This window comes from Streptomyces sp. NPDC001816 (genome assembly GCF_042892235.1).
Lineage (GTDB): Bacteria > Actinomycetota > Actinomycetes > Streptomycetales > Streptomycetaceae > Streptomyces.
In genome coordinates, this window is sequence record NZ_JBIATY010000002.1 from 227,624 (window position 1) to 338,293 (window position 110,670).

Below are 110,670 nucleotides of genomic sequence, written 5' to 3' on the forward strand. Positions count from 1 at the left end.
GGCCCCGTCTGGACCGCCCGTGCCTGACGCCCAGGCCCTCGTCGACGCCCACCACCACGTCTGGGACCTGGACGTCCGGCCGCAGCCCTGGCTGGACGAGCCCGGGCATGAGCCGATCCGCCGCACCTTCCGTTCGCACGACCTGCGATCGGCCGCGACCCGGCCGATCGCCGGACGGCGACTGACGAGCACGGTGGTGGTTCAGTGCATCACGTCCGTGCCCGAGACGCGCGACCTCCTCGCCCTGGCCGACAGCGACCCGCTGATCGGTGCCGTAGTCGGCTGGGCGGACCTGGCGTCCCCGGCGATCGGCGACGTACTCGACGACCTGCGGACCGGGCCCGCGGGCCGGTACCTGCGGGCCGTACGGCACGTCGTGCAGGGCGAGTCCGACCCGCACTGGCTCCAACGGCCGGACGTGGAAAGGGGGTTGCGAGCGGTCGGGGAGCGTGGGCTCGGATACGACGTGCTGGTCCGCAGCCACCAGCTCCCGCAGGCGATCCGTCTCGCGGAACGGCTCCCCGAACTGCCGCTCGTCCTGGACCACGCCGGCAAGCCGCCGATCGCGCGGCGGGAACTCACCGACTGGGCACAGCAGTTGCGGATGCTGGCCAGGCATCCCCAGGTCCGCTGCAAGGTGTCGGGGCTGATCACAGAGGCCGACCACGAGAAGTGGACCGGCGACGACATCCGCCCCGTGTGGGACGTCCTGCTCGCCGCCTTCGGTCCCGACCGGCTGATGTTCGGCTCCGACTGGCCGGTCTGCCTTCTCGCCGGCGGATGGAACCGCTGGGCCTCCACCGTCGAGGAACTCCTGGACGGCTGCTCCGGGACCGAGATCCACGCGGTGCTCGCCGGCACCGCGACCGCCTTCTACCGCCTGACCCCCGCCCCCAAGAAGGAGGGGACACCGTGCTCCTGACGGAACTGCTGCACCCCGGGATCCTCGAAGCCCTGGCCGGAGCCGGCCACGGCGCCCGCGTCCTGCTCGCCGACGGCCACTACCCCGCGAGCACCGCCACCGGCGAGCGCGCCAGGACCGTCCACCTCAACCTGGCCCCCGGTCTGCTCGACGTCACCACCGTGCTCGACGTCCTGCTGCGCGCCCTGCCCGTGGAGTCGGCCCACGTCATGGTGCCGCCCGAGGGCGAACCGGAACCGCCCGCCATCGCCGAGTACCGCTCGATGCTGGCGCCCCTCCCGGTCGACACGCTCGGCCGCTTCGAGTTCTACGACGCCGCCCGCTCGCCCGACCTGGCGCTGGCGATCGTCACCGCCGACACCCGTACCTACGCCAACCTGCTGCTGACCATCGGTGTCCGCGCTGAAGGGACCCTGACGACACGATGACTCTCGCCGTCCGCTACACCTCCGCCCGCACCCTGGACACGGCTCCCGCGCTCAGCGCGCCGCCCGGTCCGGGTGAGGTGGAGCTGGCCCCCGCCTACGTCGGCATCTGCGGCACCGATCTGCACATCTTCCACGGCGACATGGACGCCCGGGTCCACATGCCCGCCGTCCTGGGGCACGAGATGTCCGGCCGCGTCGTGAGCGTCGGTCCGGGCGTCGAGGGCTGGCAGACCGGTGACGCGGTCACGGTGATGCCGCTGCGCTGGGACGACACCTGCCCGGCCTGCCGCGCGGGCCATCAGCACATCTGCCAGCGCCTGGACTTCATCGGCATCGACTCCCCGGGCGCGATGCAGCAGCGCTGGACGGTGCCCGCCTCCACGCTGATCAGGCTGCCCGACTCCCTCCCCCTGGACCGGGCCGCGCTTGTCGAGCCGACGGCGGTGGCCGTGCACGACGTGGGCCGGGCCGCCGTGCGTGGGGGCGAGAAGGTCGTCGTGGTCGGCGGCGGCCCGGTCGGCATCCTCATCGCGCTGGTCGCGCGGGCCGCGGGCGCCGAGGTCCGGGTGGTGGAGCTGAGCGCGCACCGTCGGCTGCTGGCCGAGGAGTTGGGGCTGACGGCGTGGAACCCGGCCGACGACGACGTGCCGGCACTGGTGCGGGAGTGGACGGGGGAGGCGGGCGCGGACGTCGCCTTCGAGGTGTCCGGCGCGGCGGCCGGCGTGGACACGGCGGTGGACGTCCTCGGGGTGCGCGGCCGGTTGTGCCTTGTCGCCATCCACCCCCGCCCCCGCGAGGTCAATCTGCACCGCTTCTTCTGGCGCGAACTGACCCTGGTGGGCGCCCGGTTGTACGACCGCGGCGACTTCGAGCGCGCGGTGGCCCTGGTGGCCGACGGCACGATCCCGGCCGAGCGGCTCATCAGCAAGGTCGTCCCGCTCACGCAGGCGCCCGCAGCCTTCGAGGCCCTGGAGGGCGGCGGCGACGTGATGAAGATCCTCGTGGACTGCACCAGCGACACCGAGGGAGTGGCCGTATGACAGCCTTCGACCTCACCGGAAAGCTCGCCGTCGTCACCGGAGCCCGGCGCGGCATCGGCCGGGCCATGGCTCGCGCGCTCGCCGAGGCCGGCGCGGACGTCATCGGCGTCAGCGCCTCGCTGGAGGAGTCCGGCAGCGCGGTCGAGAAGGACGTCCTCGCCGCGGGCCGCTCCTTCGAGGCGATCCGCACCGACTTCGCCGACCCCGAGGCCGTACGGGCCCTGGGCGCGGACCTCGCTGCGCGCGAGCGGCCGGTGGACATCCTGGTCAACAACGCGGGGACGATCCGACGCGCTCCGGCCGTCGAACACAGCGACGCGGACTGGGAGTTGGTGCTCCAGGTCAACCTCAACGCGCAGTTCGGGCTGACCCGGGCCGTCGGCGCGGCGATGGTGGCCCGCGGCCAGGGGAAGATCATCTTCACGGCGTCGCTGCTCAGTTTCCAGGGCGGCATCACGGTCCCCGGCTACACCGCCGCCAAACACGGCATCGCCGGACTGACCAAGGCGCTGGCCAACGAGTGGGCCCCACGCGGGGTGAACGTCAACGCCCTCGCGCCCGGCTACATCGCCACCGACAACACCCAGGCACTGCAGGACGACCCGGTGCGCAGCAACGCGATCCTGGATCGCATCCCGGCCGGCCGCTGGGGCGACGCCGACGACCTGGCGGGCGCCACGGTGTTCCTCGCCTCCGACGCCGCCGCCTATATCCACGGCGTCGTCCTGCCCGTCGACGGCGGATGGCTCGGCCGATGACCGGCACCGACCTGGCCTCCGTACTGGCAGGAGCCCGTCTCCTGCCGGTGCTGACCGTGCCGTCCACCGCGACCGCCGGCCCGCTGGCCGACGCGCTCGCGGCGGGCGGCGCCCGGTGTGCCGAGGTCACCTTCCGCACCTCCGGCGCCGAGCAGGTGCTCAATTCGATGGCCGCCCATGGGGGGCTCACCGTCGGCGCCGGCACGGTCCTCACGCCCGAGCAGGCGGAGCGGGCCGTGGCGGCCGGGGCCCGCTTCGTGGTCTCGCCCGGCTTCGACGAGGAGGTCGTCGACAAGTGCCGGGAACTGGGGGTGCCCGTGGTGCCCGGCATCGCCACCGCCACCGAGCTGATGCGCGCCCTGCGGGCCGGCGTCGACACCGTCAAGCTGTTCCCCGCCGAACCGCTCGGCGGCCTGCGGACGCTGCGGGCGCTCGCGGCGCCCTTCCCCGGGACGCGCTTCGTACCGACCGGCGGGATCGACACCTCCCGCATGGCCGCCTACCTCGCCGACCCGGCGGTCCTCGCGGTCGGCGGCAGCTGGATGGCCACCGCCGCCCACCTGGAGCGGGGCGACTACGAGGAGATCCGCCGACTGACCGCCGAGGCGGTGGAGAGGAGCACGACGTGATCGACGTGGTGGCCCTCGGTGAGGTGATGCTGCGCTTCGACCCGGGTGAGGGACGGATCCGCACCGCCCGCTCCTTCCAGGTCTGGGAGGGCGGCGGCGAGTACAACGTGGTACGCGGACTGCGCCGCTGCTTCGGCCTGCGCACGGCCGTCGTGACCGCTCTCGCCGACAACGCGGTGGGCCGGCTGGTCGAGGACCTGATTCTCCAGGGCGGCGTCGACACCTCGCTGATCCGCTGGGTGCCCGACGACGGCATCGGCCGCACCGCCCGCAACGGCCTCAACTTCGTCGAGCGCGGCTACGGCATCCGCGGCGCGCTGGGCGTCAGCGACCGCGCTCACACCGCCGTCTCCCAGCTGCGGAAGGGAGACGTGGACTGGGACGCGGTGTTCTCGACCGGTGTGCGCTGGTTCCACACCGGCGGCATCTTCGCCGGCCTGTCCGACACCACGGTGGACGTCGCCGACGAGGCCATGGCCGCGGCCCGCCGCCACGACGTCACCGTCTCCTACGACCCCAACCACCGCCCCAGCCTCTGGGCCGGCCGGGGCGGCGCCGATCGGGCCCGCGAGGTCGACCTGCGGCTCGCCCGGCACGCCGACGTCGTGGTGGGCGCCCTGGGCCTGGCCGGGACGTACCCGGGTCAGGCGCGCATCGGGGCCGGCGAGGTGGCGGACGTGCTGGCCGAGGTGTCCGGCCTGCTGCCCGAGGCGAAAGTGCTGGCAACGACCCTGCGCGAGGTGCCCTCGGCCGGTGTCAACGACTGGTCCTCGGCCGCGTGGTCCGCCGAAACCGGCTTCGTCACCGGCCCGCGGATGCCCGGCCTGCAGGTTCTGGACCGCATCGGCTCCGGCGACGGCTTCGCCGCCGGCCTGATCCACGGACTGCTCAGCGGCACCGGCCTGGAGCGCGCCCTGGCCTACGGCACCGCCCACGGCGCGCTCACCATGACCACGCCCGGAGACGTCTCCATGGCCACGCTCGCCGAGGTCGAAGCGCTCATCGCGGGCGGATCGGCCCACGTCAGACGCTGATCGGCGCCTGTCACCCGTTACTCCAGGAGCACGTCTTGCACCAGCGGAAGATCCAGAACACGTCCGTCTCCCTCACCGAGCTCGGCTTCGGGGCCTCCGTGATCGGCAACCTCTACCGCGTCACCCCGGCCGACGACGCGACCGCCGCCGTCGATGCGGCCTGGGAAGCCGGCCTGCGGTATTTCGACACCGCACCGCACTACGGCCTCGGCCTCTCCGAGCGCCGTCTGGGCGCCGCCCTGCAAGGTCGCCCGCGGGACGAGTACGTCATCTCCTCCAAGGTGGGCAGGCTGCTGGTGCCCAACGAGGAACCGCGCGGCGTCGACACCGAGGGCTTCGTCGTACGGGACGACCTGCGCCGGCAGTGGGACTTCAGCCGCGACGGCGTACTCCGCTCCATCGAGGACACGCTGCAGCGCACCGGCCTGGACCGGCTGGACATCGTCTACCTGCACGATCCGGACGACCACTGGCGGCAGGCGGCCGAGGAGGCCATGCCCACGCTCGCGGAGTTGCGCGACCAGGGCGTGATCGGCGCGATCGGCGCCGGCATGAACCAGTCGGCGATGCTCGCCCGCTTCCTGCGCGAGACCGCCGCCGACGTGGTGATGCTCGCCGGGCGCTACACACTCCTGGACCAGTCGGCGCTGGACGACGTCCTGCCCGCCGCGCGGGAACTCGGCAAGAGCGTGGTGGCGGTAGGTGTGTTCAACTCGGGACTGCTCTCCCGCGACCGGCCCGTCGAGGGCATGAAGTACGACTACCAGGACGCCCCTCCGGCTCTGGTCGTCCGCGCTCGGGCGATCGCCGAGGTCTGCGCGGCACACGGGACCACCCTGCCCGCCGCCGCGATCGCCTTCCCGCACACGCACCCCAGTATCATCAACATCACCCTCGGCATGCGGAATCCGGAACAGGTCGTACGAAACGTGGAACTCCATGATCAGCGCGTCGCCGACGGTCTCTGGGACGACCTCCGAGCTCAGGGGCTGATCAGGTCGGACGTGCTCACGGAGCACGGTCGGGGGAGGGGTGTGCGGTGTCTCTGACGGACAAGGCCATCGAGCAGATCCGTGAGCTGATCCGGACCGGTGCGCTGCCTCCGGGCTCGAAGCTCCCACCGGAGCCGGACCTGGCCGCGCAGCTGGGCCTGTCCCGCAACCTCGCCCGTGAAGCGGTCAAGGCGCTGGCCGTCGCGCGGGTCCTGGAGGTCCGGCGGGGCGACGGCACGTATGTGACCAGCCTGCAGCCGAGCCTGCTGCTGGAGGGGCTCGGCGGCGCGGTGGAGCTGCTGCAGGGCGACTCGGTCGCCCTGCAGGACCTCATGGAGGTACGGCGGCTCCTCGAACCCATGGCCACGGCCCTTGCCGCCACGCGGATCTCCGATGAGCAACTGGCCGAGGTGAAGCGGCACCTGGACGCCATGCGCGAGGCCCGCGACGACGTCGAGCGGCTCAACGCCCACGACGCCGCCTTCCACCGCGCCGTGGTCTCGGCCACGGGCAACGAGACCCTCCTCACCCTCCTGGAAGGGATCTCCGGCCGCACCCTGCGCGCCCGCATCTGGCGCGGTCTGGTCGACGACAAGGCCGCGGGCCGCACCCTCGCCGAGCACGAGGCGATCTTCAACGCCCTGTCCACCCGTGACGCCACCCTCAGCCAGGCCGCCGCACTGCTGCACGTGAGCAACACCGAGCAGTGGCTGAGGGAGCACCTGCGCTCGGGCGAGGCGCTCCCCTTCGGGACGACAGAGGGGAAGTGAAGGGCGGGCGCCGCCTGCCCATGCCCTCGTTCTCCTGCGCTCACCCTGTCCGTACGGTGCCGTCCTTCGGCGTCGGATGCACGGACGAGAGAATGTGATTGACCGTCGCACGCTCGTAGTAGTCGAGCACCTCGGCGTCCGGGCGTTCGAGGAACAGCGCGCGGCTCAACTTGAGCATGCGGCTGGCGCCGCACTCGGCGATGCCCGCCACCGATGTTCTCCCGGGACCGGAACTCGGAAAGGGATCAGGTCCCTGGAGCGGGGTCATCCGGCGGTCGGAGTGGTCCACTTCTGGTTGGAGCCGCCGTTGCAGTCCCACAGCTGGAGCTGCGTGCCGTCGGCCGTGGAGTAGCCCGGAACGTCGAGGCAGCGACCGGAGGCGGGGTTGCGGTAGCCGGGAAGTCCAGCGGAGGAACGGCGACGGCCCACTTGTCGCCCCACTCACGCAACGCCAGCATCACCGGGACCCAAGTGGGGCGTGGATGGCGGTGCCGGACACGGTAGGCGATCGGAGCAAGGTGATCGGCGCCCTGGACTCAGCATTCGTCCGGCCAGAGCTGCCCTCGGATGCCCAGACCTTGGAAACGCGGATAGCCTCGGAGGGGTCCGTGCGACAGCATCCGGGGGCCCGCGCCACGAGGGGTCCTCGTGGCCGGACAGGCGGAGACACGGTCTCGAACTCCCTGGACGGGTGAATCGGGTTTTCCCGGATCAGCGCACCCTTCCGCGTGGCTTCAACGGCACCGGCGGCAGCTCGGGTGCGGGCAGCGGATCCCCGTCGTAGCCGTGCACCTCACCGAAACGGGTCCCCTTCATCCAGTCCTCGCGGGCCTGCTGGATCTCCTCCTGCGTACGCCCGACGAAGTTCCACCACATGATCAGCTCCTCGGCGAACGGCTCGCCGCCCAGCAGCATGATCCCGGCGTCCGACTCGGCGCGCAGCGGGAGTTCGGTGCGGCCGCAGCCGAGGTAGAGCAGCGAGCCGGGCAGCACCGGCACCCCGTCGACGTGCACCTCGCCGGACATGGCCAGCACGCCGTACTCGAAGTCCGGTACGAGGGGGAGGCGGAGGTCGGCGCCCCGGCTCAGGGCGAGGTCGGCGCCGACGATCGGGGTGAACGTCGTACCGGGGGAGGACGATCCGTCGAGGTCGCCGAGGATCACGGTCGCGGTCAGGCCGGGCGCGGTGACCGTGGGCAGTTCGGAGTGGTACTCGAACCTGGGGTCGGTGTGGCGGTGCTCGTCCGGGAGCGCGACCCACAGCTGGGCGCCGTGCAGGAAGCGGGCGTGCGACTTGGGGCTCTCCTCGGAGTGGCTGATGGCCCGGCCCGAGGTCATCAGGCCCAGCTGCTTGGGCCGGATCGTCTGGAGACTGCCGGTGGAGTCCCGGTGCAGCACCTCGCCCTCGTGCAGCCAGCTGACCGTCTGCAACCCGATGTGCGGATGCGGCGGGACCTGCATGCCGGGCTCGTCGGCGATGTCGTCGGGGCCGTAGTGGTCGACGAAGGCCCACGCGCCGATCATGCGCCGGCCGAGGTTCGGCAGCAGTCGGCGGACCTCGGTCGACTCCCCGAGTTTCACCAGGCGGGGGCTCAGCAGCTCGCGGACGGGTTCGGCGACGACGAATCCGCGGCCGCCGCACACGCTCGGTACGGGAGCGCGGTCAAGGTTGCTCATGCCGCCCAACTTAGCGTCAGGTCGTCTTCGTTGCCGAGCGTGTGGACGGGTGAGGCGCGGACTACGGCGTCGGGAAGGTAGGTGTCGGCTCGGCCCTGGACGGGTGGACGGGGCTGGGGTCCGGTGAGGGGGTGCCGATCGACGGCCGGGGGGAGCGGGCCGGCTCGGCCGGGTGGGGCGGGCCGCTGCGGACCGTGAAGAACACCAGAGCCGCCACCGCGGCCAGGGCCAGCAGTCCCACCGCGACCCGGCGTACGAGCACCCGGCGGGGGCGGACCGCTCCGGTCGGCGGGCGCTGCGGCCGCAGGTCGGCCGGGCCGACGGACTGTGCCCGGGCGGCGAGGGCGGCCCGCAGCCGCTCCTCGACCGGCTTCGGCGCGGTCCCGGTGCCGGACTCGTTCATCGCAGACCCTCCAGACGTCGGCCGAGGGCGTCCAGGGCCCTGCTGGCCGTGGACTTGACGGTGCCGCGCGACAGACCGAGCGTCGCCGCGATCTCGGCCTCGGACAGGTGCGACCAGTAGCGCAGGACCAGCACCTCACGCTGACGCGGGGTCAGCGTCCGCAGGGCCGCCAGCACCTCACGGTGGTCCTCGTGGAGCAGGACGTCCTCCTCCGGCGCGGGGGCGTGCTGCTCCGGTTCGGGGGTGTGCGCCCGTACGGTCCTGCGCCGCCGCAGCACCGAGCGGGCCGCGTTGACGACACTGGTCCGCAGGTACGCCTCCGGGTCGTCCAGCGAGCCGAGCCGGTGACCGTGGCGGCGGAACAGCGCCGTGAAGGCGTCCTGTACGACGTCCTCGGCCGTCGGCAGGTCGTCCACCAGCAGCACCGCCAGGCGCACCAGGGACAGCCGGCGGTGGTGGTACAACTCCTCGATGCCGGGAGGGTGTTCGGGGGCGACCACGCCCCGCGCCTCGGCGCCGTCACCGCTGTCGCGGGGTGCCGGGTCCGCCGTCGTACCGGCGCGTAGGCGCGTGAGGACGCGGGCCCGCAGCGCATGCGTGAACCTGCGCCAGGCCGGTGCGGCCTCGGACTGCGGAGTGCCGGCCCGGTCCCAGGGCAGGGCCGCCGCCGGTGGTGTCGCTGTCGTCATGGATCTCCCGACCGGGTGCGCGGGGAGCCGCACCGGGCGCCTCCCCGCGCACCGGCATGCCTCAGTGGTGCTGCGGAACCGGCGAAGGCGTCGCGTACCCGGTCGCGGGGACCGGACTCGGCGACGTCGGCCGGAGCCCGTGGCCGTGGCCGTGGGCAGGGCGCGGCACCGGGGCCGGGGCGGCCGTGGACGGGACTGGTGACGGGGTGGCCGTGGACGGGACCGGTGACGGGGAGGTCGGCACGGGTTGTGGCGTCCCCGGGTGCGTGGGGGACGGCATCGGGGTGGGCGTGCCTGTGTGGGGGGTGGTCGGCACCGGCGTCGGAGTGCCTGTGTGGGGGGTCGACGGCACCGGTGTCGGTGTCGCCGTACGGACCGGGGACGGCACGGGCGACGGCGTGGCAGGGCTCGTCGTGGTGTGGGATCCGGATCCGGCAGGGGCGCTGCTCTGGACCGCCTGGGCGGTCATGGTGCCGCCTACGGCCAGGGCCGCGCCCACGGCGGAGACCCCCAGGGCGGTACGCAGCCTGCGGATGCGGCGAGGGCGGGGGACACGGTGTGCGGACATGTGTTCCTTCGGTTGCTCGGGTCGCTCGGACATCGGTCGAAGTGGAGGCCTCCACCCCGACAGACGTCCGACCCCGGGCGAGGTTGCAGGCGACGGCCGACCAATTTTCCGCACATGTGGCCGGCCGCCGCTCAGCAGTACCTCGGCATCAGCCCAGCTGCATCAGCCGAGCTGCTTCAGCCGAGCTTCTTCAGCAGCTCCTCGGCGACCGGTGCCGAGGAGGCCGGGTTCTGACCGGTGACCAGGTTGCGGTCGACGACCAGGTGCGGTGCCCACGGCTCGGCCACCTGGACCTCGACGCCCGCCTCGGTCAGCCGGTCCTGGAGCAGCCACTTGGCCCGCTCGGCGAGTCCGCCCTGCCTCTCCTCATCATTGGTGAAGGCCGCCACCCGGTAGCCGGCGAAGGCGTTCGAGCCGTCGGCCCGCACCGCCGCGAGCAGCGCGGCCGGACCGTGGCAGACCACCGCCAGCGGCTTGCCCGAGTCCAGGGTCGCGGTCAGCAGGCGGCCCGAGTCGGCGTCCACCGCCAAGTCCTCCATGGGCCCGTGCCCGCCGGGGTAGAACACGGCGGCGAAGTCGTCGAGGTCGACCTCCGCCAGCTTCACCGGTTCCCGCAGCTCGGTCATCTCCTCCAGGGCGCGCGCCGTCTTGTCGGCCCCTTCCTGACCGCCGTTGAACTCGGGCGCGAGGCTCGCCCGGTCGACCGCGGGCACCACACCGCCCGGCGTGGCGACGACGACCTCGTGGCCTGCGGCCTTGAGGGCGCGGTACGGGACCACGGCCTCCTCGGCCCAGAAGCCGGTCGGGTGCGGGGTGCCGTCGGCGAGCGTCCAGTGGGTGGCGCCGGTCAGTACGAAAAGGATCTTCGACATGGGTCTTCTGCTCCCTGAACATTGCGCTTGTGGAACGTGCGCTTGTGCGGCAAACGTAGGCGACACCACCCATAGGCAACCAATGAAGCGGCGAATGGCAGACATAGGATCCCCTATGGGTCGCGCGGAGTGCGGTCCGGTGAATACTCGGCCTCGTGGACATCCCTGCTCTCGACCTGAACCTGCTGCGTACCTTCCTCGCGGTCTACCGATCCGGCTCCTTCACCGGCGCCGCCCGTCTGCTGGGCCTGTCGCAGCCGACGGTGACGACGCAGATGCGCACGCTGGAACGGCAGACCGGCCGGGAGCTGTTCGAACGGCTGCCGCGCGGGGTGGCGCCGACGCAGGTGGCCGAGGAACTGGCCGCCCGGATCGCCGCGCCCCTGGACGAGTTGGCCTCCGTCGCCGGTCCCGAGCCGGGAGAGGGGGCGCGCCCGGAGCCCGTCCACCTCGCTGGGCCCGCCGAGGTCCTCTGCACGACCGTCCTGCCCGCTCTGGCCCCGCTCGTCGCCGAGGGCGTACGGCTGCGGGTGGCCACCGGCCTGACCGATCCACTGCTGGACGAGCTGCGCGCGGGCCGCCACGACCTGGTCATCGCCACCACCCGCCCGCGTGGCCGCACGCTGCACGCCGTGCCGCTGACCGACGAGGAGTTCGTCCTGGTCGCCGCGCCCGTCTGGGCCGAGCGGCTGACGGACCGGCTGCCCGTCGAAGGGCCGGCCGCCCTGCACTCCGTACCCCTGATCACCTACGCCGAGGACCTGCCGATCGCCCGCCGCTACTGGCGGCACGTCTTCGGCCGACGCCTCTCCTGCACCGCCGCCGTGACCGTGCCCGACCTGCGCGGGGTGCTGGCGGTGGTGGTCGCGGGCGCGGGGTTCAGCGTGCTGCCCCGCTATCTGTGCGCGGACGAGCTGGCGTCGGGTGCGCTCGTGGAGCTGCTGGAACCGGAGGACCCACCGATCAACACGGGCTTCCTCGTCCAGCGTCCCGGCGCCTCGGACAACCCCGACGTGGTCCGCGTCCGTGAGCTGCTGCTGCGGTCGGGGCGGACCTGGTAGCTCACCCGCCGGGCCCGGACAGCCAGTCCGGTGCCAGCACCGACCAGATCTCCTCGTCGTGCCGCTTTCCCCGGTAGAGGTAACTCTCCCTGAGGACACCGTCCTTGCGCATGCCGAGCCGCCGGGCCACCGCGATGCTGGGCGCGTTCTCCGGCGACACCCACCACTCGACGCGGTGGATGCCCCGCTCCCGGACCGCCCAGTCGATGAGCACCCGGGCCGCCCGCGTCACCAGACCCCGGCCCACCGCCGCCGGCTCCAGCCAGCACCCCGCCTCGGCGATGCCCTGCGGCACGTCCATCCGGCGCAGGATCACCGCCCCGACCAGCGTGCCGCCGTACCGGATCCCCCGGATACGGCCGGCGTCGGCCGCCTCCTTCTCGGCGTACGCCTGAAGGAACGCCCGGCTGGACGCCACATCCGTGACCACCTCCGGCAGCCCGTTGTGCCGCCCGATGAACTCCCGCCCCCGGTCCACATGTTCGAGGAACTCCCCGGCCTGCCAAGGCCCGAGGGGACACAACTCGGCACCGTCGTCACCGAGGGGGATCGCGTACATGGTCACCTTCGAGCGAGGGGCTGGGACATCTGCCAAGCCAGCCTACGACCGGCCCCTTCGCCGATCCCCACGAGGACCTCGTCCAGCTCCAGAAACCACTCCCAGCACTCCCGCCCGTCGACTCCGGCCAGCCGACCCACGATCAAGTCCTCCAGTTCCGGCACGCGTTTGTCCTTCCACACCTTGTCGGCGAGACTCACGAGCAGGTCCTCCACGCCGGTCCCGGCCGCGGTCCAGGAGGCGTGCGTCCCGGCGAACCGGGCCAGCCCGGGCTCCACACCGTGGTTCAGCAGCAGTTCCCGCCCGGCCTCCTCGTGCCGTGCGCCCGGGCCGGACAGCTCGGCCACGTGCACGGCCTTGCCGATGTCGTGCGTCGCGGCACCGAAGAGCACGGCATCCGCGTCGAACTCCAGCCCCGGACAGTGCCGTTGCACCCGGTCCACGAGCTGTGCCGCCACGTCGTGCACCGCCCGGAGGTGGGCCACAAGACGTGGTGGGGCGTCAACTCGCGCCAACAGTGCGACGGCCTGCTCGGGAAGCGGCCGCAGCGGTGGGCCGACGGTGTCATCCATCGCGATCGACGCTGTGCTCATGACTGTCACCGTGCCAGAGTAAGCGTCGTCGGGCGTGACGGTCTGCGTACGGAGGGTGGTCGTGAACGCGGTGCACACGGGGTTTCTGCTCGGAACCGGGCTCTTCTGGAGTGTCACGTACGTGCTGTTGATCCGCACGGGGCTGCGGGAGCGCACGTTCGGGATGCCTGTCGTCGCGTTCGCGACGAACGTCAGCTGGGAGTTCATGTTCGCGTTCGTGCGGCCGCCGTCCGGGGTCATGCATGTGATCAACATCGTCTGGTTCTGCTTCGACCTCGCCATCGGCTACACCGTCGTACGCTTCGGGCGGTCCGAATTCCCCTACCTGCCCGACCGGTTGTTCCTGCCCGCGCTGGCCGTCCTGCTCGCCCTCGCCTACCCGGGCATGAACTACGCGTCCGAGCAGTTCGACGAGGGTGTCGGTGCGATCACCGCGTTCGGCAGCAACCTGGCCATGTCCGGGATGTTCCTGGCGATGCTGGCCGCCCGCCGCGGCACGCGCGGCCAGTCGGTGGGAACCGCCGTGACCAAGCTGCTGGGCACCGCCTGCGCCTCGGTCTCGATGCTCACCGACCCCGACGGGGATCCGCGCTACGACAACGCCCTCATGTACTACCTCTACCTCGGCTGCCTCGTCCTCGATCTCGCCTATGTCTACGCGGTGTTCACCGTAGGGCGCGCCGAGCGGACCGCCGATGCGGTCGGGGTGCCGGCGCAGAGTGCCGTCCGGCGCTGACGTGTAGCGGGAGACGATGAGGAGCGGGAGTGTCGGCCCACGGTGACAACGTTGTCTTCGGCGTGCTGCGTCGTCCGCCCGAATGGCGACTCCCAGTTGACGGGCAGACGATGGTGTCGTGGGGTGCGGCCGCCGTCGGAACGCCGGTGCCGCCGGGAGACGGCGACCCGCCCGGGCCGTGGTGAGCGGCCGGAAGGGAGGACATCGTCATGTTGGAAGTGAAGACGGTAGACAAGCCGGACGAGCGGCGTGACTTTCCCCGGGGTCATCTCGAAGCCGTCCACCTGACCGGGCTCGACTTCGCCGTGGGCACGTTCGAACCGGGCTGGCGCTGGTCCGAGTCCGTGGCGCCGATCGCGGGCACCGAAAGCTGCCAGTTCCCGCACAGCGCCTATGTCGTTCAGGGTCGGCTGCACATCCGCATGGACGACGGCGGTGAGGGTGAGGTAGGTCCCGGCGATGTCTTCATGTGCCCGCCCGGGCACGACGCGTGGGTCGTGGGAGACGAGCAGGTCGTGGTGTACGACTTCGCGGGACCCACGGCGAAGGACTACGCGAAGGCTTCGGGGACCTGACACGTCCCGCAGGTGCCCCGCGGTGCGCCCGTCACCGCGGGGCACCAGTGCGTCGGGGCCGCCCCGGCCAGGCCGTGACGACGACCTTCCCGCGCGCGTGCTCCTCCCCCAGGTACCGGACGGCCTCGGGCGCCTCGCCCAGCGGGTACGTCCGGTCGATCACCGGGGCGAGCTTCCCGGAGCCGGCCGGCTCGCGCAGCTCCGCCGGCACCGCCTTGCCCGGTGCCGGGCCGATGAGCGGACGCAGGCGGCCGGCCGCAAGGTCGAGGACGACGTCGTACCGCCGCCCGCCGCGCGGCCGGGGATCGGGGAAGCGCCGTAGCCCCGGGGGGAGTACGAGCGCGGTTGCGTGTAGGGGGCCGGCTGGTGTCTCAGCGGCCGTGGGTGAGGACCCCCTCCTCTGCGTAGGCGACTGCGTCCGCGTGCCCGAACAGGCCGGGCAGCCCGCCGGTGTGCACGAACACCGTCTTCTCGCCGGGCCGTACGTCACCGTCCCGTACGGCGGCGGCCAGCCCGGCGAGGGCCCGGCCGGTGTAGGTCGGGTCGAGGATGATCCCCTCGGTGCGGGCGGCGAGCCGGAGCGCCTGTGCCACCGGACCGGTCAGCGCCGCGTACCCGCTGCCCACCTGGTCCCGGCGCACCCGCAGCCGGTCCGCCACGACCTGCTCCGCGGTGAGCGGGGCCGCGAACTCCTCGACCGCGGCGGCCGGGTCGGCCAGCGCGCCCACGTCGACACCGAGCACCGACTCCGTGCCGAGGGCGGCGACCAGCCCCGCCATCGTGCCGCCCGAGCCGAGCGCGACCACCGCCGTCCGCAGGCCGGGCACCTGCCCGCGCAGCTCCTCGCCGCAGCGCACATAGCCCCGTGCGCCCAGCGTGCTGGACCCGCCGAACGGGATCAGCGCGGGACGGGCACCGCCGGCCCGCAGCCCTGCGCACACCTCGGCCGCCGCGGCGTCGAGTCCGGTCTGGTCCACGTCGCCCGCCCAGGCGAGCCGGGCCCCCAACAGGCCGTCCAGGGCGAGGTTCCCGGACCGGGACCGCCCCGGCGCGCCGCGCAGTACGAGGACGGCGTCCAGGCCCAGCCGGGCGGCCGCGGCGGCCGTCAGCCGGGCGTGGTTGCTCTGCGCGGCGCCCGTGGTCACGAGGGTGTCCGCGCCCTCGGCCAGCGCCGCGCCGGCGAGCCACTCCAGCTTGCGGATCTTGTTCCCGCCACCGCCCAGGCCGGTCAGGTCGTCCCGCTTGACCCACAGGTCGTCCGGACCGAGCCCGAGAGCGGCGGCGAGCCGGGGCGCCGGTTCGACGGGGGTCGGGAAGGTGCCGAGCTGCACGGGCTGGTGGCTCATGTCGTACGTCCTCGTCTGCCGGGCGGATGGCGGATGGCGGATGGCGCCTGGGGCTGGGGTGGGTGGTTGGAGGGCCGATGGCAAGCTGCTGGCTGCCTGGCTCATGGCGGGCGGCGAGGTCCAGTCGATCATGCCCGGCCGCCCCGCGTCACACCGGCAGCAGCCGTCCGATCAGCGCGCCGAGCTGCCGGGCCGTGCGGCACTCGTGCATCTCCACCAGCTCGGCGTAGGCGGGCGCCGCCGAGTCACCGGTGCCCCACTGGGCGCGCGGCTCGGGGTTCAGCCAGTAGACGCGCCGGGCGCTCCGGGCGAGTTCGCGGACGGCGGGCAGGTTCGGGTCGCTCATGTTGGTGCGGGCGTCGCCGAGGACGAAGACGGTGGTGCGCGGGCCGACCGCGGCGCCGTACCGCTCGGTGAACTCACCCAGGGCGACGCCGTAGTCGCTGCTGCCGTGCCAGCCAGTGAGCGTGGCCTCCGCGCGGATCCGGGCGCCGAGCCCTTCCGGGTCGGCGCGGCCGTGGTCGAGCAGGCCGGTCACCTCGTCGAGGCGGTTGACGAAGGCGAACACCCGCACCTTGCTGAACTGGTCGTGCAGCGCCTGCACCAGCAGCATCGTGAAGTCCGAGAACCCGGACACCGAGCCCGACACATCGCACAGCAGCACCAGTTCGGGCCGGGCCGGACGGCGCCGGCGCAGCACCGGCCGCATCGGCACCCCGCCCGTGGACAGCGAGGAGCGCAGGGTGCGGCGCAGGTCGATCGTGCCGCGCGCGGCCCGGCGGCGGCGCGCGGCCAGCCGGGTCGCGAGCTTGCGGGCCAGCGGCTGAACCGTCCTGCGCAGCTCGGCCAGTTGGTCCCGGCCGGCGTACAGGAAGTCCACGCGGTCGGCGGTCGGCGCGACGGCCAGCCGGGCGATCTCGTCCCGGTCGCGCCGCTCGGCGACCCGGCGCCGCGCCTCCACCGCGACCAGCTGCCGGAACGCCTCGATACGGCGCCGGATCTCGTCGTCCAGCAGCCGGTCCGCGAACCCCGTGCCCCCGTCCCGGCCCCTGATGTCGGCCCGCACCCGGGCCAGCAGGGTCTGCGGGCGGAGCCGGTCCAGGGTCTGGTACGACGACCAGCCGTCCGACCCCGGCGAACTCCCGTACCCGCCCATGCCGTCCACGGCCTCGGCCGCCAGCCGAGCCATCAGCGACCGGTCGTCGGTGGCCAGCGCCTCGGCGAGCCGGTCGCGCAGCTCGTCCCGGCCCGCCTGTTCCGTGCCCGGACCGCCTACGCCGCGCGGGAAGTACAGGTCGAAGACCGGATCGAACACCACCCGCTGTCCCGGCCCGTGCAGCAGGGTCGCGGCCAGCCCCTCCCGCAGCAGGTCCCGGTCGGCGAACCCGAGGGCCGCCACGGCGAGGGCCGCGTCGACGGTCTCCCCGGTGCCGATCCGGACGCCGTGCGCGCGCAGCGCCCCGACCAGCCCGGTGATCCGCTCCTCGACACCGCTCACAGCGCGTCCAGGTCCAGCTTGGCCGCGGCCTTCTGCACGTCGTCCTGGTGCTTGAGGATCACGCCCAGGGTGTCGCGTACGACGGTCTCGTCCAGGGTGTCGGCGCCCAGGGCCAGCAGGGTGCGCGCCCAGTCGATGGTCTCGGCGATCGACGGCACCTTGCGCAGGTCCATCGCGCGCAGCGCCCCGACCACCCGCACCACCGACTCGGCCAGCGCCGCATCGAGCCCGGGCACCTTCAGCCGTACGATCCGCCGCTCCAGCTCCTCCTCGGGGAACCCGATGTGCAGGAACAGACAGCGGCGGCGCAGCGCCTCGGACAGCTCGCGGCCCGCGTTGGAGGTGAGCACGACGAACGGGCGGCGGGTCGCGGCGATGGTGCCCAGCTCGGGGACCGTGACCTGGAAGTCGCTGAGCACCTCCAGCAGCAGGCCCTCCATCTCCACGTCGGCCTTGTCGGTCTCGTCGATCAGCAGCACGGTCGGCTCGTCGCCGCGGATCGCGGTCAGCAGCGGGCGGGGGAGCAGGAACTCCTCGCTGAAGATGTCGGTGCGGGTCTCGTCCCAGCTCTCGTCGCGGCCCGCGCTGATGCGCAGCAGCTGCTTGGCGTGGTTCCACTCGTACAGCGCCCGGGACTCGTCCACGCCCTCGTAGCACTGCAGCCGTACCAGCCGTGCCTCCGTGACCTGGGCGACGGCCTTGGCCAGCTCGGTCTTGCCGACGCCTGCGGGGCCCTCCACCAGCAGCGGCTTGCCCAGCCGGGCAGCGAGGAAGACGGTCGTGGCGACGGCGGGCGAGGCGAGGTACCCGGTCTCGGCGAGGCGGGCGGAGACGTCGTCGACGGATGAGAACAACGGGGCCTCCGGCTGGTTCGGGATCTGTGTCCGGTCTACGTCAGGGCACTATCTAAGCGCTTGTTCACCGTCCTTGTCACGGAATTCCTCGGGCGTCCGGCGATGCGTATACCGATCGGTTTCCGTTCGCCCCGGACACGGTAACCTCGCCGTATGGCCACCACGGACAAGGCGTCCCCCCGAGACAGGCTGCTCGATGCCGCCGACCAGCTCTTCTACCGCGACGGCGTGTCCATCGGCGTCGAGGCGCTGTGCCGCACGGCGGGCGTCTCGAAGCGGTCGATGTACCAGCTCTTCGAGAGCAAGGACGAGATGCTGGCCGCGAGCCTGGAGCGACGTCTGCCCCGGTACCAGGCCCAGCTGGCGCCCGCCGACCCGGTGGCCGGGACACCGCGCGAGCGCATCCTGTACGTCTTCGAACAAGTGGAGAATGCCTCCACCGCCCCCGACTACTGCGGCTGCCCCTACCTCGCCGTACTGGTCGAGCTGAAGGACCCGGAGCACCCGGCGAGCCAGGTCGCCCGCGCGGCCAAGGAGCGCCTCACGGAGACCTTCCGCACGCAGGCGGAGGAAGGCGGCGCCCGTGACCCCGAGCTGCTCGCCCGCCAGCTGATGCTGATCTTCGACGGCGCCAGCGCCCGCGCCGGAGCCCGCGTGGAACGCCTGGACGACGGACTCGCCACGGCGACGGTGACCGCGCTCATGGATGCGTCCGGAATGCGGTAGCCCACGCCGGATGGCCCGCACCCCATACGGGCCGCCACAATGGATGGCCCGCACCCCATGCGGGCCACCGCACCCGTACGGGCCACCACAACGCGCCGCCCCGTTCCCCCGCCCGGTGCAATGGATGCGTGACCGCGCCTCCGGACGACTGCCTCGCGCGCAACGAGTGGATCTGCGGCGCCTATCTGACCACCCGCCGCCAGATCCTCCTCGACGCGGTCGTCCAGCACCTCCAGCTGACGTCGGTGTCGGTCCTCATCGGGCTCGCCCTCGCCCTGCCGCTCGCGGTGTTCGCCCGCCGCTGGGCCTTGGCGGCCGGCCCGGTCCTCGGCGTGACGACGATCCTCTACACCATCCCGTCCCTGGCGATGTTCTCCCTGCTCCTGCCTCTCTACGGCCTCTCGGCCGCCCTGGTCGTCGCGGGACTGGTGCTCTACTCGCTCACCCTGCTGGTGCGGAACATCCTGGCCGGGCTGCGCGCGGTCCCCGAGGAGACCCGACAGGCGGCGCGCGGCCTCGGCTACGGACCCATCCGGCTGCTGCTCACCGTCGAACTTCCCCTGGCCCTGCCCGCAGCGATGGCCGGGCTGCGCATCGCGACCGTCTCGGCGGTCTCGCTGGTCACGGTCGGTGCGATCGTCGGCTTCGGCGGCCTCGGCAACCTGATCTACTCGGGCATGAACACCTACTTCAAGGCCCAGGTGCTCACCGCGTCCGTGCTGTGCGTACTGATCGCCGTCGCCGCCGACGTCCTCCTGCTCGGCGTGCAGTGGCTGATCACCCCCTGGGCGAGGGCGGCCCGCGGATGAACACCCTGGGCGCCGCCTGGGACTGGCTGGCCGACCCCGCCCACTGGTCCGGCGACAACGGCGTCCGGCACCGGCTGCTCCAGCACCTGGTGCTCACCGTCGTCTGCCTGGTCATCAGCTGCCTGATCGCGCTGCCGGTCGCGCTGGTCCTCGGCCACCTGGGCAAGGGCGGCGCGCTCGCCGTCAACATCTCCAACGTCGGCCGGGCCGTCCCCACCTTCGCGGTACTGGTCCTGCTCCTGCTGACCCCGGTCGGGAAGTGGGGCGAGGGGCCGACCGTGGTCGCCCTGGTGCTGTTCGCCGTCCCGCCCCTGCTCACCAACGCCTACGTCGGCATGCGCGAGGTCGACCGGAGCGTCGTACAGGCGGCGCGGGGCATGGGGATGACCGGACGGCAGATGCTGTTTCAGGTGGAACTGCCCCTTTCGCTCCCGATGGTCCTCAACGGGGTGCGGATCGCCGCCGTCCAGCTCGTCGCCACCGCCACCATCGCCGCGCTCGCGGGCGGCGGCGGACTCGGCCGGATCATCACGGCGGGCTTCAACCTGGCCAGCACACCCATGGTGGTCGCCGGGGCCCTCCTCGTCGCCGTGTTCGCACTGATCGTCGAGGCCGTCTTCGAGGTCGCCGAACGCCTGGCACCGGCCTGGGCCAGGGGCGGCCGATGAGAGGCCGCACCGCGGTCACGGCAGCCGGGCTCCTCGCCCTGACCGCCTGCTCCACCGGCCCCTCCCTGGAGAACCGCGGCGCGGTCACCGCATCGCCCGGCGACAGCCACCACCTGACCATCGGCTCGGCCGGCTTCACCGAGAGCGACCTGCTCGCCCAGCTGTACGCACAGCTGCTGAACCAGGCCGGCTACAAGACCTCGATCATCACGGTCGCCAACCGGGAGCTGTACGAACCTGCCCTGGAGTCCGGCCAGATCGACGTCGTGCCCGAGTACGCGGCCACCCTCGCCGACTGGCTGAACGCCAAGACCCACGGCGCCGACGCGAAGCCGGTCGGCTCACCCGACCTCGACGCCACGATGAAGGCCCTGCGGAACCTCGCCGCACCCCGCGGACTCACCGCCCTGCCGCCCGGTCGCGCGGTGGACCAGAACGCCTTCGCGGTGAGCGCCGACTACGCCCGGCTGCACCACCTCAAGACCCTCAGCGACCTCGGCGCCTCGAAGCTGAAGGTACGGCTCGCCGCCGGCGACGAGTGCGTGCAACGGCCCTACTGCGAACCGGGGTTGAAGAAGGTCTACGGCATCGACATCACCGGGATCGACCCCAAGGGCGTCGGCACCACCCAGGCCAAGCGGGCCGTGCAGGACGGCCGTGACCAGATGGTGCTGACCACCACCACCGACGCCACCCTCGACCAGTTCGGTCTGCTCCTGCTCGCCGACGACAGGCACCTGCAGAACGCCGACTACGTCGTCCCGGTCGCCAACCGCGCCCGCGCGGGCAGTGCGGGCGCGGCGAAGGCGCTGGGCAGGCTCAACGACATCCTCACGACCGCGGACCTGGCGGACATGGACCGGCAGGTCGACAGCTGGCGCCGGCTGCCGGCCGACGTGGCCCGGACCTACCTCAAGGACAAGGGCCTGCTGAAGTGACGGCCCGCCTCAGGCGTCCGCGACCGAGTCGAACGGCACCTGCCCCCGCGCGACACCCCGGGCGTCCGCGTCCACCGAGCGGCGCAGCGCCTCGTGCAGCTTCGCCGGGGTCAGCACGCCCAGGAAGCGCGCCCCGTCCAGCACGGCGACCCACCCGGCGTCGTACTGGAGCATCACCCCGAACGCCTGCTTCAACGGGGCACCCACCGGCACCCATGCCGTCATCCGGTGCGCGAGGTCCCCGACCGTGCCACCCGCGGCCAGCTCGTCGATGCCGACCCAGCCGTGCAGCTCGCCGTGCGCGTCGAGCACCACCGCCCACCGGGCGCCCTCGGCCCGCAGCCGCTCCGCGGCACGCTCGGCGGGCTCGGCCGGCCGGGCCACCGGCGGCTGTTCGAGATCGTCCGGCTCGATCTCGGTGACCGACAGCCGCTTCAGCCCCCGGTCGGCGCCCACGAAACCGGCGACGTACGGCGTGGCGGGCGAGCCGAGCACCGCACCCGGCGTGTCGAACTGCTCGATGCGCCCCTGCCCGTACACGGCGATACGGTCACCGAGCCGGACGGCCTCCTCGATGTCGTGCGTGACCAGCAGTACCGTCTTGCGCACCGCGGCCTGCATCCGCAGGAACTCGTCCTGCAACTGCTCCCGCACCACCGGGTCGACCGCGCCGAACGGCTCGTCCATCAGCAGCACCGGCGGATCGGCCGCGAGCGCCCGCGCCACGCCCACCCGCTGCCGCTGGCCGCCGGAGAGCTGCTCCGGATAGCGCGGCCCGTATGTCTTCGGGTCGAGGCCCACCAGATCGAGCAGCTCGGCCGCCCGGGCCCGCGCCTTCGCCCGCTTCCAGCCGAGCAGCGCCGGCACGGTCGCCGTGTTGTCCAGCACCGTGCGGTGCGGGAAGAGGCCCACCTGCTGGATGACGTAACCGATACGCCGGCGCAGCCGCACCGGATCCACCTGCGCGATGTCCTCTCCGTTCACGAAGATCCGGCCGGAGGTCGGCTCGATCAGCCGGTTCACCATCATCATGGTGGTCGTTTTGCCGCAGCCCGAGGGCCCCACGAGGGTGACCAGTTCACCTTCGGACACCTCGAAGGAGAGGCCGTCCACGGCCGTCGTACCGTCCGGATACCGCTTGGTGACCTGCTCGAACCGGATCATTCCCTCACGCTAGCGGGACAGCTCGCGCTGTCGCGCCAAGGGGAGGGTGGCGGAGTGTCAGCCCAGGAGGACGACCTCCAGGGTGCGGGGGCCGTGCACGCCCTCGACCCGGTCCAGCTCGATGTCGCTCGTGGCCGACGGGCCGGAGATCCAGGTCAACGGGCGGGCCGGATCGAGGCGGTCGAGGGCCTGGGGGACAGACGAGACGACCTGCTCAGGGACGCGGACGACGCAGATGTGGTGGTCGGGGATCAGGCTGATCCGGCGGCGGCCCTGGTCGGGACCGCCGTCCAGGACGATCGTGCCGGTCTCGGCGATCGCGACCGCGCAGCCCGTGACCACGCTCTCCACCTTGTCCAGTTCGCGAGGCGTGCTCGCTGCACGGTCGTGGACCCGAGTCGGATCGGCGGCCGACATCCACTCCGGCGGGAGGCCAGGGGGCACGAGCACCTCCCGGGACCCCCGCTGGGCCAGCAACCGCATGATGAGGAGGGGGAGTTCGGCGTCAGTGGCGCGGTGCACGATCGCCCGGTAGTCCGCCAGGTTCTCCGCGAGCAGGTTCACCATCTCCTCGACGGTGCGCTCGCCGTGCTCCCGCAGATACTCCCGGGAGACGGCCCGCTCGTACGGCGTGTCGTCCTGTGGTACGTCCGCCAGCGCGCGCCGCACCCGGCCCAGGATCCGCTCTCTGCTGCTCACTTCGCACCCTTCCTTCCGCCGTCCGTGCGCTGCCACCAGTCCCGGAACGGCTCCGAGGGCACCGGCGGCAGGTCCCGGGAGCCGCTCCAGGCCCTGCCGGGACCGGGGAGCGTCCGTGGGTGGAAGCGGCGGGTCCGCGAAGCGATCCGCTGGCCCGCCCGCAACGCCCCCGGATGCGCGAAAGCCCAGCGGGCCGCCCGCATGGCCGCCCGTTCGGCCGCATGCCCCTTCGCGGGTTTCAGCAGCACCCTGTTGCCCTCCCGGACCGCCGGACCGCCCTCCACGACCCGCTCCCGCAGATGCACCAGCACCTCGGGGATGTCGATGGCGACGGGGCAGACCTCGTAGCAGGCGCCGCACAGCGACGACGCGTACGGCAGCGAGGCGTCGATCTCGCTGGCCGTGCCCCGGAGTTGAGGGCTCAGGATCGCCCCGATCGGGCCCGGGTAGACCGAGCCGTACGCGTGCCCGCCCGCCCGCTCGTACACCGGGCACACGTTCAGGCAGGCCGAGCAGCGGATGCAGCGCAGCGCCTGGCGGCCGACCTGGTCGGCGAGGGTGTCGGTGCGGCCGTTGTCGAGCAGGACCAGGTGGAAGGCCTGCGGTCCGTCAGCCGTCTCGGAGTCCGTCGTGCCCGTCCACATGCTCGTGTAAGGGTTCATGCGCTCGGCCGTGGAGGAGCGGGGGAGGGTCTGCAGGAAGACTTCGAGGTCGCGCCAGGTGGGGACGATCTTCTCGATGCCGACGACCGAGATCAGGGTCTCCGGGAGGGTGAGGCACATCCGGCCGTTGCCCTCGGACTCCACGACCACCAGCGTCCCGGTCTCGGCGACCATGAAGTTGGCGCCGGAGATGCCGACCTTGGCGCGCAGGAACTTCTCCCGCAGGTGCAGCCGCGCGGCCTCGGCGAGTTCGGCGGGAGTGTCGGTGAGGCCTTCGGGGGCGGGACGGCCCCACTCGCTCATCTCCTTGCGGAAGATGTCCCGGATCTCGCCCCGGTTGCGGTGGATGGCCGGGACCAGGATGTGCGAGGGACGGTCCCTGCCCAACTGCACGATCAGCTCCGCGAGATCGGTCTCGTAGGCGCGGATGCCCTCCGCCTCCAGGGCCTCGTTGAGACCGATCTCCTGCGTGGCCATGGACTTGACCTTGACGACCTCCGACTCCCCGGTGGCCCGGACGAGTTCGGCGACGATCCGGTTGGCCTCGTCGGCGTCCGCCGCCCAGTGGACCGTCCCCCCGGCGGCCGTGACCGCCTCCTCCAACTGCACCAGATAGCGGTCCAGATGGCGCAGGGTGTGGTCCTTGACGGCCCGGCCCGCCTCCCTCAGCTCCGCCCAGTCGGACAACTCGGCGACTGCCTTGGCCCGTTTGGCACGGATGGTGTGCGTGGCGTGGCGCAGATTGCCGCGCAGGGTCCGGTTATTGACGGCATCGTGCGCCGCCTTAGGAAAAGCCGGCATGCCGACGAACATCCCGCTCATACCGCCGGTTCCTCCTCCGTGCTCGCCAGGATCTCCGCGATGTGCACCGGCCGCATGCCCACCTGGAGCCGGGTCAGGGTCCCGCCGATGTGCATCAGACAGGAGTTGTCGGCGGCGCACAGCACCTCGGCGCCGGTCGACTCCGCGTTGCGGACCTTGTCGGTGCCCATCGCCGCCGAGACCTCGGAGTTCTTCAGCGCGAAGGTCCCGCCGAACCCGCAGCACTCCTCGGCGCCCGGCAGCTCCACCAGCTCAAGACCCTTGACGGCCTGAAGAAGCCTTCGAGGCCGGTCGCCGAGACCGAGACCGTGCAGGCCGTGGCAGGTGGGGTGATAGGTCACCTTGTGCGGGTAATAGGCGCCCACGTCCGTCACGCCCAGCACGTCCACCAGGAACTCCGTCAGTTCGTAGGTCCTGGTGACCACGGGCGCCAGCGTCCGGGCGAGGCCGTCCCCGCGCCCCTCGGCCCGCGCCCGCTCACCCATCCTCGGATACAGCTCCCGCACCATCGCCCCGCACGACCCCGAGGGGGTCACGATGGCCTCGTACTCCCCGAAGACATCGGAGAAATGCCGGGCCAGAGGCTCCGCCTCATGCCGATAGCCGGTGTTGTAGTGCGCCTGCCCGCAACACGTCTGCCCCATCGGAAAGTCGACCTCGACACCCAGCCTGGTCAGCAGCTTCACCACCGCTCGGCCGGTGTCCGGATAGAGCGTGTCGTTGACACAGGTCAGGAACAGAGCGACACGCATCGCGGCTCCTCGGGGTCGGTCATCGGACGAGTGCAGGGTAATGGGCGGACACCGCCGGGGGCAGAGGGCGACTCACCGCGTGGCGAGCCGGGCCTGGGCCTCCCGCCAGCGCGCCGTATCGCCCCGCGGCGCGTACCGGGTCAGCGGCTGGGTACGGGTGAGCAGCCGGCGCATGTCGTCGAGGTCACCGACCAGCCCGTGGGTGCGGGCCTGTACGAGGATGTTGCCGAGGGCGGCCGCCTCCGTGGCGCCCGCCACCACCGGCAACCCGCACGCGTCGGCCGTCAGCTGACACAGCAGCGCGTTGCGCGTTCCGCCGCCGACGACGTACACGACGTCCACCGGATGGTCGGCCAGCCGCTGCGCGTCCTCGACGGCCCGACGGTGCGCGAGGGCCAGCGAGTCGAGGATGCACCGCGTGATCTCGGCCCGCGTACCGGGCGCCGGCTGCCCCGAGGCCCGGCACGCCTCGGCGATCCGCTCCGGCATCCGCCCCGGAGCCAGAAACGCCTCGTCCCCCGCGTCGACGACCGACCGCAGCGTCGGCACCCCGGCGGCCTCGCGCAGCAACAGCCCCAGATCGGGCTCGCCCCAGGCCCGTACGCACTCCTGGAGCAGCCACAGACCCATGATGTTGCGCAGATAGCGGACCGTGCCGTCGAGCCCCAGCTCATTGGTGAAGTTCGCGGCCCGGCTCTCCTCGGTGAGCACCGGCGCCTCCAGCTCCAGGCCGGCCAGGGACCAGGTGCCGGTGCAGATGTAGGCGAAGCGCCCACCGGCGGCCGGTACCGCGGCCACCGCCGAGGCGGTGTCGTGCGACCCGACGGCCGTCACCGGCACCGGGCCCGTGAGCCCCGTCTCCTCCAGCACCTCCGCCCGCAGCACACCCGCCGGATCACCCGGCTGCCGCAGCGGCGCGAACAGCCCGAGGTCGATCCCCAGCCGCTCGGCGACGTCGTACGACCACGCGCGCGTCCGGGGATCGATCAGCTGGGTCGTGGAGGCGTTGGTCAGCTCGGTGCCCTGCTCGCCGGTCAGCCAGTACGTCAGCAGGTCCGGGATGAGCAACAGCCGCCTGGCGTGGGCGAACTGGGCCGTCGAGCGAGCCGCCATGAGCTGGTACAGGGTGTTGAAGGGGGCGTACTGCAACCCGGTCGCCGCGTACAGCTCGGCGGCCGGCACACTCGCCCACACCTTCTCCGCGACGCCCTCGGTGCGGGCGTCGCGGTAGTGCACCGGGTTGCCCAGCAGGGCCCCGTCGGCGTCCAGCAGGCCGTGGTCCACGGCCCAGCTGTCGATGCCGACGGAGTCGAGCCGTCCACCGCAGTGGGCACCGGCCGCCCGCAGCCCGCCCAGCGCACCGGCGTACAGCGCGAGGACGTCCCAGCGCAGCCCCTCCGGCACCCGCACGGGCCGGTTCGGGAACCGGTGCGCCTCGCTCAGCTCCAGCGCGTCGGACCCGACCCGCCCGACCATCACGCGCCCGCTGGACGCGCCGAGATCGACGGCGGCGTACGACTTCATGCCCGCGCTCATCGAAGGAACGCGGCCGCCACACCCGCGTCGACCGGGATGTGCAGCCCTGTGGTGTGCGTGAGGTCCCCGCCGGTGAGCGCGAACACCGCGTTCGCCACATGCTCCGGCAGCACCTCCCGCTTCAGGAGGGTCCGCTGCGCGTAGAACTCGCCCAGCTTCTCCTCCGGCACCCCGTACACGGCGGCCCGCTGAGCACCCCAGCCGCCCGCGAAGATCCCGGAGCCCCGCACGACACCGTCCGGGTTGACCCCGTTCACCCGGATCCCGTGCTCACCCAACTCGGCCGCCAGCAGCCGCACTTGATGCGCCTGGTCGGCCTTGGTTGCGGAGTAGGCGATGTTGTTCGGGCCCGCGAAGACGGCGTTCTTCGAGGCGATGTAGACGATGTCCCCGCCCAGCCCCTGCGCGATCATCACGCGAGCCGCTTCCCGCGAGACGAGGAAGGAGCCACGGGCCATGATGTCGTGCTGGAGGTCCCAGTCCCTGGCCGAAGTCTCCAGCAACGGCTTGGAGATGGAGATGCCGGCGTTGTTCACCACGAGGTCGACGCCACCGAAGGCGAGCACGGCGGCCCGGAAGGCGCCGGCGATCTGCTCCTCGTCCGTCACGTCCACGGTGACGGCGACGGCCTTGTCGGGCCCGCCCAGCTCCTCCGCCACGGCGGACGCGTTCTCGCCGTTGAGATCGGCAACGACGACACACGCCCCCTCGGCCACGAGCCGATGCGCGATCGCCCTCCCGATCCCGCTGCCCGCCCCGGTCACGAGGGCCACCCGGGTGGCCAGCGCCCTCGGCTTCGGCATCCGCTGGAGCTTGGCTTCCTCAAGCGCCCAGTACTCGATGCGGAACTTCTCCGACTCCTCGATCGGCGCGTACGTGGACACGGCCTCGGCCCCGCGCATCACGTTGATCGCGTTGGCGTAGAACTCACCGGCCACCCGGGCGGTCTGCTTGTCCTTGCCGAAGGAGAACATCCCCACGCCGGGAATCAGCACGATCGCCGGGTCGGCGCCGCGCAGGGCGGGGGAGTCGGGCAGCGCGTGCCGCTGGTAGTAGGAGGCGTACTCCTCGCGGTAGGAGGCGTGCAGCTCCCGCAGCCGGGCGACGGCCTCCTCGACGGGCACGGACGGGGGCAGATCGAGCACGAGCGGCCGTACCTTGGTCCGCAGGAAGTGATCCGGGCAGGAGGTGCCGAGCGCGGCGAGTCGGGGATGCCCGTCCCGCGTCACGAAGTCGAGCACGACGTCGGAGTCGTTGAAATGCCCGACCTGGGGCTTGTCCTGGGAGGCGATGGCCCGCACGTACGGCGCGAGGGCGGCGGCCCGCTCCCGCCGCTCGCTCTCGGGCAACGCCTCGTACCCCTCGATCACCGCCCCGAACGGCTCCGCCTTCCCCTTCTCCGCCAGGAAGGCCTCGGCGGTGCGGATGATGTGCAGCGAGTTCCGCTCGCACTCCTCGGACGTCGATCCCCAGGCGGTGATCCCGTGCCCGCCGAGGACGCACCCGATGGCCCGCGGGTTGGCCTCCTTGATCGCGGCGATGTCCAGCCCCAGCTGGAACCCTGGCCGCCGCCACGGCACCCACACCACGCTGTCCCCGAAGCACTCGGAGGTCAGCTTCTGCCCGTCGGCGGCGCACGCGAGCGCGATGCCGGAGTCCGGGTGCAGATGGTCGACGTGCGGGGCGTCCACGAGTCCGTGCATGGCGGTGTCGATGGAGGGAGCCGCCCCGCCCTTGCCATGCAGGCAGTAGTCGAAGGCGGCGACCATCTCGTCCTCGCGCTCGACACCCGGGTAGACGTCCACGAGCGCCCGCAGCCGGTCCAGCCGCAACACGGCGAGCCCCGCCTCGGTGAGCGTACCGAGGTCACCACCGGACCCCTTCACCCACATCAGCTCGACGTCACCGCCGGTGACGGGGTCGGTGTCGGTGCCTTTGGCGGAGGCGTTTCCGCCGGCGTAGTTGGTATTGCGCGGATCGGCGCCGAGCCGATGGGAGCGGCCGAGCAGGGCGGCGGCCTCGTGGTGCGGTGCCATGAACTTCAGTCCTTATGTGAAAGAGGGCGAGTGCATTTCCCTAGGGGCGCGGGGCTGTATTGATCAGCGGCTCCGCCGCGGGGCGCGACCAGCCACAACCGGCCCGCACCCCGCACACGAACAGAACCCCGCAGACGCTTACGCCCCCCACCCGGCCTGCTGACCACCAACCCGCTCAGCGACGATCTTCTGCGCCCACCCCGACCGGGCATACGCGGCAATCGGATCCGGATTGATCCCCATCTCTTCCCGCACCTCACGAAGCAACGGCCGTACATCCGTGTTGTATGCATCCATCAACACCGCATTGGCACCGAGCACATCACCGGAGACCTGCGCCGCAGCCAACGCCGACCGATCCACCGACAAAGCCTTGGCCGTCGCTTCCTGCACGTTCATGACGGACCGGATGATCGCCGGAATCTTCGCCTCGATGTTGTGACACTGATCGAGCATGAACGCGACCTCGGAGGTGAACCCACCCCCACGCACGACCTCGTACATGATCCGGAACAGCTGGAACGGATCCGCGGCCCCCACCATCAGGTCGTCATCCGCATAGAACCGCGAGTTGAAGTCGAACCCCCCGAGCTTCCCCTCCCTGAGCAGCGTGGCGACGATGAACTCGATGTTGGTGCCCGGCGCGTGGTGCCCGGTGTCCACCACGACCTGCGCCTTGGGCCCGAGCTTCAGACAGTGGGCGTACGCCGTACCCCAGTCCGGGACGTCGGTCGTGTAGAACGCCGGCTCGAAGAACTTGTACTCCAGCAGCATCCGCTGACCGTCCCCCAGCCGCGCGTACACCTCGGAGAGGCCCTCGGCCAGCCGGTCCTGCCGCGCCCGTACATCGTCCTGCCCGGGATAGTTCGTACCGTCCGCGAACCACAGCTTCAGATCGGTGGAGCCCGTCGCGTCCATGATGTCGACGCACTCCAGCAGATGATCGACGGCCTTACGGCGCACCGCCGCATCCGGATGGCAGATGCTGCCGAGCTTGTAGTCGTCGTCCTGGAACGTGTTGGAGTTGATCGCCCCCAACTTCACGCCGCGCTCCTCCGCGAACTTGGCCAGGGCCGCGTAGTCGTCCACCTTGTCCCAAGGGATGTGCAGGGCAACCCTCGGCGCAACACCGGTGAACGCATGCACCTGCGCCGCGTCCTCCACCTTCTCCTGCGGAGTGCGTGGAACGCCCTGCTGGGCGAACACCTTGAACCGTGTCCCCGAGTTCCCGTACGCCCACGACGGTGTCTCGACGGCCTGGGTCTTGAGCGCGGCCTTCACCGCGGCGAGGTCGGTCACTTGAGGGCTCCTGTGGGGTCCGGCTGAACGACGGAATGTATGAAACGATTCAGAACGGCAAGCTATGAGCCCTCCCGAGGGGTGTCAAGCGCTCCGACCAACCCTGATCTCCGTGACCCGGCCGCGAACTTCGGCTGTCGAAATCTTTTCGACACGGACCCATTGACGGGACATGGCCGGGATGCCTAACGTCCCGGCAATCCAGTTGAAACCTTTCACGCCGTGGGATCGCCGCGGGCGTCGTCGAGGAGCCATCCATGACCCACCCGCCTGACCCGGGACCGGCCCCGGTGCTGGCCCTGAGGGACGTGTCCAAGTCCTTCGGCGCCGTACGCGCCCTGCGCGGCGTCTCCCTGGAGCTGTTCCCCGGCGAGGTGCACGCCCTCGCCGGCGAGAACGGCGCGGGCAAGTCGACCCTGATCAAGACGCTCGCCGGCGTGTACCGACCGGACGCCGGTCAGGTGCTGCTCGACGGCGAGCCCGTCGTCTTCCACGGCCCCGGCGACGCCCGCGGCGCCGGTATCGCCGTGATCTACCAGGAACCGACCCTCTTTCCCGACCTGTCGATCGCCGAGAACATCTTCATGGGCCGCCAGCCCCGTCGCGCCCTCGGCCGGATCGACCACAAGGCCACGCACGCGGCCACCGCGGCCCTGATGCGGCGGCTCGGCGTGGACCTCGACCCCGACCGCCCGGCCCGCGGCCTGTCGATCGCCGACCAGCAGATCGTGGAGATCGCCAAGGCCCTCTCCTTCGACGCCCGCGTCCTGATCATGGACGAGCCCACGGCCGCCCTGACCGGCAGCGAGGTCGCCCGCCTCTTCGGCGTCGTGAGCACCCTGCGCGAACAGGGCGCCGCCGTCCTGTTCATCTCCCACCGGCTGGAGGAGATCTTCCAGATCTGCCGGCGGGTGACCACGCTGCGGGACGGGACCTGGATCGCCAGCGATGCCCTGGACGGTATGACCGAGGACGACCTGGTCCGCCGCATGGTCGGCCGCGACCTGGACGAGCTGTACCCCAAGCAGGACGTCACGCCCGGCCAAGTCGCCCTGAGCGTGCGCCGGCTGACCCGCGAGGGCGTCTTCACCGACGTCTCCTTCGAGGTCCGCCGCGGCGAGATCGTCGGCCTCGCCGGGCTCGTCGGCGCGGGTCGCACCGAGGTCGCCCGCGCGGTCTTCGGCGTCGACCGCTGGGACGCGGGGGAGGTCGAGGTCGACGGCCGCAGGCTCACCAACGGCGCGCCCTCCACCGCGATGGCCGCCGGACTCGCCCTGGTCCCCGAGGACCGGCGCGCGCAGGGCCTGGTGATGGACATGTCCATCGAACGCAACATCGGCCTGACCGGGCTGCGTACGGCCGTGAAGGCCGGGCTGGTGGACCGTGGCGCCGAACGCAGCCGCTCCCTCGACTGGGCGGTGAAGCTCCAGGTGAAGTACGCCAGGATCGCCGACGCCGTCTCCACCCTCTCCGGCGGCAACCAGCAGAAGGTCGTCCTCGCCAAGTGGCTGGCCACCGGCCCGAAGGTACTGATCGTGGACGAGCCCACCCGCGGCATCGACGTCGGCACCAAGGCCGAGGTCCACCGGCTGCTGTCTCAGCTCGCCGCCGACGGGGTCGCCGTCCTGATGATCTCCTCCGATCTGCCCGAGGTCCTCGGCATGGCCGACCGTGTGCTGGTGATGCACGAGGGACGGATCACCGCCGAGATCCCCCGCTCCGAAGCCACCGAGGAAACCGTGATGGCCGCAGCCACCGGGAGGGCCGCCGCATGACGGTGACCGCGCCCGACCACGCACCGCCCGCCGAGGTGCCGCGGTCCAGCGGCACCCGCCTGGTCGACCGCGTCTTCAAGATGCGTGAACTCGCCATCCTGGTCGTCTTCCTGGTGATGATCGCCGTCACCCAGGCGGGCAACAGCGAGTTCCTGTCCGAGCAGGGCATCAAGGACCTGCTGCTCAACGCCACGATCCTGGTGCTGGTCGCCACCGGCCAGTCCCTGGTGGTGATCACGAGGAACGTCGACCTGTCCGTCGGCTCCACCCTCGGCATCAGCGCCTTCGCGGCCGGCACCTACCTCCACGGAGGCGGGAACCCCGTCGTCGCGATCGCCCTCGCCGTCCTGCTCGGCGTCGCCTTCGGGCTCCTGAACGGCCTGCTCGTCAGCCTCGGCCAGGTGCCCGCGCTCGTCGTCACCCTCGGCACCCTCTACATCATCCGCGGCATCGACTCGATCTGGGTGGGCTCCCGGCAGATCACCGCGGCCGATCTCCCCGGCGGATTCGTGGACTTCGGCTCCGGCGGACTCCCCGCGATCCCCTGGCCGGCCCTGATCGCCCTCGCCGTACTCGTCGCCACCGCCTACTACCTCAGACACTTCGGCAGCGGGCGTGAGCTGTACGCCCTCGGCTCCAACCCGGAGGCCGCCCGCCTCGCCGGCATCCCCGTCCGCAAGCGGATCCTGGCCGCCTACACCCTCTGCGGCGCCCTCGCCGGACTTGCCGGCGCCCTGTACCTGGCCCGGTTCGGCAACGTCGACTCCGGCACCGGCAACGGCTACGAACTCACCGTCGTCAGCGCGGTCGTGGTCGGCGGCGTCGCCTTCACCGGCGGCTCCGGCAGCGTCTACGGCGCCGCCCTCGGCGCACTGCTGCTCACCTCGATCAACAGTGTGCTGCCCGCCCTCGGCGTCAGCTCCGTCTGGGTGCTCGCCATCAACGGCGTCCTGCTGCTGCTCGCCATCGCCGTCGACCGGATCGTCGCACTGCGGGTGGCCGCCGCCCTGAAGAAGAGGAAGGCCCGCCATGCCTGAGTCCCTGACACGCGCGATCCGCTGGGACACCGTGGTCGGCGCACTCCTGGTCGTCCTGTTGCTGCTGTCGTTCGGCACGGTCGACGGCTTCGGGAACGCCCTGAACCTGTCGTTCCTGATCGGCAACACGCTGCCGATCGCCCTGATCGCCCTGCCCATGACGCTGCTCGTCGTCTCCGGTGAGATCGATCTGTCGGTGGCTTCCACCGCCGGCCTGTCGGGCGCGGTGATGGGCAGGCTGTGGAACGAGGGCATGGCCATCGAGACGATCATCCCGATCTGTCTCCTGCTCGGCGTGGTGTGCGGGCTGGTCAACGGCCTCCTCGTCACCCGGCTCGGCCTGCCCTCCCTCGCCGTCACCATCGGCACGCTCGCCGCCTACCGGGGCATCGCGCAGATCGTGCTCGGCTCCGACGCGGTGACCGACTTCCCCACGCAGTACCTGGACTTCGCGGCGGGGCGGATCGGGAACACGTTCATCCCGCAGGCCTTCCTGCCCTTCCTCGTGCTGCTCGCCGTCGCCGTGGTCGTCCTGCACGCCACCCCGTTCGGCCGGTCGCTGTTCGCGATCGGTGCCAACGAGGAGGCGGCGCGGTTCGCCGGGATCAGGGTCAGGCGGCACAAGCTGATTCTGTTCACGGTGACCGGGTCGATGGCCTCGCTCACCGGGATCTTCTGGGCTCTGCACTACGCCAGTGCGCGTTACGACAACGCCACCGGGCTCGAACTCGCCGTCGTCGCCGCCGTGTTGCTCGGTGGGATCGACTTCGACGGCGGCAAGGGCACGTTGGGCGGTGCGATCGCGGGTGTCTTCCTGCTCGGTGCGCTGCAGAACGTGATGAGCCTGCTGAACGTCTCCGCGCAGTCGCAGATTGTTGTGACCGGCGTGCTGCTGGTCGTCTCCGTGCTCGGCCCCCGGGTCGCACGCCAGATCGCTCCGCTGAGAAGGCCGTCCTGAAACTGCGGGCCGTCCGTGGCTGGTCGCTCCCCCAAGTTCTCGGCTTCGCTCGAACAGGGGGGACCCCCATCGCGGCGGAGCCGCACATGAACACAGCCCCGCGCCCCTTTGGGGCGCGTCCACTCACCCTCGCACGAAGGATCACGGTATGCACGCGTCATCCATCCGCCGCACCGGCGCCGCCCTCGCCGCGGCCACCTCCCTCGCCCTCGCCCTCACCGCCTGCGGCGGCACCACCAAGAACGACGTCAAGTCGGAGAACACCTCGGCCGCCTCCGCCGGCAAGGCCGATCCGAACGCGGCCACCAAGAAGGGGCTGACCGTCGGCTTCCTGCCCAAGCAGGTCAACAACCCGTACTTCACCACCTCCGACAAGGGCGGCGAGAAGGCCCTCACCGAACTGGGCTCCAGGTACAAGGAGGTGGGCCCGAGCAGCGCCACCGACACCGCCGGGCAGGTGAGTTATGTCAACACCCTCACCCAGCAGCAGGTGAACGCGATCGCCGTGTCCGCGCAGGACCCGGGGGCGCTGTGCACCGCGCTCAAGCAGGCCATGAGCAACGACATCAAGGTCGTCACCTACGACTCCGACACCAACCCCGGCTGCCGCAACGCCTTCGTCTCGCAGGCGTCCGCCGAGGACCTGGGCCGTACCGAGGTGCAGTTGCTGGCCGAGCAGATCGGGTACAAGGGCGAGATCGCCGTCCTGTCCGCCGCGCAGACCGCGACGAACCAGAACACCTGGATCGGCTACATGAAGGACGAGCTGAAGGACCCCAAGTACAAGAACATCAAGCTGGTCAAGATCGCTTACGGCAACGACGACGCCCAGCAGTCCTTCCAGCAGACCCAGGGCCTGCTCCAGGAGTACCCGAACCTGAAGGGGATCATCTCCCCGACCACCGTCGGCATCAAGACGGCCGCGCAGTACCTGTCCGGCTCCAAGTACAAGGGCAAGGTCAAGCTGACCGGCCTCGGCACCCCCAACGACATGCGCAAGTACGTCAAGAACGGCACCGTCGACGCCTTCGAGCTGTGGGACCCGGCCCAGCTCGGCGACCTCGCCGCCCGCACCGCCGTCGCCCTGGTGTCCGGGCAGATCACCGGCAAGGAGGGCGAGACCTTCAAGGCCGGCGACGCGACGTACACCATCGGCAAGGACGGCGTGATCAACCTCGGCAAGCCGACCGTGTTCGACGCAAAGAACATCGACCGGTTCAACTTCTAGTGGCCGAGGGGCTGTTGATGCAGCGCGTGTGCTTCCTGCTGAAGGTCCGGGCGGATCGGCTCGACGAGTACTGCGAGCGGCACGCCGCCGTGTGGCCGGAGATGCTCGACGCCCTGCGGGCGACCGGCTGGCACAACTACTCGCTCTTCCTGCGCGAGGACGGCCTGCTCGTCGGCTACCTGGAGACCGAGGACTTCGCCGCAGCCCAGGCCGGCATGGAGGCCGCCGACGTCAACGCCCGCTGGCAGGCGGAGATGGCGCCGTTCTTCGAGTCGCTGGACGGCGCCCGGCCCGACGAGGCCATGAAACCGCTCACCGAAGTGTTCCACCTGGCCTGACCCCTGGAGTCTCGCTGATGAGAAGACGCACCGTGCCGGCGACCGCCCTTCTGGCCGCCGCGGCGGCCCCCGGCACCGCGAACGCGGCCGACCCCGGCCCGTCCGTCACCAAGAAGGGCACCACCCGACTCGACGGCCAGGCCCTCTACTTCGTGTCCTACGACGGCCTGGTCAACAACAACTCCTTCCAGAAGAACGGCCTGCTGACCTACAAGGGCCACCAGTACGCCGCCTGGTACACCTCGACCCGCAACGCCGTCGTCGCCCGCCGGGTCCTCGGCGCCTCCACCTGGTCGACCGTCACCCTGTCCCACACCCTCAAGAGCGACGACTCCCACAACGTCATCTCCATGGGCGTCTCGAAGACCGACGGCCGCCTCCACCTCACCATGGACTCCCACAGCGACCGCTTCTTCTACGTCAAGTCCGTCGCCGGACTCCTGGACAACCCCGCGTCCACGTCCTGGACCTCGTCCGTCTTCGGTGCCGTACAGACGACCGTCGACGGGCTCGCGCTCACCTCGCAGTTCACCTACCCCCAGTTCGTCTCCACGCCCGAGGGCAGGCTCCAGCTCAGCTACCGGGTCGGCATCTCCGGCAACGGCCGTAACGCCCTTGCCGAGTACGACGGTTCGTCCTGGACCGCGCTGGGGGAGTGGACCAGCTCCACCGGCACCTACGCCGGCTCGCACGGCTCCAGCACCGCCCGCAACATGTACCTGCACGGCATCGACTACGACACGAGCGGCCGGCTGCACGCCTTCTTCACCTGGCGCGAGCAGAACGCCGCCGTGATGTGCAACAGCGACGGCATCACCAACCACGACACCGGCTACGTCCACTCCACCGACCGCGGCCGCACCTGGCGCAACGACGCGGGCACGGTCGTGGGCACCACCGGCACCTCGGACACGGTCGCCGTGGGCGACGCCGGGCTCGTCGTCGACTCCCTGAACCCGGACCACTCCCTGATGAACCAGGAGAGCCAGGCCACCGACTCGGCCGGCCTGCCGCACGCGATCATCAGCTACGTCCCCGGCCGCCTCGGCCAGTGCACCACGAACTACGTCGCCGACCGCACCGCGCACGGCCGCGCCTTCCACCTGCGCAAGAACTCCTCCGGCAGCTGGCAGAAGACCGAGATCCCCGTCGCGCTGAACTCCAGCCAGCGCACCAAGCTGGTCCTGGACAGGTACGACAACGCCTACGCGATCTTCCCGTACGGCCGGATCGTCGGCGCCTCCAAGTCCTCCGGGTACACGGACTGGGCGCTGCTGTACGACGGCGGCGACCTGAACGCGTTCGGGGAGGTCGTGATCGACGAAATGCGCGTGCGGGCCGACAACGTGCTGTCCTTCATGTACCAGGAGAAGTCCAGCGGCACCACCCCCTCGCCCCTGCATGTCGTGGACTTCGCACTCCCCGCGTGACCGGTCTGTTCTGGGCGGCGATGACGGTAATGTGAAGGCCTTCCCGCCGCCCCTCGTTTCCCTGGAGGTCCCCGCCCGATGGCCCAGTCGGTGGGTATCAAGGACGTCGCCCGCGCCGCCGGAGTGTCGGTGGGCACGGTGTCGAACGTCATCAACCGCCCGGACACCGTCGCCAGCGAGACCCGGGCCCGGGTGCTGTCCGCGATCGACCGGCTCGGCTACGTCCGCAGCGAGTCCGCGCGCCAGCTGCGCGCGGGCCGCAGCCGGATCATGGGCCTGCTCGTCCTCGACATGGGCAACCCCTTCTTCGTGGACGTCGCACGCGGGGCCGAGCGGGCCGCGCGCGAGGCCGGGGTCGGCGTGATGGTCTGCAACAGCGCGCAGGACGCGGCCGAGGAGGCCGAGTACCTCTCCCTCTTCGCCGAGCAGCGGGTGCGCGGGGTGCTGCTCACCCCGGCCGACGCCACCGGCCGCAACATCGCGGCCTTCCGCCGGCACGGCATTCCGTTCGTGCTGGTCGACCGGGTCGCCGAGGGCACCACCGAGTGCTCGGTCTCCGTGGACGACGTGGCGGGCGGCGCCCTCGCCGTCCGCCACCTGGTCGACGCCGGACACCGCTCCGTCGCCTACGTCAGCGGCCCGCCCGGACTCAACCAGGTCCGCGACCGCCGCACCGGCGCGCTGAACGCCCTCGCCGAGGCCGGCCTCGGCCCGGACGCGCTGCGCGAGCTGCCCACCGAACGGCTCGACGTGGCCGCCGGCCGGGACGCGGGCGCCCGCCTGCTCGGCCTCGCCGACCGCCCCACCGCCGTCTTCTGCGCCAACGACCTGCTCGCGCTCGGTGTCCTGCAGGCCATGTACGCGGCGGGCGTCACCGTTCCGGACGACCTCGCGATCGTCGGCTACGACGACATCGAGTTCGCCGCCGCGGCCGCCGTACCGCTGACCTCCGTACGGCAGCCGGCCGTCACCATGGGCGCCCTCGCCGCCGAGCTGCTGCTGGAGGAGGCCGAGACCGAGGGCGGAGCCGGCGCCCATGAGCACCGGCGCGTGGTGCTCCAGCCGGAGCTGGTGGTGCGCCGCTCCAGCCTGGCCGCCCGCTGACCGGAAGTTCAGTAACGAACCATGATCCCGGGGCTCGGCTCACCGCCGTCCATGTGCTGAACTGGGACGCGTCCGACCCATCCGTCCCGGGAGACCCGTTGAGCATCAGTTACCGCCAGCCCGGCGTCGTCCTCACCGACCGTCACTTCACCGTGCCCCTCGACCACGGCGACCCCGACGGCGAGACCATCGAGCTGTACGCCCGGGAGGCAGTCGCCAGTGACAAGGCGGGCCAGGACCTGCCCTGGCTGCTGTATCTGCAGGGCGGGCCCGGCTTCGGGGCGAACCGTTTCGCCGGACGGCAGGCCTGGCTCGACCGCGCCCTCGAGGACTTTCGCGTCCTCCTGCTCGACCAGCGCGGCACCGGCCGCTCCACACCCGCCACCCGGCAGACGCTCCCGCTGCGCGGCGGCCCCGCCGAGCAGGCCGGCTACCTCACCCGCTTCCGCGCCGACTCGATCGTCCGCGACTGCGAGGCCATCCGCGCCGAGGTGACGGGTGGCGCCCCCTGGACCGTGCTCGGCCAGAGCTTCGGCGGCTTCTGCACGGTGTCGTACCTCTCCCTGGCCCCCGAGGGGCTCAGCACCGCCGTCATCACCGGCGGACTGCCCTCCCTCGACGCCCACGCCGACGACGTCTACCGGGCCGCCTACCCGCGCATCGAACGCAAGGTCGCCGCGCACTACGCCCGTTACCCCCAGGACGTGGAGCGGGCCCGCCGCATCGCCGACCACCTCCTCACCCACGACGTCGTGCTGCCGGGCGGCTACCGCCTCACCGTGGAGGCGTTCCAGTCCCTGGGCCTGATGCTCGGCGCGAGCGACGGCAGCCACCGGCTGCACTACCTCCTGGAGGACGCCTTCGTCCGCACTCCCGGCGGCTTCGACCTGTCCGACGCCTTCCAGGAAGCGGTCCAGGGCCTGCTGTCGTATGCGGGGCACCCGCTGTACGCGCTCGTCCACGAGGCGATCTACGGCCAGGACACCCGGCCCACCGCCTGGGCCGCCGAGCGGGTCCGCACGGAGTTCCCGCAGTTCGACGCGGCCAAGGCGATCGCCGGCGACGCCCCGGTGCTGTTCACGGGCGAGACGGTCCACCCCTGGATGTTCGACACCGACCCGGCCCTGCGCCCGCTGCGCGAGACCGCCGAGCTGCTCGCTGCCCGCACCGACTGGCAGCCGCTGTACGACCCCGCCCGCCTCGCCGCCAACGAGGTCCCGGTCGCCGCGGCGATCTACCACGACGACATGTACGTGGACACCGCCCACTCCCTGCAGACCGCCCGCGCCGTCCGCGGCCTGCGCACCTGGGTGACCGACGAGTTCGAGCACGACGGCCTGCGCGCCGGAGCGCCCCGGGTCCTGGACCGACTGCTCGCGCTGACCCGCGACGAGGTGTGAGGCAGGGGTGCGGCACAGCGCGTGTCCCCCCGGGGGCTCTGCCGTGGTCCGCGAGGTCGGCCGCCCGGTCCTGGACCTGCCCGCCGGCCCCCTCCGGGGTGCGCGACTTCCATGCCGCACTGCCCGCCTACGCCACCACGCCGCTGACCGAACTCCCCGCCCCTGGCCGCCGTGTTGGAGGTCGGGCGGGTCTTCGTCACGGACGAGACGTGCCGCCTGGGCCTGCCCGCCTTCAATGCGCTGGGCGCGTCCTGGGCGGTGCACCGTCCTCGGGCCCCGGCGGGCCGCCGCCCTGGCCGGTGTCCGGGCGGCGCTCACCGGGGAGGGCGTCGAAGAACGCCGTACCGCACTGGGCCTCGGCCCGGCCTCCGTGGCCGTCATGCTGAGCGCCGGGGGCGCGTCCGCCGACCCGCACACCGCCGCCGTACCGCCCGCGAGAGACCCACGCCGAAAAAGGAGTTGCGACACGGGCCCGGCCGCATAGTCTGCGGCCATGAGCGAGCCGAAGATCACCCAGCTCCGGCCCCTGCCCGACGACTGGCAGCGCGCCCTCGCCGTCGTCGCGCACCCCGACGACCTGGAGTACGGGTGTTCGGCCGCGGTCGCCGCCTGGAACGATGCGGGTCGTGATGTCGCCTACGTCCTGGCCAGCCGCGGCGAGGCGGGCATCGACACGCTCGACCCCGCCGCCTGCGGTCCGGTGCGCGAGCGCGAGCAGCGGGCGAGCGCGGCCGTCGTCGGCGTCACCGCCGTGGAGTTCCTCGGCCACCGGGACGGCGTCATCGAGTACGGCCCCGCGCTGCGTCGTGACATCGCCGCCGCGATCCGCCGCCACCGCCCCGAACTCGTCATCACCCTCAACCACCGCGACACGTGGGGCGGTGTCGCCTGGAACACCCCGGATCACGTCGCCGTGGGCCGCGCCACGCTGGACGCGGCCGCGGACGCCGGGAACCGCTGGATCTTTCCGGAACTCGCCGAGCAGGGACTGGAGCCCTGGAACGGGGTCCGCTGGGTGGCCGTCGCCGGTTCCAGCAGCCCCACGCACGCCGTGGACGCGACAGCCGGCCTGGAGCGCGCGGTGCGCTCCCTGCTGGAACACCGCACCTACATAGAGGCGTTGACCGAACAGGACCCGGAGACGTACGTCCGCGACTTCCTGACCGAGACGACCACCGCCACCGGGGAACGCTTCGGCGGGAAGCCGGCGGTGGCCTTCGAGCTGTTCCACCGATAGCCGAGATGACGAACCACCACCGAACGGGGACCCCATGAGCGGCACCGACCTCCTCGCCGACCGCTTCGAGGAGCACCGCGGGCAACTGCGCGCGGTGGCCTACCGGATGCTCGGCTCGCTCGCCGAGGCGGAGGACGCGGTCCAGGAGGCGTGGCTGCGGCTCGGCCGCAGCGACACGGACGAGATCAGGAACCTCGGCGGCTGGCTGACCACGGTCGTCGGCCGGGTCTGCCTGGACATGCTGCGCTCGCGCACCGCCCGCCGCGAGGAGCCGATCGAGGACACGTTCGTCCCCGACCCGATGGTCCGCCCGCTGTCCCAGGTGGATCCGGAGGCGGAAGTGCTGGAGGCGGACTCGGTCGGGCTCGCCCTGCTCGTCGTCCTGGAGACCCTGGACCCGGCCGAGCGGCTGGCGTTCGTCCTGCACGACATGTTCGCCGTGCCCTTCGACGACATCGCCGCGATCGTGGAGCGCACCCCGGCCGCCACCCGGCAGCTGGCCAGCCGGGCCCGCCGCCGGGTGCGGGGGGCGACCCCCGCGGTCGACCCGGATCTCGGCCGGCAGCGGCAGGTGGTCGACGCCTGGCTGGCCGCCTCGCGCGGCGGCGACTTCGAGGCGCTGCTCGCCCTGCTCCACCCGGACGCGACGCTGCGCGCCGACGCAGGCGCCCTGGTGCGCGGGACGGCCGCGTCCAAGGCCGTGCACGGCGCGCGGACGGTCGCCGAACAGGCCTCGATGTTCTCCCAGTTGGCGGTGTACGCCCGCCCGGTGCTGGTCAACGGTGCGGTGGGCCTGGTCACCGCGCCCGAGGGACGACCCGAGTCGGTCACGGCGTTCACCATCGTCGACGGACGGATCACCGGCCTGTACATCCTCGCCGACCCCGACCGCATCGCCCGGCTGGACCTGCCCGTGCTGGAGGGGTGACCCGGCCGCCGTGGTCAGGAGAGTCCCGCAGGTCAGTAGGCTGGACGGTATGCCGGATCAGACCACCGACCCTTCCGCCCTGCACGGCGACTGCGCCCAGTGCTTCGGGCTGTGCTGCGTTGCCCTGCCCTTCGCCGCGTCCGCGGACTTCGCCCTGGACAAGCCCGCGGGCAAACCCTGCCCCAACCTCCGGGGCGACCACCGCTGCGGCGTCCACGCGGACCTGCGGAACAAGGGCTTCACCGGCTGCACGGTCTACGACTGCTTCGGCGCGGGGCAGAAGGTCTCGCAGATCACCTTCGGCGGGCAGGACTGGCGTACGGGCTCGAAGGAGCACGCCCGCCGGATGTTCGACGTGTTCCCGGTCGTGCGCCAGCTGCACGAACTGCTCTGGTACCTGACCGAGGCCCTGGGCCTCGACGCCGCCCGGCCCGTCCACGCCGATCTGCGCCGGGCGCTGGAGCAGACCGAGCGGCTCACCCGGCAGACCCCCGAGGAGCTGGCCGCGCTGGACGTGGCCGCACACCGGCAGGAGGTCAACGTGCTCCTGCTCCGCACCAGCGAACTGGTCCGAGCGAGCGTCACCGACGACAAGGGCGGCAAGGGGACCAACGGCAAGAAGGGGAAGGGAAAGGGGAAGGACCGGCGGGGCGCCGATCTCATCGGGGCCCGGCTCAGGGGCGCCGACCTGCGCGGTGCCAGCCTGCGCGGTGCCTACCTCATCGCCGCCGACCTCACCGGAGCCGACCTGCGCGGAGCCGACATGATCGGCGCCGACCTGCGCGACGCAGACCTGACCGACGCGGACCTCACCGGCGCCTTCTTCCTCACCCAGCCGCAGCTGAACGCGGCCCGGGGCAGCGCCGGCACCAGGCTGCCGGGGTCACTCACCCGCCCCGTGCACTGGGCAGCGGCCGGCTGACCCCGAGCCGTCGTCCGGGACCGTGACCGGGGTGGCCGCCGCGGGCACGGGGGCGGTGCGGCGTTCCAGGTGCATCCGCAGGCCCTCCGGCATCAGCGTCAGACGCTCGGTGACCCGGAGCCGGTAGTCCGGGTCCGGCCGCAGCTCGTAGCGGCGCAGCAGCAGCCCGAGGACGAGGGTTGCCTCGTGCAGGGCGAACTGGCGGCCGATGCAGGCCCGCGCGCCGGTCCCGAACGGCTTGAAGGTGTGCGGGGGACGGGCGCGTACGGCGGCGGCGTCGAACCGGTCCGGGTCGAACCGCTCGGGGTCCTCGCCCCACACCTCCGGGTCGCGGTGCAGCATCGGCAGCAGCACCAGCGCCCAGGCGCCGCGCCGCATCGGATGCTCCTCGGCCAGCACCGTGTCCTGCCGGGCCTCCCGGGCGTAGCCGGGCGCGGTCGGCCACAGCCGCAGCGACTCGTCCAGCACCCGGCGGACGTAGCGCAGCTTGGCGACCTGGTCGTAGCCGGGCTCCGGGGTGGCGCCCCAGACGCGGTCCACCTCGGCGCGGGCCCGGGCGGCGACCTCCGGGTGCCGGGCCAGGTAGTACAGGGCGAAGGAGAGCGCGCCCGAGGTGGTCTCGTGGCCCGCCACCAGGAACGTGATCACCTGCTTGCGGACGTTCTGCGCCGACAATCGCTCCCCGGTCTCGGGGTGGGCCGTCGCCAGCATGCGGTCCAGCAGGTCCCCGTCCCCGCCGCCCGAACGGCGCCGGGCCGCCACCAGCTCGTCGACCGTGCGGTCGAGATGGGCGATGTCGGCCGCGTTGCGCCGGGAGGCACCGCGCAGCAGCAGCGGCGCCAGCGGCACGGGCACGCTGTTCAGCCGCTGGGCATAGGTGAGCGTGCCCACCATCGCCGACACGAAGGGGTGCGGCCGGTCCCGCTCGAAGGAGCCGAAGTCGTGCCCGAACCCGGTGCGCGAGATCGTCTCCAGGGTCAGCTTGGTCATGTCGCCCGGCACGTCCACCGCCCGCCCGGCCGCCAGCTCCCGGTCCCAGTGACCGGTCAACCGCTCGGCGACCGCCAGCATCATGCCGTGGTAGCCCTCCATGGCCTCCCGGGTGAAGCCGGGCGCGAGGACGTCGTGGGCCAGCTGCCAGTTCGGCTCGTGGTTGTACGCCGTGAACAGGCCGTCGCCGGCGACCGGGCGCAGATTGGCGATCCCGAGGCCCACATGCTTGGCGAAGCGGGACTCGTCGGCGAGATCGGCGACCAGGCGTGAGCCCCACAGGAACACGAACTCGTTCCCGAAGGCCCGGCGCCGGAAGATCGGGCCCAGTTCCCGCCCGAAGCGCATCGAGTCCTGCACGGGCCGGAGCCGGTCGACGCCCAGCACATCGCCGGCCAGCGGCAGCCGGCGCGGCGGATGCGGGATGCGGTGCAGCTCCGGCCAGCCCTGCTCGGCGCCCCGGAACCCCTTGGGCAGCCCGGTCTCCCTCGTCCCCGCCATGACGCGATCTCCCTTGATCCAGCGGATGGTCGAACCTGTGACGCGCGCGTGTTGTACGTGAGTTCAATAACGTCATTCAGTGTGGTCCGCTTGTTGAACTCGCGTCAAGTAAAGTGACGCCATGCCCGCGAACCAGGGGGAGCGAGCCCGGCGCAGACTCAGCACCGAGGAACGCCGTGAGCAGCTGTTGTCGGTTGGCGCGAGGCTGTTCTCGGAGAGCCCCTACGACGACGTGTGGATCGAGCAGGTCGCCGAGATCGCCGGAGTCTCCCGCGGGCTGCTGTACCACTACTTCCCGACCAAGCGGGACTTCTTCGCCGCGGTCGTGGAGCGCGAGAGCGAGCGGATGCTGCGCATGACGGCGGCGGTCCCCGGGGTGCCGGTGCGCGAGCAGCTGGCCGCCGGCCTCGACACCTATCTCGGCTACGTCGAGGCCCACGCCCACGGCTTCCGTGCCTTCCACCGCGCCGACGCGGCCGGTGACCAGGCCGTGCGCCGCGTCTACCAGCGGGCCCTCGCCGCCCAGGAGCAGCAGATACTTGCCGCGCTGGCCGCGGACCCCGAGTTCGGTCCCGTCCTCGACAGCGCCCCGCACGTGCGCCTGGCCGTGCGCGGCTGGCTCGCCTTCACCACGGCCGTCTGTCTGGAGTGGCTGCGCGACGGCGGGCTGACCCGGGACCAGGTGCGCGACCTGTGTGCGCGTGCCCTGCTGGGTGTCCTCGCGTAACTCCCCGTCTTTGCCGGGCGTGGTTGGCGCGCGCCCGGATCTTCGATAGGTTAGGCAAGGCTTACCTAAGGAGGTCTCGGGATGGGTGACACGCAGGACTGGGCGGCCGGACCCGGTGCGGCGGAGCGGGCGCGGTCGGTGCTCGCCGCCGCGTGGTCGTGCGGGGTGACCGCGGACGGTGCCCGCGAGGAGTACGTCGGCGCGCACTCCGTGACCGAGGACGGCGGGGTGCTGCTCGACGTGCCCGAGGACAGCGCTTTGCTCGCGGCCGCGTTCTGCTCCCCGCGCGGGGAGCCGTCGGCCGTGCTGGAGTTCGCCGACGTGGCCCCCGTCCCGGTACGGCAGCGCATCCGGGCCAGGCTGTGGCTGGCCGGGTGGTTCGCCCCCGCAGGCGACGGCTCGCTGCTCTTCCGGCCCACGCGGGTGGTGCTGCGGCAGCCGTCCGGTGCCGTGCTCGTCGACCTCGACGAGTTCGCCGCCGCCCGGCCCGACCCGCTGGGACCGGCCGAGGCCGGGCTGCTGACCCACCTCGCCGACGCCCACCCGGACGCCGTCGAACGGCTCACCCGGCTCGTGCGGCCCGAGAGCCTGCACGCCGCGACCCGGGTGACGCCCCTCGCCGTCGACCGGCACGGCCTCACCCTGCGCATCGAACGCACCCGCGCCCACGGCGACGTACGCCTGACGTTCCACGCGCCTGCCGACGACGTCACTCAGCTCACCGAACGCATGCACGCACTACTGGCACAGGCGAGCGCCGCGGCCTGCCCGCGTGCGCTGCTGCGGCAGCGTGCGGAGGGCGACTGGTGAGGCGAACGGCGGGCGGATGAGGGAAAGTTCGCGCCCTTCGGTGGCCGCGTGGGGGACGCGGGCCGGTTGCGGTGCGTTCCTTCCGTAGCGCCACAACGGCAGCGCTACAACGGCAACGCGCAGACGGCGACCGGTGACGCGAACGGCTCGCCCGTCAGGCGCAGTTCGCCGCTCTTGGCGTCCACGTGGAAGACACTGACCGTGCCGGAGCGCTGGTTCGCCGCGAACAGCAGCCGGCCGTCCGGCGAGAAGGCGATCTGGCGGGGGAAGTCTCCGGCCACCGGCACCGTGCCGAGCAGTCGCAGCCGGGCGCCGTCCGCCTCGACGGCGTAGCGCGCGATGCTGTTGTGGCCGCGGTTGGCGAGGAAGGCGTACGAGCCGTTCGCGGTCACCAGGATCTGCGCCGGGTAGTTGGTGCCGGAGTCCGAGCCCGTGGGCTGTGGGTCACCAATGGTCAGGCGCCCGGTGGCCGGGTCGTAGGCGCAGACGGCGACGGTGTCATCCACCTCGTTGGCCAGGTAGGCGTACCGGCCGCCGGGATGGAAGGTCAGATGGCGCGGGCCCGCGCCCGGCCGGGTGTGCGCCTGGGACGCCTCGGTGAGCGTGCCCTTGGCCTGGTCGAGGCGGTAGGTGTAGACGGTGTCCGTGCCGAGGTCGACGGCGAGGACGTGAGCGCCGTCCGGACCGGTGATGAACTGGTGTGCGTGCGGGCCCTGTTGGTCCGGGCCCGGTGGCGGCGTTGAGTGCGTGACCAGCTCTGTGCGCTCGCCGAGGGCGCCCGAGGAGTCGATGGGGTGCACGGCGACGCTGCCCGACCCGTAGTTGGCGCTCAGCAGCCAGCGGCCGTCCGGGTGGACCGACAGATGGCAGGGGCTCGCCCCGCCGGTGCTCCGGCTGCCGAGGACCCGCCGGTCGGCGACGCGTACGGCGGTGACCGCGCCGTCCTGGCGCTCGTCGACCGCGTACAGCGTGCGGCCGTCCGGATGCAGCGCCAGATAGGACGGGTTGGGCACCGAGGTGATCGTCCCCGCGCCGGTGATCCGGCCGGACGTCGGGTCGTAGGTGGCCAGTCCGATCCCGGTGCCGCCGCCCTCGACGGAGGTGTAGGTGCCGAGGTAGAGCGGGTGGGGGCGGGGGTCCTTCCGGGGCGGCCGATCCGCCGGGCGGGTCGCCGGTCCCTTGACTGCGGCCGGTGCGCCGGCCGCCGGCGGGGCCGCCGGCGCGGGCACCGTCACCACGGCGGCCGTGCCCGCCACCACTCCGACGAACCGGCGCCTGGTCCAGGTGCCCCCCTGCTCCCGGCTTCGCCCGAGCAGGGGGGATCCCCGTCGCGTCGCCCGCGCGTCCCTGTCCATCCCGCACCTCAGGTCATCGGTTGCCCCGCTCGTGACAGTCACCTTGGCGTGGATCCACCGGCAAAGGCAAGAACAGCAACAGGTGTTGCGGAGGATGCAATGGCTGTCGGGCTACCACTCCCCGTCCTCGACCGGCTTGCCCGGCGCGTCCTTCAGCGGTGTCACCTGGCCCGGGTGCGGCTTCTGCCAGGGGTCCAGATCGTCCCCGAGCCAGTCGCCGACCGGCTTGACGTCCTCCAGGGCCTCCGTGGGAGCGAGATCCTCGGCGTCCTCGTCGTAGTAGTCGAACCAGGGCAGCCCCGCGCTCGTGTAGGCCGCCCGGTCCACCGGTGACGGCGGCGGCGCCTCGCCCGTGATGCGGCGCCACTCCGGGGGCGTGACCAGGTGGACGAACACGCGCCCGGAGGGTGTCCCGGCCCAGTCCGTGAGTGGCCGGTCGTCCGCGTAGACCTCCTGGCGCATCGAGCCGCCGACCCCGAGGCCCATGGCCGCCGCGCGCCGCGGGGGCGCGGCGGCCGGCCCGCCGGGCGCGGCCGGGGCGGAGGGAGGCGGCAGGGGCCCGCCGGGTGCGGCGGCGGCCATGGGGAGCGGCGCGCCGTAGCCGCGGACCTTCGCGGACGCCCGCGCCTTCCGCTCCCGCTCCCGCTCAAGGCGCCGCCACTCACCCAGGGCCTCGTCCGTCAGCGGGAACGACTGCAGCTGTACGCCGCCCCACACCTCCTCGCCCGTGACCTGACCCTCCACGGTCGCACCGAGACCGAGCGGTACGGCGACGAACTGGCGGACCGTCCCCTTGCCCGAGTTGATGCCGTCCAGCCAGGGCTGGCGGGGCAGCACCACGTAGTTCTGCGGGTCACGGGAGAGCCGGTCGCGCCACGGCTTGCCGGAGACGGCGCACACCTTGCCCACGCCGACCTGGAGGGCGGCCGGCTCCTTCGTACCGCCGAAACTCAGCCACATCGCCTCGCGCAGATACACCGGCAGCATCACGCCACCGCGCGCCCGCCACTCCTCGGGGACCCGGTCGGCGTAGTCGGACACCCGCCTGACCGGGAACTCGCCGAGCCCCGGCGGAAGCGGATGCGTGCCCGTCTCCGGCAGTCGCAGCGTGCGGATGAACCGCACCGCCACTCCGCCGGGCAGTCGCAGCGTGTTCCCGTCGATCCGTACCCCGGTGTCGGCCATAGGCCCGCTCCCTCGATTTCGGTGCCGGCCCCGCCCCGGCGCTCCCTCACCGAGAACGCCCGCTGACCCCCGTACGGTTCCGCCACAGCTCCTCCTGGACGCCGAGGCGCTCGCGCAGCCGGTTCATCCTCGGCAGCTTGGCCCGGTGCTCCCGGGACACCTGGTCCAGCTCCTCCAGCAGGCGCCGGGCGCGGTGCTCGGTGTCGAGTTCGTCGATGATCCGGTTCACCTCGGTCAGTACGGCGCCCATCAGGTGCCAGTTCGTCGGGTCCTCGCCGATCTCCTCCCGGAGCAGCTCGGCGAGGCGGTCGCGGGTGGCGGCCGCGGTGGTCAGCTCGGCCGTCAGGCGGGCCTCCGCCGACTCGGCGTTCTCGCTCAGATGGGTGGTCACCAGCACCGCGAAGCTGACCACGGCGTCGGCGATCTCGGACAGCAGTTGTTCCACCGTCGCCCCGACCCGGGGCGGGAACAGTTCCTCGGAGCCGCGGGTCTTCGCCAGGTCCGTGAAGGTGCGGGCCAGCACCCGCAGCACGACCGTGCAGATCTCCAGCGTGTCCAGTCCGGTGCGCAGCACCACCCGGTGCAGCAGGCCCTCCTTGACGCGCGGATTGAGCCGCAGGCTGTCCTCGGCCTGCCGCAGCGCCGCGTCCACCTGGACGATGTCGTGGTCCAGCCGGCGCGCTTCGTGCAGCCGTTCGGCCGCCTGCTCCCAGGGGGTGCGGCCCGCGGCCTCCTCGCCCATCCGCAGCATCAACTGCCGTACCCGGCGTGCCAGACCCTCGATCGACCGGCCCGCCTCGTCCACCCAGACCGGGGGCGGGAGCAGCAGGTTGCAGGCCATGCCGACGACCGCGCCGATCAGCGTCTCCACGATCCGCGCCCAGGCGGTGAAGCCGACCGTGGTGACCCCGAGCACCAGCATGGCGCTGATCGCCACCTCGGCCACGTACTCGTCGACGCGCACCAGGTGCCCCACGGCCAGCGAGGCCACGATCAGCAGCGCGAGGCTCCACCAGGTCAGCCCCACCAGCAGGCTGAAGGCGATGGCGACCAGCACCCCGGCCACCACCGAGTTCACCCGGCGGATGCCGTTGGTGAGCGTGGCGTAGAAGGTGACCTGGACGACCAGCAGGGCGGTCAGGGGTGCGGTCAGCGGGGCCGGCTCGGGGCTCAGGCGCAGCGCGATGACGTAGGCGATCGTGGCCGCTGCGGCCGACCGCAGCGTCTGGACGACCACCGGTTCTCCGCGGCGTCCCACCAGGCGCAGGAGTGGCTCGCTCCACTTGCGTTCGTCGTGCATCCCTTGGCCTGTTCCCATTCCGGAGGCGGGTCGAACGTGATCGGTCGAGGACCGGATCTGTCCGCAACGACTTCTACATTGATCTCGCCGGTCAAGGGAAGATGTGCGGGGGGCGTCGGACGTAGAGCTTTCAGACGTAGAGCTTGTCGACGAAGGCGGACAGGTTGCCGGTCGTACGGGCGATCTGCTCCTCCAGGGTCAGGCTCTCCTCGAACCGGCTCCCGGACTCCGGCGCCTTCTTCCCGCGCACGTACAGCGAGCACGCCAGGTCCGTGCACATGTACACCCCGACCGAGTTGCCCTCACGTCCCGCCGCGCCCGCCTTCCGGGCGGTCATCAGCGACACCCCGCCGCCGGGATGCGTGGTCAGGCACACCGAACACATGCTGCGGTGCAGGAACCCGCGCCGCGAGGCCGGGAAGCGCATCGCGACACCCACGAGCCTGCCCTCCCGCTCGGTGACCAGATAACTGCGGTCGGGCGCCCCGGGATCCCGCCACCCGAGGAAGTCCAGGTCTCCCCACGGCTGTTCACCGAGGTCACGCGGGACCGCCAGGCGCTTGGCGTCGCCCTTGGAGCAGTTGATGAACGAGTTGCGGATGTCCTGCTCGGTGAGGGACTTCATGGGAGGCCTTCCGGGTTCGATGCCATGAACCTAGAGGGTCTAGGTTCATGGCTAGCCTAGGCAGCCAAAGGGAGGGTGGGCGAATGGTTTTCCGGGCCGCCCGTGTGGTAGGTGACGCCGTCCTTGCTCAGGCCCAGCTCACGCGCCGCCCGGGTCGTGGTGGCGCCCCCGACAGGAGCGCCAGCACCTGGCCTTCCACCGGGGTGACCGGCGGCTCCGGCTCGCTATGGGCCTCGCGCTCGCCCTGGACCCGCAGCCGCACCTGGGCCGCCACCTACCAGTGTGTCCCCATCCGCGTCGACGCCCGCCTCGCCGAACTCGGCGCCACCCGGCTGACCGACCGCGCCGCCGCCGACGCCTCCGGCGACCTGAGCGGCACCGTCCGCGACTTCACCGCCCGGCTGCGCACCGCCCTGCTCCGGGAGTACGGCGACCCGGACGCCGTCACCGGCACCGAGGAGGAGCCCGCAACGGCGTACGAGGTCCGCACCGTCACCGGCGGCCCGCTGGACGCCGTGGCCGAGCGGCACGGGCTGGTCCCCATGACCGTCATCGAGGCGTACGACCTCACCGCGCCGGGACACCCGCGCACCAAGCGGTTCCTGCGCGTCGCCCTGCCCGACGGCGTCACCTACCGCACCGCCGACCACCTGACTGTGCTCCCCGCCAACGCCCCCGGCCTCGTGGAGCGCGCCGCCGCCGCGCTCGGCGTCGACCTCGACGCCGTCCTGGACATCCGGGCCACCCGCCAGCGCCGCGACGGCCTCGCCGTGGACCGCCCGCTCACCGCACGCCAACTGCTCACGCACCACGTCGAGTTGCAGGAGCGGCCGACCGCACGCCGGCTGGCCCTGCTCGCCGTGGCCAACCCCTGCCCGCCCGAGTGCGCCGCCCTCGCGGCCCTGACCGGCGAGGACTCGCGCACCCTGGTGGAGATCGCCGAGGACCACCCCGCCCTGCGCGGCGCCCTGGACTGGCCGCACCTCCTCGACCTGCTGACCCCGCTGCGCCCGCGCCACTACTCCATCTCCTCCTACCCGGCGGCCGACCCGCACCACGCCGACCTGATGGTCTCCGTGCTGGACGCCCCCGCACTCCCCCACTCTCGGCTGCGCTCGAGCGGGGGGACCCCCATGGGCAAGCCGGGCCGCAGGGCGGCGAGATGCCCGGCGACACCGTGTACGCCCGCGTCCAGCCCTGCCGGGAGGTGTTCCGGACCGACGGCAGCGCACCCGTCGTGATGATCGCCGCGGGCACCGGACTCGCCCCGTGCCGCGCAGCCGTCGCCGACCGCACCGCGGCCCGTGCCGCAGGCACCGAACTGCCCCCGGCGCTGCTCTACTTCGGCTGCGACGCCCCTGACGCCGACTTCCTGCACGCCGGTGAACTCCGCGCCGCCGGGGCCGCCGGAGCCGTCCGCCTCCGCCCGGCCTTCAGCGCCACCCCGGAGAACGGCGCCCTGTTCGTGCAGCACCGCATCGCCGCCGAGGCCGACGAGGTCTGGGAACTGCTCACCGCAGGAGCCCGGGTCCATGTCTGCGGCGACGGCTCCCGTATGGCACCAGGAGTTCGCGAGGCGTTCCGTACCCTGTACCGGGAACGGACTCCCGGCGCCGACGAGGCGGCCGCCGGGTGGTGGCTCGACTCGCTGATGGCGGACGGGCGTTACGTCGAGGACGTGTACGCGGCGGGCTGACGCCGTGGGAAGGGGGCGCGCGATGGGGGAGCCGGAGGAGCGGGCCCGGCGGGTCCTGACCGCGGCGGGCATCGACCCCGGCCGGCTGGCCGGAGTGCGCCCGCTGAGCGGCGGCACCTACAACACCGTCGAGGAACTGCGGCTCACCGACGGCACCCGCTGCGTCCTGAAGGCCGCGCCGACGGTACCGGGCCTGCGCTACGAGGTCCGGCTGCTGCACTCCGAGGCGGTGTTCAGCCGCGCGGCCGAAGAGGCCGGCGTCCCCGCGCCCCGCACACTCCACGCCGACGACGGCCCCGAGGTACGGCACCTGCTGCAGACCGCCTGCCCCGGCACCCCCTGGGACGACAGCCTCACCGACGCCGAACGGGCCGACCTCCGTGGGGAGTTGGGCCGGCAGGTCGCCCGCCTGCACCGGGTGACCGGGCCCGGCTTCGGCTACCCGTCCGGTGCCCTCGGCCCGCTCGCCCCCGACTGGCGGACGGCGTTCACCGCGATGTTCGAAGCCGTCCTGGACGACGCCCGCCGCTACCGGGCCCGGCTGCCCCGCCCCGTCGACGAGGTGGCCCGTACAGCCCGGGCCGCGTACGACGCCCTGGACGAGGTCACCGTCCCGCGTCCGGTCCACTTCGACCTGTGGCCGGGCAACATCCTCGTCGAGCGCACACCCGACGGCCCCCGCATCGGCGGCCTGATCGACGGCGAGCGCATGTTCTGGGGCGATCCCCTCGCCGACTTCGTCTCCCTCGCCCTGCTGGACGACATCGCGAAGGACGAGGCCTTCCTCGCGGGCTACGGGCAGGCCGGCGGCCGCGCCGCGCTCGGGTGCGCGGAAAGCCTGCGGCTCGCCCTCTACCGCGCCTACCTCTACCTGATCATGCTGGTCGAGACGGTCCCACGGGCGGTCGACGAGGGCCACGCCCGCTGGGCCCAGGAGACCGTCGCCCCGGAACTCGTCGCCGCGCTGGATGAGATCAAGACGGCCGACGCTTAGCTCAGCACATGAAATAAGGGTTGTCCGAAAGTCGCGTGCAGCCTGTTCCGAGGGGTATGTTGCAGGTCGGGACCTGGTTCGAAGGGAGCCACATGGCGGGGCGGAACGGGCGAACGGTACGCGACCTCAGACGGGGCAATCGCACGGCCGTGCTGCAACGGTTGTACTTCGACGGCCCGCTCAGCCGCTTCGAACTGGGCCCGGTCACCGGACTGAGTTCCGGCTCGGTCAGCAACGTGGTCGCGGACCTGGTCGCCGACGGACTGGTCGAGGAGGCGGGCAGCGTCGATTCCGACGGCGGCCGCCCGCGCACCCTGCTGCGCGTCTCCCCGCACAGCGGCCAGATGATCGGCGTCGACGTCGGCGAGACCCGCGTCCGCGTCGAGCTGTTCGATCTGGCCCTCACCGAACTCGCCCGCACCGAACGCCCGCTCACCCAACAGGGCTACGACGTCGACGTGATCGTCGGCCACATCCGCGACGGCATCGCCGAGGTCCTCGAGGCCGAGGGGGCCTCGCCCGAGCGGCTGCTCGGCGTCGGCGTCGGCGTCCCGGGCATCGTCGAGCACACGGCGGACCGGGGCGCTGTCGTGCACGGACAGACCATCGGCTGGGACGCGGTCCCGCTGGAGCGGCTGCTCCGCTCGACCTCCCGACTGCCGGACACCGTGCGGTACTTCATAGACAACGGCGCCAAGACCCTGGGCCAGGCCGAGATGTGGTTCGGCGGCGGGCGGGGCGCCCGTAACGCGGTGGTCGTGCTCTTCGGCTCGGGCGTCGGCGCCTGTCTGGTCACCCCCGAGGTGGAGTACGGGCGGGCCGTCGAGTGGGGTCATCTGACCGTACGGGTCCGGGGGCGCCGCTGCCGGTGCGGTGCGCCGGGCTGCCTGGAGGCCTACGCCGGTGCCGAGTCGCTGCTCGCCCGCTGGCGCGAGGAGGGCGGACGGCCACCCGAGAGCGTCGACGAGGAGACCGCGCTCACCGCGATGCTCGCCGCCGCGTACCCGACCGAAGGCAGGGACCCCGACCCGGTCGCGCTCGCCGTTCTGGAGGAGACCGCCGAGTACCTGGGTGCCGGCCTGTCCGACCTGATCAACCTCTTCCAGCCCGAGCGGATCCTCATCGGCGGCTGGGCCGGACTCCAGCTCGGCAACCGGTTCCTGCCCGCCGTACGCCGCCACGCGTCGACGTACGCCCTGCGGTACCCGGCCGACAAGGTCAGCATCGACCTCGGCCGGCTCGGACCCGACGCGGTCACCGTCGGTGCGGCGATCCTGCCCCTGGCCGACTTCTTCGCGCGCGGCGGCCGCCGCGCCGAACAGGCCACCGAGGACCGGCACCCCGCCTGGCGGGCCGCACTGGAGGAACGGACGCCGCGCTGACCGGCGTGACCCACCTCACGGACCCCTGCTGGAACACCACAAGATGGTTGCCCGTTGAACCAGCCGTGGGTGCGGACGGGACAGTGTCCCCGGGCCTCACCATCCGCCCACAGGGACGATCGTTCGGCTGAAGCCCTGTGGTGCCCTTCGCCGAGAGGCGACCGCCGTCCGTGCCCACCACCTGGCCGCCCCGGCCGTGATTCCCCCGTCACGGTCGGGGCTTTCTCATGACACCCGGGCGGGCGTACGGCCCTCCCGCGTCCAGGCCAGCAGCTCCTCGGCCGGCCAGGTCGTCACCACCCGTTCGGCGGGCACCCCGCACTCCTCGGCCCGGGCGCAGCCGAGGATCTGCCAGTCCAGCTGGCCGGGCGCGTGCGCGTCGGTGTCGACCGAGAACAGCACCCCGGCCGCCACGGCCCGGCGCAGCAGCCGCCGCGGCGGGTCCAGTCGCTCGGGACGGCTGTTGATCTCCACGGCCGTACCCGACTCGGCGCACGCGGCGAACACCTCGTCCGCGTCGAACTCCGACTCCGGCCGGCCACGGCCCGTGACCAGGCGTCCCGTGCAGTGGCCGAGGATGTCCGCGTGCGGATCGCGTACGGCCTGCACCATGCGGCGGGTCATCGAGCGGGCGTCCATCCGCAGCTTGGAGTGCACGGACACCACGACGACGTCCAGCCGCTCCAGCAGCTCCGGCTCCTGGTCCAGCGAGCCGTCCTCCAGGATGTCGCACTCGATGCCGGTGAGCAGCCGGAACGGCGCCCACCGCGCGTTCAGCTCCGCCACCACCTCCAGCTGCTCGCGCAGCCGCCCCGCACTGAGGCCCCGTGCCACGGTCAGCCGGGGGGAGTGGTCGGTCAGGGCCGTCCACTCGTGGCCGAGCCGGGCCGCCGCACGCCCCATCTCCTCGATCGGGCTGCCGCCGTCGGACCAGTCCGAGTGGGTGTGGCAGTCCCCGCGCAGCAGCGCCCGCAGCTCGGTGCCGCCCTCGGCGGTGAGCGGCCCGCCCGCCTCCTCCTCCACCGTGCGCAGATAGCCGGGCACCTCCCCGGCCAGGGCCTCCCGCACCACCTGCGCGGTCTTCGGCCCGACCCCTTTCAGCGACTCCAGCGTCCCGGCCGCCGCACGCGCGGCGATCTCGTCCTCGGGCAGCGCGGACAGCATCCGGGCGGCGGTCCGGAAGGCCCGCACCCGGTAGGTGGGCGCCAGCGACCGCTCCAGCAGGAAGGCGATCCGGTCGAGGGCCGCGACGGGTTCCATGGGCACCTCCAGCGCGCGATGCCCCTCCAGGGTTCCCCAGCCGGACCCGCCCCGCACGCCCGCCGGCCCGCGCCCCGAAGGGCCGCGGCGCCTGGACGGCTCCGCGGACGAGTCGTCGGCCCCGGTTGCGTTCTACGCTCTATTGCATGACCGAACAAGCAGTGCCCTACATCTCCCATCCGCGGGTCCTGGTGCATGGCGTGTGTCCGGGCAAGCCGGGGGAGCCGCCCTTCCGGGTGGTGGAGATCGACGGTGAGGTGGTCGGCCGGGCGAGGACCGCGACCGACGTGCTGGAGGTCGCCGCCACCCACGGCGTCACGATCCACGACCTGAACGACCCGGACGCGGTCCGCTGGGTGGGCGGCGGCCAGTACCACTGGACCCCCATCTGATCCGCAGGAGGCTCAGCCGACCGTCCACTTCTGGTTGCCGCCGCCGGTGCACGTCCAGATCTGCAGCCGGGTGCCGTTGGCCGGGTTGTTCCCGGTCACGTCGAGGCACTTGTTCGCCTGCGGATTGACGATGTCGTGCGCCGCCGAGACGGCCCACTTCTGGTTGGGGCCGCCCGTGCAGTCCCACAGCTGGACGGTCGAGCCGTCCGCCGTACCGTTGCCGGTGACGTCCAGGCACCTGCCGAGCGCCCGGATCGTGCCGTCCGAGCCGACCGTCCACTGCTGGGCGCCCGTGCCGTTGCAGTCGTAGAGCTGGACCGGGGTGCCGTTGGCGGAGTTCGCGCCGGCCACGTCCACGCACTTGCCCGCCAGTCCCCGGATCGGGACACCGGCCGCGCTGTTGCTCGTCGTCACCGACACCGAGTCGACCACCAGCTGCTGCGGGAACTGCGTGGAGCCGTCCGGGTCGCCCGGCCAGTAGCCGCCGACCGCCAGGTTCAGGATCAGGAAGAACGGTTTGTTGAACACCCAGGTCTTCCCGCCGAGGTCGGCGGGTGTGCGCCGCTGGTAGACGTTCCCGTCCACGGACCAGGTGATCGAGTCGGGCGCCCAGTCGACGGCGAAGGTGTGGAACGCGTCCGCGAAGGCCTGCCCGTTCGGCAGGGTGTAGCCGGCGCCGATGCCGCCCGAGCCGGAGTAGCCCGGGCCGTGGATGGTGCCGTGCACGGTCGAGGGCTCGAACCCGACGTTCTCCATCACGTCGATCTCACCCGAGTCCGGCCAGTTCACCGGAGTGCCGAGCATCCAGAACGCGGGCCACATGCCCTGCCCGCGAGGGATCTTCATCCGGGCCTCGACATGGCCGTACTGCGCGTTGAACTTCCCGGCGGTGTTCATCCGCGCCGAGGTGTACTGGCAGCTGCCGTACCAGCACTGGTAGCCCGCCGGGTTCTCCTTGCGGGCCGTGATCACCAGATGCCCCTGGCCGTCCAGGGCCGCGTTCTTGGTCCCGGACGTGTAGTACTGCCGCTCGTGGTTGTTGACGTTGTCGCCGGTCTCCAGCGACCACTTCGAGGAGTCGACCGCAGCGCCCGCGGGCCCGTCGAAGCTGTCGGAGAAGGTGGTCACGGCCGCGGCCGCCGGGGCCGCGGTCTGTGCCCGGGCCGGACCGACGGCGGCCGAGCCGACCAGCGCGGCGGACAGAGCGGCGAACAGGCAGCTGCGGAGCAGGCGTGGGGAGGCCATGACTCTCCGTTCACGTGGGGGGTGAGATGACTCTTGATTTAAGGAGTGAAGTAACGGGGCGTCAATACCTTGGTACGGACCTCTCGCTGACGATCTCTCAGTCGACTGCCCGTCCGCGCGCCGCCGTCCGGTACAGGGCCCGCGATGCTTGGATGCCCGGAGCGGCGAATCGGGCAGAACACCGCGTACCCATGCAGAGCGGACCGAGGAGGAGGCGGATGACCCGGCGTACGGCCTTCCTCGTCCTGGGGGAAATCCTGGCCTGGTGGGCCGGACTGGCCTTGCTGTGGCTGGTGTTCATCAGCTCGGTCGACACCCTGGAGCGGATCGTCGGCGCGAGCGCCGCTGCCGCGGGGGCGCTGCTGGCCCGGGCCGGACGGCGGGCGGTGACCTGGCGGTGAACGGCTGGCTCCTCGCGGCGACCGTCGAACTCGGCGGGGCAGGGGCGGCCGCCCTGTGGGGGACGGCCACCGGCCCGCTGCCTCGCCGGGTCATGGCCCAGAACCTGGCCACCTCCGCGGTCTGCCCGGCCCTGCTGCTGCTCGCCCAGGGGTACGGCCGCCCCTCCTACGTCGACCTCGCCCTGCTGATGGCCCTGCTGGGCCCGGTCGGCACCCTCGTCTTCACCCGTCTGCTCGCCGACGACCTCGCGGCCGAGCCGCCGCGCGCCTGGGCGCTGACCTGGTCCGCCGTCGCCCTGGCCACGGCGGTCGTGGTGGCGGTGTGCGTGGCCACCGGCCCGAGCCGGGCGATGGTGAAACTGCTGGTGATCGGCGCCCTGCTGATCGGCGGCAACGTCATCGCGTCCCGGGCCCTGGCGGGTGGCTTCCGGGCGGTGCGGGGTGCCTGAGGCGGGCGCGGTGCTGGGTGCGAGCGAGGAGGTGCGGCATGGCTGATGCCGTGATCGTCGTGGCCCTGCTGCTCGTGGCCGCCTCCGCCACCGCCGCCGTGGCCCAGCGCGAACCGGCCCGGCAGGCCCTGGTGCTGTCCGTGCTCGGCGTCGTCCTGGCTGTCCTGTTCACCGTGCTCCAGGCCCCGGACGTCGGCCTGTCGCAGCTGGCCGTGGGCTCCGCGCTCACACCACTGCTGATCATGCTGTCGGTGCGCAAGGTCCGGCGGCGCGGCCGGCCCAAGGACGGTGCCCGATGAGCCGGTGGCTGCGGCTGTGGCTGCTCGCCGTGGGCGGCGCGGGGGTGGCCGCCCTGCTGGTCGCTGCCTGCTTCGACCTGCCCGCCTTCGGTGGCCGATGGCACCCGTACGGCGAGCGGGCCGTCCGCGCCTCCCTCGCCCGGCACACCGCGAACACGATCGCCTCCGTCAACTTCGACCAGCGCGCCTACGACACCCTCGGCGAGACGAGCATCCTGTTCGCCGCCGTCCTGGGCTGCCTGGTGCTCCTGCGCGAGGCCCGCGACGAGCACCGGGCGCAGCCGCGGCCCGCCGAAGTGGCCCGGCCCGTCCGCCGCTACGCCCTGATCGTGCTGCCCGTCGCCCTCCTCGCCGGCCTCTACGTCATCGCCCACGGCCAGCTGAGCCCCGGCGGCGGCTTCCAAGGCGGGGTCGTCGCCGCGACCGCACTGCACCTGCTGTACCTCGGCGCCGACTACCGCGCCCTGGAACGCGTCCGCCCTCTCGGCGTGTTCGACGTCTGCGACGCGCTCGCCGTCTCCGCCTACGTCGTCCTGGGCCTCGCCGGCCTGCTCGCGGGCACCGCGTTCCTGGCCAACACGCTGCTGCCGTACGGCACCTTCAACACGCTGTCCTCCGGCGGCACCGTCCCCCTGCTGAACGCGGCCGTCGGCATGGAGGTGGCGAGCGCGGTCGTCCTGCTGCTCGCGGGGTTCCTGGACCAGGCCGTCGAGATCGAGGAGGAACACGGGAGTTGAGAACGCCGTGATGCACGTCCTTCCCTACCTGATCGCCGCCTACGTCTTCCTGGCCGGCTGCTACGGCCTCGCCACCAGCCGCAACCTGATCCACACCGTGGGCTGCCTGGCCGTGTGCCAGTCGTCCACATACGTCCTGCTGCTGGCCGTCGGCTACCGCGACGGGGCGACCGCGCCGGTCTTCTCCGACATCGAGCCGGGCTCCCGGCCGGTTGTCGACCCGGTCGTGCAGGCCCTCACCCTGACCGACATCGTCGTCGGCGCCACCGTCACCGCGCTGCTGCTCGCCCTCGTCCTGCAGGTCGCCAAGCGGCACGGGACCCTCGACCCGGACGAGCTGAGAGAGCTGCGCGGCTGATGCACCACCTGCTCCCGCTGCTCTTCGCGGTGCCGCTGCTCGGGGCCGCCCTACTGGTGGCCACAGGCCGCCGGCTGCCCCGGGCCGTCGCCGAGACCACAGGGTGCGTCGTCTCCGGCGCCACGGCCGCCCTCGCGCTCGTGCTGCTCCTCAACTCCTCGCCCCCGCTGGTGGAATGGGTCGGCGGCTGGCGGCCCGTCGAGGGGGAGAGCGTCGGCATTGTGCTCGTCGGGGACGGTCCGGCCCTGGGCATGGCCGCGCTGGCCGCGCTGCTCACCCTGTCGGCGCTGGTTTACTCCTGGCGCTACTTCGACGAGCCGCCGCGTGGCCACGCCGGTGCGTTCCCGGCGCTGATGCTGGTCTTCCAGGGCGCGATGTGCGGCTTCGCGCTCGCGGGCGACCTGTTCAACGCGTTCGTGTTCTTCGAGCTGATGAGCGTCGTCGCCTACGCGCTGACCGGCTACCGGATCGACGAGGCGAAGGCCGTGCAGGGCGCGCTGACCTTCGGCGTCGTCAACTCCCTCGGCGCGTACGCGATGCTGGCGGGCATCGGCCTGCTGTACGCCCGCACCGGCGAACTGGCCATGGCGAAGATCGGACGCGGCGTGGACGGCGCGGCCGCGCAGGGCGGGCCGGACGCCCTCGTCCTCGCCGCGTTCGTGCTGGTCATGACCGGGTTGCTGGTGAAGGCGGCCGCCGTGCCGTTCCACTTCTGGCTCCCCGACGCGCACGCGGTCGCCCCCACCCCGGTGTGCATGCTGTTGTCCGGCGTCATGGTGGAACTCGGCGCCTACGGCGTCTGGCGCGTGTACGGCACCGTATTCGCCGGACCCGGAGGCATCCCCGCCGCCGACCTGACCCGGGCACTGGTGACCCTGGGTGTCCTCACCGCCGCGATCGGCGCCGTCATGTGCTGGTACCAGCGGCACATCAAACGGCTGCTCGCCTACTCCACGGTCGCGCACACCGGCCTCTTCCTCGTCGGCCTCGGCGTGCTCACCCCCGAAGGGGACGATGGGATCGCCCTGTACATCCTCGGGCATGGCGGCGTGAAGGCCGCGCTGTTCGCCTGCACAGGCGCCCTCCTGGACCGGTTCGGCAGCGTCGACGAGCACGCCCTGCACGGCAGGGCGCGCGGGATGCGCACGTTCGCGGTGATGTTCGCGATCGGTGGGCTCGCCCTCGCGGGCCTGCCGCCGTTCGGTACGGCCCTCGGCAAGGCGATCACCGAGGAGGCGATCGGCGGCCCGCTCACCGTGGTGTTCGTGCTCGCCTCCGCGGTGACCGCGGGCGCGGTGCTGCGGGTGACCGCACGGGTGTTCCTGGGGCTGGGGCCGCGCCCGAGGGACGCCGAGTACGAGACCAGCGGGTCCGGCGAGCGGCCCGAGACCGGCAGGAGACTCGGCCGCATCCCGGACTCCATGACCGCGGTGCCCGCCGTGCTGCTCGCCGCCGCCTTCGCCGTCGGCGTGGCCCCCGGCCTCGCCGCTCTGGTGGCCGACTCGGTCAACGAGGCGGGGTCGGGCGGCGCCCATGCCTCCGTCCGCTGGACAGCGCACGGCATCCTGCTGGGCCTGGCCTCCTCCCTGCTCGCCGTGGGTTTCGCCGCCCTCGCCGTGACCCGCCCGCGCTGGGTGGCCGCCCCGGACTGGGCGCTGCCGCTGCGCCGCCTGCAGTCGGGCCACATCGGCGACTACGTGGCCTGGCTCCTGGTCGGCGCCACCGTGCTGGGCGCGCTGACCCTGCCCGGGGTGCTGGGCGGCTGACCGTCCGGTGCCTCGCATCTCCGGCCGCCAGTAGCATGATCGACGCAGCCCGTGATGATCATGCGAGGAGCGGATCGTGCGAGACATCGCCGTCTTCAGTGGCAGTGCCCATCCTGAACTGGCTCAGGAGGTCTGCGCCCACCTGGGCGTGCCACTCAGCCCGACCCGGGTCAGCCGGTTCGCCAACGACTGTCTGGAGGTGCAGCTTCAGGCCAACTGCCGGGAACGGGACGTCTTCCTGATCCAGCCGCTCGTCAGGCCCGTGCAGGAGCACCTGGTGGAGCTGCTGCTGATGTGCGACGCGGCCCGGGGCGCCTCGGCCGGCCGGATCACCGTCGTCATGCCCCACTACTCCTACGCCCGCTCCGACAAGAAGGACGCGCCCCGCATCTCCCTCGGCGGACGGCTGGTCGCCGACCTGCTGGTGGCCGCGGGGGCGAGCCGGGTCCTCGCCATGACCCTGCATGCACCGCAGGTGCACGGCTTCTTCTCGGTGCCGGTGGACCACCTGCACGCGCTGCGCGAACTGGCCGCGCACTTCCGGCAGTACGACCTCTCGCGCACCACGGTCGTCTCCCCGGATCTCGGCAACGCCAAGGAGGCCGCCGCCTTCGCCCGGCTGATCGGCGCGCAGGTGGCGGCCGGTGCCAAGCAGCGGTTCGCGGACGACCGGGTGAGTATCAGCTCCGTGATCGGGGACGTGGCCGACCGGGACGTCATCGTCCTGGACGACGAGATCGCCAAGGGCAGCACCGTCCTCGAACTGCTGGAGAAGCTAAGGGAGTTGGGGCCGCGCTCGATCCGCGTGGCCTGCACGCACGGGCTGTTCGCGGCCGGTGCGCTCAAGCGGCTGAGCGAGCAGCCCGACGTGCTGGAGATCGTGTGCACCAACACCGTCCCGGTACCTCTGGACGAGCACACCGACAAGCTGCGCATCCTGTCCATCGGTCCCGCCCTCGCCGAGGCCGTTCGCCGCATTCACAACGGTGAGTCCGTGAGCGCCCTCTTCGAGGAGCCGAGAGGCGCCTAGGCCCTGTCGTCACAGCGATCCGGACGTGGCCTCGGGCTGTTCCAGGGCAGCCTCCAGCGTCGCCTGCGGCGGCAGCAGCCGGGAGAGTCCGGTGACGCGGAAGACGCGCAGGGTCAGCGGGTGGGTGCACACCAGGTGCAGCCGCCCGCCCCGCTCCAGCACCCGGCTGCGGGCTCGGTAGAGCAGGCGCAGCCCCGAGCAGTCGAAGAACTCCACGGACCGCAGGTCGATCACGATCCGGACCCCGGGCCGGTCGGTGATCCGGTCCAGGGTGGATGCGATCTCCGTCGCCGCCGCGATGTCGATCTCGCCGCGGAACTCCACCACCGTGTGCCCGCGGTCCTCGCGTATGCGCAGATGCCGAGTGAGTGGCGTGGGCCCCTCCTGCACGACGGCATCACCTCCCACGCGCGCCTGGAAAGCCGTGTCTCGACCGTCAAGTTACCCTCGATAGAAGGAATTTGAGCATGTTCGATTGACATATGTCTTCGAGTTTGGCGCCGCGTGTCGCTTCGTGATGTGGACGGCAGGGTTCCAGGACGGCTACGACAGCGCCTGCCACGCCTTCGAGAGTGCCCGCCGGAATTGCTCGCGCTGGTGCGCCGTGAGGTCCTCGACCATCCGCTCCTCCAGCTCCCGCACCGGCTCGGCGAACCGCGCCAGCAGCTCGCGCCCGGCGTCGGTGAGCAGGATCAGCAGCTCGCGCCGGCTCTGCGGATTGCGCTCCCGGCGGATCAGCCCCCGCGTCTCCAGGGAGCGCACGAGGTCGGCCATGGACTGGGCGGTGACGAACGAGTCACGGGCGAGCCGGGCCGCGGAAAGACCGTCGTGCCTCTCCAGCACGGTCAAGGCCGTGTACTGCAGGGCCGTGATCCCGGCGGGCCTGACCAGCTCGTCCAGGCGGGAGCGCGCGGCGAGTTCGACCTGCTTGACCATGTAGAGCAGCGACGGGCCTGTCCTGGTACCGACCATGCGCCCACCCTAGACCATTGACAGGAATCCTGACCGAAACGAGACTGCAGACCAACAGGATTCCTGTTTATTGAAAACTTGGCGATCTACGCTGGGGAGCGGGCAATGACGACCACCACCGACACCGGTCCGGGTCAGCTGTTCATCGGCGGCGGCTGGCGCGAGGCCACCGACGGCGCCCGCAGAGAGGTGCTCGACCCCTCCACCGGGCAGCCGGTCACCGCCGTCGCCGAGGCGAGTGCCGACGACGTCGACGCCGCCGTACGCGCCGCCCGCGAGGCCTTCGACGCGGGGGAGTGGTCCGGGCTGAGCGGCCGGGAGCGCGGCCGCGTCCTGCACCGCGCCGCCGAGCTGATCCGGGAGAACGCCGACGAGCTGGCGGCACTGGAGAGCCTCGACGTGGGCAAGCCCCTCACCCTGTGCAAGGCCGTCGACATCGCCAACGCGGCGGGCGACTACGAGTACTACGCCTCCCTCGCCTTCACCCTCGACGGCGCCACCCGCGACACCCCCCTCAACGCCCTCGCCTACACCCGGCGCGAGCCGCTCGGCGTGGTCGCCGCCATCACCCCCTTCAACTTCCCGCTGATCCTGGCCGGTTCGAAGCTCGGCCCCGCCCTCGCCGCCGGCAACACCGTCGTCCACAAGCCCGCCGACGAGACCCCGCTCAGCGCCCTGTACATGGCCCGGCTGCTCACCGAGGCGGGTGTCCCGGCCGGTGTCGTCAACGTCGTGACAGGCAGCGGCCCGGTGGCCGGCGAGGCGCTGCTCGCCCACCCCGGCGTCGACAAGATCGCCTTCACCGGGTCCACCGCCGTCGGCCGGCACGTGGCCGGCACCGCCGGTCAGGCCCTCAAACCGGTCACCATGGAACTCGGCGGCAACGCGGCCCACATCGTCTTCGAGGACGCCGACCTGGAGAAAGCGGTCGGCGCGGTCATCAAGGGATTCGTCTTCAACACCGGCCAGTTCTGCATGGGCGGCCCCCGTCTGCTGGTCGCCCGCCCGGTCTACGGCACCCTGCTCGGCATCCTCGCCCAGGCCGTCCCCGGCGTCCCGGTCGGCGACCCGCGCGACCCGGACACCGTCGTCGGCCCGATGGCGGGGGAGCGGCACCTGCGCAAGGTCGAGGAGTACGTCGACCTCGCCCGCAAGGAGGGCGGCCGCATCGTCTGCGGCGGCGAGCGCCTGGACCTGGACGGCGGCTTCTACTACCGGCCCACCGTCATCGCCGACCTGCCCGACGACTCCCGGGTGATCCAGGAGGAGATCTTCGGTCCCGTCCTCACGGTGCAGCCCTTCGACTCCGAGGACGAGGCCGTCGCCCTCGCCAACTCCACGCCCTACGGCCTGGCTTCGGGTGTCCAGACCGGTAACCTGGCCCGCGCCCACCGCATCGCCGCCCGCCTGCAGGCCGGAATCGTCTGGATCAACGACTGGGCGCTGCTCGACCCCGCGGTGCCCTTCGGCGGTGTCAAGAACTCCGGTTTCGGCCGCGAGTACGGCCCCGAGGCGCTGGCCGCCTACACCAAGGTCAAGTCCGTCGTCGTCTCGCTCGACTGAGCGGCATCACCAAGGAGTTCAGGATGACCCTCACCACCCGTGCCGCCGTCGTCGAGTCCGGCGGAGCGCCCTTTACCCTCGCCGACGTCGAACTCGACGCCCCCGGACCGCACGAGGCGCTCGTCCGCATGGTGGCGGCCGGCCTGTGCCACACCGACCTCGGCGTGGCGAGCGGCGCACTGCCCTTCCCTCTCCCGGGAGTGCTGGGCCACGAGGGCGCGGGCGTCGTCGAGGCCGTCGGCTCCCAGGTCACCGGGGTGGCCCCCGGCGACCACGTCGTACTGTCCTTCACCTCCTGCGGGCGGTGCCGCAACTGCAACGCCGGCCACCCCGCCTACTGTGCGACCTGGCTGCCGCTCAACCTGACCGGCGGGCGCCGCGCGGACGGCACCCACACCGTCAGCCGGGGCGGGGAGCCGCTCGGCGGCCACTTCTTCGGCCAGTCCTCGTTCGCGGAGCGCGCCCTGGTGGACGAGCGCAGCCTCGTCAAGGTCGACCCGGACGTGCCGCTGGAGTCGATCGCCCCTCTGGGCTGCGGGGTGCAGACCGGAGTCGGCGCCGTCTGGAACGTACTGAAGCCCGAGGCCGGCAGCACACTCGTCGTCCTCGGCGCCGGAGCGGTCGGCCTGTCGGCGGTGATGGCGGCCGCGCTCACCCCCGCCACTACGATCATCGCCGTCGACCGGGTCCCCGAACGGCTGGCACTCGCCGAGGAACTGGGCGCGACCCTCACGATCGACTCGACCGAGGAGAGCGTGCCCGAACTGATCCATCACCTGACCGGCTACCGGGGCGCCGACGGCGTCGTCGAGACGACGGGCAACGTGGGCGTCCTGAGCGAGGGCGTCGACGCGCTCGCCGCCCGCGGCACCCTGGTCGTCGTCGGCGCCCCGCCCTTCGGCACCGAGGTCTCCCTGGACGTCAACGGGCTGCTCGCAGGCAAGCGGATCGTCGGCCTGACCCTGGGCGACGGCGAGACCCGGACCTTCATCCCCGCCCTGGTCCGCCTGGTGCGGGAGGGGCGGCTCCCGCTGCACCGCCTGATCAGCACCTACCCGTTCGCGGACATCGACCGGGCGGTACGGGACATGACCGCGGGCAAGGCGATCAAGCCCGTACTCACCTTCTGAGGCCTCGGTCCCGGCCGCCGGATCGTCCGGCAGACCTGTCGAGCCCCGAACGTTTCGGTCCGTCGCCGCGTCGGAGGAGCGCAAAGACAGTCCAGGGACAGGGGCGGGCATGCGCAGGGGACTTGTGGCCGTGGCGGTACTGGCAGCCGTGACGGCGGTGGGGTGCGACGACGGCACCGGAGTACGGGTGGTGGTCGACGGTACGCCACCGGCAACCCCGTACAGCGGTTCGCTCGACGTCCCCACCAAGGCCGTGGACGACGACAGCCCCCGGTCCCTGCGGCTGGCCTCCGGAGCCGCGGGCCGGGCGCTGGAGTGCGACGGGGAGATCTTCGAGGGCGGCGGCCCCGACGGGTGGGAAAGGCCGGACGGCGGCGGCACACCGGAAGAGGGGCTCAAGCTCTACTTCGACATGTTCCAGCCGGTGCAGCCCGACCACGGCTACCGCGTGGAGCGCGAGGAGCCCGGCCGGGTGCTGTACTGCTTCGACGTGAACGGCCGTACCAAGGTGGCCGTCGTGGTGGCCAAGGACCAGAAGGACCGGCCCGGTTGGGGCCCGGAGACGAACGCCTCCTGCGACCCCGCCGAACTCCCCGCGACGTTCTCGGCCGCCCAGGGCTGGGAGGTCTGGACGGACCGGAACGGCCGGCGGGTACCGGTGAGCCGGCTCAGCAGTTCCGCCGGCCCGGAACACTGCGACTGGCAGTCGGCCCACTTCCTCGACCTGGACGGCCGCCACTACGCCCGCGACCCCGAGGGCGTCCTGCGCCGCGACGGCCTGCTCACGACGCCGTACCGCGCGCACGTGCGCATGCCTGCGGGCGCTCATGACACCGGGTACCACTACCGCGACCGGCGCCTGTGGCTCACCGACGACAAGGACACGGCCTACGTCCGCACCTCCGGCGCAGTGGAGGCCTGGCCGCAGACGAAGAACGGTCCCGCCTGCAAGTGACCCGTCACCGGCTGCGGTGCAGCGCGACCAGCAACTGCCAGACCTGGTCCGCGACTTCCTCCGGCCCGGCCTCCAACAGCCCGTGCAGCCAGTCCGCGAGGACCCCCGCGAAGGTCGCCGCGACCGCCGAGGCGACCAGCGGGGCGTCCGCCGCACCCGCCAGCTCGCGCTCGGCGAGGCTGCGGGCCCGCAGATCCCGGTGCAGCACCCGGCCGAGCGGCCCGCCGCCGCCCGGCGCGAGCAGCGACCGGTACAGGGCCGCGTGCGGGGCGAGGCTCGCGAAGAACTCCCGCAGCGCGGGCGGTGAGTTGACCGGGTCGGGCCGTCCCCGCCAGGCGTGCAGCGCGTCCACCGCCTGCCGTACGACGTCCGCGCACGTGTCGACCGCCAGCGCCTCCAGCCCGTCGTAGTGGACGTAGAACGTGGCCCGGCCCACCCCGGCCCGGCGTACCAGCGCGGCCACGCCGACCTCCTCCAGCGGGCGTTCGGCGCACTCGGCGAGCAGGGCCGCGCGCAGCCGGGCGCGGGTGCGCGCGGCCCGCGGGTCCTCCTGGGGCGCCGGGGTCATCGCGCGACGAGCACGGCCGCCAGGGCCAGCGCGCCGGGCAGCGCCTGGGCGAACAGGATGCGGCGGTTGGCCGTGACGGCACCGAACACGCCCGCCACCACGACACACGACAGGAAGAAGACCTGCACCCGGATCCCGGTCGGGTCGGCCGCGATCAGCCCCCACACCAGGCCCGCGGCCAGAAAACCGTTGTAGAGGCCCTGGTTGGCAGCCAGCGGCGCGGTCGCCCGGGCCATCTCCGGATCGAACCCGTGCAGGCCCCGACCCGGCTTCTTCTGCCACAGGAACATCTCCAGCACCAGGATGTACGCGTGCAGCGCGGCCACCAGGCCGACCAGCACGTTCGCCACGATCTCCACGACCAGCGGCCCCCTCATCTACTTGGACAGGTGTCCAGGATAGCCGGACACCTGTCCAGGAAGTCATCTGGGGGTCCACACCCCGGCCGCGGCGTCCCTGCGCAGCTCCCGGGCCCGTAACGCCAGCTGGATCTCGAAGCGGGCCGCCGGGTCGTGCAGCAGCTCACCGAACAGCTCGTCCAGCTGCCGCATCCGGTAGCGGACCGTCTGCGGGTGCACGGCCAGACGTGCGGCCACCTCCGCGACTCCGCGGCCGGACTGCAGCCAGCCCAGCAGGGTCTCCGCGAGCCGCTCCCGCTGCGGCGGACGCACCTGTTCCAGCGGGCGCAGCCGGCGCTCGGCCATCGCGTCCAGCAGTGCGTCGTCCCGCAGGAGCAGCAGCGTGGACAGGTGGTCCTGGCAGCGCACCACACCACCGGCCGGGTCCGTGCCGGACAGCACACCGCGCCGTACGAGATCCAGCGCCTCGGTGGCCCAGCGCAGCGAGCGCGCACCCTCGTTCAGCGCCACCGTGGGCCCCATCGCGGCGCGCAGCCCCTGCAGCGCCCCGGCCACCGCACGCGCCCGGCCCGGTCCCTCCGGATCGGGCACCACCAGCAGCGCGGGCTGGACGTCGAACCGGGTGAGGAACTCCGGCGGCACGATCGGCCCCGCGCCGGGCCCGGGGTCCACGGCCACCACCGCCACCGCCCGCGGCATCGTCCAGCGCGCGGCATGCGCGAGATCGGCGATCGCCCCCGCCGAGGCCGGGGGATCGGCGGTCAGCAGGTCCACCAACCGGGCCCGCCGCTGCTGGAGTTCACCGGCGGCGTGCAGCCGGGCCTCGGTGTAGGCCGCGGTCGCCGCGGCCGCCATCTCGTCCAGATGCAGGAACAGTGCCTCACCGAAGGCGCCCAGCACATGGCGGGGCAGCAGCCCGCCGTCCACCAGGGCGTTGACCCGGCGCCAGGTCACCCGGGCGCCGAGCCGCAGCGCCGACTGGAACGAGTCGAGGCTGCGGCCCTCCTCGGCCTCCCCGCGGCCGATGCGCTCGTACGTCTCCCGCACCGGCTCCCAGTCGGTGTCCGGCTGGGCCATCCGCTCCAGCAGCCCGCGCAGCGCATGGTCCACGCCCCGGTTCACGGCCTGCATGTACGTGTCGTCCATGGGGCGCGCGTACTCGGGGATCCCGGTCCCGATCGCGCGGACGACCTCCTCGGTGATCTCGGGGACATACGGTCTGAGGCGGTCCGGCAGACCCGGGGGCAACGCCTTGAACGGGCCGCCCGTGTCCACGCCCACCGCTGCGGCTCTCTTCGGCACTCTGGTGACGATACCCGCGGGTAACTCCCGCGGGCTCATCACTCGAGGACAGTTGTCCGTGCGGTACTTGTGCACCGGTGACAAACGGAGCGCCTCACGCCCCGGCGGCCGCGTACACCCGCTCGCCTTCCACATAGGTGAGCGCCACGCTCGTCTCCGCGATCGCCTCCGGCGGCCCGGCGAGCGGATCCCGGTCCAGCACCACCAGGTCGGCGAGGGCCCCGACGGCCACCCGGCCGGTGTCGTCCAGGTGGTTCACGTACGCCGACCCGGCCGTGTACGCCGTGAGCGCGTCCGTCAGGCTCAGCCGCTCGTCCGGCAGGAACACCGGCCCCGTGCTGCCCGGTTCCACGCGGTTGACCGCGACATGGATGCCCTGCAGCGGATCGGGACTGCTCACCGGCCAGTCGCTGCCCGCCGCCAGCCGTGCCCCGGAGCGCAGCAGCGCCCCGAACGGGTACTGCCACGCGGCTCGTTCGGGCCCGAGGAACGGGATGGTCAGCTCGTCCATCTGCGGCTCGTGCGCGGCCCACAGCGGCTGGATGTTCGCGGTGGCGCCGAGCCGCGCGAAGCGCGGCACGTCGTCCGGGTGCACCACCTGAAGGTGCGCCAGGTGCGGCCGGTTGTCGTTCGGCCCGTTGACGGCGCGCGCCGCCTCTACGGCGTCCAGCGCGTCCCGTACGGCCCGGTCGCCCAGCGCGTGGAAGTGGCACTGGAAGCCGAGCGCGTCCAGCTCGGTCACGTACTTGGGCAGTTGGGCCGGATCGATGAAGCTCTTGCCGCGGTTGGCGGTCGCGCAGCCGCACCGGTCGAGATAGGGGTCGAGCAGCGCGGCCGTGTGGTTCTCGGCGACCCCGTCCAGCATCAGCTTCACGGTGCCCGCGCGGAACCGGCCATGGCTCGACGCGGCCCGCTTCTCGACGAGTTCGGGGATCTGCTCGGCCCCGCGCTCCCGGTCCCACCACAGGGCGCCGGTCACCCGCGCCGTCAGCGAGCCGTCCCGGGCCGCCGTCAGATACGCCCCGGCCGGGTCGTCCATGCCGAGGAAGTCCCCGATCAGCGCGTCCTGCCAGGCGGTGATGCCCAGCGCGTGCAGATGCCGCTGGGCGTGCAGCAGCGCGGCCAGCCGGTCCGCCGCCCCGGCGGGCGGGGTCAGCCGGCCGACCAGCTGCATCGCACCCTCCTGCAGCGTGCCGCTCGGCTCGCCCGAGGCGTCCCGCTCGATCCGTCCGTCGGCCGGGTCGGGCGTGTTCCCGTCGATGCCGGCCAGCTCCAGCGCGCGGCTGTTCACCCAGGCGCCGTGGTGGTCCCGGTTGGGCAGGTACACCGGCCGGTCCGGGACGACCGCGTCCAGCAGTTCCTTCGTCGGCGTACCGCCCTCGAACGCCTCCATCGACCAGCCGCCGCCGAGGATCCACTCCCGCTCGGGGTGGGCTTCGGCGTACGCGCGCACCGCGGCCACGGTGTCCTCGGCGGTCGTCCTGCCGCTCAGGTCGCACTGGGTCATTTCGAGGCCGGCCGGCACCGGATGGACGTGCGCGTCCTGGAAGCCCGGCAGCAGCAGCCGCCCGGCCAGGTCGACCACCTCCGTGCGCGGCCCGGCCAGCTCGCGCACCTCGTCGTGCCCGACGGCGGTGATGCGGCCCCCGGTGACGGCCACGGCGGTCGCGCTGCGGCCGTCCGGAGTGAGGACGGGGCCGCCGGTGAAGAGCAGATCAGCGTGCATGATGCCTTTCCTGGTAGGTCAGTTGGCGGTGGTCAGAAGCTGCTGGGAGTCGGCGTCGGTGCCGACGCCGGTGCGGAAGTACGGTGATCGGCGCACCCACTTCGCCCACGCGGCCACGACGAACCCGGACACGATCATCGCCAGCGGCATGAGCAGCAGGAACCAGCCGTTGTCCGCGCTGACCTCGAAGTGGTCTGCGGAGCTGTAGAAGGACCAGCCGAGGTAGCCGCCGAGACCCAGCAGGGCGACGGCGCTCAGCGTGGGCAGCACCACGGCTCGTACCCCCTGCCGCCAGTCCTCGCGCAGCAGGGACCGGAAGCGCACGGCGGCGGCGAGCGCGGTGAGCGCGTAGGACAGGGCGACGACGATCCCGACGGCGTTCACCGTCGCATTGATCATGTCGGAGAGGCGCGGGATCACCAGCGCGAGCACCGCCACCGTCGTGGCCAGGGCCCCGATCAGCACAGTTCCGACCGCCGGCGTCCCGTACCGGGGGCTGACCTTGGCCCACACCGGTCCGAGGGTGCGGTCCCGGCTCATCGCGAACATGCCGCGGGCCGTCGGGATGACCCCGGCCTGCAGCGAGGCCACCGCCGAGAACATCAGCGCCACCAGGGGCAGTGCGGCCAGCGGCTGAGCGGCCAGCCGGTCACCGAAGTACGCCAGCCCCTGCGCCCCGTGCCCGGCCAGCTCGCCCTCGGACAGCACCCGTTGGAAGGCGATCGAGCCGAGCAGGAAGAGCCCGAGCATGGTCACCAGGGTGATCGTCCCGGCCCTGGAGGCGTCCCGGGGATCGCGCACCTCCTCGTTGACGGTGAACGCGGCGTCGAAGCCCCAGTAGCAGAACACCGACAGCAGCAGCCCCTGCGCCAGCCCGGTCGCCGAGGGGATCTCGAACGGGTTGAACCAGGACAGCTCGAAGGGGTGCGGGCCGGCCACGATGCCGTATCCGCAGAAGCCCAGCAGCACGACGTACTCGAAGACCAGCAGCCAGGTCTGCAGCCGGGCCGCGGTGCGCACGCCGGTCACGGCGGTGAGGGTCACCGCGACGAGGACCAGGATGCCCACCGCCGTGGTCTGCGCGGTCGAGTCCGGATCCAGGGCGAGCGAGCCGATCCGGTGCAGGCCCGCGTCCCCGGCCAGTTGCAGCATCGCGGAACCGGTGACCGCCGTGGTGTACGCGAGGAACGCAATGCTCGCCACGAAGTTCACCCAGCCCACCATGAAGCCGAGCCAGGGGTTGAGCGAACGGCCCACCCACACATAGCCGTTGCCCGCATTGGGCTCCACCTTGTTCAGCCGGGAGTAGGCACCGGCGATGCCGAGGATCGGCACGAAGGCCAGCAGCATGATGGCCGGCAGATGCAGGCCGACCACACCGGCCGTCACACCGAGGCCGATGCCGATGCTGGTGGTCGCGGCCGTACTGGACGCGGCGACAGCGACGCCGTCCAGCACGCTCAGGGACTTGCGCAGCTCGGGCCGCGCGGGTGGATCCACACCGAAGGGGGTCTCGCTCATCGCCGGTTCTCCGCTCGCACCGGGGGGCCTGGTCGGCCCCGGTGACCGCAGATGAAACCGCCGGTGCACTTCACAGGTCAACGGTGTTGTCATAAGGTGCCGGGCACACACCAGGGAGGGCTCTCATGACCGACCGTGTCGTCCCGGCCGCCGACCGGCAGCGCAGGCGCCCCACCAAACAGGGCGTCGTGCTCTCCGCGGAGCTGATCGTCGAGACCGCGCTCCGGCTGATCGAGGAGCACGGCGCCGAAGCCCTCTCCGTCCGGCGCCTCGGCCGCGCCCTGGGCGCCGACCCCAGCTCCCTGTACCGGTACTTCCGGCACACCGACGACCTGATGCTCGCCATCGCCGACGAGCTGATCGGCCGTACCCTGCGGGTCTGGCGGCCCACCGGCGACTGGCGCGCCGACCTGCGTGACCTGGGCCTGCGCATGCACGCGGGCGCCCTCGCCCACCCCCGGGCGGCGATGCTCAGCGCCCACCGGGTGACCGGCCGGGTGCACGAGATCCAGGCGGTCGAGAGCATGATCGGCGTGCTCCGCCGGGCCGGGTTCCCGGATCCGGAAGCGGTACGGATCTACCACGCCTTCGTCGACCAGGCCCTCGCCTTCGGTGCCCTGGACTCCGCCGTCACCGCCCTGCCCCGGGCCGCCCAGCAGGCCGAGGCCGGGGTGTGGCGGGACACCTACGCCCGGCTGCCGGCCGACACCCACCCGAACATCGCGGCCACCGCCCGCCACCTCGTGGCCTCCATGCGGACCAGCTCCTACCCGGCCGCACTCGATCTGCTGCTGACGGCGGCCCAGACACGCCTTGATCACATCCGTGCGCAGACGGAAGGCTGACGGTCACACTGGACGCCGTCCGCACGTCATACGAGTACAAGCCCGTCCCGAGGAGGCCGTACGACATGACCCCGCCGCCCGCCCGCACTGCCGAACAGCGCAAGAAGGACACCCTCCACCGGCTGGAGCACGACGAGGACGCCTGGGTCGCCACCGCGGGCGAGGACGGCGGCGCGCCGTATCTCGTCCCCCTGTCATTCGTCTGGGACGGCGCCACCCTGCTGATCGCAACCCCGGCCGCGAGCCCCACCGGCCGCAACCTCCTGGCCACCGGCAAGGCCCGCATCGGCATCGGACCGACCCGGGACGTCGTCATGATCGAGGGCGTCGTCCGGGCCGTGACGCCCGAGGACCTGCCCGAGGAGGACGCCGAGATCTTCGCCGGCAAGACCGGTTTCGACCCGCGTCAACTCACCACCCGCTACCTGTACTTCAACGTCCTCCCGCAGCGCGTCCAGGCCTGGCGCGAGGAGAACGAGCTGCAGGGGCGGGAGCTGATGCGCGACGGGGTGTGGCTGGTCGCCGACTGACACCCGAGAGCGACCCGCGGGCCCGGCCCGCGGGTCAGTCGTGGTCCCGGCCCGCAGATCAGTCGTGGTCCCGGTCGGCCTTCTCGGCGACCGGCCACGCACCCGTCGACCGGGCGATGGCCTTGGCGCCGGTGCGGTCGACGGCGCTGCGCACCACCGCGAAGATGGCACCCTCGACCGCCGCGGCGAGCAGGACCTCGCCCCAGCCGCGGTCCGGGTCCAGCGCGTCGGGCGGGACCTCCTCGTGCCGGAGCGCCCGCCACGCCCTGCGGAAGGCCAGCCCCGCGAGCGCCCCGCCCATCCAGCTGAGCGCGAAGCCGAGCGGTGCGTAGACGAGGGGGAGTTTCTTCTTCTTGTACTTCGCCATGGGTGACTTCTTCCTCGCCCCGCGCCCCTCAAGCGGGAGGCCCGCACGGCGCCACCCGTTCGCCCGGGCGCACGGACCGGCCGCCCGGGCAGGACACAGAAGGGCCCCGCCGCGACGGGGGAACGCGGCGGGGCCCTGATGCACTGACTGCCCGCCGGGAAGCCGGTTCATGCCTCCCGGAAACAGATTTTTCTAGAACGAGCCGTTTCCCGGCCTGAATCAGCTCCCGTCGAGCTGCTCCAGGACGAACACGGGGATCTCCCGTGAGGTCTTCTTCTGGTAGTCGGCGTACGGCGGGTATGCGGCCACGGCCCGCTCCCACCACTCGGCCTTCTCCGCGCCGGTGACCTCACGGGCCCTCATGTCCCGCTTGGCCGCACCGTCCTGCAGTTCCACATGGGGTTCGGCCTTCACGTTGAAGTACCAGACGGGGTGCTTGGGCGCGCCGCCGAGGGAGGCGACCACGGCGTACCGTCCCTCGTGCTCCACCCGCATCAGCGGCGTCTTGCGGATCTTCCCGCTCCTGCCGCCCCGGGTGGTCAGGATGATGACCGGCATCCCGGTGTCCAGCAGTGTCGTGCCCTTCGTCCCGCCCGAACTCTCGTACAGCTCGACCTGCTCGCGCACCCACTGCGTCGGGCTGGGTTCGTACTCGCCCTCAAGCGGCATGGCAACCGTCTCCTCGGTCGGTCCAACGACTGACGTGCGGCCACGTACAACACCCGCGGCCGCGCGAATCATCCGTACCGCGGGCCACTTCGCCCGGGCGGGTGATTACCCCGCGGGCCATCGCGCCGCCCCGGACGCCTCGGGCACAGTGATCCCGGGTGATCACCACACACCCGCCGCGGCCGGCCCGGAGACGAGAACACGAGAAGACGAGAAGACGAGAAAGGGGGCGCGGCGCTCATGCTTCCCGACTGCACCACCCCGACCCGCTCCGTCGTGGAGGAACTGCTCCGCCGGATCGGCCAGGGCGACCCCGAACGGATCGGCGAGCTGTACGCGGAGCACGGCGACTGGAAGCTGAGCTGGCCGCAGGACGAGCACGGCCGCGCCGACACCCCGTGGATCCGGCACCGCTCCACCCGCACCGACGCCGTCGCCCACTACCGCGAGCTGGCCGCCCACCACGTCCCGGAAAAGGCGGACACCCGGATCGAACGCATCCTGGTCGACGCCGACGACGCGGTCGTGCTCGGCACCATCCGGCAGACGGCCGAACCGACCGGCCGCTCCTACACCGCCCGGTTCGCCCTGCACCTCACCGTCCGGGACGGCCTGGTCGTGCGCCACCACGTCTACGAGGACAGCCTCGCCGTCGCCCGCGCGTTCGCACCCGGCCCCGCGCGCGTGCCCTGACCCCTGACCGCCGGCGGTCACCCGGGTGCCACCGTCATCCGCGCCGCCAGCACCAGGATCACCCCACTGGAGACCAGCGCCGTCAGCAACCGTCCCCGGCGGCCCGTGAGGACGCGGCCGAGCAGGGCGCCGCCGCCCGCCAGCAGCAACTGCCAGCTCGCGGAGGCGGCGAAGGCCGCCAGGACGAACACGGCCCGCTCCAGTGGTCGTACGGCGTCCGCGGTACTGCTGCCGAGCACCAGCGCGACGAAGTAGATCACCGTGACCGGGTTGAGGAGGGTGATCCCGAGAAGGCCGAGATAGGCGCGTCCTGCGCCGGGAACCGGCCGCTCGGGGCGGGTGGCCAGGCGATGGGCGCGGTACTGGCGCAGCGCCAGTACCGCGCCCCACACCGCGAGGGCGACGAGGACCAGGGCCGAGGTCCAGCGCAGCGGGGTCAGCGCCGGCCGTAGCGCCGCGGCCATGGCCGAGCCGCCCGCCGCGGCCACCAGTGCGTACAGGCCGTCGGCCGTGGCGATGCCGAGGGCGGCGCAGGCGCCGGTGCGCAGCGAGGTGCGGGCGGTGAGGGAGACCAGGTAGGTCCCGACCGCGCCGACGGGAATCGCGATGCCGTAGCCGGCCAGCAGGCCGGCGAGGAGCGCGGCCGTCACGGGCGCGCGGGCTCGGGCCTCCGGTGACGGCCGGGCTGCTGCTGGTCCCGCACCGGCAGGACGGCGGCGGGGGTCGGCGGCAGAATGGTGTCCATAAGCAACATGGGCAGATCCTCGGGTCGCCGGCTCCGCGGCGGCAAGCGAATTTCGGCGCGTTCCCGCCCCCGGTGACCACACTCTTCGGCCAGATCGCACCGATCACCGATCTGGCCGAACTTGTCGTCGTCCCATAGGTGCCTGGGGCATCTAATGAAGATCGGCACGACGCACTTCTTTCGTCTGCGAGGTCTTTCCATGACGGAACTGACGGACATCACCGGCCCGGCGAACCCGGCCGAACCCGTCGCCTTCCCCCAGGACCGCACCTGCCCCTACCACCCGCCCACCGGCTACCAGCCGCTGCGCGACGGGCGACCCCTGTCCCGCGCCACCCTCTTCGACGGCCGCGAGGTCTGGCTGGTCACCGGGCATGCCGCCGCCCGCGCGCTGCTCGCCGACGGTCGCCTCTCCACCGACCGCAGCCGCCCCGACTTCCCGATGCCCACGGCCCGCTTCACGGCCGTCCGCGACCGCCGGGTCGCGCTGCTCGGCGTCGACGACCCCGTGCACCAGCGGCAGCGGCGGATGATGATCCCGTCGTTCACCCTCAAACGCGCGACCGAGCTGCGGCCCACCATCCAGCGGATCGTCGACGGGTGCCTGGACGCGATGATCGAGAAGGGCCCGCCGGCCGAACTGGTCTCCGCCTTCGCCCTGCCCGTGCCGTCCATGGTGATCTGCGGTCTGCTCGGGGTGCCGTACGCCGACCACGAGTTCTTCGAGGAGCAGTCCCGCCGGCTGCTGCGCGGCCCGTCGGCCGCCGACACCCAGGCGGCGCGCGAGCGGCTCGAGGCGTATCTCGGCGACCTGATCGACCGCAAGGCACAGCAGGCCGAACCCGGTGACGGGGTCCTGGACGACCTCATCCACCAGCAGCTGAGCGAGGGCGCGCTGGACCGGACCGAACTGCTCTCGCTGGCCGTCATCCTGCTGGTCGCCGGCCATGAGACGACCGCCAACATGATCTCCCTCGGCACCTACACCCTGCTCCAGCACCCCGACCGGCTGGCCGAGCTGCGCGCCGACCCGGCGCTGCTGCCCGCCGCCGTCGAGGAGCTGATGCGGATGCTGTCCATCGCGGAGGGCATGCTGCGGGTGGCCCTGGAGGACATCGAGGTCGCCGGCACCACGATCCGGGCCGGCGAGGGCGTGCTCTTCGCGACCTCGGTCATCAACCGCGACGCTTCCCTGTACGACGACCCCGACGCCCTGGACTTCCATCGCCCCGCCCGCCACCACGTGGCCTTCGGCTTCGGCATCCACCAGTGTCTGGGCCAGAACCTGGCCCGTGCGGAGCTGGAGATCGCCCTCGGCACCCTGCTGCGGCGGCTGCCCGGCCTGCAGCTGGCCGCGCCCGCCGAGAAGATCCCCTTCAAACCCGGCGACACGATCCAGGGGATGCTGGAACTCCCCGTGACCTGGTAAGAGGCTGAGTCCATGCACATTGAGATCGACAAGGACGTCTGCATCGGCGCGGGCCAGTGCGCGCTTGCCGCACCGTCCGTGTTCACCCAGGACGACGACGGCTTCAGCATGCTGATCCCCGGCAGCGAGGACGGCGTGGGCGACCCGATGGTCCGCGAGGCGGCCCGCGCCTGCCCGGTGGGCGCGATCAAGGTGACGGAACCGGCCTGATCCGCTGCCCGGCGTCTGCCCGATCCGTCCGGGCAGGTCCTAGCCGGCCGCCGCCACCAGCACCCGGGCCGCCTCGCGGGCCTCGGCCGCCGGCCGGGTGCTGCCGGTGACGCCCGCCGTGACCATGGCGCCCTCGGCCAGCAGGAACAGGGGGCCGGTCAGCGCGGCGGGCAGTCCCGCTTCGGTCACGAGCGAGGCGAGGTAGCCCCGGAACGCCTCCTTGTGCGCGCGCACCTGCTGCGCCACCCGGGCCGATGTGGCGCCCAGTTCGCCGTACGCGTTGATCCAGGCGCAGCCGCGGAAGCCGTCCTCGCCGAACCACCCTTCCAGCCAGTCGAAGACGGCCGGGATGCGCTCCCGCGGGTCCGGCTGCCGTGCCACGTGCTCGGCGAGCCGGCCGCGCCAGCGCTCGTCCCGGCGGGCCAGGTAGGCCTCGACGAGCTGGTCCTTGGTGGGGAACAGCTGGTAGAGGCGCTTGAGCGAGACGCCCGAGGCGCCGCGCAGCTCGTCCATGCCCACGGACTGGATTCCCCGGGCGTAGAACAGCCCCTCCGCGGCGTCGAGCGCCTGCTCCCGGGCGACCGCGCTGTCCATCTGCGACCTCACTCCTTGACGAGAGAACGTACGTTCTCCTACGGTAGCAGCCACTGCGGAGAACGCTCGTTCTCCGATGCCGCGCATGCCGTGCATGCCGTGCAACCCGTATGAGCCGAGGAGTCACCATGGCCGACCGCCCGCCTCTGCCTCCCTTCACCCGCGAGACCGCCGAGGAGAAGGTCCAGGCCGCCGAGGACGCCTGGAACACCCGCGACCCGCACAAGGTGGCGCTCGCCTACTCGGAGGACTCCGTCTGGCGCAACCGCGACACCTTCGTCACCGGCCGCGCCGAGATCGTCGAGTTCCTCGCCGCCAAATGGCGCCGCGAGCGGGACTACGCGCTGCGCAAGGACCTGTGGGCCTTCGACGGCAACCGCATCGCCGTCCGCTTCCAGTACGAGTGCCGGGACGCCGACGGGCAGTGGTGGCGCTCCTACGGCAACGAACTCTGGGAGTTCGACGAGCACGGTCTGATGACCCGTCGGGAGGCGAGCATCAACGACCTGCGCATCGCGGAGGACCAGCGGCGCATCCACGGACCGCGGCCCGAGGCCGAGCGGGGGCAGACCTTCCCGCTTCAGTAGGGTGCCCGGATGACCGCACAGGACCGGAAGCCCTTCCTCTACGTCGTCGTCTGCGCGGCCGGGATCGCCGACGGCGTCAGCAAGCTGATCACCGTTGCCCAGGAGCGGAGCTGGGAGGTCGGGGTCATCGCCACACCCGTCGCCATGGGCGGCTTCTTCGACATTGCCGCCGTCGAGGCCCAGACGGGCCGGCCGATACGGTCCGCCTGGCGCTCCCCGGCCGACCCGCGCCCGTTCCCGCCGCCGGACGCCGTGGTGGTGGCCCCCGCCACCTTCAACACCGTCAACAAGTGGGCGGCCGGACTGGCCGACACCCTCGCCGTCGGCACCCTGTGCGAGGCCGCCGGGCTGGGTGTGCCGATCGCCGTCCTGCCCTGTGTGGCGGACGCGTTGGCCGCCCACCCTGCCTACCAGGACAGCCTGATCCGGCTGCGCGGGATGGGCGTCCGCTTCGGTGAGCCGTACTCCGGCATGCCCGAGGAGGGCGGTGGGCGGCCCGAGTTCCCCTGGGAGAGCGCGCTGGACCTGCTGGAGCGGCCCTGAGGGACGGCAGGACCGCTCCGGCGCGTCACCGCACCTTTCGGACGTATTCCGGTTCGCCCGGTGTGGAGACGTCCACGTCCCGGCGGACGATGCTCAGCCGCTTGCCCCAGTGGGCGAGAGCCTTGCGCAGGCCGCTGTCGGTGTACTCGATGTCCACCACACGGTCGTCGAACGCCTTGGCGTACACCTCGCACTCGTCGTACTGCCCGCACTCCTCCGTGACCGCGAAGTCCAGCCCGGCCTGCCCTCGCTGCCCGGCCAGTTCGGCGGTGTTCTTCTGCCCGACGGCCAGGTGCCGGTCGTGCGCGTGCCGGGAGATCAGGCGCATGAACGCGGTCGCGTCGGCGGCCGTGAGCAGGTGGTGGGAGCGGGTGTAGCTGTCGTAGTTGTCGGGCTCGACGGCGTCGTAGCCCTTCTTCGCGCAGCCGTCGATCCACTGGTCGACCCGCTCCGCCACGCGCCTGCGCCTGGCCGGGGTGCGCAGGTCGAGCAGCGGCTCGTTCCAGTCCTCGTCGATGACGACCTTGCCGCGGGCGTCCCGCAGCAGCAGGTCGGCGGGCCAGGCGGAGCGCTCCTCCGGCTGGGCCTGGAAGGCGTTGACGTAGCAGATGTTGTACAGGCCGGGCGCCGGGGAGTCGGACCGGTCACGGCTGACGATCCGGACACCGGCGGGCGGAGGATAGGCCCCGCCGATCTGGTAGTCGAAACCGGCGTGGCGCGGCGGCAGGCGTACGGCGGCGGGCTTCTGGGACTGCCGCTCGGGCGTGCTGCTCGCGTCGCAACCCGTCAGTGCCGACACCGCGACGGCGAGGGCGAGGGCGAGCAGTGCGGTACTGACGGTCGTCCCGGGGCCGGAGACACGGGAGAGGCCTTTGGCGGGCACGTCCGCTCGTTCGATCACGTGTCAGGATCCAATCGTCCGCGCGACGTCGCGGTCAAGTCGGCGCCGGAGCACGCCGTACGCTCCTGAGTGACCATCGCCCCGGAAGGCAGGAGCAGTGACGATGCAGTACGTGAAGCTCGGTTCGACGGGCCTGGACGTGTCGCGGATCTGTCTGGGCTGCATGACCTACGGGCTGCCCGACCGCGGTGTCCACGAGTGGACCCTCGACGAGGAGGCGTCCCGGCCGCTGATCCGGCAGGCGCTGGAGGCGGGCGTCAACTTCTTCGACACCGCCAACGTCTACTCGGACGGCACCAGCGAGGAGATCGTCGGCAAGGTCCTGCGCGAGTTCGCCGACCGCGACGAGATCGTGCTGGCCACCAAGGTGCACGGCCGGATGCGGCCGGGCCCCAACGGGGGCGGGCTGTCCCGCAAGGCCATCATGTCCGAGCTGGACCACAGCCTGCGCCGCCTCGGCACCGACTACGTCGACCTCTACCAGATCCACCGCTACGACCACGCCACTCCCGTCGAGGAGACGATGGAGGCGCTGCACGACGTGGTCAAGGCGGGCAAGGTGCGCTACATCGGGGCGAGTTCGATGTACGCGTGGGAGTTCTCCAAGGCCCAGTACACGGCCGAGCGGAACGGCTGGACCAAGTTCGTGTCCATGCAGAACCACTACAACCTGCTCTACCGCGAGGAGGAGCGGGAGATGCTGCCGCTCTGCGCGGACCAGGGTGTGGGCGTGCTGCCCTGGAGCCCGCTCGCCCGTGGCCGGCTCACCCGAGACTGGGGCACCGTCACCGAGCGCAGCGCCCAGGACAACTTCGGCAGCCGCCTCTACCTGGAGAGCGACCGCTCGATCGTCGAGACCGTCACCCGTATCGCCGCCGACCGCGGTGTCCCACGCGCGCAGATCGCCCTTGCCTGGCTGCTGCACCAGGACACGGTGGCGGCACCGATCGTCGGCGCGGCCAAGCCGCAGCACATCGAGGACGCGGTGGCCGCGGTCGAACTGGTGCTGAGCGACAAGGAGATCGAGCAGTTGGAGGAGGCCTACACCCCGCACGCCATCAGCGGCCACTGATCCTCGACGGGGTCCGGGGCCGGCTCGGTGAGGTCCGTTGCTCCTCAGTGGGGTCCGTGCGGTGTGAACTCCGTGCCGCACGGACCCGAACCCTCGCTCTCCGGCAGCGGGACCGGCGCGCCGAACATGGTCAGCGTCCGGTAGTAGCCGCCGATGCGCTCGGCCGAACGGCCGACATAGTGCCCGATGAAGGAGCGCCGGAAGCGGTCGGCGCTGCGGTTGGGTCCCGAGCCGTGCACCAGGCTGCCGTTGAAGAACAGCACGTCGCCCGGTGCCAGGTCCACGGGAACCGGAGTCAGACCGGGCGGCGGCGGGACGTACTCGCGGGCGAACGACAGCTCCTCGTCCGCCACTTCGGGGCAGTACAGGTCCATCCGGTGCGTGCCCGGGACGACTTCGAGGCCGCCGTTGTCCCGGTCGATGACGTCGCAGGCGACCCACGCGGCCACACAGGTGCCCGGCTCGACCCGCAGATAGAAGTTGTCCTGGTGCAGCGCCTGGCCCCGGGCGCCCGGCGGCTTGAAGTAGAACATGCTCTGCGCGGCCAGCACCTCCTCGCCGAACAGCACCTCCAGCACCGCCCGCAGCCGGGCGTCCAGCAGGAACTCCCGCGCCTGCGCGCTGAACTCGTGCGGCTGCATCACCCGCGGATGCCTGCGCAGCGGGTCGGGGTCCGCGGGCCGCGGCTCGAAGTGCCCGGGGACCGGCCCGGCCGCCCGCAGCGCCGCGAAGCCGTCGCGCAGCCGCACGATCTCGTCGTACCCGAACAGCCCGCGTACGACGGTGAATCCCGCCTCCTCGAACTGCTGCCGGAGTGCGTCGGGCAGGATGCCGCCGATGCCCGTGGCTGTCATGTGTCTGCTCCTCGTCCGGTGCCCATTTGCCTGTCACGCTAGGCCGACGCGCGCCCGCGGAGGATGCCCATGCATGCTGACGGACTGCCCGGGACTGCTGCCGGCGACCCGTCCCCGCCGCCGGGCCTGGTGGTGACCGGGCGCTACGACCAGGGGCCGGGGTACGGCGTCAACCGGCCGCGGGGGGCGGACAGCTGGCTGTTCACCTTCACCACGGGCGGGGGCGGCACGATCCGGCAGGGCGGCGCCCGTGCCGAGGCGGTCGCCGGGCATCTGGTGGTGCTCGCCCCGGGGGTGGCCCACCGCTATGCCGTGGCGCCCGGAGCTGCGCACTGGCGGTTCTGGTGGGCGCACTGCCAGACGCGCCCGTCCTGGGCGACCTGGATCCGCCCGTACGCCGTCGCCGACGGCCTGTACGTCGTCGCACCTGTCCCCGCAACCCTGCACGGCCGCATCGAGGCCGCGTTCGGCCGGATGCTCGCCGACGCCCGTCGGCCCGCGCCGGGCGCACCGCCCGAGGCGGAGGACCCGGTGGCCGTGGCCCACGGCAGTCTGGCGCGGGAGCTGGCCCTGTGTGCGCTGGAGGAGGTCGTGCTGCTCGCCGCCTCGGGCGCCCGCGAGCCGGCACCCGAGCCGGGCGACGACACCCGCGTACGACAGGCCGAGGAGCTGATCGCCGCCGACCCGGGCGCCCCGCACACCGTCGCCTCGCTCGCCGAGAGCGTGGCGCTCTCCCCGTCCCGGTTCGCCCACCTGTTCACCCTGCGGACCGGCAGGTCGCCCATGCGCGCCCTGCGTGAGGCCCGGTTGCGGCACGCGGCCCGGCTGCTGGAGGCCACCGACCTGACGGTGGAGCGGGTGGCGGCGGCGTCCGGATTCCCGAGCCCCTTCCATTTCAGCCGCGTCTTCCGTGAGCGTTACGGAGTGCCGCCCGGCGCCTATCGCGCGGGTGAGCGGCCGTAATGCACGGCAAAGGCTTTCATTGACGAATGGTCAAAGGGCCGCTTGTCGACGCAATGTTTAAAAGTGAGGGATCTCTTGTTCAATGACGTCGGGCTGTGCAAAAGTGTGCGCTGTCGGCGTGCAGACAATTACATTTCCTGCTGCATGCGCCAGGCCGCTCCCGTACGCCCCCACGCTTCAAAAGAGCTGCCCAGGCGGACGTTCGGGATGCCGAATCCCATTCCGTACCCTTTGGTATGGACCAATTACCGTGTCGCGCCCGGAGGAACGCAGCCGTGAATGACGCAGGCCGGTCGGATTCCGCCCCAACCGCCCGCCGGTTCGACGCTTCGGACGAACAACTGAGCGCCGAACTGAAGAAGTGGACGGGAACAACACCCGCGCTCCACCCGGTGGGTGAACTCCTGGACCGGCACTGGGAAGCCGCCTTCGCCTACGCCCGGTTGTGCACCGACGGGCCGCGCGCCGCCGGAATGCTCACCACGGCCGCCTTCACCCGGCTGTTCGGCGAGTCGCTCCGCCAGGCGGGCCCGTCCGCCGCCTGGCGCCCGCACCTGCTGGTCACCGTTCGCCGCATCGCGGCCGAATGGGACGGCGACGGCCGCCAGGAACTCCTCCACCCCGCCCTGCGGCCCGGTACCGGCAGCGGAGAGCGCGCGGCCGCGCGGCTGCTCCCGCCCTCCGGCCGGCGACTGCTGTCCCGGGCGTTCCAGCGGTTGCCCCAGTCCGCACGCGCGGTGCTGTGGCACATAGAGGTCGAGGCCGAACCCCTCGCCGTCCCCGCAGCGCTGCTCGGCCTGGACGAGGAGGAGACCCGGGTCGAACTGCGCCGCGCCCGGGAACGGCTGCGCGAGGAATGCCTCCAGGCCCACCGCGAACTCGCCCCCGAGGCCGAGTGTCAGCGCTACCTGCGCATGCTCGACGTGACGTTCCGCCGGGGCGGCGTCGACGTCGACCCGGATCTGCAGCAGCACCTGGCCGGCTGCCGGCACTGCAGCCAGACCGCCGACCAGCTGGCCCAGTTCAACACGGGACTCGGCCTCGCACTCGCCGAGGCGGTCCTCGGCTGGGGCGCCCACGCCTACATGGAATCCCGGGCGGCCCGCACCGAGGAGACCACCGCCCCGGCCCCGGACCCGGTACCGGCCCCCACGGTTCCCCTGGGCGGCGAGGCCTTCACGGCCGTGGCACCCGCGCCCGCCAGCCCCGCCCCAGCCGCCACGCCCGGCCCCTCCCGCCGTTCGGCGCACCGGGCGGCCCGCCGTGCCCGGCGCCGCAATCTCGCCCTGGCCGTCGTCACGGTCAGCGGCCTGGTCGTCCTCCCGCTGGTTCTGTGGTCGGTGCTCGGCTCGGGCGACGACCCGGCCCCGGCTCCCAGCGGCACGCCCTCCGGGGCGCCCGGCAAGGACTCCGCCGCACCGGGGCCGTCCTGGGCCGGCGCGAGCGGCACCACCAAGGGCGCGCTGCGCGGCCGGCTGCACAACCTTGCCTCGGGGCTGTGCGTGGGCGTCGTCGGCAAGAAGGCGGTCAAGGACGCGGAGACCGAACTCACCACCTGCTCCTCGGAGGCGAGCCAGCAGTGGTCGTACGAGACCGACGGACTGCTGCGCAACGCCTCCGCCCCGGACCTGTGCCTGGACTCCCACCTCGGCTACTCGGTGCGGCTCGCCCCCTGCTCGGTCACCGGTAAGGCCGCCAAGGACATCCGCTACGACTTCACGCTCCAGGGCGCCCTGGTGCCCCGCTCGGACCAGGACCTGGCGCTGACCCCCGCCGCGACCGACGGCTCCGGCGCCCTCGTCCTCAAGAACCGTGCCGCGAACCCGGCCCAGCGCTGGACCGTCGACACCGCCAAGCCGGACCTGCAGATGGAAGTCGTCAACTGGGACACCGACAACACCCCCGCGCCGTCCCCGCCGGCCAAGGCCACCCCCAAGCCCTCGAAGACCCCGTCCCCGACCGCATCCAAGTCCAGCCCCGCGCCGTCGAGTTCCCCCACGCGCGACTACTGCTCGGTCTACCCGGACTACTGCGACTGGGGCGGTGGCGGCGGCTACAACGGCGGTGGCTACGGCGGTGGTATGGGGGGCTACCGCCACTGAACGTCGCCCGGCCGGCCGGGCCAGGCCCGCGGTGTGGCTCAGTGGTGGTGTGGCGGCGGGGGAGGGATCGTCGCGAGGTCCGGGGCCGGTTCGGGCCACACCAGCAGCACCGGGCAGGGGGCGTGGTCGACGGCGAACCGGGCGGCCGGGCCCAGGCTGTGCGGCCCGAGCCGGGAACGGTCGCCGTCCCGGGCCAGCACCAGCAGATCGGCTCCGTCGGCCGCGGCCACCACCTCCCGCTCGACCCGCCCGGTCCGCTCCTCGCGGGTGCACGGCCGCCCCAGCCGCTCGGCCGCCGCGGCAAGAAGTTCGGCCGCCGAGCTGTCGCCGAGCGCCTCCAGGCGGCTGCCCGGGTCGTGTTCGGGATGGCCCCGGCCGAGGAGCCCCGCGTAGGCGGCGTGCGCCACCCCGGGCACGTCCGGACCGGTCACATGCAGCAACACCACCTCGGAGGCGTGCGGGGCGTGGGCGCGCACGGCGTCCACGCAGGCGGGCCAGGTGCCCTCGACGAGCCAGGCGATCACACGCATCGGCCGGCCTCCTTCGGCTCTCGGAGTTCTCGGAGAAGGGAACTCTCAGAGAATCTGCAGCGACCCCCACAGTGCCACCACCGACACGGCCAGCGTGGAGGGCACGGCGATCAGGCCGAGCCGGGTGAACTCCCGGAGGTCCACGCCGTGCTCGTGCTGGTGCACGATCCGCCGCCACAGCAGGGTGGCGAGCGACCCGGCGTAGGTCAGGTTAGGGCCGATGTTCACCCCGAGCAGGACGGCGAGCACCGCGCCGGAACCGGCGGGAGCGGCGAGCGGCAGCAACACCAGTACGGCGGGCAGGTTGTTGATGAGGTTTGCGAGGACGGCGGCCAGCGCGGCCGTCCCGAGCAGTGCGAGCAGCCCCGTGCCGCCGGGCAGGACATGCCCGAGCGCGTCCGCGAGCCCGTTGTCCACGACCGCGCGCACCACGATGCCCAGCGCGAGCACGAACGCCAGGAAGGCGGGCGCCGCCGCCCGTGCGACGGTGACAGGAGTCGCCTTCCGCCGCACCAGCGCCCGCCCGGCCAGCACCAGCGCCCCCGCGGCGGCCACCCACGCAGGGTCCACCCCGAACACCGACGCCACCACGAACCCCGCCAGCGTGCAGCCCACGGTCACCAGCGCGAACAGCGGCAGCCGCGGCGCCTCACCGGTGTCCCGGCCCGTCGGGGCCGCCGCGGTGAGGTCACGGGCGAAGAACCGCCGGAACACCATGTACTCGGTGCCGATCGCCACCAGCCACGGCAGCGCCATCAGCGCTGCGAACCGGGTGAAGGTCAGCCCGCTCGCCGCGAAGGCGAGCAGGTTCGTCAGGTTGGAGACGGGCAGCAGCAGCGACGCCGTGTTCGAAAGATGCGTGCAGGCGTACACGTGCGGCTTCGGCCGTACGCCCGTCCGCGCGGCCGTCGCGAAGACGACCGGGGTGAGCAGCACGATCGTGGCGTCCAGGCTGAGCACCGCCGTGATCGCCGACGCCAGCGCGAACACGGCCGTCAGCAGCCGTACCGGACGGCCCGCCGCCCACCGCGCCATCCACGCCCCGCACGCCTGGAACAGCCCCTCCACAGCGCAGAAGTGGGCGAGCACCAGCACGGCCGCCAGGAATCCCACGACGGGCCCGAGCCGTTCTGCCTCGGCCCGGGCGTGGCCCAGCGAGATCGCCCCTGTGGCGATCGCGATCCCGGCGGCCGGGACGGCCAGCACCGCCTCCGGCCACCCGAAGGGCCGTACCACCGCCCAGGCGAGCACGGCGGCGAGCAGCGCGGCGGACAGGGCTTCGAGGAGCGGGGTGTTCAGGGCGGGTCCTCCGGATCGATCAGATGGTGCCCGCCCATGAAAACAAACGGCAGAGATGGACTATGAGGAGCGGGTGCCCGCCGCGCCCAGGAACTCCTCCCAGCCGCCCACCGGGGCCTGACCCGGTGACAGCGTGCGCAGCTTGCGCAGTACCGCCGGGTCCTGCGCCTCCAGCCAGGCCACGAGCTGCTTGAAGGACACGAACCGGACCTCGTCGTGCTCGGCCATCCGGCCGATCGCCTCCTCGACGGCGTCCATGTAGATGCCGCCGTTCCAGCGCTCGAAGTGGTTGCCGATGAAGAAGGGGGCGCGGTTGGTCTCGTACGCGCGCCGGAACCCGGCCAGGTAGGTGTCTCTGGTCTGAGCGCGCCAGGCGTCGAACTGGGTGCGATCGCCCAGGGGGTTCCCGCCGGACTGGTTGAACATCATGTTGTAGTCCATCGACAGCACCTGGAAGGAGTGGCCGGCGAAGGGTATGGACTGCAGCGGGAAGTCCCAGATCCGGCCGCCCTGCACCTTGCCCGGCCAGATCTGCAGCCCGCCCGGGGAGCTGGCGTCGTACTTCCAGCCGAGCGCGGCCGCGGTGGGCAGCAGGTTGGTCTGGCCCTCCAGGCAGGGGGTGCGGCCGCCGATCAGTTCCTTGCGGTAGTCGAAGGGCAGCGGTTCGAGGTCGGTGAAGCCGGTGTTCGTCTTCCACTTGGTGACGAAGCCGATCGCCTGCTCTATCTCGCTGCGCCACTCGGCGGAAGACCAGTTGCGCACCCCGGTCGCGCCGCAGAAGTGCCCGTTGAAGTGGGTGCCGATCTCGTGGCCCTCCAGCCAGGCGGCCCGCACCTGCTGGATGGTGGCGTGGATGTGCCGGTCGGCGAGGTAGCCGATGTCGGAGGCACCGACCGCGTGCTGCGGCGGACGGTACAGGTCCTTCTTGGCCTCCGGCAGCGTGTAGATCCCGCTGAGGAAGAAGGTCATCTTGGCGCCGTGGTCGGACGCGACCTTGCGGAAGCGGGAGAACAGCTGGTTGCTCAGCTCGCCGGCGCCGTCCCAGGAGAACACCACGAACTGCGGCGGCTTCTGGCCCGGCTTCAGCCGGACCGGCTTCGGCTGGTGCGGCTGCGCGCCGGTGTCGGCGGTGGACCCGTCGCCTATGGGCTTGGCCGGCCGGGCCTGCTTGGTGCCCTTGCCGTACGCCGGGTCCTTCCCGCCGACGGACAGCCCGCCGGCGGTGGAGCAGGCGGACAGGGCCCCGAGGGCGCCCGCGGCCGCCCCCGCCGTCAGCACACGCCTGCGTGAAATGCCGCTCATGTTCTTCCCCGGTTTCCTCGTCGCGGCTCCCTGCGGAGCCTTCTCGCTGTGCGGTCGACGGGTTCGATGAGGGGTCCCTGCGGAAAGATCGCGGCGGCCGGGACGTGTTGCCGTCCTGTGACACTTGTGGCGCGCTCATGACGAACCCCGCTGCCCGGGAGCGGACAACGGGGTTCGCGGGATTCTCGGAGGGGCTTCGGTCAGGCGCCGGTACCGGAGTTGAAGACGGTCAGGAAGACGGAGGAGGAGTTCCCGGACACCGGGACCGCCCCGGCCGTCCACGCCACCCGCAGCGGGTCCCGCTCGTCCGGCGGGGTGACCACCAGCGTGGCCGGCGTGGCCGTCTTCGCGCCGCTGATCTCCGGGTTGGAGAAGGTCAGGCCCGCCCAGGCGCTCTGTCCGGGCCGCAGCGTCACCGTCACCGGCGAGCCCCCGGACCGCTTGGGGTCCGGGCCGAGCTGGGTGCCGGAGGCGTTCACGAAGGCCGCGCCCGGATAGCCGCGCAGGGTGCAGATCCGGGCGGACTTGTTCGTGAGCACGATGGGGAAGTTCTCCTGGCCGGCCCCCGGGTTGTTGCGGCCGACGGCGGCGCGCAGCTCGGAGGTGTGGCACCGGTTACTGCCGCTCTGGGTCGTGGTTCCGGTGCCGGAGGCGGTGGCCTTGCCCGGGGCGGAGGACGACGTGCCGCCGTCCGGTGTCGAGGCGGCGGCGGACGTGCCGGAGGAGGGCGAGCCGCCCGTGGCCTCGGTCGCCGGACCGGCCGTACCCGGCACCGTCTGGGGTGTCGACCGGGTGCCGGGGCTGCCGCAGGCGGTCAGGAGGCCCACTACGGCCGCCGTGCCCGCGAGCAGGGCCGCGCGCTGCAATGACCGGGATGAGTACGCCATGTCGCTCAACACTCCTGGATGTTCGCGGCGCGCGGCTCACGCGTGCCTTCGGCGCCGGGTGCGCCGTCATCACACTGCGATGCCGGGGCCACCGGAAAGGTTCGGGACTCGCAGGGTTCTTTTCCCCGATTTGACCCTGCCCGACCTCGTGCGGCGTGTCAGGTGACCCGAAGGGAGCGGAGTATGGCCTCGGTCGCGTCGTCTTCACCCTGTTGGCGCACCTGCACGTACACCTCTGGCCGAGTGGAGCCGTCCGCCGGGCGGAGTGCGGACTCGGTGACGGAGCCGCCGTCCGGGCAGGCGTTCCAGCTCCGGATCACGCCGCGCCAGCGGGCGCCGGTGAAGGTGCGGCTGCCGGTTTCGTGGCAGCCGGAGTGGGCGAGCGCCTTCACCCGGGCGGTGACGTCGCCGTGCTCGCCGACGCCGAGGAAGACGCCGTCGACCGCGGTCTTCAGGTCGGACCAGTGCGCCACGTCGTCGGCGACCACCAGGCCCGGCTCGTGCCCGGCCGGCAGCCCGAGCGCGTGCGGATCCCAGCCGGAGCCGCGCACCTGCCGGGCCCAGCCGGCCGGCACCTGCACGGCGATCCGGCCGGTGGAGTCCTTCACCGTGGACTGTTCGGCGGCGTCCGGCCGGTGGAGCACCACCGTGACGGTGACGGCGGCGGCCCCGGCGGCGAGCACCGCGGCCAGCACCAGCGTCCCGGTGCCGAGCCGGCCCCGGACGCCGTCGAGCCGCCTGCCCGGCCCGACGCCGGAGGCCGCCGCCAGCCGCTCCAGTTCGTCCGCGAACGCGTGCGCTCCCGGCCAGCGCCGCTCCCGGTCCGGCTCCAGGGCGCGCAGCAGCGCCCGCTCGACGTCCTCGCCGAGGTCCGGCCGCAGCCGCCGGGGCGGTACGACCCTCCCCGGCGGCCCTGGCACGGTCCCGGTGACCAGTTCGTAGCCCACCGCGCCCAGGCTGTAGACGTCGGCGCGGGCGTCGATGCCCTCCCCGGGCTCGGCCTGTTCCGGCGGCTGATAGCCCGCCGAGCCCGCCGCGAGCGTGAGCACCGAGGCCTGCGCGAGGCTCTTGGCCAGCCCCAGGTCGGCCAGCAGCAGTCGCCTCTCGCCGTCCGGGGCGGTGTGCAGCAGCACGTTGGTCGGCTTGATGTCGCGGTGCACGATGCCCGCCTCGTGCAGCGCGGCGGCGCTGCGCGCGGCCTGCGCGGTCAGCACGAGCGCCTGGGGCACCGGCAGCGGGCCGGCCGCCAGCAGATCGGCGAGGGTGCCGCCGTCGGCGTACTGCATCACGAAGTACGGCCTGCCGTCCGGAAGTTCACCGATGTCGTAGACCTGGACGACCCGGCTGGAGCCGGCCCGGCGCAGCAGCCGGGCCTCGGACAGGAAGCGCTCCCGGATGTCGAGCCGGTGGGCCCAGTTCTCGGCGAGGACCTTCACCGCGACCAGGGCGTCCAGCTCGTCGTCGTGCGCGAGCCACACCGTGGCGAAGGCGCCGGTGCCCAGGGTTCGTTCGAGGCGGTAGCGGCCGATCCGCTCCAGGGAGTGCATACGACTATCATGCCTGCCCTGAGATCGACTTCGAGGGGGACCCTGACGTGCAGGATGGGGTGACGGCCGAAGACCTCGCCCGGCGTGCCGCGGCGGGCGACCGAGCGGCCCTGGACCGGCTGCTGGCCGAGCTGCGGCCCGAGGTGGTGCGCCGCTGCGGGCGCTTCCTGCCCTGCCGGGAGGATGCCGAGGAGGCCGCCCAGGACGTGCTGCTCCAGGTGGCCCGGCACATCTCCGCCTTCGAGGGCCGCAGCCGCTTCAGCACCTGGCTCTACACGGTCGTCGCCAACTGCTGCCGGCAGAAGTACCGCGAGCTGAAGCGGCGGGCGGCCGAGCAGCCCGTGGTCATCGAGCCCGCCGAGCACATCGACCCGCGCACCACCAGCGTCATCGCGGGCTCCCGGATCGATCTGCTGGAGGCCCTGGACCGGCTGGAGCGCGAGCATCCGCACCTGGTCGCGCCGCTGGTCTACCGGGACATCTGCCAGCTGGAGTACGCCGAGGTCGCCGAGCGCGTCGGCATCCCCCTCGGCACGCTCAAGTCCCGGCTGCACGAGGCCCGCAAACTGGTAAGGCCCTGGCTGCGGGGCTACTGAACCCCTGTCACTGGTCCTCCCGTCACTGGTCCTCCTCCAGCAGCGACAGCTCCGCCCAGATCGTCTTGCCCTCCGCGGTGTGCCTGCTGCCCCAGCGCTGGGTGAGCTGGGCGACCAGCAGCAGCCCGCGGCCACCCTCGTCGAAGGTCTTGGCGCGCCTCAGGTGCGGGGCGGTGTGGCTGGTGTCGGACACCTCGACGATCAGCGTGACGGGGTCGTGGATCAGCCGTAGCCGTATCGGGTGGGCGCCGTACCGGATGGCGTTGGTGACCAGCTCGCTCACCACCAGCTCCGTCGTGAACCCGATCTCGTTCAGCGACCAGCGCTCCAGCTGGTCCAGGACCTGCTTGCGGATCGGTGCGACCAGCGCCGGATCGGCGGGGATGTCCCAGGTCGCCACCTGGGAGGAGGGCAGTCCCCGGGTGCGGGCCAGCAGCAGCGCCACGTCGTCGGCGGTGCCGCCCGCCGGCAGCAGCGCGTGCAGGATCTGGTCGCAGGTCTCGTCCAGGGAGTCCGCGTAGGCCCGCAGCGCCTGGAACAGCTGCTGCCGGCCGGTGTCCCCGGCGCGCTCCCGGGACACCACCAGACCGTCCGTGTACAGGGCGAGGACGGTGCCCTCGGGCAGCCCCACCTCGGCCGACTCGAACGGCAGCCCGCCCAGGCCCAGCGGGGGGCCGGCGGGCAGGTCCAGCTGGTGGGGCTCGCCGCCCGGCATCAGCACCACCGGCGGCGGATGCCCGGCCCGGGCCAGCGTGCAGCGCCGCGACACCGGGTCGTACACGGCGTACAGACAGGTGGCGCCGACCTCGCCGGGGCTGCCCTCGCCGCCGGACTCCTCGGACAGCCGGACCACCAGGTCGTCGAGGTGGGTGAGCAGCTCGTCCGGGGCCAGGTCGATGTCGGCGAGGGTGCGCACGGCGGTGCGCAGCCGGCCCATGGTGGCCGAGGCCTGGATGCCGTGCCCGACGACGTCCCCGACGACCATCGCGACCCGCATCCCGGACAGCGGGATCACGTCGAACCAGTCGCCGCCCACCCCGGCCCGGGCCGCCGGCAGATAGCGGGAGGAGGCCTCCAGAGCGGCCGTGTGCGGCAGCGAGCGGGGGAGCAGACTGCGCTGCAGCGCGAGTGCGGTCTCGCGCTCACGGGAGTAGCGGCGCGCGTTGTCGATGCAGACGGCGGCCCGGGCGGTGATCTCCTCGGCCAGCAGCATGTCGTCGTCGGTGAACGGCTCCGGGCGCCGGTGCCGGGTGAGGACCGCCACCCCGAGGGTCAGTCCCCGGGCCTGGATCGGCACGGACATCGAGGAGTGGATGCCGAACTCCCGCACCCGCTCGCCGCGCACGCTGCTCCAGGTCAGCCACTGGGCCATGTCGCCCCCGGCCACCGTGGCCCGGATGGTGCGGCCGGCCGTGAGCGCGTCCGCCTGTGGGGAGAAGTCCGGGTACACCTGGATCTGCCCGGGCTTGGCGACCGCCTCCGGAATGCCCCGCAGCATCGACTGGTGCGCAACCCGGCGCATGTTCACCGGGGCCGTGACGCGGGCCGGGGGCTCGCCGCCGTACTCCTGCGGGTCCAGCAGGTCGATGGTGACGAAGTCGGCGAGCGCGGGCACGCACACGTCCGCCAGCTCCTGCGCCGTACGGGTGACGTCGAGGGTGGAGCCGATGCGCACGCTGGCTTCGTTCAGCAGTTGCAGCCGCTGCCGGGCCCGCTGGTTGTCGGTGACGTCGTGTGCCGCCAGGCACACTCCCCGCACCCGGCCCTCGGCGTCGGTGACCGGCGCCAGCCGGGCCAGCCAGGCGCGCGCCCGGTCGTCGCCGCCGGCGCGCATGAAGGTCTGGATGTCCAGCGGCCGGCCGGTGGTGAGGACCTGGAGCATGTTCTGCTCCAGCTCCTCGCTCTGCTGCTTGCCGCCGATCTCCGCGATCCTGAGGCCCCGCACGCGCTCCTCGGGCAGGCCGATCACCTCGGCCATGGCCTCGTTCATCCGGCGCAGCCGCAGCGCGTCGTCGTACACGGCGACGGCGCACGGCGACTGGATCAGCCCGGCCCGGCCGAGCGGATCGTCGTCGGCGCCGGGGTCGCGGCCGGTCAGCGGGGTGACCACGAGCCAGTCGCCGCGGTGCCCGTCGCCGGGTGGCCGGCGGTGGGCGAGCAGCCACACGGAGACCGTGCGGCCGTCCCGGTGGCGCAAACCGACCGTCCCCTCCCAGCGCCCGCCGGTGGGTACGACCGGGAGGTCCTCCCCGGCCAGCAGTACGGTCGCGGGGCGGCCCACGACCTCGTCGGCCGGGTGGCCGAGCAGACGCCGCGCGCCCTCGTTCCACTCCACCAGCGTTCCGTCGTCGTCGATGACAGCCCGGGCCGTCGCCGCATCGTCGAACGGATAGACCCGGCTCATCGTCGCCGCTCCCAAGCGCACACTCACAGTGAACAGGTGGCACCACTTGCGTTCCAGCGTAGTGCGTCGCGCACTCCCGTGAACCCCGACCCCCTCGGACCGGGCCGATCCGCCGAACACGGTCAAGGGGGAATTCAGGCCGAAGTGTCGGCCGGGGCAGGTGCAGGGTGCCGCACCCTTGACGATCGCGTGTGGCAGTCCGTCAGAATCTGTTTGTTCACGATCAGTTGTGAGTACTTCTGGGCCCTGATGAGGGAGAGCCGCCATGACGGTCACTCGCAGGTCGGTTCTGGTCGCAGCCACGGCAGCGCCCGCGGCCGGAGCACTCCTGGGCGGCCCGGACGCCGCGGCCGCACCGGCCGCCGGGGCGTCCGGTGCCGCGCCGGGACGCCACACCGTCCCGCTGCGCGACGGCTGGCGCTTCGCACTGGTCAACCCGGGCGGCATCACCGACCCGACCGGCGCCTACGCACAGGCCGCCGAGCCGGGATACGACGACTCGGCCTGGCGCGAGGTGGCCGCACCGCACGACTGGAGCATCGAGCAGACCCCCACGACGGAGCACGGCACCACCAGCGGCACCGGCTTCTTCCCGGGCGGCCTCGGCTGGTACCGGCTGGCCTTCACCCTGCCGCCCGCCCACGCCGGCAAGCGGATCTCGGTGGAGTTCGACGGCGTCTACATGGACTCGTACGTCTACTGCAACGGCACCGAGGCCGGCCGCCACCCCTACGGCTACACCGGCTTCGCCCTCGACCTCACCGACCTGGTGCACACCGACGGCAGCACCCCGAACGTCCTCGCGGTCAAGGTCCAGAATCAGCTGCCGAGCAGCCGCTGGTACTCGGGCAGCGGCATCTACCGCGAGGCCCGCCTGGTGATCACCGAGCCCGTGCACGTGGCCCGCTGGGGCACGTACGTCACCACACCCGAGGTCGGTGCCGAACGGGCCGTGGTGCGGGTCGCCACCACCGTGCTCAATGAGTCCGGCACCGGCACCGACGTCGAGGTCCGGTCCCGGATCACCGGCCCCGACGGCCGCACGGTCGCCCGTACGTCCACCACCGTCGCCGTCTCCGAGCAGGCCACCGAGACCCACGAACTGACCGTCCCCGAGCCGCTGCTATGGGACTTCGCGAGTCCGTACCACCGATACACCCTGCACACCGAACTCCGCGCCGGCGGCCGCACCACCGACACGTACCGCACCCCCTTCGGCATCCGCACCTACCGCTTCGACCCGGACGAGGGCTTCTCCCTCAACGGCACCCACGCCAAGATCAAGGGCGTCGACCTGCACCACGACCAGGGCGCCCTCGGCGCGGCGATCAGCCTCGACGCGGTGCGACGGCAGATGACGATCATGAAGTCGATGGGCGTCAACGCCTTCCGCACCTCGCACAACCCGCCCTCGCCGCAGATGATCCAGGTCTGCGAGGAACTGGGCATCGTGATGATGGTGGAGGCCTTCGACTGCTGGAAGACGGGCAAGACCAGGTACGACTACGGCCGGTTCTTCGACCAGTGGTGCGAGAAGGACGCCACGGAGATGGTGCTGGCGGCCCGCAACTCGCCCGCCGTCGTCCTGTGGTCCATCGGCAACGAGATCCCCGACTCCACCTCGACCGCCGGGCTCGCCATGGCCGACCGGATCATCGGCGCGATCAAGGCCGCCGACGACACCCGCCCGGTCGTCATCGGCTCGAACAAGTACCACGGCGTGCCCGCCACCGGTTCCGCGGCCGACCGTATGCTCGCCAAGCTCGACGGCCTGGGCCTGAACTACAACACGGCCAGGTCGGTCGACGCCCTGCACGCCAAGTACCCCCACCTGTTCCTCTTCGAGTCCGAGTCCTCCTCGGAGACCTCGACCCGGGGCGCGTACCAGGAGCCGGAGCACCTCAACACCGGCGAGAACCACACGCCGGGCAGGCGCGAGACCTCCTCCTACGACAACAACCTCGCCTCCTGGACGATGAGCGGCGAGTACGGGCACAAGAAGGACCGGGACCGGAAGTGGTTCGCGGGGCAGTTCCTGTGGTCGGGCATCGACTACATCGGCGAGCCGACCCCGTACGACGTCTTCCCGGTGAAGGCGTCCTTCTTCGGCGCCGTCGACACGGCCGGCTTCCCGAAGGACATGTACCACCTGTTCCGGAGCCAGTGGACGACCGAGCCGATGGTCCATCTGCTGCCGATGACCTGGAACCACGAGGAGGGCGACACGGTCGAGGTCTGGGCGTACGCCAACGTCCCGTCCGTCGAGCTGTTCCTCGACGGGGAGTCCCTCGGGGTGCGGGAGTTCGACGTCAAGAAGACCACCGACGGTCGCAGTTACCTGGAGACCACCGAGGCTACCGGCGACGACCGGACCTTCACCGACGGCCCCTACCCGGGCAGTTACACCAGCCCCAACGGCAGCGCGGGCAAGCTGCACCTGACCTGGAAGGTGCCGTACCGGCCCGGTGAGCTGAAGGCGGTGGCCCGGCGCGACGGCAAGGTGGTCGCCACCGACGTGCTGCGCACCGCGGGCGCCCCGCACGCCGTGCGCCTGAGCGCCGACCGCAGGTCCCTCGCCGCCGACGGCCGTTCACTGGTCTTCGTGACCGCCGACATCGTGGACGCGCACGGAGTGGTCGTGCCCGACGCCGAGCACCTCATCACGTTCGACGTGACCGGCGGCTCCCTGGCCGGCCTCGACAACGGCCGCGAGGAGAGCGCCGAGCGCTACCAGGCCAGCACGCGCACGGCGTTCCACGGCAAGGCCCTCGCCATCGTCCGTTCCGGCGGCGAGCCGGGCACCCTGAAGGTCACGGCACGGGTGGACGGCCTGCGCAAGGGCACGGTGAGCGTGCGCACCACACCGGCCCGCGGCGCCGCCACCACCGCCGCACCCGCCTTCGAGCCCGACCACCCGGCAGCTCCGGACTACCCCTACGCGGACGCCAGTTACTCCGGCCGCCCGGACACCCTGCCCGCCGCGATGCTGGACGGCGACCCGGCCACCGGCTGGTCCAACGCCTTCGCCAAGTCGGCCACGGCCCTGCTGCCCGCCTTCGACGGAGCCCGCGCCGAGGACTGGGTGTCGGTCGACTTCGGGCGGGCCCGGACCGTCGACCGGGTCGCGGTCTCCTTCACGGTCGACGGCACCCACGCCCTGCCCGCCAAGGCCGAGGTGGCGGTGTGGGACGGGCGTGCCTATGCGCCGGTGACGGGCGTGAAGGTGGACTGGGTCACCGCCTCCGACAGCCCGACGGCGATCACCTTCGACGCGGTACGCGGTTCACGCGTGCGCCTCACTTTCACCAGCGCGTATCCGGGCGAGGCCAGGGGGGCGGTGCGCATCACCCGGCTCGACGTCTAGGGGGGTGTCTTTCCAGCCCGGTCGAGGGTCCGGACGAGGACGGCGTGCACAGTCGCCCTCGTCCGGACCGTTGACGGAGTGTCACGTCTGGAACAAATATGGTGTGCGTCAGCATCTGGGAGCGCTCCCATCACGGGGGCGCCACCCCCACCTCCCCCCGAGGAGCCCAGACGTGAAACGACGCAGCACCGCCTTACTGTCCCTCACCGCCGTGCTGACGGTGGCCTTCACCACGCTGCCGGCCGGCCCGGCCGGGGCCGGGCAGAGCACCGTGCGGGAGGTGTACGAGCCCGACACCGGTCCCCGGGTCCGCGTCAACCAGGTGGCCTACCTGCCGGCCGGGCCGAAGAACGCCACCCTCGTCACCGATGCCACCGCCCCACTGCCCTGGCGGCTGGAGAACGCCGACGGGCGGACGGTCGCCCACGGCCGGACCGTACCGCGCGGCACCGACGTCTCCTCCGGGCAGAACGTCCACTCGATCGACTTCGGCGCCTTCCACGGCCGCGGCACGCACTTCACGCTGGTCGCCGACGGGCAGACGAGCCGCCCGTTCGACATCGGGGCGAGCGCCTACGAGCGACTGAGCCTCGACTCGCTGAAGTACTACTACACCCAGCGCAGCGGCATCGCGATCCGCGACGACCTGCGGCCCGGCTACGGCCGCCCGGCCGGCCATCTGAACACGGCCCCCAACCAGGGCGACGCGAACGTCCCCTGCCGGCCGGGCCTGTGCGACTACACGCTGGACGTCACCGGCGGCTGGTACGACGCCGGCGACCACGGCAAGTACGTCGTCAACGGCGGCATCTCCACCTGGGAGCTGCTGAGCACCTACGAGCGTTCCCTGTCGGCCCGTACCGGACGGCCCGGGCGGCTCGGCGACGGGAGCCTGGCCCTCCCCGAGAGCGGCAACAAGGTGCCGGACGCCCTCGACGAGGCGTGCTGGGAGCTGGAGTTCCTGCTGAAGATGCAGGTCCCGGACGGGCGGCCACTCGCCGGTATGGCCCACAGCAAGGTGCACGACGCCCAGTGGACCGGGCTGCCCCTGCTGCCCGGCGACGACCCGCAGAAGCGGGAGCTGCACGCCCCGACCACCCAGGCCACGCTCAACCTGGCGGCGACCGCCGCACAGGCCGCCCGCCTGTACCGGCCCTACGACCGGGCGTTCGCGGCGCGGGCGCTCACGGCCGCCCGCAAGGCCTGGCAGGCCGCGCTCGCGCACCCGGACACGTACCCCGACCCGAAGGACGGCACCGGCGGCGGCGCCTACCCCGACGACAACGCCTCCGACGAGTTCTACTGGGCCGCGGCGGAGCTGTATCTCACCACCGGGGAACGGGAGTTCGCGGACTTCGTGCGGAAGTCACCCGTCCACACCGCCGACATCTTCGGCCCGCTCGGCTTCGACTGGGGCCGCACGGCGGCGGCCGGCCGCCTCGACCTCGCCACCGTGCCCAACGAGCTGCCGGGCCGGGACCAGGTCCGCCGGTCGGTGATCAAGGGCGCCGACACCTACCTGGCGGCCGCCGCGTCCCAGCCGTACGGCATGCCCTACGCACCCGACGGCAACCTCTACGACTGGGGCTCCAACGCCCAGGTCCTCAACAACGCGCACGTCATCGCCACCGCCTACGACCTGACGGGCGCGGCGAAGTACCGGGACGGCGCGCTGGAGGGCATGGACTACGTCCTCGGCCGCAACGCGCTGAATATCTCCTACGTCACCGGCTACGGCGAGGTCAGCTCCCATCGGCAGCACAGCCGTTGGTACGCCCGCGAACTCGACCCGAACCTGCCGGATCCGCCGCGGGGCACCCTCGCCGGAGGCGCCAACTCGGGCATCCAGGACCCGTACGCACAGAGCAGATTGCAGGGCTGCACGGGCCAGTTCTGCTACATCGACGACATCCAGTCCTGGTCCACCAACGAAACGGCCGTCAACTGGAACGCGGCGCTGGCCTGGATGGCCTCGTTCGTGGCGGACCAGGGGTAGGGGTGCCCCCTCCGGATCACTCGGTCACTTGCGGTATCCGAGGATGGTCATCATGCCGCTCTCCGAGTGGTACTGGTTGTGGCAGTGGAACATCCAGAGGCCGGGGTTGTCGGCGTCGAAATCGACGACCAGCTTGCGGTGGGGCAGGACGATCGCGGTGTCCTTGCGTGCGCCGACGGCGTCCAGGCCGGTCATGGCGAACGTGTGGCCGTGCAGGTGCATCGGGTGCCACATGTCGGTGGCGTTGATGAGCGTGAGCCTCACCCGCTCACCGGCGCGGACCGGGTGGCGCTGGCGGTCGTCGTACTGCTGGTGGTCGAAGCCCCAGTCGTACCTCGCCATGGTGCCGGTCACCCTGATGCGCATCTCACGGTCGGGTTCGCGGTCGTCGAGGGCCACGGAGTCGTGCGGTACGAGACGGCGGGCAGGGACGACCTCCCTGTCGAGCTCGGCCGGGCGGACATCGACCGGGGGAACGGTTCTCCCCTTGTCGGTGCGCAGGACGGCGAGGGCCCGGCCCTTCTTGCCCTCGGCCAGCGCGACCAGGGGGAAGACGCCGTCCTTGGCGGTGACGAGGACGTCGTAGCGCTCGGCCATGCCGATGAGGAGGGCGTCGGTCGTCTTGTGCTCCACCGGGTAGCCGTCGGTGTGCGTGACGGTCAGCCGGTGGCCTCCCAGTGCGACGCGGAAGGCGGTTTCGGAGCCGGCGTTGATGAGGCGCAGCCGGATGCGCTCCCCGGGGCGGCACCGGAACATCGAGGGCTGGGTGGGCATGCGGCCGTTGGCGAGGTAGAGGGGATAGTTCACGCTGCCCGCCTCGCTGCGGAGCAGCTGGCTGCGCGAGCCGTGCAACACGCGGCTCGGGCCGGAGGACTTGTGCGAGGGCGAGGCGTGCGGGCTCGCCGGCTGGCCGGCACCGTGTCCGCCCTGTCCGGGACCCATGGCCATGGCGCCCGCCTTCATGCCCATGCCCGGCTTGAGCTGGGCGAGCACCCCGTCGGGAGTGGAGCCGTCCACGCCGTCGAGCCAGTCGTCCAGGATGACGATCCACTCCTTGTCGTACTTGAGGGGCTCCTTGGGGTCGTCGACGATGAGCGGGGCGTACAGACCGCGGTCCGGCTGGAGCCCGACGTGGGAGTGGAGGTAATAGGTGCCCGGATGGGAGACGGTGAAGCGGTAGGTGAAGTCGGTTCCCGCAGCGATGGCCCGCTGGGTCAGGCTCGGAACTCCGTCCATGTCGCAGCGCATGCGCACGCCGTGGGAGTGGAGCGTGGTGGTCTCCGGCAGCCGGTTGGCGAGCGTGAGGCTGAGGACGTCGCCGGCGGTGATGCGGATCAGCGGCCCGGGCAGCTGATCGTGGTAGGCCCAGGTGCGCACATGCCGCCCGCCCAGGTCCAGCGTCGTTTCGGCGGCGGTCAGCTTCAGCATGCGCACCGGGCCGGAGCCGCGCTTGCGCTCCGCGGCGCGGACCTCCGGACCCGACGGGTCGACATATCCCTTGGGCCCCGGGGGAACGAAGTCCCCTTCGCCGGCCGCCGCGCCCCGTCGGGGGCCGGAGCGGGATTGGGAGCCGGAGTCGGTGCAGGCAGCCAGGAGTCCCGCGCCGGCGGCAGCGAACGGGGCTCGGAGCAGGGTACGCCGCGAAGGTGTGTGCATGAATGAAATAAGACACGTTTTGTGCTGATATGTGAGGGAACCTCGGCGGCGCGTCTGATGATGTCGGCTCTCGGAGGCGGCAGAGCCCGGCCGTCTCGGGCGTCGTCGTGGAACACCAGGCCCAGGGTGCGCCGGTGGCCGGACCGCACGGTGCTCACCCCGCGCCGCACCGCTCCGGCCGACCAGCCGCGGCGGGTGCGCACGGGCCGGTCGCGGTCGTGAACACCAGGCCGTGCCCCTGCCGCAGGACGGTCGCAGTGCCCCGGGACCGGGCGCGCGGCCGCCGCTCGACCGGCAGGAACTCGCCGTCGGCGTAGTCGGTGCCGTACGCGGCCAGGGCGATGAACGGCAGCGCCTTCAGGTACCGCAGGAAAGGGTGTCTGACCTGGGTGTATTTACGGGTGAGTACCCGCGCGGTACCGTGAGGGGCATGCCAGCTCTCAACGTGGAGTTCAGCGAACGCGAACTAGAGGACCTGCGGCAGATCGCCAAGGAGCGCGGTACGTCGATGAAGGCCCTCGTGCGCGAGGCGGCCGCCGCCGACATTGCCCGGCACCGGGCGCTGCAGGAGGGCGCGGAGGCCTTCCGGAGCTTCTTCACCGCCCATGCCGAGGAGTTCGCGGCCGCGTTCCCCGACGACGAAGCCCCCGTCAAGGGCGAGGCCGCCTGAGCGATGCCCTCTGTCATCCATATCGACGTCCCGTGGCTGCTCCAGCGTCACGAGGAGGTCCTGCCCGACCAGCCCACCGTCGACGACTTCTCCGCGCTGGTCGCCGCCGTCGCCCGGCACCGTGTCGACCCGCCCCGGCTCGGGGTGGACTCCGACCCGGCCTGGCGTGCCGCTGCCCTGCTGCACACCCTCGCCATGCTCAAGCCGCTGCCCGCGGCCAACGCCCGCTTCGCCTGCGCGACCGCCGTGGCCTACATGTTCGTCAGCGGCGTCGGCATCGACCCGCCCTACGGCGCCCTGGTCGACCTCGCCCGCGACCTGATGTCCGGCAAGACCGACGTGTACGGGGCGGCCGACCGGCTCCGTTCCTGGCAGATCTGATCCGGGCGAGATCTGGCGCCGCCGCGGCCGCCGGGGGAAGCCGCCGGGGCCGCCGGCCGCGGGCGGGAGGAACGGGGCCGGCGGCCGGTTTCGCGCAGAAGAGCCGCCGTTCTGCGCGGGGCCTTCCGAGAGGGCCGGAACCCAGTCCACTACCGGCCCGCGCACCTCGGGAGCGTGCGCGGTCGGCCGGTGTGTGCGCACCCTTCACACGGGGCGCACGGAAACCGAAAGCCGGAGCTGCGGACCTGCGACCCTGCCGAATTCTGACTTTCTTTCAAACCGGCCGATGTCGTACGTGCGCCTTGTTGCGTGTGTGGAAGTTGTGCAAGGGTTGAAACGACCGTGCGGGGGGTAATCGCCGGAGTCCTTTCGGCAGTTGGGGAACCGGGCCGGTAGAGCCGCACCGGAGAATTCCCGCTCCCCGCGCGCACATCCTCGAGATGGGCGCCAACTCGCCATACGCACAAAGGAATCCGCTCAGTGCCCACCCCCCACCCTCCTCGTCCTCCCTATCCGCCCCCTGGGGGCGATACCGGGGAGTCGGACGAATCCCTCGCCGCGCCGCTGCGCGCCGGCTCCGACGCGGAGGCCTCCCGGTCCGCCGCCCTCCTGATGGCCCGGCACTGGCAGCCGGTCCACGACTACGCGGTCATCTGTCTGGCCGCACCCGGGCCCCTCGCCCACATGGTCTCCGCCGCGTCCTTGCACCAGGTTCTCGACCGGCTCGCCCTCGGCGAACCCGCCGAGGCGATACGGCCGCGCCTGCTGGTGGCGGTCCGGGACACCGTCGTGAACTGGGCTGCCACGGACCGGATAGCCGCCGTACTGCCGGGCCTTCTGAAACCCGCCGGAGGCCGCGGTATGCGTACCGCGAAGTCCCTGATACCGGAAAATCGTGCGCTGTCCGAACGTTCTTTCCAGAGCCTTCCCCGGTTCGAACAGACGTTGCTGTGGCACACCGAGGTCGAGGCCGAGCCGATAAACGTCCCCGCGGGACTGCTCGGCATGGACATCGACAGTGCGGCGGCCGCACTCGAACAGGCCCGCGACACATTTCGGGAAGGCTGTGTCCGCGCACACCGGGAACTCGCGCCGAGCACCGACTGCCGTCACTACAACCGTCTTCTCGACGTACCGATCCGCCGGGGCGGCGCACTGCTGCCGGACGTCCAGCAGCATCTCGCCGTCTGCCCCTACTGCCGGCACGCCGCCGAGCAACTGGGCCAGATCGAGGCCGGACTCGGCGTGCTGCTCGCCGAGGCGATCCTCGGCTGGGGCGCCCGCCGGTACCTGGAGTCGCGCCCCGGCCGCCGACGACCCGGCCCCGCGCGCACCCGCGGCACCTCCCGGCGCTCCGGCGGCCGCAGACGCGGCGGCGGCAAGCCCGGACTGCTCGGCCGGGTCGCGGTGCCGGGCGGCCGCCGGCGGGGCGGGGCGGATACCGGGACGCTCGCCCGGACCCGCGGGCGCCGGGCGGCCGGCGACGGCTGGTCGTCCAGGACGCTGCTCACCGGAGTCGGGGTCGCCTCGGCCGGGCTGCTCGCGACCGTCCTCGCGATCAGCGTGTGGCCGGACGGCGGCGACGGCACCGACCCCGTCGCCTCGACGGGCGCCGCCCCCGGCACCGACGCCCAGTCCCCGCCCGACTCGGCCGCCGCACCCGGCACGGCGGGCCTGCCCCGGGCCGGCCGGCCGACCCGGCTCCACAACGCCGCCGCCGACCTGTGTCTGGACATCAGGGGCAAGCCCGCGGCCGGCGCGAGTGCCACGCTCGCCGTCTGCTCCTCCGCGCCCACGCAGCAGTGGACGTACGAGACCGACGGGCTGCTGCGCAGTGCGGCCGGCTCCGGCCTGTGCCTGGACTCGCACGCCGACGCGGGCGTCGTCATCCTCGGCACCTGCGCGGACGTGGGCACGCGGCGCGGCGACGACATGCGCTACGGCCTCACCGTGCAGGGCGAGTTGCTGCCCCGCTGGGACGAGACCCTCGCCCTCGCCACGGCCGGCGAGACCGCGGGCGCCGACATCGTCGTCAAGGTCCGGGACCGCTCCGCCGGGCAGCGCTGGCTGACCGACGGACCGTCGGCCAGTCCGGGCTCCCTGTCGATAGCCGGCACCGAGGGGCCCTCCGCACAGCCTGCGGAGCTGCCCGGGACGGGCACGTAGCAGCGATCGGCGTGTCCCGCCGCCGGCCGGCGGCGGGACACGAGCCCGTCAGTCGGCGGCCTCGACGAGGTCGTCCGCCGTGACGGTGACCGGAGTGGAGTGACCGGACAGGGCGAGCGTGAGGTCCAACTCCGCGAGCACACAGCGGATGACGTGCTCCACGCCCGCCTGTCCCTCCAGACCGAGCCCGTACACGTACGGCCGCCCCAGCAGCACCGCCCGGGCGCCGAGGGCGAGGGCCTTGAACACGTCGTCGCCGGTGCGCACCCCGCTGTCGAACAGCACCGTCAGCCGGTCGCCGACCGCGTCCGCGATCCGGGGCAGCGCGTCGGCCGCCGCGACGGAGCCGGCCACCTGCCGGCCGCCGTGGTTGGAGACCACCACCCCGTCCATCCCGGCGTCCGCGGCGAGCCGGGCGTCGTCCGGGTGCAGGACGCCCTTGAGGACGATCGGCCCGTCCCAGTGCTCGCGCAGGAACGCCAGGTCGGGCCAGGTGTGGCTCGCATCCCCGAACAGCCCGAGGAAGTGCAGCACCGCCGCGTTCGGGTCCACGTGCACCGGCTTGTCGAGACCCGACCGGAAGGCCGGGTCGGTGAAGTAGTTGGCGGTGCCCACCCCGTGCAGGAACGGCAGATACGCCTGGTCCAGATCGCGCGGCCGCCACGCCAGCAGCGGGGTGTCCAGAGTGACGACCAGCACCGAGAACCCGGCCGCCTTCGCCCGGCCGAGGAAGCTCCGGGTCACTTCGCGGTCCTTGCCCCAGTACAGCTGGAACCACCGCTCGGCGTCCCCCATCGCCTCCGCCACCTGCTCCATCGGCGTACTCGACGCCGACGACAGGATGTACGGCACCCCCTGCGCCGCGGCGGCCCGGGCGGCCGCGGACTCGGCGTCCGGATGCATGATCGACAGCACGCCCACCGGGGCCAGGGCCAGCGGCGCCGGCAGGGCGCGGCCCAGCACCCGCACCGACAGGTCGCGCTCCTGTACGTCCCTGAGCAGGCGCGGCACGATCCGGCGCCGGGCCAGAGCCGCCCGGTTGGCGCGTGCCGTGCTGCCGTCGCCCGCGCTGCCCGCCACATAGCCCACCGGGCCGGGCCCGAGCCGGTGCGCGGCCAGCTCCTCCAGCCGGGTCAGGTCCGTGGGCAGCCGCGGCACGGCCCCTGACATCCCGTTCAGATAGATCTCGTACTGGAAGTCCGCCCAGTGCTTCGCCATCCGGCCGTCCGCCTCTCGTCGCTGAGTACGCGCTGCGGCCCGACGATACTGGCGAGTAGGCGCACGTCGGCAGGGGGCCCTCAGGCGCGGCCGGCCGCCTCGTCCAGGATTCCGGCCAGCTCATGGGGTGTGGAGAACATGGGCCAGTGACCGGTGTTCAGCAGCACACACTTGACGTATGGTCGCGGGCGCTCGGCCAGTGGGCGCTTGAGCACGGCCGGTTCGGTCGGCGTGGCGGCCGGGTGCCGGGTGCCGTCGCCGACGAGTCGGGCGATCTGCTCGTCCGTGAGGTCCTGGTTCGCGTAGGCCGCCGGGGCGAGGAGCGGCCACACGCCGTCGTACTCGGCTAGGGCGGCACGGATGTGGTCGCTGGGGAAGCCGTCGAGAAACGACACCCCGTCCGCCGGCAGATGGCGCTCAGCCGACCCGGGCGACCGCCCTGACCGGAGCGCCGTCCGACCCGGGCAGCCGCAGCGGGAAGAGGAACACCTCCACCGCCTCGGCGCCCACCAGTTGCTCCAGCCCGGTGAGGTTCTCGGCGATCACCCCGCCGGCGCCGCACAGCACGCGGTGGGCGGGAAGCCCGAAGTCGGTCTGCGGATCACCCGGTTGGGGTGTGGGGTCGACGCTCAGTGCGTCGACGGCCACCGTGCGCGGGCCTGCCGCCACCACGGCCCGGGCCGCCTGAGGGGTCAGCCATGGGTGGGCGAGGTACGCGTCCGTGCCCCAGTGCGCCGACCAGCCGGTGACGAGCACCAGCAGCGCGCCCGGCGTCGCCGCGAGGGCGTCGAGCGCGGGGGCCAGCAGGGCCGGCGTGATCGGTGCGCGGGCGGGCAGCCCCCGGACGTCGGCCACGACCGCTGGACCGGCGAACCGGTCCAGCGGCAGCTCGTCCAGCCGGGTCCAGGCGTCGTCGACGTGGTACGGCGCGTCGACGTGGGTGCCGGACTGCGAACCCAGGTGCAGGGACAGGACGTTGACGCCGTCGGCCGGGGCCCGCAGGGCGGGGGAGACCGTGACCTCCGGGTCACCGGGATACACGGGCATCCCGGTGACCACGGGCACCGACAGGTCGAACCACCCGGTCATCGGCCGCCCTCGGCCGCGAGCGCGGTCGGCACCTCGTCCGCCGGAGCACCCGGACCGGTGATCGGCGGCACCGGGGCCTCGACGGTACGGGCCAGGCGCGCACCCTCGGGCCCGTACGCCGCCCGGGGCTCGGGGAACAGCCGCAGCAGCGCCAGGAACAGCACGGCGGCGACCGCGAGCGACAGCGGCAGGCTGATGTCGACGCCGTTCGCCAGGTCGCCCAGCGGGCCGACGAACTGGCCCGGGATGTCGGTGAACAGCACGCCGATCACGGCGGCCACCCACCAGGCCGTCATGCCGCGCCAGTTCCAGCCGTGCGCGAACCAGTAACGGCCGCCGCGCTGACGCCGGTTGAAGACCTGCAGGGCGTCCGGGTCGTACCAGCCGCGGCGGGTGTAGAACCCGAGCATCATCACGACCATCCAGGGCGTGGTGCAGGTGATGATCATCGTGGCGAACGTCGAGATCGACTGCACGAGGTCCAGGCCGAACCGGCCGATGAAGATGAACGCGATGGACAGCACGCCGACCAGCAGCGTCGCCCGGACGCGGGACAGCTTCGGGAACACCGACGAGAAGTCCAGACCGGTGCCGTACAGCGAGGTGGTGCCCGTCGACATGCCGCCGATCAGGGCGAGCAGGCACACCGGCAGGAAGAACCAGCCCGGCGAGATCGCCAGCAGGCCGCCCACGAAGTCGGGCGCGGCCGGGTCGACGTACTGCGGCGCCTTCGTCGCGATGATGCTCGCGGTCGCCAGACCGAAGACGAACGGCAGCAGCGTCGCGATCTGTGAAAGGAACGCGGCACCGACCACCTTGCGGCGCGGGGTGCCCGCCGGGATGTAGCGCGACCAGTCGCCGAGGAAGGCCCCGAACGACACCGGGTTGGACAGCACGATCAGGGCCGCACCTATGAACGACGGCCAGAACAGCGACTTGGTCGCCGCGTCCGCCGAGGCCGTGAAGACACCGGCGTACGACGCGTCGAAGTCACCGGCGAAGGCGATCGCGCCGAGCAGGAACAGCACGGTCGCCGAGGTCACGGCGATCTTGTTCACGAAGAGCATGAACCGGAAGCCGTAGACGCACACCCCGAGGACCAGCCCGGCGAACAGCGCGTACGCGACGACGTACGACAGCGTGCTGCGCTCCAGGCCGAACAGCCGGTGCGCGCCGCCGACCAGGGCGTCGCCGGAGCTCCACACCGAGATGGAGAAGAACGCGACGGCCGTCAGCAGCGACAGGAACGAGCCCACCACACGGCCGTGCACGCCCAGGTGCGCGGAGGACGACACGGCGTTGTTCGTGCCGTTGACCGGGCCGAACACGGCCATCGGGCACAGGATCAGCGCGCCCGCGACGACACCCAGGAGGGTGGCCGCGAGCCCCTGCCAGAAGGAGAGCCCGAACAGGATCGGGAACGCGCCGAGGACGCAGGTGGAGAAGGTGTTGGCGCCGCCGAAGGCGACCCGGAACAGGTCGAGCGGGGTCGCGGTGCGGTCCGCGTCCGGGATGCGCTCGACGCCGTAGGGCTCGACCTCGGTCAGGGACGGCGGCGGCGCGGTGGGGGAGTCGGGGGACTGAGGGGTCAAGGCGGGCTCCAGCGAGTATGCGGCGATGGAGCGCTTCGTGGCGCGGCGGTGGCGGACGACCGTCGCGGCCGCAGGGGTGTGCGACGCGGGCGGGAGGACGTCCCGGAGGGGTCTGCCGACGGTACGGCGCCGCAGAAGACCCCTGCCAGAGGACGTTTCATCCATCTTCGCCGTCGTCACTGGAGGAATCGACCACCTCCTCACTGTCCGGTCCCTGCGCCCTGACCCGCTGGACGTGTTCCAGGGACTCGCGCAACTCGGTGAGCCAGTCGTCGGTGTGACGCTGCACCAGACGCACGCACCAGGCGAGGGCGTCACTGCGGCTGCGCGCCACGCCCCCGGCGATCAGGGTGTCCAGGACCTGCCGCTCGGGCTGCCGCAGCCGGGTCATCACCGGCGCGGCCACATGTGTGAACAGGGCGCGCTCCGCACCGCACACCACGCCCCAGGACACCTTCCGGCGGAACAGGTGCTCGGCCTCACGGGCCACCTCGATCCGGGCTTCGCGGGTCCGCTCCCGGAACTCCTGGATCCGCGCCCTTACGGCGGTCTCCCGCTCGGCGTCCGAGGCGCCCTCGGCGAGCCGGGGCTCCGGGATGCGCCCGATCACGGTGATCTCCTCGCGGTCGGGGGTCACCTCGACCAGTTCCTCGAAGAGATCGTCGGGCAGACGGCCGGCGAACCAGCCGCGCAGCTTCTCTCTCTGCTCTGTCGTAATCATGTAATTACGATTACTCCGACCGTTTCATGAACACAAGGCGTCACGAGGGGGTTCGCCGAGGGCTGAGCCGGAATGTTTCAGGCCTATTAACTAGGCGGTGGTTTTCAGCCATCCGACCGCTGCCTGCGATCAAGAACCGCCCAGTCATGGGGTCGACGTGTTCGATTTCCGTAACTTCACGCCACTGTTTCAACACGCAAGGTTACTGAAACATGTGGGTTCGATGTGTGTTTCGTCGACGGACTCGGCAGAGTGTCGCTCGCCGCTCCGGCACCGACCGGGCTGGAGCGCAACCGTCTATTCGAGCGGAAGGATGCACACAATGCGGAACACCGCGCGCTGGGCAGCGACTCTCGGCCTCACGGCCGCCGCCGTCTGCGGACCCCTGACCGGGGCCGCCGGCGCTGCACCGGCTGCCGGCCCGTCGTCGCTCTACGCCCCCTCGGCGCTGGTCCTCACCACCGGCCACGGCGACAACGCGGCGACGGCCACTCCGGAGCGCGCCGTCACCCTGAACTGCGCCCCGACGGCCTCCGGCACCCACCCTGCCGCGGCCCAGGCCTGCGCCGAACTGCGCGGCATCGGCGGCGACTTCTCGGCCCTGCAGGCCCGGGACGACGTCTGGTGCACCAAGCTGTACGACCCCGTGGTCGTCACCGTCCAGGGTGTCTGGCAGGGCAAGCGCGTCTCCTACGAGCGCAGCTTCGGCAACAACTGCATGAAGGATGCGCTGAACAGCAGCGTCTTCGCTTTCTAGGGACCGGGATCGCGCGGTCCTCGCATCGCCGGATCAGGCTCGCAACTGGGGAGTGCGGCCCCTGGAGCGGGGAACCTGCGATCTCGCACCGGGACCGACGGGCGGAGTGGGGCCGCCCGCCGGCTTCCGGGCACCAAGCCGCTCCCTGGGTACGGCCTGTGGGGGGTCGTCCCGGGGAGCGGCGAAAAACAACTGGTTTCAACAGGTGTCCACACCACTTATTGGTGACTCGTGTCGTACAAGGGGTGACGACGCCAACACCCGCCCGTACACGGACAGTTGCCGTGGCGGGCGGCGACGCGTTCTCAGGCACCCCGCCACGGCGTGCGCCGCGGCCACCAGGCCGGCACCGCCCGCCGGTAGCGCTCGTACTGCGCGCCGAACCGGCGCACCAGCCCAGGCTCCTCGTACCAGCGGACGAACGCCCAGGTGAGCACCCAGGCCCCGGCCGCGTACCCGAACAGCACCGGCCGGGCGAGCAGCAGGCCCTGGCCGCAGAGCACGGCGACGACCGCGAGGTAGATCGGATTGCGCACGTACCGGTACGGCCCGCTCACCACCAGCCGCGCAGGCGGCGCGACGGGCGCCGGAGTGCCGAGCCCTTCCAGGGCGAACCGCGTGAAGGCCTCCAGGATCACGGCGGTGCCGGCCGCCAGGGGAACGAGCCCGAGCAGCCGCAGCGGCAGCCACCAGTCACCGGCCTGCCAGCCGCCGGTCAGCCACCACGGGACCAGCACCGCCGCGCTGCCGGAGACCACGACGAGGAACAGGGCGCTGCCCAGCGCCGCCGACGCCTTGCGCACACCTCCACCATGACAGCGCAGAGGGGCCGCCGTCTCCCTGCTGACGGCGGCCCCTCGGACCATGCGACCCGGTCCTACATGTGTACGACCGGTGCGGCCCCGGCGTCCTGCTGCGGCACCCCGCGTCGGTAGAGCAGGAACGCGATGACCGTGCCCGCGGCGAAGAGGCCCGCCGACCACCAGAAGGCGGTGGTGTAGCTCTCGATCGTCGCCTGCGCCTGCACCAGCTTGCTCGCGGGGTTGTGGCCCGACAGGTAGTCGGTGGCGGCGCTGGAGGCGAGAGTGCTCAGCAGGGCCGTGCCGATCGAACCGCCCACCTGCTGCATGGCGTTGACGGTTGCCGAGGCGACACCCGCGTCCTCGGCCGCCACCCCGCCGGTGGCCAGCTGCATGGCGGTGGGCATGACCAGGCCGAGGCCCACACCGATCACGATCAGCTGCGGCAGCACCGCGCTGACCCAGTCGTGGGTCTCGGCGTTGGAGAAGCCGTACACCAGGGAGAACAGACCGGCGGCGAC

110 protein-coding genes and 4 pseudogenes (2 of these 114 only partly in view) are annotated in these 110,670 nt (G+C 72.3%); 60 read left to right on the forward strand and 54 right to left on the reverse strand.

Translation table 11 applies throughout. From position 1 onward, the window contains the following. The 9 genes in view from ACFYZZ_RS06685 to ACFYZZ_RS06725 are tightly spaced (at most 35 nt apart) and all read left to right on the forward strand, a layout consistent with a single transcriptional unit that may run on beyond the window. Window positions 1–27, forward strand: partial view of an L-fuconate dehydratase gene (locus tag ACFYZZ_RS06685; RefSeq protein WP_389172390.1) — the 3' end only. It extends 1,308 nt beyond the left edge of the window; 27 of the gene's 1,335 nt are visible here — the last part of the coding sequence; the start codon falls outside the window, past its left edge; its stop codon occupies window positions 25–27. Beyond that, window positions 20–922, forward strand: coding sequence for an amidohydrolase family protein (locus tag ACFYZZ_RS06690; protein ID WP_389172392.1), 903 nt, complete (start codon window positions 20–22; stop codon window positions 920–922). The genes ACFYZZ_RS06685 and ACFYZZ_RS06690 overlap by 8 nt, the downstream gene beginning before the upstream one ends. After that, window positions 913–1,350, forward strand: coding sequence for an RbsD/FucU domain-containing protein (locus ACFYZZ_RS06695; RefSeq protein WP_389172393.1), 438 nt, complete (start codon window positions 913–915; stop codon window positions 1,348–1,350). Before ACFYZZ_RS06690 ends, ACFYZZ_RS06695 begins: the two co-directional genes overlap by 10 nt. Then, window positions 1,347–2,390: a zinc-binding dehydrogenase gene (locus ACFYZZ_RS06700; protein ID WP_389172395.1), complete on the forward strand. Its 1,044-nt coding sequence runs from the start codon at window positions 1,347–1,349 to the stop codon at window positions 2,388–2,390. The genes ACFYZZ_RS06695 and ACFYZZ_RS06700 overlap by 4 nt, the downstream gene beginning before the upstream one ends. After that, a complete protein-coding gene (locus ACFYZZ_RS06705; RefSeq protein WP_389172396.1) occupies window positions 2,387–3,148 on the forward strand; it encodes an SDR family oxidoreductase in 762 nt (253 codons plus the stop codon). The genes ACFYZZ_RS06700 and ACFYZZ_RS06705 overlap by 4 nt, the downstream gene beginning before the upstream one ends. Beyond that, complete coding sequence (locus tag ACFYZZ_RS06710; protein ID WP_389172398.1) at window positions 3,145–3,777, forward strand: bifunctional 4-hydroxy-2-oxoglutarate aldolase/2-dehydro-3-deoxy-phosphogluconate aldolase; 633 nt, start codon at window positions 3,145–3,147, stop codon at window positions 3,775–3,777. The genes ACFYZZ_RS06705 and ACFYZZ_RS06710 overlap by 4 nt, the downstream gene beginning before the upstream one ends. After that, window positions 3,774–4,811, forward strand: coding sequence for a sugar kinase (locus ACFYZZ_RS06715; RefSeq protein WP_389172400.1), 1,038 nt, complete (start codon window positions 3,774–3,776; stop codon window positions 4,809–4,811). The genes ACFYZZ_RS06710 and ACFYZZ_RS06715 overlap by 4 nt, the downstream gene beginning before the upstream one ends. A 35-nt stretch (window positions 4,812–4,846) precedes the next feature. Then, complete coding sequence (locus tag ACFYZZ_RS06720) at window positions 4,847–5,860, forward strand: aldo/keto reductase (RefSeq protein WP_389172402.1); 1,014 nt, start codon at window positions 4,847–4,849, stop codon at window positions 5,858–5,860. Beyond that, window positions 5,851–6,573 carry a FadR/GntR family transcriptional regulator gene (locus ACFYZZ_RS06725; RefSeq protein ID WP_389172404.1) on the forward strand — a complete coding sequence of 241 codons (723 nt, stop codon included), beginning with the start codon at window positions 5,851–5,853 and terminating at the stop codon, window positions 6,571–6,573. Before ACFYZZ_RS06720 ends, ACFYZZ_RS06725 begins: the two co-directional genes overlap by 10 nt. Window positions 6,574–6,613: 40 nt before the next feature. On the opposite strand, the gene ACFYZZ_RS06730 is transcribed toward ACFYZZ_RS06725, so the two are convergent. The 6 genes and pseudogenes from ACFYZZ_RS06730 to ACFYZZ_RS06755 all read right to left on the reverse strand — a co-directional run bounded on the left by ACFYZZ_RS06730 (window position 6,614) and on the right by ACFYZZ_RS06755 (window position 10,782). After that, entirely contained in the window at window positions 6,614–6,784 is a 171-nt protein-coding gene (locus ACFYZZ_RS06730) for a beta-L-arabinofuranosidase domain-containing protein (protein WP_389172406.1), read from the reverse strand. Between the two features lie 53 nt (window positions 6,785–6,837). Further along, window positions 6,838–6,969, reverse strand: a pseudogene (locus ACFYZZ_RS06735) (RICIN domain-containing protein); the annotation flags it as partial. Window positions 6,970–7,284: 315 nt separating this feature from the next. After that, the gene (locus tag ACFYZZ_RS06740) at window positions 7,285–8,250 is read right to left on the reverse strand and encodes a pirin family protein (protein ID WP_389172407.1); all 966 of its coding nucleotides are present in this window, start codon (window positions 8,248–8,250) and stop codon (window positions 7,285–7,287) included. A gap of 61 nt (window positions 8,251–8,311) precedes the next feature. Then, complete coding sequence (locus ACFYZZ_RS06745; RefSeq protein ID WP_389172409.1) at window positions 8,312–8,653, reverse strand: hypothetical protein; 342 nt, start codon at window positions 8,651–8,653, stop codon at window positions 8,312–8,314. Beyond that, window positions 8,650–9,342 (reverse strand): RNA polymerase sigma factor, encoded by a 693-nt coding sequence (locus ACFYZZ_RS06750; RefSeq protein ID WP_389172410.1) that lies wholly within the window; start codon window positions 9,340–9,342, stop codon window positions 8,650–8,652. The genes ACFYZZ_RS06745 and ACFYZZ_RS06750 overlap by 4 nt, the downstream gene beginning before the upstream one ends. 744 nt (window positions 9,343–10,086) lie before the next feature. Beyond that, window positions 10,087–10,782, reverse strand: coding sequence for a type 1 glutamine amidotransferase domain-containing protein (locus tag ACFYZZ_RS06755; RefSeq protein ID WP_389172412.1), 696 nt, complete (start codon window positions 10,780–10,782; stop codon window positions 10,087–10,089). A gap of 155 nt (window positions 10,783–10,937) precedes the next feature. On the opposite strand from ACFYZZ_RS06755, the gene ACFYZZ_RS06760 reads away from it, so the two are divergent. Then, entirely contained in the window at window positions 10,938–11,843 is a 906-nt protein-coding gene (locus ACFYZZ_RS06760; RefSeq protein WP_389172413.1) for a LysR family transcriptional regulator, read from the forward strand. 1 nt (window position 11,844) lies between these two features. Here ACFYZZ_RS06760 and ACFYZZ_RS06765 read toward each other — a convergent pair whose 3' ends face one another. Beyond that, a complete protein-coding gene (locus tag ACFYZZ_RS06765) occupies window positions 11,845–12,402 on the reverse strand; it encodes a GNAT family N-acetyltransferase (RefSeq protein ID WP_389172415.1) in 558 nt (185 codons plus the stop codon). Window positions 12,403–12,404: 2 nt separating this feature from the next. Next, complete coding sequence (locus ACFYZZ_RS06770) at window positions 12,405–12,995, reverse strand: HD domain-containing protein (RefSeq protein ID WP_389172417.1); 591 nt, start codon at window positions 12,993–12,995, stop codon at window positions 12,405–12,407. A 61-nt stretch (window positions 12,996–13,056) separates the two neighbouring features. Between ACFYZZ_RS06770 and ACFYZZ_RS06775 the strand changes: the two genes are divergently transcribed. Further along, window positions 13,057–13,731, forward strand: coding sequence for a hypothetical protein (locus ACFYZZ_RS06775; RefSeq protein ID WP_389172418.1), 675 nt, complete (start codon window positions 13,057–13,059; stop codon window positions 13,729–13,731). 209 nt (window positions 13,732–13,940) lie between these two features. Further along, a complete protein-coding gene (locus ACFYZZ_RS06780; protein WP_389172420.1) occupies window positions 13,941–14,306 on the forward strand; it encodes a cupin domain-containing protein in 366 nt (121 codons plus the stop codon). A gap of 31 nt (window positions 14,307–14,337) precedes the next feature. Here the strand turns inward: ACFYZZ_RS06780 and ACFYZZ_RS06785 are convergent, their stop codons facing one another. From ACFYZZ_RS06785 to ACFYZZ_RS06800, 4 genes are all read right to left on the reverse strand, one after another. Continuing rightward, window positions 14,338–14,517, reverse strand: a complete 180-nt coding sequence (locus tag ACFYZZ_RS06785; protein ID WP_389172421.1) for a zinc-binding dehydrogenase — start codon at window positions 14,515–14,517, stop codon at window positions 14,338–14,340. Between the two features lie 160 nt (window positions 14,518–14,677). Continuing rightward, window positions 14,678–15,652, reverse strand: a complete 975-nt coding sequence (locus ACFYZZ_RS06790; RefSeq protein WP_389172423.1) for a pyridoxal-phosphate dependent enzyme — start codon at window positions 15,650–15,652, stop codon at window positions 14,678–14,680. Window positions 15,653–15,800: 148 nt separating this feature from the next. Next, window positions 15,801–17,150 carry a VWA domain-containing protein gene (locus ACFYZZ_RS06795; protein ID WP_389172424.1) on the reverse strand — a complete coding sequence of 450 codons (1,350 nt, stop codon included), beginning with the start codon at window positions 17,148–17,150 and terminating at the stop codon, window positions 15,801–15,803. Then, window positions 17,147–18,004 carry an AAA family ATPase gene (locus tag ACFYZZ_RS06800; protein ID WP_389172426.1) on the reverse strand — a complete coding sequence of 286 codons (858 nt, stop codon included), beginning with the start codon at window positions 18,002–18,004 and terminating at the stop codon, window positions 17,147–17,149. The genes ACFYZZ_RS06795 and ACFYZZ_RS06800 overlap by 4 nt, the downstream gene beginning before the upstream one ends. A 153-nt stretch (window positions 18,005–18,157) precedes the next feature. On the opposite strand from ACFYZZ_RS06800, the gene ACFYZZ_RS06805 reads away from it, so the two are divergent. From ACFYZZ_RS06805 to ACFYZZ_RS06820, 4 genes are all read left to right on the forward strand, one after another. Beyond that, complete coding sequence (locus ACFYZZ_RS06805) at window positions 18,158–18,730, forward strand: TetR/AcrR family transcriptional regulator (protein ID WP_386577976.1); 573 nt, start codon at window positions 18,158–18,160, stop codon at window positions 18,728–18,730. A gap of 128 nt (window positions 18,731–18,858) precedes the next feature. Next, window positions 18,859–19,539: an ABC transporter permease gene (locus ACFYZZ_RS06810; RefSeq protein ID WP_389172428.1), complete on the forward strand. Its 681-nt coding sequence runs from the start codon at window positions 18,859–18,861 to the stop codon at window positions 19,537–19,539. Next, window positions 19,536–20,207, forward strand: a complete 672-nt coding sequence (locus tag ACFYZZ_RS06815) for an ABC transporter permease (RefSeq protein ID WP_389172429.1) — start codon at window positions 19,536–19,538, stop codon at window positions 20,205–20,207. The genes ACFYZZ_RS06810 and ACFYZZ_RS06815 overlap by 4 nt, the downstream gene beginning before the upstream one ends. Beyond that, window positions 20,204–21,145 (forward strand): ABC transporter substrate-binding protein, encoded by a 942-nt coding sequence (locus ACFYZZ_RS06820; RefSeq protein ID WP_389172431.1) that lies wholly within the window; start codon window positions 20,204–20,206, stop codon window positions 21,143–21,145. The genes ACFYZZ_RS06815 and ACFYZZ_RS06820 overlap by 4 nt, the downstream gene beginning before the upstream one ends. Before the next feature lie 9 nt (window positions 21,146–21,154). Here the strand turns inward: ACFYZZ_RS06820 and ACFYZZ_RS06825 are convergent, their stop codons facing one another. From ACFYZZ_RS06825 to rhaI, 7 genes are all read right to left on the reverse strand, one after another. Further along, window positions 21,155–22,309, reverse strand: coding sequence for a betaine/proline/choline family ABC transporter ATP-binding protein (locus ACFYZZ_RS06825; protein WP_389172433.1), 1,155 nt, complete (start codon window positions 22,307–22,309; stop codon window positions 21,155–21,157). 57 nt (window positions 22,310–22,366) lie between these two features. Beyond that, window positions 22,367–23,008, reverse strand: coding sequence for a lactate utilization protein C (locus ACFYZZ_RS06830; protein WP_389172434.1), 642 nt, complete (start codon window positions 23,006–23,008; stop codon window positions 22,367–22,369). Next, window positions 23,005–24,492, reverse strand: coding sequence for a LutB/LldF family L-lactate oxidation iron-sulfur protein (locus tag ACFYZZ_RS06835; RefSeq protein WP_389172436.1), 1,488 nt, complete (start codon window positions 24,490–24,492; stop codon window positions 23,005–23,007). Before ACFYZZ_RS06835 ends, ACFYZZ_RS06830 begins: the two co-directional genes overlap by 4 nt. Then, a complete protein-coding gene (locus tag ACFYZZ_RS06840; protein WP_389172438.1) occupies window positions 24,489–25,244 on the reverse strand; it encodes a (Fe-S)-binding protein in 756 nt (251 codons plus the stop codon). The genes ACFYZZ_RS06835 and ACFYZZ_RS06840 overlap by 4 nt, the downstream gene beginning before the upstream one ends. A gap of 72 nt (window positions 25,245–25,316) precedes the next feature. Then, the gene (locus ACFYZZ_RS06845; RefSeq protein ID WP_389172440.1) at window positions 25,317–26,768 is read right to left on the reverse strand and encodes a rhamnulokinase family protein; all 1,452 of its coding nucleotides are present in this window, start codon (window positions 26,766–26,768) and stop codon (window positions 25,317–25,319) included. Window positions 26,769–26,776: 8 nt separating this feature from the next. Then, the gene (locus tag ACFYZZ_RS06850; protein WP_389172441.1) at window positions 26,777–28,816 is read right to left on the reverse strand and encodes a bifunctional aldolase/short-chain dehydrogenase; all 2,040 of its coding nucleotides are present in this window, start codon (window positions 28,814–28,816) and stop codon (window positions 26,777–26,779) included. 138 nt (window positions 28,817–28,954) lie between these two features. Further along, a complete protein-coding gene (rhaI, locus tag ACFYZZ_RS06855) occupies window positions 28,955–30,115 on the reverse strand; it encodes an L-rhamnose isomerase (RefSeq protein WP_389172443.1) in 1,161 nt (386 codons plus the stop codon). Between the two features lie 257 nt (window positions 30,116–30,372). Here rhaI and ACFYZZ_RS06860 point away from each other — a divergent pair, with 257 nt between their 5' ends. The 11 genes from ACFYZZ_RS06860 (at window position 30,373) to ACFYZZ_RS06910 (ending at window position 42,472) form a co-directional block, all read left to right on the forward strand. Then, complete coding sequence (locus ACFYZZ_RS06860) at window positions 30,373–31,890, forward strand: sugar ABC transporter ATP-binding protein (RefSeq protein WP_389172445.1); 1,518 nt, start codon at window positions 30,373–30,375, stop codon at window positions 31,888–31,890. Further along, on the forward strand, window positions 31,887–32,927 hold the full coding sequence (locus ACFYZZ_RS06865) for an ABC transporter permease (RefSeq protein WP_389172446.1): 1,041 nt from the start codon (window positions 31,887–31,889) through the stop codon (window positions 32,925–32,927). Before ACFYZZ_RS06860 ends, ACFYZZ_RS06865 begins: the two co-directional genes overlap by 4 nt. Further along, a complete protein-coding gene (locus ACFYZZ_RS06870; protein WP_389172448.1) occupies window positions 32,920–33,885 on the forward strand; it encodes an ABC transporter permease in 966 nt (321 codons plus the stop codon). The genes ACFYZZ_RS06865 and ACFYZZ_RS06870 overlap by 8 nt, the downstream gene beginning before the upstream one ends. A 148-nt stretch (window positions 33,886–34,033) precedes the next feature. After that, a complete protein-coding gene (rhaS, locus tag ACFYZZ_RS06875) occupies window positions 34,034–35,113 on the forward strand; it encodes a rhamnose ABC transporter substrate-binding protein (protein ID WP_389172450.1) in 1,080 nt (359 codons plus the stop codon). A gap of 17 nt (window positions 35,114–35,130) precedes the next feature. After that, window positions 35,131–35,451, forward strand: coding sequence for an L-rhamnose mutarotase (locus ACFYZZ_RS06880; RefSeq protein ID WP_389172452.1), 321 nt, complete (start codon window positions 35,131–35,133; stop codon window positions 35,449–35,451). A gap of 17 nt (window positions 35,452–35,468) precedes the next feature. Then, window positions 35,469–36,881: a BNR repeat-containing protein gene (locus ACFYZZ_RS06885; protein ID WP_389172453.1), complete on the forward strand. Its 1,413-nt coding sequence runs from the start codon at window positions 35,469–35,471 to the stop codon at window positions 36,879–36,881. Window positions 36,882–36,959: 78 nt separating this feature from the next. After that, a complete protein-coding gene (locus ACFYZZ_RS06890) occupies window positions 36,960–37,985 on the forward strand; it encodes a LacI family DNA-binding transcriptional regulator (protein WP_389172455.1) in 1,026 nt (341 codons plus the stop codon). 98 nt (window positions 37,986–38,083) lie between these two features. Continuing rightward, window positions 38,084–39,385, forward strand: a complete 1,302-nt coding sequence (locus ACFYZZ_RS06895) for an alpha/beta fold hydrolase (RefSeq protein ID WP_389172457.1) — start codon at window positions 38,084–38,086, stop codon at window positions 39,383–39,385. 493 nt (window positions 39,386–39,878) lie between these two features. Then, window positions 39,879–40,622, forward strand: coding sequence for a PIG-L deacetylase family protein (locus ACFYZZ_RS06900; RefSeq protein ID WP_389172459.1), 744 nt, complete (start codon window positions 39,879–39,881; stop codon window positions 40,620–40,622). 34 nt (window positions 40,623–40,656) lie between these two features. Next, the gene (gene sigJ, locus ACFYZZ_RS06905; protein ID WP_389172461.1) at window positions 40,657–41,550 is read left to right on the forward strand and encodes an RNA polymerase sigma factor SigJ; all 894 of its coding nucleotides are present in this window, start codon (window positions 40,657–40,659) and stop codon (window positions 41,548–41,550) included. Between the two features lie 49 nt (window positions 41,551–41,599). Further along, a complete protein-coding gene (locus ACFYZZ_RS06910; protein ID WP_389172463.1) occupies window positions 41,600–42,472 on the forward strand; it encodes a pentapeptide repeat-containing protein in 873 nt (290 codons plus the stop codon). On the opposite strand, the gene ACFYZZ_RS06915 is transcribed toward ACFYZZ_RS06910, so the two are convergent. Continuing rightward, window positions 42,434–43,963 carry a cytochrome P450 gene (locus tag ACFYZZ_RS06915; protein ID WP_389172465.1) on the reverse strand — a complete coding sequence of 510 codons (1,530 nt, stop codon included), beginning with the start codon at window positions 43,961–43,963 and terminating at the stop codon, window positions 42,434–42,436. The genes ACFYZZ_RS06910 and ACFYZZ_RS06915 overlap by 39 nt on opposite strands. 121 nt (window positions 43,964–44,084) lie before the next feature. Between ACFYZZ_RS06915 and ACFYZZ_RS06920 the strand changes: the two genes are divergently transcribed. Together ACFYZZ_RS06920 and ACFYZZ_RS06925 are read left to right on the forward strand one after the other, a co-directional pair. Continuing rightward, on the forward strand, window positions 44,085–44,690 hold the full coding sequence (locus ACFYZZ_RS06920; protein WP_386578001.1) for a TetR/AcrR family transcriptional regulator: 606 nt from the start codon (window positions 44,085–44,087) through the stop codon (window positions 44,688–44,690). An 81-nt stretch (window positions 44,691–44,771) separates the two neighbouring features. Beyond that, window positions 44,772–45,500 (forward strand): DUF2470 domain-containing protein, encoded by a 729-nt coding sequence (locus ACFYZZ_RS06925; protein WP_389172466.1) that lies wholly within the window; start codon window positions 44,772–44,774, stop codon window positions 45,498–45,500. A gap of 104 nt (window positions 45,501–45,604) precedes the next feature. On the opposite strand, the gene ACFYZZ_RS06930 is transcribed toward ACFYZZ_RS06925, so the two are convergent. From ACFYZZ_RS06930 to ACFYZZ_RS06945, 4 genes are all read right to left on the reverse strand, one after another. Beyond that, a complete protein-coding gene (locus ACFYZZ_RS06930; RefSeq protein WP_389173650.1) occupies window positions 45,605–46,756 on the reverse strand; it encodes a lactonase family protein in 1,152 nt (383 codons plus the stop codon). Between the two features lie 210 nt (window positions 46,757–46,966). Next, window positions 46,967–48,040, reverse strand: a complete 1,074-nt coding sequence (locus ACFYZZ_RS06935) for a hypothetical protein (protein WP_389172468.1) — start codon at window positions 48,038–48,040, stop codon at window positions 46,967–46,969. A 46-nt stretch (window positions 48,041–48,086) separates the two neighbouring features. Further along, entirely contained in the window at window positions 48,087–49,340 is a 1,254-nt protein-coding gene (locus ACFYZZ_RS06940; RefSeq protein WP_389172470.1) for an aromatic acid exporter family protein, read from the reverse strand. A gap of 130 nt (window positions 49,341–49,470) precedes the next feature. Next, window positions 49,471–49,965: an FBP domain-containing protein gene (locus ACFYZZ_RS06945; RefSeq protein WP_389172472.1), complete on the reverse strand. Its 495-nt coding sequence runs from the start codon at window positions 49,963–49,965 to the stop codon at window positions 49,471–49,473. Window positions 49,966–50,222: 257 nt separating this feature from the next. Here ACFYZZ_RS06945 and ACFYZZ_RS06950 point away from each other — a divergent pair. The 3 genes and pseudogenes from ACFYZZ_RS06950 to ACFYZZ_RS06960 form a co-directional block, all read left to right on the forward strand. After that, window positions 50,223–51,661 (forward strand): annotated as a pseudogene (locus ACFYZZ_RS06950) (reductase); the annotation flags it as partial. 22 nt (window positions 51,662–51,683) lie between these two features. Beyond that, window positions 51,684–52,655 carry a phosphotransferase family protein gene (locus tag ACFYZZ_RS06955; RefSeq protein WP_389172474.1) on the forward strand — a complete coding sequence of 324 codons (972 nt, stop codon included), beginning with the start codon at window positions 51,684–51,686 and terminating at the stop codon, window positions 52,653–52,655. A gap of 92 nt (window positions 52,656–52,747) precedes the next feature. Next, window positions 52,748–54,037, forward strand: coding sequence for an ROK family protein (locus ACFYZZ_RS06960; RefSeq protein ID WP_389172476.1), 1,290 nt, complete (start codon window positions 52,748–52,750; stop codon window positions 54,035–54,037). Window positions 54,038–54,262: 225 nt separating this feature from the next. Here the strand turns inward: ACFYZZ_RS06960 and ACFYZZ_RS06965 are convergent, their stop codons facing one another. Continuing rightward, on the reverse strand, window positions 54,263–55,297 hold the full coding sequence (locus ACFYZZ_RS06965) for a PHP domain-containing protein (protein WP_389172478.1): 1,035 nt from the start codon (window positions 55,295–55,297) through the stop codon (window positions 54,263–54,265). 146 nt (window positions 55,298–55,443) lie between these two features. Here ACFYZZ_RS06965 and ACFYZZ_RS06970 point away from each other — a divergent pair, with 146 nt between their 5' ends. Then, window positions 55,444–55,689, forward strand: a complete 246-nt coding sequence (locus ACFYZZ_RS06970) for a hypothetical protein (RefSeq protein ID WP_389172479.1) — start codon at window positions 55,444–55,446, stop codon at window positions 55,687–55,689. A gap of 12 nt (window positions 55,690–55,701) precedes the next feature. On the opposite strand, the gene ACFYZZ_RS06975 is transcribed toward ACFYZZ_RS06970, so the two are convergent. After that, on the reverse strand, window positions 55,702–56,934 hold the full coding sequence (locus ACFYZZ_RS06975) for a ricin-type beta-trefoil lectin domain protein (RefSeq protein WP_389172481.1): 1,233 nt from the start codon (window positions 56,932–56,934) through the stop codon (window positions 55,702–55,704). Between the two features lie 218 nt (window positions 56,935–57,152). Between ACFYZZ_RS06975 and ACFYZZ_RS06980 the strand changes: the two genes are divergently transcribed. The 7 genes from ACFYZZ_RS06980 (at window position 57,153) to ACFYZZ_RS07010 (ending at window position 61,974) form a co-directional block, all read left to right on the forward strand. Further along, the gene (locus ACFYZZ_RS06980) at window positions 57,153–57,335 is read left to right on the forward strand and encodes a hypothetical protein (RefSeq protein WP_389172483.1); all 183 of its coding nucleotides are present in this window, start codon (window positions 57,153–57,155) and stop codon (window positions 57,333–57,335) included. Continuing rightward, on the forward strand, window positions 57,332–57,784 hold the full coding sequence (locus ACFYZZ_RS06985; RefSeq protein ID WP_389172485.1) for an MrpF/PhaF family protein: 453 nt from the start codon (window positions 57,332–57,334) through the stop codon (window positions 57,782–57,784). The genes ACFYZZ_RS06980 and ACFYZZ_RS06985 overlap by 4 nt, the downstream gene beginning before the upstream one ends. Window positions 57,785–57,822: 38 nt before the next feature. Further along, the gene (locus ACFYZZ_RS06990) at window positions 57,823–58,083 is read left to right on the forward strand and encodes a Na(+)/H(+) antiporter subunit B (protein WP_389172487.1); all 261 of its coding nucleotides are present in this window, start codon (window positions 57,823–57,825) and stop codon (window positions 58,081–58,083) included. Continuing rightward, window positions 58,080–58,820 carry an MnhB domain-containing protein gene (locus ACFYZZ_RS06995; protein WP_389172488.1) on the forward strand — a complete coding sequence of 247 codons (741 nt, stop codon included), beginning with the start codon at window positions 58,080–58,082 and terminating at the stop codon, window positions 58,818–58,820. Before ACFYZZ_RS06990 ends, ACFYZZ_RS06995 begins: the two co-directional genes overlap by 4 nt. A 10-nt stretch (window positions 58,821–58,830) precedes the next feature. Then, the gene (locus ACFYZZ_RS07000) at window positions 58,831–59,178 is read left to right on the forward strand and encodes a sodium:proton antiporter (RefSeq protein WP_389172490.1); all 348 of its coding nucleotides are present in this window, start codon (window positions 58,831–58,833) and stop codon (window positions 59,176–59,178) included. Continuing rightward, window positions 59,178–60,944: a complex I subunit 5 family protein gene (locus ACFYZZ_RS07005; protein WP_389172492.1), complete on the forward strand. Its 1,767-nt coding sequence runs from the start codon at window positions 59,178–59,180 to the stop codon at window positions 60,942–60,944. Before ACFYZZ_RS07000 ends, ACFYZZ_RS07005 begins: the two co-directional genes overlap by 1 nt. A gap of 76 nt (window positions 60,945–61,020) precedes the next feature. After that, window positions 61,021–61,974 (forward strand): ribose-phosphate diphosphokinase, encoded by a 954-nt coding sequence (locus ACFYZZ_RS07010; protein WP_389172494.1) that lies wholly within the window; start codon window positions 61,021–61,023, stop codon window positions 61,972–61,974. Window positions 61,975–61,983: 9 nt separating this feature from the next. On the opposite strand, the gene ACFYZZ_RS07015 is transcribed toward ACFYZZ_RS07010, so the two are convergent. Both ACFYZZ_RS07015 and ACFYZZ_RS07020 read right to left on the reverse strand, forming a co-directional pair. Continuing rightward, on the reverse strand, window positions 61,984–62,364 hold the full coding sequence (locus ACFYZZ_RS07015) for an anti-sigma factor antagonist (protein WP_389172496.1): 381 nt from the start codon (window positions 62,362–62,364) through the stop codon (window positions 61,984–61,986). A 153-nt stretch (window positions 62,365–62,517) separates the two neighbouring features. Beyond that, window positions 62,518–62,946 (reverse strand): MarR family winged helix-turn-helix transcriptional regulator, encoded by a 429-nt coding sequence (locus ACFYZZ_RS07020; RefSeq protein ID WP_389172498.1) that lies wholly within the window; start codon window positions 62,944–62,946, stop codon window positions 62,518–62,520. A gap of 105 nt (window positions 62,947–63,051) precedes the next feature. On the opposite strand from ACFYZZ_RS07020, the gene ACFYZZ_RS07025 reads away from it, so the two are divergent. From ACFYZZ_RS07025 to ACFYZZ_RS07035, 3 genes are all read left to right on the forward strand, one after another. Further along, the gene (locus tag ACFYZZ_RS07025) at window positions 63,052–64,509 is read left to right on the forward strand and encodes an aldehyde dehydrogenase family protein (protein WP_389172499.1); all 1,458 of its coding nucleotides are present in this window, start codon (window positions 63,052–63,054) and stop codon (window positions 64,507–64,509) included. A 23-nt stretch (window positions 64,510–64,532) separates the two neighbouring features. Next, entirely contained in the window at window positions 64,533–65,639 is a 1,107-nt protein-coding gene (locus ACFYZZ_RS07030) for an NAD(P)-dependent alcohol dehydrogenase (RefSeq protein WP_389172501.1), read from the forward strand. Between the two features lie 109 nt (window positions 65,640–65,748). After that, window positions 65,749–66,594: a hypothetical protein gene (locus ACFYZZ_RS07035; protein WP_389172503.1), complete on the forward strand. Its 846-nt coding sequence runs from the start codon at window positions 65,749–65,751 to the stop codon at window positions 66,592–66,594. Between the two features lie 4 nt (window positions 66,595–66,598). Here the strand turns inward: ACFYZZ_RS07035 and ACFYZZ_RS07040 are convergent, their stop codons facing one another. The 5 genes from ACFYZZ_RS07040 to ACFYZZ_RS07060 all read right to left on the reverse strand — a co-directional run bounded on the left by ACFYZZ_RS07040 (window position 66,599) and on the right by ACFYZZ_RS07060 (window position 72,070). Next, on the reverse strand, window positions 66,599–67,162 hold the full coding sequence (locus ACFYZZ_RS07040; RefSeq protein WP_386578026.1) for a TetR/AcrR family transcriptional regulator: 564 nt from the start codon (window positions 67,160–67,162) through the stop codon (window positions 66,599–66,601). Further along, a complete protein-coding gene (locus ACFYZZ_RS07045; protein ID WP_389173652.1) occupies window positions 67,159–67,521 on the reverse strand; it encodes a DUF1304 domain-containing protein in 363 nt (120 codons plus the stop codon). Before ACFYZZ_RS07045 ends, ACFYZZ_RS07040 begins: the two co-directional genes overlap by 4 nt. A gap of 63 nt (window positions 67,522–67,584) precedes the next feature. Beyond that, entirely contained in the window at window positions 67,585–68,823 is a 1,239-nt protein-coding gene (locus tag ACFYZZ_RS07050; RefSeq protein ID WP_389172505.1) for a helix-turn-helix domain-containing protein, read from the reverse strand. 94 nt (window positions 68,824–68,917) lie between these two features. Next, window positions 68,918–70,549 (reverse strand): amidohydrolase, encoded by a 1,632-nt coding sequence (locus ACFYZZ_RS07055; RefSeq protein WP_389172507.1) that lies wholly within the window; start codon window positions 70,547–70,549, stop codon window positions 68,918–68,920. Between the two features lie 18 nt (window positions 70,550–70,567). After that, entirely contained in the window at window positions 70,568–72,070 is a 1,503-nt protein-coding gene (locus ACFYZZ_RS07060) for an APC family permease (protein ID WP_389172509.1), read from the reverse strand. A gap of 125 nt (window positions 72,071–72,195) precedes the next feature. Here ACFYZZ_RS07060 and ACFYZZ_RS07065 point away from each other — a divergent pair, with 125 nt between their 5' ends. Together ACFYZZ_RS07065 and ACFYZZ_RS07070 are read left to right on the forward strand one after the other, a co-directional pair. Next, window positions 72,196–72,915 (forward strand): TetR/AcrR family transcriptional regulator, encoded by a 720-nt coding sequence (locus tag ACFYZZ_RS07065; RefSeq protein ID WP_389172511.1) that lies wholly within the window; start codon window positions 72,196–72,198, stop codon window positions 72,913–72,915. A 65-nt stretch (window positions 72,916–72,980) separates the two neighbouring features. Further along, the gene (locus tag ACFYZZ_RS07070) at window positions 72,981–73,445 is read left to right on the forward strand and encodes a pyridoxamine 5'-phosphate oxidase family protein (RefSeq protein ID WP_389172513.1); all 465 of its coding nucleotides are present in this window, start codon (window positions 72,981–72,983) and stop codon (window positions 73,443–73,445) included. 58 nt (window positions 73,446–73,503) lie between these two features. On the opposite strand, the gene ACFYZZ_RS07075 is transcribed toward ACFYZZ_RS07070, so the two are convergent. Both ACFYZZ_RS07075 and ACFYZZ_RS07080 read right to left on the reverse strand, forming a co-directional pair. Further along, window positions 73,504–73,812, reverse strand: a complete 309-nt coding sequence (locus tag ACFYZZ_RS07075; RefSeq protein ID WP_389172515.1) for a DUF4235 domain-containing protein — start codon at window positions 73,810–73,812, stop codon at window positions 73,504–73,506. Between the two features lie 219 nt (window positions 73,813–74,031). Then, window positions 74,032–74,481, reverse strand: coding sequence for a nitroreductase family deazaflavin-dependent oxidoreductase (locus tag ACFYZZ_RS07080; protein WP_389172517.1), 450 nt, complete (start codon window positions 74,479–74,481; stop codon window positions 74,032–74,034). A 240-nt stretch (window positions 74,482–74,721) separates the two neighbouring features. On the opposite strand from ACFYZZ_RS07080, the gene ACFYZZ_RS07085 reads away from it, so the two are divergent. After that, window positions 74,722–75,174 (forward strand): nuclear transport factor 2 family protein, encoded by a 453-nt coding sequence (locus tag ACFYZZ_RS07085; RefSeq protein WP_389172518.1) that lies wholly within the window; start codon window positions 74,722–74,724, stop codon window positions 75,172–75,174. A 17-nt stretch (window positions 75,175–75,191) separates the two neighbouring features. Here ACFYZZ_RS07085 and ACFYZZ_RS07090 read toward each other — a convergent pair whose 3' ends face one another. Then, window positions 75,192–75,824 (reverse strand): LysE family transporter, encoded by a 633-nt coding sequence (locus ACFYZZ_RS07090; protein ID WP_389172519.1) that lies wholly within the window; start codon window positions 75,822–75,824, stop codon window positions 75,192–75,194. Between the two features lie 294 nt (window positions 75,825–76,118). On the opposite strand from ACFYZZ_RS07090, the gene ACFYZZ_RS07095 reads away from it, so the two are divergent. Continuing rightward, window positions 76,119–77,348, forward strand: coding sequence for a cytochrome P450 (locus ACFYZZ_RS07095; protein ID WP_389172520.1), 1,230 nt, complete (start codon window positions 76,119–76,121; stop codon window positions 77,346–77,348). Between the two features lie 12 nt (window positions 77,349–77,360). After that, window positions 77,361–77,558 carry a ferredoxin gene (locus ACFYZZ_RS07100; RefSeq protein ID WP_389172522.1) on the forward strand — a complete coding sequence of 66 codons (198 nt, stop codon included), beginning with the start codon at window positions 77,361–77,363 and terminating at the stop codon, window positions 77,556–77,558. 39 nt (window positions 77,559–77,597) lie between these two features. Here the strand turns inward: ACFYZZ_RS07100 and ACFYZZ_RS07105 are convergent, their stop codons facing one another. Further along, window positions 77,598–78,152, reverse strand: coding sequence for a TetR/AcrR family transcriptional regulator (locus ACFYZZ_RS07105; protein ID WP_389172524.1), 555 nt, complete (start codon window positions 78,150–78,152; stop codon window positions 77,598–77,600). 128 nt (window positions 78,153–78,280) lie between these two features. On the opposite strand from ACFYZZ_RS07105, the gene ACFYZZ_RS07110 reads away from it, so the two are divergent. Together ACFYZZ_RS07110 and ACFYZZ_RS07115 are read left to right on the forward strand one after the other, a co-directional pair. Further along, a complete protein-coding gene (locus tag ACFYZZ_RS07110; protein WP_389172525.1) occupies window positions 78,281–78,739 on the forward strand; it encodes a nuclear transport factor 2 family protein in 459 nt (152 codons plus the stop codon). 9 nt (window positions 78,740–78,748) lie between these two features. Next, a complete protein-coding gene (locus ACFYZZ_RS07115) occupies window positions 78,749–79,282 on the forward strand; it encodes a flavoprotein (protein ID WP_389172527.1) in 534 nt (177 codons plus the stop codon). A gap of 25 nt (window positions 79,283–79,307) precedes the next feature. Here the strand turns inward: ACFYZZ_RS07115 and ACFYZZ_RS07120 are convergent, their stop codons facing one another. Then, window positions 79,308–80,108 (reverse strand): endo alpha-1,4 polygalactosaminidase, encoded by an 801-nt coding sequence (locus tag ACFYZZ_RS07120; RefSeq protein ID WP_389173654.1) that lies wholly within the window; start codon window positions 80,106–80,108, stop codon window positions 79,308–79,310. Between the two features lie 178 nt (window positions 80,109–80,286). Between ACFYZZ_RS07120 and ACFYZZ_RS07125 the strand changes: the two genes are divergently transcribed. Then, complete coding sequence (locus ACFYZZ_RS07125; protein ID WP_389172529.1) at window positions 80,287–81,255, forward strand: aldo/keto reductase; 969 nt, start codon at window positions 80,287–80,289, stop codon at window positions 81,253–81,255. Between the two features lie 44 nt (window positions 81,256–81,299). On the opposite strand, the gene ACFYZZ_RS07130 is transcribed toward ACFYZZ_RS07125, so the two are convergent. After that, window positions 81,300–82,109 carry a phytanoyl-CoA dioxygenase family protein gene (locus ACFYZZ_RS07130; RefSeq protein ID WP_389172531.1) on the reverse strand — a complete coding sequence of 270 codons (810 nt, stop codon included), beginning with the start codon at window positions 82,107–82,109 and terminating at the stop codon, window positions 81,300–81,302. 69 nt (window positions 82,110–82,178) lie between these two features. Here ACFYZZ_RS07130 and ACFYZZ_RS07135 point away from each other — a divergent pair, with 69 nt between their 5' ends. Together ACFYZZ_RS07135 and ACFYZZ_RS07140 are read left to right on the forward strand one after the other, a co-directional pair. Then, window positions 82,179–83,072 carry a helix-turn-helix domain-containing protein gene (locus ACFYZZ_RS07135; protein ID WP_389172533.1) on the forward strand — a complete coding sequence of 298 codons (894 nt, stop codon included), beginning with the start codon at window positions 82,179–82,181 and terminating at the stop codon, window positions 83,070–83,072. A gap of 275 nt (window positions 83,073–83,347) precedes the next feature. Beyond that, the gene (locus ACFYZZ_RS07140) at window positions 83,348–85,174 is read left to right on the forward strand and encodes an RICIN domain-containing protein (protein WP_389172535.1); all 1,827 of its coding nucleotides are present in this window, start codon (window positions 83,348–83,350) and stop codon (window positions 85,172–85,174) included. Window positions 85,175–85,212: 38 nt separating this feature from the next. Here ACFYZZ_RS07140 and ACFYZZ_RS07145 read toward each other — a convergent pair whose 3' ends face one another. The 5 genes from ACFYZZ_RS07145 to ACFYZZ_RS07165 all read right to left on the reverse strand — a co-directional run bounded on the left by ACFYZZ_RS07145 (window position 85,213) and on the right by ACFYZZ_RS07165 (window position 90,739). Beyond that, window positions 85,213–85,704, reverse strand: a complete 492-nt coding sequence (locus ACFYZZ_RS07145; RefSeq protein WP_389172536.1) for a universal stress protein — start codon at window positions 85,702–85,704, stop codon at window positions 85,213–85,215. Window positions 85,705–85,749: 45 nt separating this feature from the next. Next, window positions 85,750–87,003, reverse strand: a complete 1,254-nt coding sequence (locus ACFYZZ_RS07150; RefSeq protein WP_389173655.1) for an SLC13 family permease — start codon at window positions 87,001–87,003, stop codon at window positions 85,750–85,752. A 60-nt stretch (window positions 87,004–87,063) separates the two neighbouring features. Continuing rightward, a complete protein-coding gene (locus tag ACFYZZ_RS07155; RefSeq protein ID WP_389172538.1) occupies window positions 87,064–88,305 on the reverse strand; it encodes a hypothetical protein in 1,242 nt (413 codons plus the stop codon). 200 nt (window positions 88,306–88,505) lie between these two features. Next, complete coding sequence (locus ACFYZZ_RS07160; RefSeq protein ID WP_389172540.1) at window positions 88,506–89,192, reverse strand: DUF4232 domain-containing protein; 687 nt, start codon at window positions 89,190–89,192, stop codon at window positions 88,506–88,508. 158 nt (window positions 89,193–89,350) lie between these two features. Then, a complete protein-coding gene (locus ACFYZZ_RS07165) occupies window positions 89,351–90,739 on the reverse strand; it encodes a serine/threonine-protein kinase (protein WP_389172541.1) in 1,389 nt (462 codons plus the stop codon). A 59-nt stretch (window positions 90,740–90,798) separates the two neighbouring features. On the opposite strand from ACFYZZ_RS07165, the gene ACFYZZ_RS07170 reads away from it, so the two are divergent. Continuing rightward, window positions 90,799–91,335 (forward strand): RNA polymerase sigma factor, encoded by a 537-nt coding sequence (locus tag ACFYZZ_RS07170; protein WP_389172543.1) that lies wholly within the window; start codon window positions 90,799–90,801, stop codon window positions 91,333–91,335. 22 nt (window positions 91,336–91,357) lie between these two features. Here ACFYZZ_RS07170 and ACFYZZ_RS07175 read toward each other — a convergent pair whose 3' ends face one another. Beyond that, window positions 91,358–93,739 carry a SpoIIE family protein phosphatase gene (locus tag ACFYZZ_RS07175; RefSeq protein ID WP_389172545.1) on the reverse strand — a complete coding sequence of 794 codons (2,382 nt, stop codon included), beginning with the start codon at window positions 93,737–93,739 and terminating at the stop codon, window positions 91,358–91,360. A 265-nt stretch (window positions 93,740–94,004) separates the two neighbouring features. Here ACFYZZ_RS07175 and ACFYZZ_RS07180 point away from each other — a divergent pair, with 265 nt between their 5' ends. Then, the gene (locus ACFYZZ_RS07180) at window positions 94,005–97,103 is read left to right on the forward strand and encodes a glycoside hydrolase family 2 TIM barrel-domain containing protein (RefSeq protein ID WP_389172547.1); all 3,099 of its coding nucleotides are present in this window, start codon (window positions 94,005–94,007) and stop codon (window positions 97,101–97,103) included. A 220-nt stretch (window positions 97,104–97,323) separates the two neighbouring features. Next, complete coding sequence (locus ACFYZZ_RS07185) at window positions 97,324–99,099, forward strand: glycoside hydrolase family 9 protein (protein WP_389173656.1); 1,776 nt, start codon at window positions 97,324–97,326, stop codon at window positions 99,097–99,099. 24 nt (window positions 99,100–99,123) lie between these two features. Here ACFYZZ_RS07185 and ACFYZZ_RS07190 read toward each other — a convergent pair whose 3' ends face one another. Further along, window positions 99,124–100,755: a multicopper oxidase family protein gene (locus ACFYZZ_RS07190; RefSeq protein ID WP_389172549.1), complete on the reverse strand. Its 1,632-nt coding sequence runs from the start codon at window positions 100,753–100,755 to the stop codon at window positions 99,124–99,126. 116 nt (window positions 100,756–100,871) lie between these two features. Further along, window positions 100,872–101,125: pseudogene (locus ACFYZZ_RS07195) on the reverse strand (2OG-Fe(II) oxygenase); the annotation flags it as partial. A gap of 60 nt (window positions 101,126–101,185) precedes the next feature. On the opposite strand from ACFYZZ_RS07195, the gene ACFYZZ_RS07200 reads away from it, so the two are divergent. From ACFYZZ_RS07200 to ACFYZZ_RS07210, 3 genes are all read left to right on the forward strand, one after another. Continuing rightward, entirely contained in the window at window positions 101,186–101,425 is a 240-nt protein-coding gene (locus ACFYZZ_RS07200; protein WP_386578054.1) for a hypothetical protein, read from the forward strand. Between the two features lie 3 nt (window positions 101,426–101,428). Beyond that, window positions 101,429–101,806: a toxin Doc gene (locus ACFYZZ_RS07205; protein ID WP_386578055.1), complete on the forward strand. Its 378-nt coding sequence runs from the start codon at window positions 101,429–101,431 to the stop codon at window positions 101,804–101,806. A gap of 480 nt (window positions 101,807–102,286) precedes the next feature. Then, window positions 102,287–103,972: an RICIN domain-containing protein gene (locus ACFYZZ_RS07210; RefSeq protein WP_389172552.1), complete on the forward strand. Its 1,686-nt coding sequence runs from the start codon at window positions 102,287–102,289 to the stop codon at window positions 103,970–103,972. A gap of 48 nt (window positions 103,973–104,020) precedes the next feature. On the opposite strand, the gene ACFYZZ_RS07215 is transcribed toward ACFYZZ_RS07210, so the two are convergent. The 5 genes from ACFYZZ_RS07215 to ACFYZZ_RS07235 form a co-directional block, all read right to left on the reverse strand. Then, the gene (locus tag ACFYZZ_RS07215; protein WP_389172554.1) at window positions 104,021–105,190 is read right to left on the reverse strand and encodes a lactate 2-monooxygenase; all 1,170 of its coding nucleotides are present in this window, start codon (window positions 105,188–105,190) and stop codon (window positions 104,021–104,023) included. Window positions 105,191–105,270: 80 nt separating this feature from the next. After that, complete coding sequence (locus ACFYZZ_RS07220) at window positions 105,271–105,585, reverse strand: hypothetical protein (RefSeq protein ID WP_389172555.1); 315 nt, start codon at window positions 105,583–105,585, stop codon at window positions 105,271–105,273. A 22-nt stretch (window positions 105,586–105,607) separates the two neighbouring features. Then, complete coding sequence (locus ACFYZZ_RS07225) at window positions 105,608–106,279, reverse strand: cyclase family protein (protein WP_389172557.1); 672 nt, start codon at window positions 106,277–106,279, stop codon at window positions 105,608–105,610. Beyond that, entirely contained in the window at window positions 106,276–107,871 is a 1,596-nt protein-coding gene (locus tag ACFYZZ_RS07230) for a purine-cytosine permease family protein (protein ID WP_389172559.1), read from the reverse strand. The genes ACFYZZ_RS07225 and ACFYZZ_RS07230 overlap by 4 nt, the downstream gene beginning before the upstream one ends. Before the next feature lie 157 nt (window positions 107,872–108,028). Further along, window positions 108,029–108,592 (reverse strand): hypothetical protein, encoded by a 564-nt coding sequence (locus ACFYZZ_RS07235; protein WP_389172561.1) that lies wholly within the window; start codon window positions 108,590–108,592, stop codon window positions 108,029–108,031. A 322-nt stretch (window positions 108,593–108,914) separates the two neighbouring features. Here ACFYZZ_RS07235 and ACFYZZ_RS07240 point away from each other — a divergent pair, with 322 nt between their 5' ends. Next, entirely contained in the window at window positions 108,915–109,349 is a 435-nt protein-coding gene (locus ACFYZZ_RS07240) for a protease inhibitor (protein WP_389172563.1), read from the forward strand. Between the two features lie 305 nt (window positions 109,350–109,654). Here ACFYZZ_RS07240 and ACFYZZ_RS07245 read toward each other — a convergent pair whose 3' ends face one another. Then, entirely contained in the window at window positions 109,655–110,152 is a 498-nt protein-coding gene (locus ACFYZZ_RS07245) for a methyltransferase family protein (RefSeq protein ID WP_389172565.1), read from the reverse strand. 74 nt (window positions 110,153–110,226) lie between these two features. Then, window positions 110,227–110,670 (reverse strand): annotated as a pseudogene (locus ACFYZZ_RS07250) (MFS transporter) (its annotated part continues 390 nt past the right edge of the window); the annotation flags it as partial.

Bases quoted from the DNA above. Each gene is read 5' to 3' on its own strand.
- ACFYZZ_RS07070 (WP_389172513.1), top strand. From the start codon at position 72,981: ATGACCCCGCCGCCCGCCCGCACTGCCGAACAGCGCAAGAAGGACACC.
- ACFYZZ_RS06770 (WP_389172417.1), bottom strand. From the start codon at position 12,995: ATGAGCACAGCGTCGATCGCGATGGATGACACCGTCGGCCCACCGCTG.
- ACFYZZ_RS07075 (WP_389172515.1), bottom strand. From the start codon at position 73,812: ATGGCGAAGTACAAGAAGAAGAAACTCCCCCTCGTCTACGCACCGCTC.
- ACFYZZ_RS07085 (WP_389172518.1), top strand. From the start codon at position 74,722: ATGCTTCCCGACTGCACCACCCCGACCCGCTCCGTCGTGGAGGAACTG.
- ACFYZZ_RS07215 (WP_389172554.1), bottom strand. From the start codon at position 105,190: ATGGCGAAGCACTGGGCGGACTTCCAGTACGAGATCTATCTGAACGGG.
- ACFYZZ_RS06790 (WP_389172423.1), bottom strand. From the start codon at position 15,652: ATGAGCCACCAGCCCGTGCAGCTCGGCACCTTCCCGACCCCCGTCGAA.
- ACFYZZ_RS06955 (WP_389172474.1), top strand. From the start codon at position 51,684: ATGGGGGAGCCGGAGGAGCGGGCCCGGCGGGTCCTGACCGCGGCGGGC.
- ACFYZZ_RS06940 (WP_389172470.1), bottom strand. From the start codon at position 49,340: ATGCACGACGAACGCAAGTGGAGCGAGCCACTCCTGCGCCTGGTGGGA.
- ACFYZZ_RS07175 (WP_389172545.1), bottom strand. From the start codon at position 93,739: ATGAGCCGGGTCTATCCGTTCGACGATGCGGCGACGGCCCGGGCTGTC.
- ACFYZZ_RS06845 (WP_389172440.1), bottom strand. From the start codon at position 26,768: ATGAAGTCGTACGCCGCCGTCGATCTCGGCGCGTCCAGCGGGCGCGTG.
- ACFYZZ_RS06700 (WP_389172395.1), top strand. From the start codon at position 1,347: ATGACTCTCGCCGTCCGCTACACCTCCGCCCGCACCCTGGACACGGCT.
- ACFYZZ_RS06970 (WP_389172479.1), top strand. From the start codon at position 55,444: ATGACCGAACAAGCAGTGCCCTACATCTCCCATCCGCGGGTCCTGGTG.
- sigJ (WP_389172461.1), top strand. From the start codon at position 40,657: ATGAGCGGCACCGACCTCCTCGCCGACCGCTTCGAGGAGCACCGCGGG.
- ACFYZZ_RS07160 (WP_389172540.1), bottom strand. From the start codon at position 89,192: ATGGCGTACTCATCCCGGTCATTGCAGCGCGCGGCCCTGCTCGCGGGC.
- ACFYZZ_RS07145 (WP_389172536.1), bottom strand. From the start codon at position 85,704: ATGCGTGTGATCGCCTGGCTCGTCGAGGGCACCTGGCCCGCCTGCGTG.
- ACFYZZ_RS07095 (WP_389172520.1), top strand. From the start codon at position 76,119: ATGACGGAACTGACGGACATCACCGGCCCGGCGAACCCGGCCGAACCC.
- ACFYZZ_RS07155 (WP_389172538.1), bottom strand. From the start codon at position 88,305: ATGAGCGGCATTTCACGCAGGCGTGTGCTGACGGCGGGGGCGGCCGCG.
- ACFYZZ_RS07225 (WP_389172557.1), bottom strand. From the start codon at position 106,279: ATGACCGGGTGGTTCGACCTGTCGGTGCCCGTGGTCACCGGGATGCCC.
- ACFYZZ_RS07020 (WP_389172498.1), bottom strand. From the start codon at position 62,946: ATGGTCGGTACCAGGACAGGCCCGTCGCTGCTCTACATGGTCAAGCAG.
- ACFYZZ_RS07035 (WP_389172503.1), top strand. From the start codon at position 65,749: ATGCGCAGGGGACTTGTGGCCGTGGCGGTACTGGCAGCCGTGACGGCG.
- ACFYZZ_RS06965 (WP_389172478.1), bottom strand. From the start codon at position 55,297: ATGGAACCCGTCGCGGCCCTCGACCGGATCGCCTTCCTGCTGGAGCGG.
- ACFYZZ_RS06850 (WP_389172441.1), bottom strand. From the start codon at position 28,816: ATGGCACCGCACCACGAGGCCGCCGCCCTGCTCGGCCGCTCCCATCGG.
- ACFYZZ_RS07000 (WP_389172490.1), top strand. From the start codon at position 58,831: ATGCACGTCCTTCCCTACCTGATCGCCGCCTACGTCTTCCTGGCCGGC.
- ACFYZZ_RS07240 (WP_389172563.1), top strand. From the start codon at position 108,915: ATGCGGAACACCGCGCGCTGGGCAGCGACTCTCGGCCTCACGGCCGCC.
- ACFYZZ_RS07055 (WP_389172507.1), bottom strand. From the start codon at position 70,549: ATGCACGCTGATCTGCTCTTCACCGGCGGCCCCGTCCTCACTCCGGAC.
- ACFYZZ_RS06915 (WP_389172465.1), bottom strand. From the start codon at position 43,963: ATGGCGGGGACGAGGGAGACCGGGCTGCCCAAGGGGTTCCGGGGCGCC.
- ACFYZZ_RS06980 (WP_389172483.1), top strand. From the start codon at position 57,153: ATGACCCGGCGTACGGCCTTCCTCGTCCTGGGGGAAATCCTGGCCTGG.
- ACFYZZ_RS06890 (WP_389172455.1), top strand. From the start codon at position 36,960: ATGGCCCAGTCGGTGGGTATCAAGGACGTCGCCCGCGCCGCCGGAGTG.
- ACFYZZ_RS07025 (WP_389172499.1), top strand. From the start codon at position 63,052: ATGACGACCACCACCGACACCGGTCCGGGTCAGCTGTTCATCGGCGGC.
- ACFYZZ_RS06945 (WP_389172472.1), bottom strand. From the start codon at position 49,965: ATGAAGTCCCTCACCGAGCAGGACATCCGCAACTCGTTCATCAACTGC.
- ACFYZZ_RS07040 (WP_386578026.1), bottom strand. From the start codon at position 67,162: ATGACCCCGGCGCCCCAGGAGGACCCGCGGGCCGCGCGCACCCGCGCC.
- ACFYZZ_RS06885 (WP_389172453.1), top strand. From the start codon at position 35,469: ATGAGAAGACGCACCGTGCCGGCGACCGCCCTTCTGGCCGCCGCGGCG.
- ACFYZZ_RS07060 (WP_389172509.1), bottom strand. From the start codon at position 72,070: ATGAGCGAGACCCCCTTCGGTGTGGATCCACCCGCGCGGCCCGAGCTG.
- ACFYZZ_RS07200 (WP_386578054.1), top strand. From the start codon at position 101,186: ATGCCAGCTCTCAACGTGGAGTTCAGCGAACGCGAACTAGAGGACCTG.
- ACFYZZ_RS06920 (WP_386578001.1), top strand. From the start codon at position 44,085: ATGCCCGCGAACCAGGGGGAGCGAGCCCGGCGCAGACTCAGCACCGAG.
- ACFYZZ_RS07180 (WP_389172547.1), top strand. From the start codon at position 94,005: ATGACGGTCACTCGCAGGTCGGTTCTGGTCGCAGCCACGGCAGCGCCC.
- ACFYZZ_RS07115 (WP_389172527.1), top strand. From the start codon at position 78,749: ATGACCGCACAGGACCGGAAGCCCTTCCTCTACGTCGTCGTCTGCGCG.
- ACFYZZ_RS06755 (WP_389172412.1), bottom strand. From the start codon at position 10,782: ATGTCGAAGATCCTTTTCGTACTGACCGGCGCCACCCACTGGACGCTC.
- ACFYZZ_RS06870 (WP_389172448.1), top strand. From the start codon at position 32,920: ATGCCTGAGTCCCTGACACGCGCGATCCGCTGGGACACCGTGGTCGGC.
- ACFYZZ_RS07165 (WP_389172541.1), bottom strand. From the start codon at position 90,739: ATGCACTCCCTGGAGCGGATCGGCCGCTACCGCCTCGAACGAACCCTG.
- ACFYZZ_RS06750 (WP_389172410.1), bottom strand. From the start codon at position 9,342: ATGACGACAGCGACACCACCGGCGGCGGCCCTGCCCTGGGACCGGGCC.
- ACFYZZ_RS07100 (WP_389172522.1), top strand. From the start codon at position 77,361: ATGCACATTGAGATCGACAAGGACGTCTGCATCGGCGCGGGCCAGTGC.
- ACFYZZ_RS06935 (WP_389172468.1), bottom strand. From the start codon at position 48,040: ATGGCCGACACCGGGGTACGGATCGACGGGAACACGCTGCGACTGCCC.
- ACFYZZ_RS07110 (WP_389172525.1), top strand. From the start codon at position 78,281: ATGGCCGACCGCCCGCCTCTGCCTCCCTTCACCCGCGAGACCGCCGAG.
- ACFYZZ_RS07190 (WP_389172549.1), bottom strand. From the start codon at position 100,755: ATGCACACACCTTCGCGGCGTACCCTGCTCCGAGCCCCGTTCGCTGCC.
- ACFYZZ_RS06820 (WP_389172431.1), top strand. From the start codon at position 20,204: ATGAGAGGCCGCACCGCGGTCACGGCAGCCGGGCTCCTCGCCCTGACC.
- ACFYZZ_RS06765 (WP_389172415.1), bottom strand. From the start codon at position 12,402: ATGTACGCGATCCCCCTCGGTGACGACGGTGCCGAGTTGTGTCCCCTC.
- ACFYZZ_RS06835 (WP_389172436.1), bottom strand. From the start codon at position 24,492: ATGAGCGGGATGTTCGTCGGCATGCCGGCTTTTCCTAAGGCGGCGCAC.
- ACFYZZ_RS06815 (WP_389172429.1), top strand. From the start codon at position 19,536: ATGAACACCCTGGGCGCCGCCTGGGACTGGCTGGCCGACCCCGCCCAC.
- ACFYZZ_RS06740 (WP_389172407.1), bottom strand. From the start codon at position 8,250: ATGAGCAACCTTGACCGCGCTCCCGTACCGAGCGTGTGCGGCGGCCGC.
- ACFYZZ_RS06805 (WP_386577976.1), top strand. From the start codon at position 18,158: ATGGCCACCACGGACAAGGCGTCCCCCCGAGACAGGCTGCTCGATGCC.
- ACFYZZ_RS06960 (WP_389172476.1), top strand. From the start codon at position 52,748: ATGGCGGGGCGGAACGGGCGAACGGTACGCGACCTCAGACGGGGCAAT.
- ACFYZZ_RS07005 (WP_389172492.1), top strand. From the start codon at position 59,178: ATGCACCACCTGCTCCCGCTGCTCTTCGCGGTGCCGCTGCTCGGGGCC.
- ACFYZZ_RS07080 (WP_389172517.1), bottom strand. From the start codon at position 74,481: ATGCCGCTTGAGGGCGAGTACGAACCCAGCCCGACGCAGTGGGTGCGC.
- ACFYZZ_RS07125 (WP_389172529.1), top strand. From the start codon at position 80,287: ATGCAGTACGTGAAGCTCGGTTCGACGGGCCTGGACGTGTCGCGGATC.
- ACFYZZ_RS06705 (WP_389172396.1), top strand. From the start codon at position 2,387: ATGACAGCCTTCGACCTCACCGGAAAGCTCGCCGTCGTCACCGGAGCC.
- ACFYZZ_RS07235 (WP_389172561.1), bottom strand. From the start codon at position 108,592: ATGATTACGACAGAGCAGAGAGAGAAGCTGCGCGGCTGGTTCGCCGGC.
- ACFYZZ_RS06865 (WP_389172446.1), top strand. From the start codon at position 31,887: ATGACGGTGACCGCGCCCGACCACGCACCGCCCGCCGAGGTGCCGCGG.
- ACFYZZ_RS06840 (WP_389172438.1), bottom strand. From the start codon at position 25,244: ATGCGTGTCGCTCTGTTCCTGACCTGTGTCAACGACACGCTCTATCCG.
- ACFYZZ_RS07130 (WP_389172531.1), bottom strand. From the start codon at position 82,109: ATGACAGCCACGGGCATCGGCGGCATCCTGCCCGACGCACTCCGGCAG.
- ACFYZZ_RS07105 (WP_389172524.1), bottom strand. From the start codon at position 78,152: ATGGACAGCGCGGTCGCCCGGGAGCAGGCGCTCGACGCCGCGGAGGGG.
- ACFYZZ_RS06900 (WP_389172459.1), top strand. From the start codon at position 39,879: ATGAGCGAGCCGAAGATCACCCAGCTCCGGCCCCTGCCCGACGACTGG.
- ACFYZZ_RS06745 (WP_389172409.1), bottom strand. From the start codon at position 8,653: ATGAACGAGTCCGGCACCGGGACCGCGCCGAAGCCGGTCGAGGAGCGG.
- ACFYZZ_RS06780 (WP_389172420.1), top strand. From the start codon at position 13,941: ATGTTGGAAGTGAAGACGGTAGACAAGCCGGACGAGCGGCGTGACTTT.
- ACFYZZ_RS07135 (WP_389172533.1), top strand. From the start codon at position 82,179: ATGCATGCTGACGGACTGCCCGGGACTGCTGCCGGCGACCCGTCCCCG.
- ACFYZZ_RS07030 (WP_389172501.1), top strand. From the start codon at position 64,533: ATGACCCTCACCACCCGTGCCGCCGTCGTCGAGTCCGGCGGAGCGCCC.
- ACFYZZ_RS06910 (WP_389172463.1), top strand. From the start codon at position 41,600: ATGCCGGATCAGACCACCGACCCTTCCGCCCTGCACGGCGACTGCGCC.
- rhaS (WP_389172450.1), top strand. From the start codon at position 34,034: ATGCACGCGTCATCCATCCGCCGCACCGGCGCCGCCCTCGCCGCGGCC.
- ACFYZZ_RS06860 (WP_389172445.1), top strand. From the start codon at position 30,373: ATGACCCACCCGCCTGACCCGGGACCGGCCCCGGTGCTGGCCCTGAGG.
- ACFYZZ_RS06990 (WP_389172487.1), top strand. From the start codon at position 57,823: ATGGCTGATGCCGTGATCGTCGTGGCCCTGCTGCTCGTGGCCGCCTCC.
- ACFYZZ_RS06880 (WP_389172452.1), top strand. From the start codon at position 35,131: ATGCAGCGCGTGTGCTTCCTGCTGAAGGTCCGGGCGGATCGGCTCGAC.
- ACFYZZ_RS06925 (WP_389172466.1), top strand. From the start codon at position 44,772: ATGGGTGACACGCAGGACTGGGCGGCCGGACCCGGTGCGGCGGAGCGG.
- ACFYZZ_RS07205 (WP_386578055.1), top strand. From the start codon at position 101,429: ATGCCCTCTGTCATCCATATCGACGTCCCGTGGCTGCTCCAGCGTCAC.
- ACFYZZ_RS06975 (WP_389172481.1), bottom strand. From the start codon at position 56,934: ATGGCCTCCCCACGCCTGCTCCGCAGCTGCCTGTTCGCCGCTCTGTCC.
- ACFYZZ_RS06995 (WP_389172488.1), top strand. From the start codon at position 58,080: ATGAGCCGGTGGCTGCGGCTGTGGCTGCTCGCCGTGGGCGGCGCGGGG.
- ACFYZZ_RS06710 (WP_389172398.1), top strand. From the start codon at position 3,145: ATGACCGGCACCGACCTGGCCTCCGTACTGGCAGGAGCCCGTCTCCTG.
- ACFYZZ_RS06825 (WP_389172433.1), bottom strand. From the start codon at position 22,309: ATGATCCGGTTCGAGCAGGTCACCAAGCGGTATCCGGACGGTACGACG.
- ACFYZZ_RS07065 (WP_389172511.1), top strand. From the start codon at position 72,196: ATGACCGACCGTGTCGTCCCGGCCGCCGACCGGCAGCGCAGGCGCCCC.